General features: G+C 45.2%; 103 protein-coding genes, 2 tRNA genes and 1 riboswitch (1 of these 106 only partly in view). Of the genes, 54 read left to right on the top strand and 51 right to left on the bottom strand.

What is annotated here, in order from left to right:
- Positions 1-33: 33 nt before the first annotated feature.
- The 5 genes from asd (at position 34) to truA (ending at position 5898) form a co-directional block, all read left to right on the top strand.
- Entirely contained in the window at positions 34-1152 is a 1119-nt protein-coding gene (gene asd / locus JO943_RS14735; protein WP_032876148.1) for an aspartate-semialdehyde dehydrogenase, read from the top strand.
- Positions 1153-1293: 141 nt separating this feature from the next.
- Positions 1294-2769: a FimV domain-containing protein gene (locus tag JO943_RS14730; protein WP_032876145.1), complete on the top strand. Its 1476-nt coding sequence runs from the start codon at positions 1294-1296 to the stop codon at positions 2767-2769.
- A gap of 61 nt (positions 2770-2830) precedes the next feature.
- Entirely contained in the window at positions 2831-4072 is a 1242-nt protein-coding gene (locus JO943_RS14725) for a FimV domain-containing protein (RefSeq protein ID WP_202741190.1), read from the top strand.
- Positions 4073-4116: 44 nt separating this feature from the next.
- A complete protein-coding gene (locus JO943_RS14720; protein ID WP_202741189.1) occupies positions 4117-5085 on the top strand; it encodes an asparaginase domain-containing protein in 969 nt (322 codons plus the stop codon).
- Between the two features lie 15 nt (positions 5086-5100).
- Positions 5101-5898 carry a tRNA pseudouridine(38-40) synthase TruA gene (gene truA, locus JO943_RS14715; protein ID WP_005226612.1) on the top strand — a complete coding sequence of 266 codons (798 nt, stop codon included), beginning with the start codon at positions 5101-5103 and terminating at the stop codon, positions 5896-5898.
- Between the two features lie 66 nt (positions 5899-5964).
- On the opposite strand, the gene JO943_RS14710 is transcribed toward truA, so the two are convergent.
- The gene (locus tag JO943_RS14710) at positions 5965-6972 is read right to left on the bottom strand and encodes an AraC family transcriptional regulator (protein ID WP_005226611.1); all 1008 of its coding nucleotides are present in this window, start codon (positions 6970-6972) and stop codon (positions 5965-5967) included.
- Between the two features lie 230 nt (positions 6973-7202).
- On the opposite strand from JO943_RS14710, the gene infA reads away from it, so the two are divergent.
- Positions 7203-7424, top strand: coding sequence for a translation initiation factor IF-1 (gene infA / locus JO943_RS14705; protein ID WP_001284370.1), 222 nt, complete (start codon positions 7203-7205; stop codon positions 7422-7424).
- Between the two features lie 63 nt (positions 7425-7487).
- Here infA and JO943_RS14700 read toward each other — a convergent pair whose 3' ends face one another.
- The gene (locus JO943_RS14700) at positions 7488-7859 is read right to left on the bottom strand and encodes a lysozyme inhibitor LprI family protein (RefSeq protein WP_032880015.1); all 372 of its coding nucleotides are present in this window, start codon (positions 7857-7859) and stop codon (positions 7488-7490) included.
- A 151-nt stretch (positions 7860-8010) separates the two neighbouring features.
- On the opposite strand from JO943_RS14700, the gene JO943_RS14695 reads away from it, so the two are divergent.
- Complete coding sequence (locus JO943_RS14695; RefSeq protein WP_032876136.1) at positions 8011-8421, top strand: hypothetical protein; 411 nt, start codon at positions 8011-8013, stop codon at positions 8419-8421.
- A gap of 52 nt (positions 8422-8473) precedes the next feature.
- Here the strand turns inward: JO943_RS14695 and leuB are convergent, their stop codons facing one another.
- From leuB to leuC, 4 genes are all read right to left on the bottom strand, one after another.
- A complete protein-coding gene (gene leuB, locus JO943_RS14690; RefSeq protein ID WP_202741188.1) occupies positions 8474-9553 on the bottom strand; it encodes a 3-isopropylmalate dehydrogenase in 1080 nt (359 codons plus the stop codon).
- 46 nt (positions 9554-9599) lie between these two features.
- Positions 9600-10178 carry a hypothetical protein gene (locus JO943_RS14685; protein WP_005226601.1) on the bottom strand — a complete coding sequence of 193 codons (579 nt, stop codon included), beginning with the start codon at positions 10176-10178 and terminating at the stop codon, positions 9600-9602.
- 135 nt (positions 10179-10313) lie between these two features.
- Positions 10314-10964 (bottom strand): 3-isopropylmalate dehydratase small subunit, encoded by a 651-nt coding sequence (gene leuD, locus JO943_RS14680; protein ID WP_202741187.1) that lies wholly within the window; start codon positions 10962-10964, stop codon positions 10314-10316.
- A 12-nt stretch (positions 10965-10976) separates the two neighbouring features.
- Entirely contained in the window at positions 10977-12395 is a 1419-nt protein-coding gene (leuC, locus tag JO943_RS14675; protein WP_202741186.1) for a 3-isopropylmalate dehydratase large subunit, read from the bottom strand.
- Positions 12396-12739: 344 nt separating this feature from the next.
- On the opposite strand from leuC, the gene JO943_RS14670 reads away from it, so the two are divergent.
- Both JO943_RS14670 and JO943_RS14665 read left to right on the top strand, forming a co-directional pair.
- Positions 12740-12946, top strand: a complete 207-nt coding sequence (locus tag JO943_RS14670; RefSeq protein WP_005226599.1) for a DUF2061 domain-containing protein — start codon at positions 12740-12742, stop codon at positions 12944-12946.
- 54 nt (positions 12947-13000) lie between these two features.
- A complete protein-coding gene (locus JO943_RS14665) occupies positions 13001-13864 on the top strand; it encodes a LysR family transcriptional regulator (RefSeq protein ID WP_005226598.1) in 864 nt (287 codons plus the stop codon).
- A gap of 94 nt (positions 13865-13958) precedes the next feature.
- Here JO943_RS14665 and JO943_RS14660 read toward each other — a convergent pair whose 3' ends face one another.
- Positions 13959-14609, bottom strand: a complete 651-nt coding sequence (locus JO943_RS14660; protein ID WP_202741185.1) for an HAD family hydrolase — start codon at positions 14607-14609, stop codon at positions 13959-13961.
- 183 nt (positions 14610-14792) lie between these two features.
- Between JO943_RS14660 and JO943_RS14655 the strand changes: the two genes are divergently transcribed.
- Entirely contained in the window at positions 14793-15269 is a 477-nt protein-coding gene (locus tag JO943_RS14655) for an RNA pyrophosphohydrolase (protein WP_004656060.1), read from the top strand.
- 93 nt (positions 15270-15362) lie between these two features.
- Positions 15363-17657, top strand: a complete 2295-nt coding sequence (gene ptsP / locus JO943_RS14650) for a phosphoenolpyruvate--protein phosphotransferase (protein WP_005226596.1) — start codon at positions 15363-15365, stop codon at positions 17655-17657.
- 72 nt (positions 17658-17729) lie between these two features.
- Here ptsP and JO943_RS14645 read toward each other — a convergent pair whose 3' ends face one another.
- Positions 17730-18179 (bottom strand): hypothetical protein, encoded by a 450-nt coding sequence (locus JO943_RS14645; protein WP_202741184.1) that lies wholly within the window; start codon positions 18177-18179, stop codon positions 17730-17732.
- A gap of 590 nt (positions 18180-18769) precedes the next feature.
- Here JO943_RS14645 and JO943_RS14640 point away from each other — a divergent pair.
- The 3 genes from JO943_RS14640 to JO943_RS14630 all read left to right on the top strand — a co-directional run bounded on the left by JO943_RS14640 (position 18770) and on the right by JO943_RS14630 (position 21260).
- Complete coding sequence (locus JO943_RS14640; protein ID WP_005280689.1) at positions 18770-20290, top strand: catalase; 1521 nt, start codon at positions 18770-18772, stop codon at positions 20288-20290.
- Positions 20291-20382: 92 nt separating this feature from the next.
- A complete protein-coding gene (locus JO943_RS14635) occupies positions 20383-20823 on the top strand; it encodes a thiol-disulfide oxidoreductase DCC family protein (RefSeq protein ID WP_202741183.1) in 441 nt (146 codons plus the stop codon).
- Positions 20820-21260, top strand: a complete 441-nt coding sequence (locus tag JO943_RS14630) for a DoxX-like family protein (RefSeq protein WP_202741182.1) — start codon at positions 20820-20822, stop codon at positions 21258-21260. Before JO943_RS14635 ends, JO943_RS14630 begins: the two co-directional genes overlap by 4 nt.
- Here the strand turns inward: JO943_RS14630 and JO943_RS14625 are convergent.
- From JO943_RS14625 to JO943_RS14605, 5 genes are all read right to left on the bottom strand, one after another.
- Positions 21214-22266 (bottom strand): MBL fold metallo-hydrolase, encoded by a 1053-nt coding sequence (locus tag JO943_RS14625; protein WP_005280698.1) that lies wholly within the window; start codon positions 22264-22266, stop codon positions 21214-21216. The genes JO943_RS14630 and JO943_RS14625 overlap by 47 nt on opposite strands.
- Positions 22267-22618: 352 nt before the next feature.
- Positions 22619-23227 carry a glutathione S-transferase family protein gene (locus tag JO943_RS14620; RefSeq protein WP_202741181.1) on the bottom strand — a complete coding sequence of 203 codons (609 nt, stop codon included), beginning with the start codon at positions 23225-23227 and terminating at the stop codon, positions 22619-22621.
- 52 nt (positions 23228-23279) lie between these two features.
- Positions 23280-23975 (bottom strand): helix-turn-helix transcriptional regulator, encoded by a 696-nt coding sequence (locus JO943_RS14615; RefSeq protein WP_202741180.1) that lies wholly within the window; start codon positions 23973-23975, stop codon positions 23280-23282.
- A 73-nt stretch (positions 23976-24048) separates the two neighbouring features.
- Positions 24049-24723 carry an HAD-IA family hydrolase gene (locus tag JO943_RS14610; RefSeq protein ID WP_202741179.1) on the bottom strand — a complete coding sequence of 225 codons (675 nt, stop codon included), beginning with the start codon at positions 24721-24723 and terminating at the stop codon, positions 24049-24051.
- A complete protein-coding gene (locus JO943_RS14605; protein WP_005226581.1) occupies positions 24720-25652 on the bottom strand; it encodes an RluA family pseudouridine synthase in 933 nt (310 codons plus the stop codon). The genes JO943_RS14610 and JO943_RS14605 overlap by 4 nt, the downstream gene beginning before the upstream one ends.
- 790 nt (positions 25653-26442) lie before the next feature.
- On the opposite strand from JO943_RS14605, the gene JO943_RS14600 reads away from it, so the two are divergent.
- The 4 genes from JO943_RS14600 to JO943_RS14585 all read left to right on the top strand — a co-directional run bounded on the left by JO943_RS14600 (position 26443) and on the right by JO943_RS14585 (position 32282).
- Positions 26443-29805 carry an Rne/Rng family ribonuclease gene (locus tag JO943_RS14600; protein ID WP_202741178.1) on the top strand — a complete coding sequence of 1121 codons (3363 nt, stop codon included), beginning with the start codon at positions 26443-26445 and terminating at the stop codon, positions 29803-29805.
- Positions 29806-29995: 190 nt separating this feature from the next.
- Positions 29996-31837 carry a long-chain-acyl-CoA synthetase gene (locus tag JO943_RS14595; RefSeq protein WP_202741177.1) on the top strand — a complete coding sequence of 614 codons (1842 nt, stop codon included), beginning with the start codon at positions 29996-29998 and terminating at the stop codon, positions 31835-31837.
- A 173-nt stretch (positions 31838-32010) separates the two neighbouring features.
- Positions 32011-32086: transfer RNA gene (locus tag JO943_RS14590), tRNA-Lys, on the top strand.
- Between the two features lie 120 nt (positions 32087-32206).
- Positions 32207-32282 (top strand) — tRNA-Lys (locus JO943_RS14585).
- A gap of 125 nt (positions 32283-32407) precedes the next feature.
- On the opposite strand, the gene hemW is transcribed toward JO943_RS14585, so the two are convergent.
- Positions 32408-33562 carry a radical SAM family heme chaperone HemW gene (gene hemW / locus JO943_RS14580; RefSeq protein WP_202741176.1) on the bottom strand — a complete coding sequence of 385 codons (1155 nt, stop codon included), beginning with the start codon at positions 33560-33562 and terminating at the stop codon, positions 32408-32410.
- 114 nt (positions 33563-33676) lie between these two features.
- On the opposite strand from hemW, the gene JO943_RS14575 reads away from it, so the two are divergent.
- The 4 genes from JO943_RS14575 to JO943_RS14560 all read left to right on the top strand — a co-directional run bounded on the left by JO943_RS14575 (position 33677) and on the right by JO943_RS14560 (position 37527).
- On the top strand, positions 33677-34138 hold the full coding sequence (locus JO943_RS14575) for a DMT family transporter (RefSeq protein ID WP_005226577.1): 462 nt from the start codon (positions 33677-33679) through the stop codon (positions 34136-34138).
- Positions 34139-34168: 30 nt separating this feature from the next.
- Positions 34169-35530, top strand: a complete 1362-nt coding sequence (locus JO943_RS14570; RefSeq protein ID WP_202741175.1) for an MATE family efflux transporter — start codon at positions 34169-34171, stop codon at positions 35528-35530.
- A 301-nt stretch (positions 35531-35831) separates the two neighbouring features.
- On the top strand, positions 35832-37124 hold the full coding sequence (locus JO943_RS14565) for an ABC1 kinase family protein (RefSeq protein ID WP_199974142.1): 1293 nt from the start codon (positions 35832-35834) through the stop codon (positions 37122-37124).
- 148 nt (positions 37125-37272) lie between these two features.
- Positions 37273-37527, top strand: coding sequence for a type B 50S ribosomal protein L31 (locus JO943_RS14560; RefSeq protein WP_005226565.1), 255 nt, complete (start codon positions 37273-37275; stop codon positions 37525-37527).
- A 97-nt stretch (positions 37528-37624) separates the two neighbouring features.
- Here the strand turns inward: JO943_RS14560 and JO943_RS14555 are convergent, their stop codons facing one another.
- Both JO943_RS14555 and crcB read right to left on the bottom strand, forming a co-directional pair.
- Positions 37625-37954 (bottom strand): DUF190 domain-containing protein, encoded by a 330-nt coding sequence (locus JO943_RS14555; protein ID WP_202741174.1) that lies wholly within the window; start codon positions 37952-37954, stop codon positions 37625-37627.
- A gap of 16 nt (positions 37955-37970) precedes the next feature.
- Positions 37971-38351, bottom strand: a complete 381-nt coding sequence (gene crcB / locus JO943_RS14550; RefSeq protein ID WP_005226561.1) for a fluoride efflux transporter CrcB — start codon at positions 38349-38351, stop codon at positions 37971-37973.
- 133 nt (positions 38352-38484) lie between these two features.
- Positions 38485-38551: riboswitch (Fluoride riboswitch) on the bottom strand.
- Between the two features lie 304 nt (positions 38552-38855).
- Here crcB and JO943_RS14545 point away from each other — a divergent pair.
- Positions 38856-39188: a HopJ type III effector protein gene (locus JO943_RS14545; protein ID WP_202741173.1), complete on the top strand. Its 333-nt coding sequence runs from the start codon at positions 38856-38858 to the stop codon at positions 39186-39188.
- A gap of 67 nt (positions 39189-39255) precedes the next feature.
- Here JO943_RS14545 and JO943_RS14540 read toward each other — a convergent pair whose 3' ends face one another.
- Positions 39256-39996 (bottom strand): SDR family NAD(P)-dependent oxidoreductase, encoded by a 741-nt coding sequence (locus JO943_RS14540; RefSeq protein ID WP_199974150.1) that lies wholly within the window; start codon positions 39994-39996, stop codon positions 39256-39258.
- Between the two features lie 205 nt (positions 39997-40201).
- Here JO943_RS14540 and JO943_RS14535 point away from each other — a divergent pair, with 205 nt between their 5' ends.
- Positions 40202-40831, top strand: a complete 630-nt coding sequence (locus JO943_RS14535) for a TetR/AcrR family transcriptional regulator (protein WP_202741172.1) — start codon at positions 40202-40204, stop codon at positions 40829-40831.
- 52 nt (positions 40832-40883) lie between these two features.
- Here JO943_RS14535 and JO943_RS14530 read toward each other — a convergent pair whose 3' ends face one another.
- The 5 genes from JO943_RS14530 to JO943_RS14510 form a co-directional block, all read right to left on the bottom strand.
- Positions 40884-41522, bottom strand: a complete 639-nt coding sequence (locus JO943_RS14530) for a flavin reductase family protein (protein ID WP_202741210.1) — start codon at positions 41520-41522, stop codon at positions 40884-40886.
- Positions 41523-41540: 18 nt separating this feature from the next.
- Entirely contained in the window at positions 41541-41951 is a 411-nt protein-coding gene (locus JO943_RS14525) for a GFA family protein (RefSeq protein WP_202741171.1), read from the bottom strand.
- A gap of 118 nt (positions 41952-42069) precedes the next feature.
- Complete coding sequence (locus JO943_RS14520) at positions 42070-42729, bottom strand: hypothetical protein (RefSeq protein ID WP_202741170.1); 660 nt, start codon at positions 42727-42729, stop codon at positions 42070-42072.
- Between the two features lie 55 nt (positions 42730-42784).
- Entirely contained in the window at positions 42785-43975 is a 1191-nt protein-coding gene (locus JO943_RS14515; protein WP_202741169.1) for a TIGR03862 family flavoprotein, read from the bottom strand.
- Positions 43968-44612 (bottom strand): SAM-dependent methyltransferase, encoded by a 645-nt coding sequence (locus tag JO943_RS14510; protein ID WP_202741168.1) that lies wholly within the window; start codon positions 44610-44612, stop codon positions 43968-43970. The genes JO943_RS14515 and JO943_RS14510 overlap by 8 nt, the downstream gene beginning before the upstream one ends.
- A gap of 356 nt (positions 44613-44968) precedes the next feature.
- On the opposite strand from JO943_RS14510, the gene JO943_RS14505 reads away from it, so the two are divergent.
- Positions 44969-45160 carry a DNA gyrase inhibitor YacG gene (locus JO943_RS14505; protein ID WP_202741167.1) on the top strand — a complete coding sequence of 64 codons (192 nt, stop codon included), beginning with the start codon at positions 44969-44971 and terminating at the stop codon, positions 45158-45160.
- Positions 45161-45178: 18 nt separating this feature from the next.
- Here JO943_RS14505 and JO943_RS14500 read toward each other — a convergent pair whose 3' ends face one another.
- From JO943_RS14500 to pqqA, 6 genes are all read right to left on the bottom strand, one after another.
- Positions 45179-46240 carry a dipeptidase gene (locus JO943_RS14500; RefSeq protein ID WP_202741166.1) on the bottom strand — a complete coding sequence of 354 codons (1062 nt, stop codon included), beginning with the start codon at positions 46238-46240 and terminating at the stop codon, positions 45179-45181.
- On the bottom strand, positions 46237-47400 hold the full coding sequence (gene pqqE / locus JO943_RS14495) for a pyrroloquinoline quinone biosynthesis protein PqqE (protein WP_202741165.1): 1164 nt from the start codon (positions 47398-47400) through the stop codon (positions 46237-46239). Before pqqE ends, JO943_RS14500 begins: the two co-directional genes overlap by 4 nt.
- Positions 47397-47681, bottom strand: a complete 285-nt coding sequence (pqqD, locus tag JO943_RS14490) for a pyrroloquinoline quinone biosynthesis peptide chaperone PqqD (RefSeq protein WP_032870654.1) — start codon at positions 47679-47681, stop codon at positions 47397-47399. The genes pqqE and pqqD overlap by 4 nt, the downstream gene beginning before the upstream one ends.
- On the bottom strand, positions 47674-48432 hold the full coding sequence (gene pqqC / locus JO943_RS14485) for a pyrroloquinoline-quinone synthase PqqC (protein WP_005226534.1): 759 nt from the start codon (positions 48430-48432) through the stop codon (positions 47674-47676). The genes pqqD and pqqC overlap by 8 nt, the downstream gene beginning before the upstream one ends.
- Before the next feature lie 8 nt (positions 48433-48440).
- The gene (gene pqqB / locus JO943_RS14480; RefSeq protein WP_202741164.1) at positions 48441-49352 is read right to left on the bottom strand and encodes a pyrroloquinoline quinone biosynthesis protein PqqB; all 912 of its coding nucleotides are present in this window, start codon (positions 49350-49352) and stop codon (positions 48441-48443) included.
- 73 nt (positions 49353-49425) lie between these two features.
- Positions 49426-49500 (bottom strand): pyrroloquinoline quinone precursor peptide PqqA, encoded by a 75-nt coding sequence (gene pqqA, locus JO943_RS14475; RefSeq protein WP_009514286.1) that lies wholly within the window; start codon positions 49498-49500, stop codon positions 49426-49428.
- Positions 49501-49926: 426 nt separating this feature from the next.
- Here pqqA and JO943_RS14470 point away from each other — a divergent pair, with 426 nt between their 5' ends.
- On the top strand, positions 49927-51663 hold the full coding sequence (locus tag JO943_RS14470; protein WP_202741163.1) for a hypothetical protein: 1737 nt from the start codon (positions 49927-49929) through the stop codon (positions 51661-51663).
- A gap of 57 nt (positions 51664-51720) precedes the next feature.
- On the opposite strand, the gene JO943_RS14465 is transcribed toward JO943_RS14470, so the two are convergent.
- The 5 genes from JO943_RS14465 to JO943_RS14445 all read right to left on the bottom strand — a co-directional run bounded on the left by JO943_RS14465 (position 51721) and on the right by JO943_RS14445 (position 56160).
- Positions 51721-52365 (bottom strand): MBL fold metallo-hydrolase, encoded by a 645-nt coding sequence (locus tag JO943_RS14465; protein ID WP_202741162.1) that lies wholly within the window; start codon positions 52363-52365, stop codon positions 51721-51723.
- Positions 52366-52394: 29 nt separating this feature from the next.
- Positions 52395-53411 (bottom strand): ferrochelatase, encoded by a 1017-nt coding sequence (hemH, locus tag JO943_RS14460; protein WP_199949786.1) that lies wholly within the window; start codon positions 53409-53411, stop codon positions 52395-52397.
- A 70-nt stretch (positions 53412-53481) separates the two neighbouring features.
- Positions 53482-54510 (bottom strand): DUF4062 domain-containing protein, encoded by a 1029-nt coding sequence (locus JO943_RS14455; RefSeq protein WP_005226528.1) that lies wholly within the window; start codon positions 54508-54510, stop codon positions 53482-53484.
- A 94-nt stretch (positions 54511-54604) separates the two neighbouring features.
- Positions 54605-55492: a glutamate racemase gene (gene murI, locus JO943_RS14450; protein WP_032870642.1), complete on the bottom strand. Its 888-nt coding sequence runs from the start codon at positions 55490-55492 to the stop codon at positions 54605-54607.
- A 44-nt stretch (positions 55493-55536) separates the two neighbouring features.
- Entirely contained in the window at positions 55537-56160 is a 624-nt protein-coding gene (locus JO943_RS14445; protein ID WP_202741161.1) for a DUF1285 domain-containing protein, read from the bottom strand.
- Positions 56161-56347: 187 nt separating this feature from the next.
- Between JO943_RS14445 and JO943_RS14440 the strand changes: the two genes are divergently transcribed.
- Entirely contained in the window at positions 56348-58060 is a 1713-nt protein-coding gene (locus JO943_RS14440) for an electron transfer flavoprotein-ubiquinone oxidoreductase (RefSeq protein ID WP_202741160.1), read from the top strand.
- A gap of 156 nt (positions 58061-58216) precedes the next feature.
- Here the strand turns inward: JO943_RS14440 and tusA are convergent, their stop codons facing one another.
- On the bottom strand, positions 58217-58474 hold the full coding sequence (gene tusA, locus JO943_RS14435) for a sulfurtransferase TusA (protein ID WP_005226520.1): 258 nt from the start codon (positions 58472-58474) through the stop codon (positions 58217-58219).
- Between the two features lie 175 nt (positions 58475-58649).
- Between tusA and JO943_RS14430 the strand changes: the two genes are divergently transcribed.
- Both JO943_RS14430 and lnt read left to right on the top strand, forming a co-directional pair.
- Positions 58650-59489, top strand: coding sequence for an HlyC/CorC family transporter (locus JO943_RS14430; RefSeq protein WP_004774169.1), 840 nt, complete (start codon positions 58650-58652; stop codon positions 59487-59489).
- Positions 59486-61045, top strand: a complete 1560-nt coding sequence (lnt, locus tag JO943_RS14425; protein ID WP_005226518.1) for an apolipoprotein N-acyltransferase — start codon at positions 59486-59488, stop codon at positions 61043-61045. The genes JO943_RS14430 and lnt overlap by 4 nt, the downstream gene beginning before the upstream one ends.
- A gap of 1 nt (position 61046) precedes the next feature.
- On the opposite strand, the gene JO943_RS14420 is transcribed toward lnt, so the two are convergent.
- Positions 61047-61385: a tRNA-binding protein gene (locus JO943_RS14420; protein ID WP_199974177.1), complete on the bottom strand. Its 339-nt coding sequence runs from the start codon at positions 61383-61385 to the stop codon at positions 61047-61049.
- A 329-nt stretch (positions 61386-61714) separates the two neighbouring features.
- On the opposite strand from JO943_RS14420, the gene JO943_RS18660 reads away from it, so the two are divergent.
- Positions 61715-61861, top strand: a complete 147-nt coding sequence (locus JO943_RS18660; protein WP_413814530.1) for a DUF2798 domain-containing protein — start codon at positions 61715-61717, stop codon at positions 61859-61861.
- A 71-nt stretch (positions 61862-61932) separates the two neighbouring features.
- Here the strand turns inward: JO943_RS18660 and JO943_RS14415 are convergent, their stop codons facing one another.
- The 3 genes from JO943_RS14415 to gspF all read right to left on the bottom strand — a co-directional run bounded on the left by JO943_RS14415 (position 61933) and on the right by gspF (position 64285).
- Entirely contained in the window at positions 61933-62277 is a 345-nt protein-coding gene (locus JO943_RS14415; protein WP_199949784.1) for a hypothetical protein, read from the bottom strand.
- Positions 62278-62537: 260 nt separating this feature from the next.
- Positions 62538-63080, bottom strand: coding sequence for a type II secretion system major pseudopilin GspG (gspG, locus tag JO943_RS14410; protein WP_202741159.1), 543 nt, complete (start codon positions 63078-63080; stop codon positions 62538-62540).
- Positions 63080-64285, bottom strand: coding sequence for a type II secretion system inner membrane protein GspF (gspF, locus tag JO943_RS14405; protein WP_005280799.1), 1206 nt, complete (start codon positions 64283-64285; stop codon positions 63080-63082). The genes gspG and gspF overlap by 1 nt, the downstream gene beginning before the upstream one ends.
- Positions 64286-64498: 213 nt before the next feature.
- Between gspF and JO943_RS14400 the strand changes: the two genes are divergently transcribed.
- The 6 genes from JO943_RS14400 to JO943_RS14375 all read left to right on the top strand — a co-directional run bounded on the left by JO943_RS14400 (position 64499) and on the right by JO943_RS14375 (position 71793).
- The gene (locus tag JO943_RS14400; RefSeq protein ID WP_171067652.1) at positions 64499-66724 is read left to right on the top strand and encodes a primosomal protein N'; all 2226 of its coding nucleotides are present in this window, start codon (positions 64499-64501) and stop codon (positions 66722-66724) included.
- 103 nt (positions 66725-66827) lie between these two features.
- Positions 66828-68645 (top strand): cation:proton antiporter, encoded by a 1818-nt coding sequence (locus JO943_RS14395; RefSeq protein ID WP_005226508.1) that lies wholly within the window; start codon positions 66828-66830, stop codon positions 68643-68645.
- Between the two features lie 118 nt (positions 68646-68763).
- Positions 68764-69639 carry an Hsp33 family molecular chaperone HslO gene (hslO, locus tag JO943_RS14390; RefSeq protein WP_005226506.1) on the top strand — a complete coding sequence of 292 codons (876 nt, stop codon included), beginning with the start codon at positions 68764-68766 and terminating at the stop codon, positions 69637-69639.
- A 119-nt stretch (positions 69640-69758) separates the two neighbouring features.
- Complete coding sequence (locus JO943_RS14385) at positions 69759-70370, top strand: LysE family translocator (RefSeq protein WP_005226505.1); 612 nt, start codon at positions 69759-69761, stop codon at positions 70368-70370.
- 140 nt (positions 70371-70510) lie between these two features.
- Positions 70511-71455, top strand: coding sequence for a DnaJ C-terminal domain-containing protein (locus JO943_RS14380; protein WP_199974190.1), 945 nt, complete (start codon positions 70511-70513; stop codon positions 71453-71455).
- 11 nt (positions 71456-71466) lie between these two features.
- A complete protein-coding gene (locus JO943_RS14375) occupies positions 71467-71793 on the top strand; it encodes a chaperone modulator CbpM (protein ID WP_005226501.1) in 327 nt (108 codons plus the stop codon).
- A 25-nt stretch (positions 71794-71818) separates the two neighbouring features.
- Here the strand turns inward: JO943_RS14375 and JO943_RS14370 are convergent, their stop codons facing one another.
- From JO943_RS14370 to rpsO, 4 genes are all read right to left on the bottom strand, one after another.
- Positions 71819-73042 carry a magnesium transporter CorA family protein gene (locus tag JO943_RS14370; protein WP_199974193.1) on the bottom strand — a complete coding sequence of 408 codons (1224 nt, stop codon included), beginning with the start codon at positions 73040-73042 and terminating at the stop codon, positions 71819-71821.
- 132 nt (positions 73043-73174) lie between these two features.
- Positions 73175-74494: a dicarboxylate/amino acid:cation symporter gene (locus JO943_RS14365; RefSeq protein WP_202741158.1), complete on the bottom strand. Its 1320-nt coding sequence runs from the start codon at positions 74492-74494 to the stop codon at positions 73175-73177.
- 281 nt (positions 74495-74775) lie between these two features.
- Positions 74776-76863 (bottom strand): polyribonucleotide nucleotidyltransferase, encoded by a 2088-nt coding sequence (pnp, locus tag JO943_RS14360; protein WP_202741209.1) that lies wholly within the window; start codon positions 76861-76863, stop codon positions 74776-74778.
- Positions 76864-77119: 256 nt separating this feature from the next.
- Positions 77120-77389, bottom strand: coding sequence for a 30S ribosomal protein S15 (gene rpsO / locus JO943_RS14355; protein ID WP_004774141.1), 270 nt, complete (start codon positions 77387-77389; stop codon positions 77120-77122).
- Between the two features lie 236 nt (positions 77390-77625).
- Here rpsO and JO943_RS14350 point away from each other — a divergent pair, with 236 nt between their 5' ends.
- Entirely contained in the window at positions 77626-78924 is a 1299-nt protein-coding gene (locus tag JO943_RS14350) for a serine hydrolase domain-containing protein (protein WP_005226495.1), read from the top strand.
- A 699-nt stretch (positions 78925-79623) separates the two neighbouring features.
- Here the strand turns inward: JO943_RS14350 and recD are convergent.
- The 3 genes from recD to JO943_RS14335 all read right to left on the bottom strand — a co-directional run bounded on the left by recD (position 79624) and on the right by JO943_RS14335 (position 88893).
- The gene (gene recD / locus JO943_RS14345) at positions 79624-81327 is read right to left on the bottom strand and encodes an exodeoxyribonuclease V subunit alpha (RefSeq protein WP_413814531.1); all 1704 of its coding nucleotides are present in this window, start codon (positions 81325-81327) and stop codon (positions 79624-79626) included.
- A 147-nt stretch (positions 81328-81474) separates the two neighbouring features.
- Positions 81475-85188 (bottom strand): UvrD-helicase domain-containing protein, encoded by a 3714-nt coding sequence (locus JO943_RS14340; protein ID WP_202741157.1) that lies wholly within the window; start codon positions 85186-85188, stop codon positions 81475-81477.
- A 3-nt stretch (positions 85189-85191) separates the two neighbouring features.
- On the bottom strand, positions 85192-88893 hold the full coding sequence (locus JO943_RS14335; protein WP_202741156.1) for an exodeoxyribonuclease V subunit gamma: 3702 nt from the start codon (positions 88891-88893) through the stop codon (positions 85192-85194).
- A gap of 190 nt (positions 88894-89083) precedes the next feature.
- On the opposite strand from JO943_RS14335, the gene JO943_RS14330 reads away from it, so the two are divergent.
- The gene (locus JO943_RS14330) at positions 89084-89590 is read left to right on the top strand and encodes a hypothetical protein (RefSeq protein ID WP_005226490.1); all 507 of its coding nucleotides are present in this window, start codon (positions 89084-89086) and stop codon (positions 89588-89590) included.
- Positions 89591-89856: 266 nt separating this feature from the next.
- Positions 89857-91149: an MFS transporter gene (locus JO943_RS14325; protein ID WP_202741155.1), complete on the top strand. Its 1293-nt coding sequence runs from the start codon at positions 89857-89859 to the stop codon at positions 91147-91149.
- Positions 91150-91171: 22 nt separating this feature from the next.
- Here JO943_RS14325 and JO943_RS14320 read toward each other — a convergent pair whose 3' ends face one another.
- The gene (locus tag JO943_RS14320; RefSeq protein WP_202741154.1) at positions 91172-92590 is read right to left on the bottom strand and encodes a phosphate--AMP phosphotransferase; all 1419 of its coding nucleotides are present in this window, start codon (positions 92588-92590) and stop codon (positions 91172-91174) included.
- 207 nt (positions 92591-92797) lie between these two features.
- On the opposite strand from JO943_RS14320, the gene JO943_RS14315 reads away from it, so the two are divergent.
- The 15 genes from JO943_RS14315 (at position 92798) to JO943_RS14245 (ending at position 109052) form a co-directional block, all read left to right on the top strand.
- Entirely contained in the window at positions 92798-93505 is a 708-nt protein-coding gene (locus JO943_RS14315) for an FFLEELY motif protein (protein ID WP_188382619.1), read from the top strand.
- Positions 93506-93716: 211 nt separating this feature from the next.
- Positions 93717-94658, top strand: a complete 942-nt coding sequence (ubiE, locus tag JO943_RS14310) for a bifunctional demethylmenaquinone methyltransferase/2-methoxy-6-polyprenyl-1,4-benzoquinol methylase UbiE (RefSeq protein WP_005226482.1) — start codon at positions 93717-93719, stop codon at positions 94656-94658.
- Between the two features lie 10 nt (positions 94659-94668).
- Complete coding sequence (locus JO943_RS14305) at positions 94669-95343, top strand: SCP2 domain-containing protein (protein ID WP_202741153.1); 675 nt, start codon at positions 94669-94671, stop codon at positions 95341-95343.
- A gap of 18 nt (positions 95344-95361) precedes the next feature.
- Positions 95362-96981, top strand: a complete 1620-nt coding sequence (locus JO943_RS14300) for an ABC1 kinase family protein (RefSeq protein ID WP_005226478.1) — start codon at positions 95362-95364, stop codon at positions 96979-96981.
- Positions 96982-97101: 120 nt separating this feature from the next.
- Positions 97102-98418, top strand: a complete 1317-nt coding sequence (locus JO943_RS14295; RefSeq protein WP_202741152.1) for an FAD-dependent oxidoreductase — start codon at positions 97102-97104, stop codon at positions 98416-98418.
- 12 nt (positions 98419-98430) lie between these two features.
- Positions 98431-98811 (top strand): VOC family protein, encoded by a 381-nt coding sequence (locus JO943_RS14290; protein ID WP_202741151.1) that lies wholly within the window; start codon positions 98431-98433, stop codon positions 98809-98811.
- A gap of 91 nt (positions 98812-98902) precedes the next feature.
- The gene (gene hisIE / locus JO943_RS14285) at positions 98903-99670 is read left to right on the top strand and encodes a bifunctional phosphoribosyl-AMP cyclohydrolase/phosphoribosyl-ATP diphosphatase HisIE (RefSeq protein ID WP_032870588.1); all 768 of its coding nucleotides are present in this window, start codon (positions 98903-98905) and stop codon (positions 99668-99670) included.
- 9 nt (positions 99671-99679) lie between these two features.
- The gene (locus JO943_RS14280; RefSeq protein ID WP_005226465.1) at positions 99680-101182 is read left to right on the top strand and encodes a UvrD-helicase domain-containing protein; all 1503 of its coding nucleotides are present in this window, start codon (positions 99680-99682) and stop codon (positions 101180-101182) included.
- A 24-nt stretch (positions 101183-101206) separates the two neighbouring features.
- Positions 101207-102589, top strand: coding sequence for an ATP-binding protein (locus JO943_RS14275; protein WP_202741150.1), 1383 nt, complete (start codon positions 101207-101209; stop codon positions 102587-102589).
- 250 nt (positions 102590-102839) lie between these two features.
- Positions 102840-105692 (top strand): monovalent cation/H+ antiporter subunit A, encoded by a 2853-nt coding sequence (locus JO943_RS14270; protein ID WP_202741149.1) that lies wholly within the window; start codon positions 102840-102842, stop codon positions 105690-105692.
- On the top strand, positions 105685-106053 hold the full coding sequence (locus tag JO943_RS14265) for a Na+/H+ antiporter subunit C (protein ID WP_004774108.1): 369 nt from the start codon (positions 105685-105687) through the stop codon (positions 106051-106053). The genes JO943_RS14270 and JO943_RS14265 overlap by 8 nt, the downstream gene beginning before the upstream one ends.
- Positions 106053-107864, top strand: coding sequence for a monovalent cation/H+ antiporter subunit D (locus JO943_RS14260; RefSeq protein WP_202741148.1), 1812 nt, complete (start codon positions 106053-106055; stop codon positions 107862-107864). Before JO943_RS14265 ends, JO943_RS14260 begins: the two co-directional genes overlap by 1 nt.
- Entirely contained in the window at positions 107864-108394 is a 531-nt protein-coding gene (locus JO943_RS14255; protein WP_005226456.1) for a Na+/H+ antiporter subunit E, read from the top strand. The genes JO943_RS14260 and JO943_RS14255 overlap by 1 nt, the downstream gene beginning before the upstream one ends.
- A complete protein-coding gene (locus JO943_RS14250) occupies positions 108391-108666 on the top strand; it encodes a monovalent cation/H+ antiporter subunit F (RefSeq protein ID WP_005226455.1) in 276 nt (91 codons plus the stop codon). Before JO943_RS14255 ends, JO943_RS14250 begins: the two co-directional genes overlap by 4 nt.
- A gap of 11 nt (positions 108667-108677) precedes the next feature.
- Positions 108678-109052, top strand: coding sequence for a Na+/H+ antiporter subunit G (locus tag JO943_RS14245; protein WP_005226454.1), 375 nt, complete (start codon positions 108678-108680; stop codon positions 109050-109052).
- Between the two features lie 211 nt (positions 109053-109263).
- Here the strand turns inward: JO943_RS14245 and JO943_RS14240 are convergent, their stop codons facing one another.
- The 5 genes from JO943_RS14240 to rimP form a co-directional block, all read right to left on the bottom strand.
- Complete coding sequence (locus JO943_RS14240; RefSeq protein WP_202741147.1) at positions 109264-109824, bottom strand: hypothetical protein; 561 nt, start codon at positions 109822-109824, stop codon at positions 109264-109266.
- A gap of 360 nt (positions 109825-110184) precedes the next feature.
- Complete coding sequence (locus JO943_RS14235; RefSeq protein WP_004774100.1) at positions 110185-110586, bottom strand: ribosome-binding factor A; 402 nt, start codon at positions 110584-110586, stop codon at positions 110185-110187.
- On the bottom strand, positions 110586-113300 hold the full coding sequence (infB, locus tag JO943_RS14230) for a translation initiation factor IF-2 (protein ID WP_005226452.1): 2715 nt from the start codon (positions 113298-113300) through the stop codon (positions 110586-110588). Before infB ends, JO943_RS14235 begins: the two co-directional genes overlap by 1 nt.
- A gap of 10 nt (positions 113301-113310) precedes the next feature.
- Positions 113311-114795, bottom strand: a complete 1485-nt coding sequence (gene nusA / locus JO943_RS14225; protein ID WP_004774096.1) for a transcription termination factor NusA — start codon at positions 114793-114795, stop codon at positions 113311-113313.
- 37 nt (positions 114796-114832) lie between these two features.
- On the bottom strand, positions 114833-115343 hold the 3' portion of the coding sequence (gene rimP, locus JO943_RS14220; protein ID WP_005226450.1) for a ribosome maturation factor RimP. 14 nt of this gene lie beyond the right edge of the window; the window shows 511 of its 525 coding nt (coding positions 15-525); the start codon falls outside the window, past its right edge; it ends in the stop codon at positions 114833-114835.

Here is a 115343-nt window from a genome sequence, read left to right as displayed (position 1 = left end):
TTTAAATTTTTTTACATACCGAGGCACAATGACATGAAAGTAGGTCTGGTCGGTTGGCGTGGGATGGTTGGTTCTGTCCTGATGCAACGTATGGTTGAAGAGAATGATTTTGCTCATATTGAGCCATTCTATTTCTCTACCAGTAATGCAGGTGGTGAAGCCCCTGCATTTGGTGGTAAGACTGCCCCAGCACTTATGGATGCAACGGACATTAACAGTCTGAAGCAAATGGATGTCATTTTGACCTGTCAAGGTGGTGATTACACATCTGAAGTTTTCCCGAAACTCAAAGCTGAAGGTTGGGATGGCTACTGGATTGATGCAGCCTCTACTTTACGTATGGCGGATGATGCAATCATCGTTCTTGATCCAGTAAACTTGAACGTGATCAAAGATGGTTTAGTGAATGGCACTAAAACTTTCGTTGGCGGCAACTGTACGGTTTCACTGATGTTGATGGGCTTAGGTTCACTGTTCCAGAACAATCTGGTGGAGTGGGCAACCTCAATGACCTATCAGGCAGCATCGGGTGCAGGCGCGCAAAACATGCGTGAACTGATCACAGGTATGGGCTATCTGTATAACAACACCAAAGAATTACTGGATGATCCTAAATCTGCAATTCTTGATATTGATCGTCAAATTGCTGACTTGCAACGTGGCGAAGGCTTCCCGAAAGCAAACTTCGGCGTGCCATTGGCAGGATCTTTGATTCCATACATCGACAAACAGCTCGAAAGTGGTCAATCAAAAGAAGAATGGAAAGGTCAGGTTGAAACCAACAAGATCCTCGGTAACCAGCAGATCGTTCCGATCGATGGACACTGTGTCCGTATCGGTGCGATGCGTTGTCACTCTCAAGCGATTACCTTGAAACTGAAAAAAGATGTGGCGCTGGACGAGATCGAAGACATGATTCGCAACTCGAGCCAATGGGCAAAAGTGGTTCCGAATACTCGTGAAGCGTCCATGACTGATCTTACCCCAGTTGCAGTCACAGGAACTTTAACTGTGCCAGTCGGCCGTTTACGCAAGCTGAATATGGGTAAAGAATATCTCGGTGCATTCACGGTTGGTGACCAGTTACTCTGGGGCGCTGCAGAGCCGTTGCGTCGTATGCTTCGTATCCTGGTTGAATACAAGAACGCTTAAGCAAAAATCCCGAAAAATCAAAAGCCGATCACATTTGATCGGCTTTTTTATGTCGATGAATAATGAAGAATTTACAATTCATTTACATCACGGTAATGTATACTTTTTTCTGACCATCACATCACTTTTTCATGGATCGAGATGACTGTTTATAACAAATTAAAAATTGCCATTTTAACCATAATTTCTTCGCCACATCTTTATGCCATTACACTTGATCCACTGCAAATCCAGTCTGCGCCAGGTGAGTTACTTTATGCTGAAATGAGTTTCCATCAGGCCGATCTCAACTCTAAATTTGATGTCAGTCTGGCGACACCAGAAGACTTATTGATGATTGGCGCTGCACATCAGCCGCCTTCAAATCTGAATTTTTTTACACGTCGCAATAATCAGGGCGAAGGTGTCATTGTCATCACCTCTTCCCGCCCAATGACCGATGCTGAACTGAACATTATTATCAAAATACAGGAAGGCGGCGCTTCTCATTTAAAACATATACGCCAGTCCATGCGTCAGGCAGCCAAAGCACCACCGCTCAGCGCAAAAAGTAATAATGAAAAATCACTGACACCCAAATTTATCGTCAGTGAAAAAGATATAGCCTTAAACCTGCCTGAAAGTACCCGTTTCAATGTTGCAGACAGTACGGCACAACCCGGGGCTAAACAGGAAACCCTGTTAAATGCACCCTTTGCCTTACCGCCTGCATTAAAAAAACAATCTTCTTCTGAACTGGACAATGCAGCCGTCATATCAGTTGCCACGCCTGTCAATACAGATCCCTCTGTAGCAGCACCACTTCAGCAAACAGCATCAAATATAGAGCCCAAAGCAGAGAAATTAGAAAAAGTAGCCGAAGTGACTGCTCTTAAACAGGACAATGTTCAAACAGCCCAAAGCTCTCCAGTCGCAACATCAACTGTTCAACCGGAAAATGAGTTAAAAAATACGGCATTAAAGTCTGTTGAAGATGCAGAGAAAACCAAGGCCCAGTATCAGGCCAAAGAACGTTCCACACCGGTCAAGCAAAAAGCACCTGTGCAGAATACGCCAATGCCCTCTACGGAGACTGCACAACAACATGTGGTACAACGCAATGAATCGCTATGGAGTATTGCACAACGTATTGCAGGACAAACCCAGCAGCCTGTTGCTCAGGTGATGCATCAAATCAAGGCGCAGAATGAACATGCCTTTATTGGCGGTAATGCAAACCGGCTTAGACAAGGCTCACATTTGAATTTTAATGTCAGCGCCACTGCCACTCAGCAGCCTAAAAATATCAATCAGATTGCAGCCCAAACGCAGCGCCCTGCCGCGACTAAAGCCAAATATCGCTTACAGCAGGCAGAAATGTCTTTAGTTGCTGAAAGTCATCAAGATTCAAGTACGGGAAGTGCCAAAAAAGACACATTACAACAAAAAACCAGTGCAGACTTGTCATTAAAAGTTATGACAGCACGAGAAAAAACCGTTACATTACAAAGAAACGTTACCCAGTTAGAATTGGCACTGCATCAAAAGGAACAACGTATTCAGCTGTTAAATGCCCGGCTTGCCGAATTACAGGATCAGTTGAAAGCGCAGCAGGAAACTAAAAAGCCAACACGCTAGGTAACGAGAAGATTCTCATAAATTTGCATAAAAGCGGCGCTATCTTTAAGGGGTAAAGATCATGTCAAATATCATCATCGTGCTACTGGTCATTGTGCTGGTGGTCGCGATCTTTTTAAAAAAACGTGAAAGTAATCAGGCCAATGCTGCACCAAAAAAAGGTACAGCCAAAACGCCGAAAAAAGCTGCCACCAAAACCGCTTCACGTACAACGCTCGTTCGGGAAGAACAGGAACTTGCCCCTCAAGTTAGCACTGCAATTTCTGAAAGCCTGCGCCAACAGCTTGAAAGAAATATTCAAAGTGGTAATTTTCAAGCTGCTGAGGCACAAATCAATCAGTCTTTGAAACAAGATAACTCTCAACATGAGCTGTATTTGTTTTTGCTGGAGATTCATCTCAAACAGAAAGATGATTTTGCAATTGATCAACTGATCAAACATCTGCATGCACTGAAACTTGAAGATATTGTGCAAGCCGCTGAAATCAAACATCGCGAATATCTACAAAATAAACAGCCCGATTCAATCGAATTTAACGCGACCAGTTTTCATCAGACACCGACAGCAGTTGAACCCGTCGCTCAAAACAATAGCGCTGATTTTGATGCTTTGGTGCAAACACCGGCAGCACAGTCTTTTGATGATTTACAATCCGAATATAACGCGCCTGCAGAAGAAGCCAAAGCTGTAGAGCCAGCGCCTGAAGTACAGCCCCTAGATTTCAACTTTTCGTTTGAACAAAAGCAAACGGTTGAACCTGTCCCTGCACCTGTTGAAACACCTGAAGCAAAACAGCAGCAGCCGCTTGAGTTTTCTTTTGATCTGGATTCCACCCCAGCGCAGACTGAACAAGCCAAAGTTGAAGACACTAAACCTGAATTAGACTTTAACTTTGCGGATTTAGAAGTTGTTCCCAATCAGCCTGAAGCTAAACCGCAAAGTACAGAAACAGCACCAAGCCTTGATTTCAGTTTTGAACCGTCTCAGGAGCAAGTTGAAGAAAAAGCCCCGATTGAAAAGACTGAATTTTCATTTGACGCTGTAGCACCCGCACCTGTTGTCGAGCCTAAAGTTGAATTTACACCAGCACCGGCTCAAGCTTCAGCAAGTCATGATCCATTGATGCAATCCTTCCCGGATTTGCAACAACTGGATGAAGTACAGTTAAATCTGGAACTGGCTGAACAGTATATTGAACTGGGCGCTTACCAATCTGCCCGTGAACTGTTAAAAAACACGTCAACATTGAATGCAGAGCAACAACAACGTTCAGAAATTTTACTGAATAAAATAGCTTCCTGAATTTGATCAGTCTAATATAAGCAGTCTCTAAGACTGCTTTTTTTATGATGAAAAAAATCGCTTTAATCTATATGGGTGGGACTTTTGGCTGTATTGGCGAACCGTTAATGCCAATGCCGGAACAGGACTTTTTACCGCTACTCGGCAAGGTGATCCCACCGCATTTACAGGTCGAATGCTTCGCTGCACCCAGTATTAAAGATAGCAGCGCCTGCACAGCATCCGACTGGCTGCAACTGGTCCAACAAATCCAGCAACTCCAACTGAATGGCTTCCAGCATTTCGTGATTATTCACGGAACCGATACGCTCAGTTATGCGGCAGCCACACTGGCACGCTTCTTAGGCCATTCTTGCCATGCCATTATTACCGGCAGTCAATATCCATTACTGAATATTGAAGGTAACGATACCCGTGAATTTACCGATGCAATCGGCAATTTATACCTGGCCCTAGAGCAGGTACTGAGCCTACCCAGCGGTGTTTATCTGGCCTTTCATCAACAAATCTTCCATGCCCAAACCACGCTAAAAGCCCATACCACCGAGCTGGATGCTTTTGTCGGGATCAAGGCAAAGCAAAATTGTCAGACTACCGCCGATGCTTTTGTGATCCACAATCAACATATCGAAAAAGCAGCGCAACTCAACATACTCAATCTGATGTTACAGCCGATTGCCAAAGAACAACTGGTCACGCAGTTAAAAAATCTTGCGCTTGCGCCACCTAACTTTCTGGTTTTACAAGGTTTCGGAACAGGTAATATTGCCGTCAATGATGAAATCCTTGGGTTATTCGAAACACTTTATCAGCAGCAATGTCTGCCGATTATTAGTACACAGGTCACCTTCGGGCAGCTGGATCAGCGTTATGCCGTCAGTTCATGGATTCAATCTGCCAAAGTTTTGGTCAATGATTGCCATAGCCATGCCGATTTATATGCAAAAGCCCTGCAAATGTATTTAAAATACCCGACCCACGAACAATGGTTCGAACACTGGCAGCAACACTAATATCGAGGTGAGAACATGCAACGTTATGCAATAGGTATTGAATTTTGCGGTACTCAATACCGTGGTTGGCAAACCCAACAGGCTGGCGTTGTCACTGTGCAGGAAACCATTGAAAAAGTGCTGAGTCGTATTGCCAATCAACCGATCGTGTTGCATGGCGCGGGCCGTACCGATGCCGGTGTGCATGCAACCAATATGGTGGCACATTTTGATACCGAAGCGATCCGTCCGGAACAAGGCTGGATTCGTGGGGCCAATAGTCAACTGCCCAAAGATATTTCGATTCAGTGGATTAAATGCATGGATGAAAATTTCCATGCGCGTTTTAAGGCGGTGGCACGTCGTTATCGTTATGTGGTGTATAACGCCCCGACTCGTCCGGCGTTGCTTTACAAGCAAGTCACACATCTCTATCAAACGCTTGATGTCCAGAAAATGATTACGGCTGCATCTAAGTTTGAAGGCACGCACAATTTCGAAACTTTCCGTGCGGCAGCTTGTCAGTCGAATCAACCGGTACGTCACGTCAAGCATTGCCGCCTGTTTGAGCATGGCCGTTATCTGGTACTCGACATTCAGGCAGATGGTTTTTTACATCATATGGTACGCAACATCATGGGCTGCCTGCTTGAAATCGGTCAAGGCATGTATGACATTGACCATATCGATACCATGTTTGCCGCAGAAGATCGTACTGCTGCTGGTATTACCGCCCCTTCCGATGGTCTTTATTTTATTCAGGCCTATTATCCAGATGAGTTTGAATTACCGAAGATGCCTTTAGGCCCGCAGTGGCTCAATTTACCAGATTAATTCAAAATCCATGAACAAATAAAAAAGCCTGATCGATTTGACCAGGCTTTTTTCATTTTAAAGAAATTAACGCTGTTTACGCTTACGATATTCAACAGGGGTTTCATTGGTCCAGCGCTTAAACGCACGATAGAACGTACTTGGCTCAGAAAAACCGGTTAAATACACAATACGTTCCACACTTTCACTGGTATTCGCCAAAAGTTTTTTCGCCAGACGACAGCGATAGTCTGAAAGAATTTGCTGGAAGCTGGTATTGGCTTCACTCAATTGCGTTCTTAAGCGACGCGGCGTGATATTCAATTGTGCAGCAACCGTTTCCAGCGTGGTTTCACCACTTTCCAAGGTTGAGCCAATGGCACGGCGCACTTCACCGACCAGATCGTATCGCGCCAGTTCCTGTAATTTTTCAATTGCCAGTTGCTCATGCAATTGCAGTAATTCTGGCTCAGCTTGCCACAATGGATAGTCCAGCACGGCAGCATCAAAATAAAGACGTGTTTCTTTTTGTCCTAAGCTGACTGGGCAACCATAGACCCTGAAATATTCATCATCAGCAGCACCTTCACTGAAATTAAAATCAATGTAGATTGGCTCAAACTGCCCTTCGGTAATAAATTTAAAGAAACGTAAAATACCAGACATGGCACATTCAGAAAAATGGCGATTGACCAAATTATCTGGCCAGAACTGTTCGCCATTGGTCAAATAGCAGCGGCCATCTTCAATAATCAGCTTGGCATCAAAGGCATCACTAATCAGACGCTGGTAAGCCAAAGCACGCTTTAATCCTTCACCAAAAGTTTCACTACTGATAAAAAGGTGTTCAATCACCTGACCACGGTACAAAGGCAAATGCTCGCCAAGGTGCAATCCGATATCCGGATCTTTACTCACGTCCTGTGCCGCAATCCAGAAGGCATTTTGTGCACTCAGGGGCGTTCTCGCATTGGTATCAACCTGATTTAGCGCCACGCCGGCTTTTGTTAAAATCTCTTCGGTTGGTAATCCTGCTTTACGAATTGCCTGATAACCAAAGCGCAATACAACTGATGCATCTGTTAGCTGACCCACGCAGTGCCCTTCCCTGTAGATACGTTATTATGACAATGAACAACAATTTTAGATTAACGTTGATTGACCAAACTGACAACAATATTCTGCTTATTTTGTTAAAAAAAATCCTAAATTGTCCGACAGTTTCTTTCGGTTAATATGTGACAGCCTTACCGCGACTTGATCTTGTAAATTTTAAATAAATTGACTATAATTTGCGCCTTCCCAATTTGATCATCAGGTAGGCTATGGCCAATAAAGAGGAACTCATTGAGTTCGAAGGCGTTGTCACCGAAACGCTTCCTAATACGATGTTCCGTGTACGTTTAGAAAACGGTCACGAAGTTATTGCTCACATTTCTGGTAAAATGCGTAAACACTATATTCGTATTTTGACAGGTGACAGTGTAAAAGTTGAAATGACACCTTATGATTTAACCAAGGGTCGTATCACTTATCGTGCACGCTAAGTCAGATTAGTGAATGCAAAAAAGCCACATTTGATGTGGCTTTTTTTATATCCGGGGATTTGTTTACTCACTCAAACGCGTGGTTTTACATGCGCCCGCTTCACATTCACGCAGGCGCTCTTGTAGCCAGTTGTTGCGCTCTTGCGTCATGCTTAAACGACATTGAATATTCGCCGCGCTCTTCAGGTCCTCACTACACTCCACATCGCGATAACGGATCCATGCCAGTTGGGATTTCTTCAAAATTTTTTGTTGGGTTTCATTCAGGTATTTGCGTAATAGCTGATAGTTTTTATTTAAGTCCGTATCTGCACTCAGATAGACTTTATTGGTACAGAAAACATCATCATAACCATCACGTGTTTTATCACAATTATCCGCATAACTTAGTGTCGCCATCACACTACCTATCAATCCGAATATCAACCTGTGCATGAAACTTTCCACATCTTTTAACTTTCGGGCCCATCTAAGCATATTTTGACGCTGTTTAATATTACCCAAAAGTAGACAAGTTTGTACATTTTTGTCTTTATCCACGCTATGATGAGAACAGAAAGGATGCCGAATCATTCAGGAAAATAACATGGCAAATTATAAACTCTATCTGATTGCTTTCATGCTGGGCTTATCAGGATGTGCAACCTCAGGATGGCAATCCGTGCAGCTGCAAGACTATTTACAGCCCTATATTGGCCAATCCGCCGACCAGATCCAGCAGAACCTGAACTTACGAAGTTTAGGCTTCCAGACCTTAAAACACCCCCAGCGAAGCAAAGAAAGTTTGGTTTTTACTGTACTTCGTCCGATTAATATTCCCGTTCCGATTGCACAGGCTTATGGAGATCCGAGTTCACCGGCCAGTGGCTCAGTACGATTAGGATCGATCTCAACCAGTCAGCAATCTTATGACGTAAATTTCTATTGTCATATTATTTTCGAGCTGGATCAGCAGCAAATCGCCCGTGCTATCCGTTATGAAGGTAAGGCCTGCTAATTTCCACCATAAAAAAACGCAGCCATTGCTGCGTTTTTACTTGCAATACCACTTAGTTCAGCGCTGAAACAACCGCTGCACCCATCGCATCCGTACCCACTTTGGTCATGCCTTCAGACATAATGTCAGCGGTACGTAAACCTTGATCCAGCACCTGACCGACCGCATCTTCAATCGCTTTTGCAGCGGCTTCTTCACGGAAGGTATAACGCAACATCATCGCCACTGACAGTACCGTCGCCAATGGATTGGCAATGTTCCGTCCTGCGATATCAGGTGCAGAGCCATGGCACGGTTCATACATGCCTTTGCCATTTTCATCTAGAGAAGCCGAAGGCAACATGCCGATTGATCCCGTCAACATTGCTGCTTCGTCAGACAAAATATCACCGAACAGATTACCGGTGACGATGACATCAAATTGCTTTGGTGCACGCACCAGCTGCATCGCGGCATTATCCACATACATGTGCGATAACTGGATATTTGAATAGTGGGCTTGCTGTAAATCAGTCACCGTTTGCTTCCACAACTCAGTCACTTCAAGTACGTTGGCTTTATCGACCGAACATACTTTGCCGCCGCGTAATCCTGCCAGTTCGAAAGCAACCTTAGCAATACGCTTGATTTCGCTTTCTGAGTAAACGTCAGTGTTATAACCCTGTTTCTCACCATTTTCCAGTTCACGAATACCACGCGGCTGACCAAAATAAATCCCGCCCGTTAATTCACGAACGATGAGAATATCCAGACCTGCAACAATTTCTGGCTTCAAACTCGAAGCATCGGCCAATTGCGGATATAGAATGGCTGGACGCAGGTTGGCGAATAAATTTAATTCACTACGGATTTTCAATAAACCGCGTTCAGGACGGATTGCGCGCTCGATCGTATCCCATTTAGGTCCACCCACCGCCCCCAGTAGAATGGCATCGGCTTGTTTTGCCTGTTCACTGGTCACAGCCGGATACGGCTCGCCATGTGCATCAATGGCTGAGCCACCCAGTAAACCATGTTCCCATGTCAAACCTAGATTAAATTTATCATTGACCTTGGTTAAAACCTGTTCTGCTGCAGCTACGATTTCAGGACCAATGCCATCACCCGCTAAAATTAAAATATGTTTAGACATCTACTTTTCCAGTTTTCATATAAGCAGTGTTGCCACTGCGAGCCGATTAAACCTTTTTCTCAACAAACTCGCCCAGACCTGTACTGACATCAAAAGGACGACAGAAACGGCGAATGGTATGTTGCTCTTGCTGTAAATCTACACATAGCGGATCAGGTACAGAAACGTTGAGTAAACTGCCCGATGAGCGATGTGTTCTGTCTCGATACATTTTAAAGGTATAGCGCACATGCGGTTTGAATGCATGAATGACATGGAAAGTTTCTGCGCGATCTGGAGAAATAGGATAGAAACGAATAACCACTTCATATTGCTTGGCAGGTACACTTAAATACACCTGCTGTTTTCGGCTGAATACCGAACCATGCAATCGTACAATCCCCCGTCCCATCGCCTGCTGGCTGATCCGGTGAGTCTTTGCATCGATCACGGCAATATCTCCGATTCGTTCAAATTCACAATTCTCAACGCCCGAACAATATAAAGTTGTGTTGTCCGCCTTACTTTCCAGCATGTTCTGTGCAATACGAACCTGATCGACCACGTTCGGTGCATTTTGACACGCGGTTAAGGTCGTACCAACACATAGACACAGTAAAATACTGCGAGCGAGTCTTCTTCTCATTATTCAAGCCCAGTCCTCATGCCTTGTTAACATGGAAGCAAAAAATTAGTCGCTAGCATGTTAACAAGAGTTCAATGTCTGCGCTATGGCTATGTTAAAAATGTCCAAGACGAAGTGTAATTTCGTCCACTCAACTTAAGCCTGAATGTCCTGAAACACCCAAGGACGCGCCTGTTTGGCTTTCGCTTCATAGGCACGAATATCCTCTGCAACCTGTAAGGTTAAGCCGATATCATCCAGACCATTCAATAAACAATGTTTACGGAATGGATCAACTTCAAATTTAAATGCCTGACCTGATGGCGTACGAACTTCCTGTGCATCCAGATCAATGGTTAACTGATACCCTTCGGTTTCAGCACATTCCTTAAATAACTGATCCACAATCTGTTCAGACAAGATCACAGGCAACATGCCATTTTTAAAGCAGTTATTAAAGAAAATATCGGCAAAGCTTGGCGCAATCACGGTACGGAAGCCATATTCACTCAAAGCCCACGGCGCATGCTCACGACTTGAGCCACAACCGAAATTGGTCCGTGCCAATAAGATGCTCGAACCTTGATAACGTGGTTTATTTAAAACGAAATCAGGATTTTTTGGACGCTTGCTAATGTCCTGCCCCAAATAGCCTTCATCCAGATAGCGCAATTCATCAAATAAATTGTCACCAAAACCTGTCCGTTTGATTGATTTCAAAAACTGTTTTGGAATAATCAAGTCGGTATCGACATTGGCACGATCTAAAGGTGCAACAATACCTTGCTCTACAGTATATTTTTTCATGATTCTGCTCCCTTAGAATGAACGAACATCAACAAAATGGCCTGCGATTGCTGCCGCAGCCGCCATGGCCGGACTGACCAAATGCGTACGTCCACCATTGCCCTGACGGCCTTCAAAGTTACGGTTTGAAGTCGAGGCACAATGCTCACCCGGTTGCAATTTATCAGCATTCATCGCTAAGCACATTGAACAACCAGGTTCACGCCATTCAAAGCCTGCTTCCAAGAAAATCTGATCCAGACCTTCTTGTTCCGCCTGCTGTTTCACCAAGCCAGAACCCGGAACGATCATGGCCTGCTTGATACTCGCCGCCACTTTACGTCCTTTTACCACGTCGGCAGCCGCACGGATATCTTCAATCCGCGAATTGGTACACGAACCGATAAAGACGCGATCCAACTGGATATCAGCCAAGGCTTGTCCAGCGGTTAAACCCATATATTGATAAGCACGGGTCCAGTCATTGCGTTGCACCTCATCTTTAGCTTGCTCTAAAGTCGGCACGGCTTGTGTCACCGGGATCACCATCTCCGGTGAGGTGCCCCAAGACACTTGCGGTTCAATCTCGGCACCGTTCAATACCACTACCGCATCAAATACAGCATCTTCGTCTGAATGCAAAGTATTCCAGTACTCAACCGCCTGATCCCACTGTTCGCCTGTTGGTGCATAGTTACGGTCTTTGACATAGGCAATGGTCTTGTCATCAACAGCCACCATGCCTACACGTGCACCCGCTTCAATCGCCATATTACATACCGTCATACGACCTTCGATTGACATGTCACGGAATACCTGACCACCAAACTCGATGGCATAACCTATACCGCCTGCAGTACCAATCTTGCCGATAATCGCCAAGACCACATCTTTAGAGGTCACACCCTTGCCCAATACGCCATCGACACGTACCAACATGTTTTTTGATTTCTTCTGTACCAAGCATTGTGTTGCCAAGACATGTTCAACTTCTGAAGTCCCGATACCATGTGCCAAGCAACCAAAGGCACCATGCGTTGCGGTATGCGAGTCACCACACACGACGGTCATACCCGGTAAAGTCAAACCCTGCTCTGGGCCAACCACGTGGGCGATGCCTTGGCGAATGTCATTAATACCGAATTCAACGATATTAAATGTTTTACAGTTATCGTCTAACGTCTGAACCTGGATACGCGAGGTATCATCCTCAATGCCGGCAATCCCCTGTTCACGCTCTTTTTTAGAGGTCGGTACGTTATGGTCAGGCGTTGCGACGTTGGCACTTAAACGCCACGGTTGGCGTCCGGCAAGTTGTAAGCCTTCAAATGCCTGAGGACTGGTGACTTCATGCAATAAATGACGATCAATATAAATCAGGCTAGAACCATCATCACGTTGTTTTACTAAATGGTCATCCCACAATTTGTCGTACAAAGTTTTGCCTGCCATGTCGTCGCTCTCCATCGTGCTTGCCATCGGACTGGGTATTTTTTATCTTGAATTGATTATAGCAACTGCTTCACATAAATCTAATTTATCATTTTTATAAATTAATAAACTTTTTGGAATGATAAATTTCTGCCAAGTTCAAGATTGTGCTTGTTCAATGAAAAGTATGCCAAATCAATCTGATCCGGTCTTATCTTAACGTTAATACTGGTTTTTTTGATCAAATTTAAGTGAATGTTCATTCTATTTATAAAAACAATCGTCATAAATTGAAATTTCTTTTTTACATTTTAAATGATAATGATTATTATTTAATTAAATAGAGATTTATTCGGGTGACGACAATGGCCAATATCCAACAATTTGTACTCAACAATCGGCGGACTTTGAAAAAAACCTTGAGTTATTACATTATGCATATTAGTGTGGCGATGATGGTTGCCTATGTCATTACAGGGAATCTGATGATGGCGGCAACGTTGAGTTTAATCGAACCGACCGTACAAGCCTTCGCTTTTTTCTTTCATGAGAAAGTCTGGAATTATTTCTAATTCAAAAAAATTGCACATAAAACCAATTTAAAATCTCCCTCTGGATAGGCGTGTATGAACCTCGCAGCTTTTGAAGCATTTGTAAAAGTGATGGAAACCGGTTCCATTTCTATTGCAGCAGAACAATTATTTATTACCCAGCCTGCAGTGACCAAACGGATTCATAGTCTTGAAGACTACTTCGGCGTCAAACTCTTTGAATCCGCAGGCCGGGGCATTCAACCGACCCATGCGGCACACTCACTTTTGCCCAAAGTTCAAAGCTGGCTGAATAATCTGGGAGAGATTCACCACACCTTGAGCCATGAGCAGGCGCAGGTACAAGGTCGTCTCAAGATTGGCACCAGTCACCATATCGGTTTACATCATCTGGCCGAGCCACTTAAAAACTTTGTGCAGCATTTTCCCCAAGTTACTCTCGATGTGCATTTTGTCGATTCTGAACAGGCGCATGAACAGGTGCTGGCAGGTGAACTGGAACTGGCCTTTTTAACCTTACCTCCAGTTGGGGATGATCGGCTCAACTATGTCACCATCTGGAATGATCCGTTGGTATTTGTGGCCGCCCCCTTCCATCCCTTGGCACAGCAAACCCAGCTCAAACTCGAAGACCTGATTGCTTACCCGAGCTTATTGCCAGCCGCACAAACCTATACCAGCCAGATTACCTTGGCAGAATTTGAAAAGAACAACCTCAAACCTAAAATCACCATGAGCAACAATCCGTTAGAATCCATCCGCATGTTGGTTTCGATCGGTTTAGGCTGGTCTGTTTTGCCCAAGACACTGGTCAATCAGGATTTAAAACAACTGGATTTACAGCTGGATATGCAACGTCAGTTGGGTATGGTCTGGCATCCAGCCCGTATCCAGTCTAAGGCGGCTGAGGAGCTGATTCGGATGATGCAGGTAGGATAAAACCTGTTTACTGTTAAAAATATACACAATAAAAAAACCTCCACGGATGAGAGGTTTTTTTATTGTCTTCAAAATAGACACCGATAAGGAGGATTTAGATTGACCAGTCCTGAATGTCCCAAGCCTGTGCTTGCGCCAGTTTTTCTAAACGCTCATCTGGATTGACTGCAATCGCATGGGTCGCGTATTCCAGCAAGAAACGGTCATTGATCGAATCTGAATAAGCCCAAGACTCAGTCACCGTACGTCCAGCCAGCCATTGATCCAGACGGGCTAGCTTGCCTTGTTGATAACATGGGATTCCAGTGACCTTGCCTGTGTACTTACCATCAACGACTTCAGCACTGGTGGCAATAATTTCGGTAATACCAAACTCACGGAAAATCGGCGCGGTAATAAAATCACTGGTCGCGGTAATTCCCACAATGGCATGCCCTAGATCCTGATGCTTTTTGATCGCCTCAAATCCTTTTGGACGCATTTGTGGACGAATGACTTTTTGCATAAACAACTGATGTAACTCAGTTAAATAGGCATTGTCATGTTGGGTCAGGAATTCAAACACAAATTCATTATAAGCAATCGGATCGAGTTGCCCCGCTTTATAGTCTTCATAAAACTTGTCATTCATTTGACGATGATGAACCGGATCAACCAACGCTTCACTGACCAGAAATGCACCCCAGGAATGGTCAGAATCGGTATTTAACAGGGTATGATCTAAATCAAACAAAGCCAATTTCATATAAATGCTCATTTAAATGCAAATTAAAGAAAAAAAACGTAAATCTATTTCCGTAAGTCACTAAAAATTCGTTAAGATCATAGCAATTTAAACATTTTACTTTGACCTTTTTCGAGTTGGACATGGAAGATAGTCTGTCCCCGAGATCAAAGTCAACGATATAGATAAAATTTAGGTAGCCAAATGATCGACTCAGAAGGTTTCCGACCCAACGTCGGGATCATTTTGGCAAACGATGATGGACAGGTTTTATGGGCAAAACGCATTGGTCACAATGCTTGGCAATTTCCACAAGGAGGGATCCAATTTGGTGAAACCCCTGAACAGGCACTTTTTCGTGAACTGAGAGAAGAAGTCGGTTTATTGCCCGAACACGTCCAGATTATAGCGCAAACAAAAGGTTGGCTGCGTTATCGTTTGCCACATCGGTACATTCGGTCAGATTCAGATCCGGTATGTATTGGACAAAAGCAAAAATGGTTTTTACTGAAGTTAACGGCCTCGCCTCATCATATTCAGTTAAACCTGTCAGACCCACCCGAGTTCGATGAATGGCAATGGGTGAGTTACTGGTACCCATTGGGTCAAGTGGTCAACTTCAAACGTGATGTTTACCGTAAAGCCATGATGGAATTATGTTTACAACTACCTCAGCGTTAATTGTCATAAAATCATCATTTTAAGCAATGATTTTTGGCAAGAGAGCTGTTATAACTAGGCCTATAACGATTCAATAAACTGGAGTAAACATCCATGTCAAACATGCAGCTCGACACCCTTAGACGCATTGTGCAAGAAATCAATGCGTCCGTCAGTTTGCATGATTCTTTGGACATTATGGTCAATCATGTGGCCGAAGCCATGCATGTGGATGTCTGCTCGATTTATTTGCTGGATGAACGCAATCGTCGCTATGTGCTGATGGCCTCCAAAGGCCTCAAACCAGAAGCCGTCGGCAATGTTTCCCTGAATATTGGTGAAGGTCTGGTTGGTCTGGTCGGGCAACGCGAAGAGATCGTGAACCTCGATAATGCGCCAAAGCATGACCGTTTCGCCTATTTACCAGAAACTGGCGAAGAACTGTTTAACTCCTTCCTTGGCGTTCCGGTGATGTATCGCCGTAAGGTAATGGGCGTACTGGTGGTTCAGAATAAGGAATCCCAGGACTTTAGCGAAGCTGCCGAATCCTTTTTAGTGACGCTATGCGCACAACTTTCTGGTGTGATCGCCCATGCCCATGCGGTTGGTAATATTGATGTATTCCGCAAGCCAAGCACTGGTTCAACCTATAAGACCTTTCAGGGCGTTTCAGGGGCCGGTGGTATTGCACTGGGCCGTGCCATCGTGCTCTACCCGCCTGCCGATCTGGCTGCCATTCCAGATCGTGAAGCAGAAGATATCAGCGAAGAACTGGATTTACTGGATCAGGCCATTGCCTCGGTTCGTCAGGAAATCCAGTCTTTAGATGAAAAAATGCAAGACTCCCTCATGTCGGAAGAACGCGCGTTATTTAGCGTGTTCTTACGCATGCTGGATGAAAATGCCTTACCCAATGAAATTAAAGACCATATTCGTGCTGGAAGCTGGGCCCAGGGCGCGGTACGTAAAGTCATCGACAAGCATGTGGCGCTATTTGCGCAAATGGAAGATGACTACCTGCGTGAACGTGTTTCTGATCTGAAAGATCTGGGCCGTCGCATTCTAGCCTGCTTGCAGGAAGCGGATTCCAGCCATCGTGAACTCAGCCCTGACAGTATTTTGATTGGTGAAGAAATCAGTACCGCCGCGTTGGTAGAATTACCAGTGGATAATATTGCGGCGATTGTCACTTCTGAAGGCGCTGCCAATTCGCATATGGTGATTGTGGCACGTGCCTTGGGCATTCCAACTGTAGTCGGTGTAACCGAGTTACCAATCACTACACTGGATGACATTGAAATGATTGTCGATGCCTATCAAGGTCGTGTCTTTGTCAATCCACCGCGTCGCTTACGCCAACGTTATAAAGAAGTCCAGAAAGAAGAAGAACAGATCGCCAAAGATCTAAAGCAATATGAAACCAAAGATGCGATCACGCCTGATGGCATCTCTATCCCGTTATTCGTCAATACCGGTTTAATGATTGATGTGGTGCGTGGCGTTCAGCGCGGTGCCAAAGGCGTAGGCTTATATCGTAGCGAGATTCCCTTCATGCTACGTGAGCGCTTCCCTGGCGAAGAAGAACAACGTGCCATCTATCGTCAGCAGCTCAGCCACTTTGCAAATAAACCGGTGATTATGCGTACCCTGGATATTGGGGCGGATAAAGACTTACCTTATTTCAGTATTGAAGAAGAAAACTCGGCGCTGGGCTGGCGTGGACTGCGTTTTACACTGGATCATCCTGAGATTTTCTCTGCGCAAATCCGTGCCATGCTCAAAGCCAGTATTGGCCTGAATAACCTGCATATCCTGCTGCCGATGGTGACCAGTGTTAGTGAAGTGGAAGAAGTGCTATATCTGCTTGAGCGTGACTGGGTAGCGGTACAGGAAGAAGAACAGGTCAAGATCACCAAGCCAAAAATCGGGATCATGGTCGAAGTTCCGAGCGTGCTACTGCAAATTGATGAGTTTGCCGAACTGGTTGATTTCTTCTCGGTGGGCTCGAACGATTTAACTCAATATTTATTGGCGGTGGATCGTAATAATCCACATGTTGCCAACGTCTATTCGCACTTCCACCCATCGATACTACGGGCCTTGAAACGTCTGGCTGAAGACTGTCATACCCATCAAAAGCCGGTCAGTGTCTGTGGTGAAATGGCGGGTGATCCATTGTCTGCGATTTTATTGATGGCTATGGGCTTCAACACGCTCTCGATGAGTTCCAGCAATATTTTGCGTGTCCGCAAAGCCATTTGCCATGTGCCGATGAGCGACGCCAAAAAACTGCTGGAAGATGTGCTGAAAATGAACAATCCGCTGGTGATTAAAAGTTGGCTGGAACACTATTTCAGAACCCATGGTCTTGCCGATATGGTGAAATCGAATCGACTGGTCAGTGTGTAAACAGCACATACACTGCCTATAAAAAAAGAGCGACTCTCTGGCAAGCGCCGCTCTTTTTTTACAGATAATTTTTTATTTTAAATAAACCTGTTGCTTTCCTTGCCCCAGACTCACCTTGGGAAACTGGCGGTCGTAATCAATTACAATGGCGTTTTTACCCGTTAAATTCTTGCTGTCTGATTGCCAGGTCACATAATAGCTTACTTCGGCATCATCACGGACCTGTGGCTGAATACGCTGACGATGGTCTGCTGGAATGATAAATTCAACCCGAAAAGGAACTTGAGAGACTTGTACTGTCTTTTTCTCAATCAATGTTGCAGGCACATCGGCCATACGACTTTCCACAGCATATAAGCTGATTGTGCCCTGTTGCGGCTGCACCGCATGGTTGCCTGCTCCCACAAACTCAACGGTCAAGGGTATGGCTTGATTGGCTTTAAGTTCAGTATTCTGCGGCATAGCTGTACAACCTGTCAGTACAGTTAAAGATAAACCAAAGCTCATTACTATTTTTTTCATTATGTCATTCTCTTTAAAGATATCCTCAAAATAACATATTCAGTTTTAAACTGATCCCTCTTTCCATCTTCATTCATATATTTCGCTTTATCAATTTAATCCTTAATCTGATTCGAGCATGAACCTAATACATAAAAAACCATTAGAGATAACGCTCTAGGCCTCTTTACATAACTGCAACAGGCCATTGCTCCAATTCCTGCCTTAACTATCGCCATTTTTCATTTCTTGTTTCGAGGCCGTGCATTCATTGAAATACCAACAACAAATTATAATAAAACTTATATTTTTCATAAGCTTTCTTATTTTTTTAACAATTTTTATATCTACAAACACTCAGCTCAAGCTTAAGCTATAAACAGCTTCAATCGAATAAAGCATTTATGACATCAACTTTAATCCATTGGAAAAAAAGCTTTCATCAACCTAGAGTAAAAATACAAAAGCGGAACTGATTCATTGCAAATCTTACTTAGGCATCTGAAATTTTGATACCCAATTTGTATATGTCCCAGCGAAGCATTCATATCTTTGAACGGTCAAATGATTGAGATGACCTCACTTACAGGTCTTCTTGATGGAGATAGAACATGAGCCAAGACGAAAAAAAATGTCCTTATAGCCACCTCACCACTGATTTTGGTGCACCAGTTGTCGATAACCAGAACAGTATGACCGCGGGTGCGCGAGGACCATTATTAGCCCAGGACTTATGGCTAAACGAAAAACTTGCCAACTTTGTCCGTGAAGTGATTCCTGAGCGCCGCATGCATGCCAAAGGTTCTGGTGCATTTGGTACTTTCACCGTTACCCATGATATTACCCAATATACCCGCGCTAAAATCTTTAGTGAAATCGGCAAAAAAACTGAAATGTTTGCCCGTTTTACCACCGTTGCCGGTGAACGCGGTGCAGCCGATGCAGAACGTGACATTCGTGGTTTTGCCCTGAAATTCTATACCGAAGAAGGTAACTGGGATATGGTCGGGAATAACACCCCGGTCTTCTTCTTGCGTGATCCACGTAAATTCCCGGATTTAAACAAAGCGGTCAAACGTGACCCGAAAACCAACCTGCGTAGTGCCACCAATAACTGGGATTTCTGGACGTTATTGCCAGAAGCATTACACCAGGTCACCATCGTCATGTCAGACCGCGGTATCCCTTCAAGCTACCGTCATATGCATGGCTTCAGTAGCCATACCTATAGTTTCATTAATGCCGCCAATGAGCGTTTCTGGGTGAAATTCCACTTCAGAACCCAACAAGGTATTCAAAATCTGACGGATGCAGAAGCCGGCGAGCTGGTAGGTCAGGATCGTGAAAGCCATCAACGTGATTTATTTGATGCCATTGAACGTAAAGACTATCCAAAATGGACCCTTTTTGTTCAGGTTATGCCAGAACAAGATGCTGAAAAAGTCCCGTATCATCCGTTTGATTTAACCAAAGTATGGCCACACGGCGATTATCCGTTAATTGAGGTGGGTGAGTTTGAACTGAACCGTAATCCTGAAAACTTCTTCCTTGATGTAGAGCAATCTGCTTTTGCACCAAGCAATCTGGTGCCAGGCATTAGTGCTTCACCCGACCGTATGTTGCAGGCGCGTTTATTCAACTATGCCGATGCACAACGCTACCGTTTAGGTGTGAACTACCAGCAAATTCCAGTCAATGCGGCACGCTGCCCTGTACATAGTAATCACCGCGACGGTCAAGGCCGTATCGATGCCAACTATGGGGGTTTACCGCACTACGAGCCAAACAGCTTCGGTCAGTGGCAAGAGCAAGCTCAGTATAAAGAGCCACCATTGAAAATTAATGGTGATGCCGATTTCTGGGATTACCGTGAAGATGACAATGATTACTTCAGTCAGCCACGTGCCTTGTTCGAACTGATGACACCAGAGCAACAAGACGCATTATTTGGCAATACAGCACGTGCCATGGGCGATGCTTTGGACTTTATCAAGTATCGTCATATCCGTAATTGCTACGCTTGCCACCCGGCCTACGGTGAAGGGGTTGCAAAAGCATTGGGCATGACCGTTGCTGATGCACAAGCTGCGCGTGAAACTGATCCGGCGCGTCATTTACCAAGCTTTCTCTAAGCCAGCAAATACTTAATAAAAAGCCATCTTCGGATGGCTTTTTTAATGCCTTTGAGGGACAATTTATTCAACACCCGATAAGAAGAATAAATATGGCAAAACCTTTACGACACCTGATTCAAAACCATAACATCATCCTGTTCGATGCGGTATGTGTACTCTGTTCAGCCTGGGCAGATTTTATGATCAAACATGATCGACGCTGCCAATTCAAACTGGTGTCGGTACAATCCAGTCTAGGGCAGCAATTGTTAAAGCATTACCATTTCCCGACCGATCATTTTGAAACCATGCTATTGCTGAAAAAAGAGCAATGTTATACAGAATCGACGGCCTTTTTGCGTATTATTCAGCGGCTGGATTTTCCTTATAGCAGCTTAAAATATGCCCGTCTAGTTCCTAAAACCCTCCGTGATTTTGCTTATCGGCGCATTGCGTTAAATCGCTATGATCTGTTTGGTAAAACTGAACAATGTTATGTGGTGACTGCGGATATTCAGCAACATTTCCTTCAGGATGATGTCTTGAGATGAAGCAGCGTCACCCGACCATCCACAGGATTTTAAAATTTTGTCAGTCGATGATCGCCTTGCTTTGGATCTATCAAGGCCTAATTCCTAAACTGATTTTTCAGTCACCGACTGAACAAACCATTTGGCAACAATTACCGATAGCTCATTTCTATATAGGATGGTTGGTCATGCTATCCGGAATCAGTGAAGTCATTTTTGGTATTCTGTTTCTGTTCATCAAACATCCCTGTTTACACTGGCTCAGTATCGTGAGTTTGACCGGGTTATTTATTTTTATTCTATTCATTGACCCGAATCAGCTTTACCAAGCGTTTAATCCTGTGGTCATGAATATTGCGCTAGCCAGTCTTTCACTAATCGCAATCTGGTGTCTGAATGCCGAGGCTGATGCTAAGCCCTTAAAAAGTGCCCTTCGCGAATGCAATAGAAAGGATTGACCAGTTTCGAAGAAGATTTCATGGCATGCTGCAATTCATGTTCAGGCGAATCGCGCTCTTCATCTGTCAACTGGAAGGTACGGTAATGAATCGCCAGTGAGCGATGCGCATGCAAGTCTAAATGTGCATGAAAGGCATCTTGTGGATTCATATGCACATAACGCATCAACATCCGCGGTTCATAAGCCCCGATCGGCAATAAGGCAATTCTGGCATCGCCATAGCGCTCATGAATTTGCTTGAAATGCCCTGAATAACCGGTATCCCCCGCAAAAAAACAGTGTCCAGTCTTGGCAAGCACAGAAAAACCGCCCCACAAGGCACGATTCTGATCGCGCACACCTCGCCCGGAAGTATGTTGTGCAGGCGTATAGGCAATCTTTAACTCATCATGAAACGGAATTTCCTGCCACCAGTCCATTTCAATCACATGCAGATGTTTCGGCAGATAATAGCCATTGCCTAAACCGGTATAAATCGGCATTTCAAATTTCTGATGTAACCAATCCAGCGTCGCCAGATCCATATGGTCATAATGATTATGACTGAGCAAGACCCCGTGAATGGTCGGAAGATGTTCCAGCGCAATGCCTGCGGGACAGACACGGCGTGGTCCATTGCCCTGTTTCGGGCTGGCATATTCCGACCAGACCGGATCGGTGAGGAAATTATAAGGGCCGATTTGAATTAAAATTGTGGCGTGTCCCACAAACCAGATTTGCCAGTCATTTAAGTCGGCATGCGGTCGGTTTTGGGGCAGTTCCAGCATTTGGTTGCGTAAATTGGACTCATGAACACGATCAACATTCCAGGTATAGGACTGACGGGTCGCCAGCCACTTTAACAGCCCTTTACGATCAAACGGGGTTAACGGTTTCTGCAAATTATAGAACCGGTCTATGCCGCAATGATCAGAAGCCTCATGTGGAAACGGCGGTTTCACCCAAGTATGACTCAAGCAAGATTGTGTCGGCAATTGATAGGTTAATGTCGGCTTATCTTTCATGTACTTCTTCTGTGGTGGAATCTAATCGCATGAGGTCCATTATGTTATATCCCTGAGATTACGGCGTGTTTTCAATGTTATCGCGTTTTAAATCATCATGATTTTTTGACTAGAGCGAGCACATTTCATCACAGCATAATCGGACTTTGATCCTAACATAAGGTATTCAGTTATGCTGATTTTCTAGAGCTGAGTCAACACAATTTTACCGAACTAATAAGGCTCAGTGACAATTGTAGTGAAAGGTTAAACCAGACGTTTTTGCAACACGTTTTTCTGTTTTGAGTTGAAGATTCATCGGGATGACAAAATAAAAAAGCCGAACAAGTCGGCTTTTTATAGTGATGAAATCTTAAACATTGCTAAAAAAGGCAGCAAACTTTTGATAGCTCGGACGCTGCTTAATATTGTCCAGATAGCGTTCAATCGCAGGATGAGACTCAACTTCTCCCATCTTGAGCTGCCAGAACAGCATCGCGGCAACGGTCACATCCGCAGCAGTGAACTGTTTGCCACATAAATACGGATCGGCTTCACTCAGACCTTGCACAAAGGCATTGTAGGCATCCTGATAGTCTCCATATCCGACAGATCCTTTCTGGTCTGGCTTGACCTCCACACCTAGCATTTTATTGGTTGAAGCCGCTTCCCAAGGCCCTGAAATAAAGAACATCCAGCGATAATAAAGACCGCGTTTCGGATCATTGAGTGCAGGTGCCAGACCTTTGTCTGCGAACTTATCGGCCAGATAGGCACAGATCGCATCCAGCTCATATACCACAATATCATCGTCCACCAGCACAGGGACCTTACCGAAGGGATTGATTTTTAAATATTCAGGCGCTTTCATTTCAGTTTCAAAGGCCACTTCGATGCGCTCACATTGCACGCCCAGTTCAATCAGCAACCAGTCCACTACAACGCCACGTGAGAAATTATTGGTATAAAGTTTAAGTGCCATGTTGATATGTCCTTAGTGAGTTATTCTTATTTCAATATAATTGTCTGGATTGTCAGTTTCTGTCAGTAGTCGAACATACCTCTTGCCTCCACCATTGTTGAAACAGTTGCTGCTTGAATTGCGGATAAAGCTCCTGACACAGGCTGAGCTGCCGGATACGGTCAATCCGGAAGTGCCGAAAACTCTGTCGCAACTCGCACCATGCGGCCAGTACAATCCGATCATTAAAATAGCCTAAAGCAAAAGGCCACACGGTACGGGAACTGATACGCTGCTGCTCATCGGCATAATCCACCACAATTTTGACTTGCTGGCGGATGGCCAGACGTACCTGCTCCACCAGTTGTGCATCTACAGGAAGCCAGGCATTGATGGAGCGTAAGGTGGTGTGCTGAAGTAAATGTCGGCAATGTTCAGGCAATACTGCATTGAGCTTGGCCAGAACCGACGTGGAAGCCGATTTTAAAGCCAGATCAGGAATTTCACTCAACCAGTTTAAGGCCAGAAAGATGGCCTCGATCTCGGTTTCATTCAAGCTCATTGGCGGTAACAGGAAATCTTCTTTGAGCTGAAACCCCAGCCCTGCTGCTGCATCAATACTCACCCCTTGGGCGCGTAATGTCTCAATGTCTCGATAGACACTGCGCTGACTAATCTGCAGTCGCTCCGCCAATACCTGTGCAGTGACCGGATAGCGATATTCTCGGAGTAGTTGTAATAGATTGAGCAAACGGATCGAGCGGCTCATATAGTCCCTATTGTTATTATGGATGACGGGAAAGCGAACTCTCCCCTCATTTTATCATTTGATCTTCAGTGAATTAACTTTCGGTTAAATCAGCAACCTTGAGCAAGCTTTGTAAATAATGATGCAAATCCTGCACATGATGGGCAATGGTTAATGGCTGATATTGCTGTAACGTTTCAATACTGTGCACACCATAACTGACCCCGATACGCGGCATATTCAGATTTTGCGCCATTTCCAGATCGTAACTGGTATCCCCAACCATGATCGCACGTTCAGCTGCCACATCCATCTCGGCCAGAATTTCCTGCAACATCAGTGGATCTGGCTTGGACTTGGTTTCACTCGCGGCACGGGTAATATCGAATAGTGCATGACTATTGGTTTGCGCCAATACACGATCCAGGCCCTTACGGCTTTTACCGGTCGCGACCGCAAGCTTGAGACCTTGCTGCTTTAAATCCATCAATAGCTCAGCGACCCCATTAAACCAGACATCGCCTTTCGAGTTTGCCACATAATGATCGGCATAACATTGCAAAAGCTCCTGATGCAAATGCGGGACTTGCGGAAACAGGATCTGCATCACTTCAGGTAAACCTAAACCAATAATGCTTTTCGCGGCTTCATCCGTCAGTGGCTGTTCGAATTGCTGCGCTGCATATTGCAAACTCGCCACAATCTGGCCCACCGAGTCGAACAGGGTACCATCCCAATCGAAAATGACGAGTTCAATCTTCTGCTTCATTTCTGCTTTCTCAATTCGTCAATCACCTGCTGCATATCTTCAGGCATCGGAGCTTCAATCACTGGATAATTCGGAATTTCCAGACGCATGGCATGCAGGCACAAACGGCGCGCTGCCGGGCCGTTATACACCGTATTATGTCCATATTTATCGTCCCCCACCAATGGATGACCAATACTTAAACCATGTACTCGGATTTGATGAGTACGGCCTGATAAGGGTGAAGCATGAACCAAGGTGGCTGTTTTAAAACGCTCAACTACTTTCCAGTCGGTCTTACTTGGCTTACCTTCAGAAGTAACACGGACACGACGCTCGCCATTGGCCAGTTCATAACGCAATAAAGGCGCATCAATCATCTGGCGATCCAGACTGACCTGACCTTTAACAATAGCGGCATAGGTTTTCTGGATCTTATGTTCACGTAGCAGGTCCTGTAGCAATTTTAAGGTACTGCGCTTTTTACTGACCATCACCAGACCTGAGGTATCACGGTCAATCCGGTGAATCAGTTCCAGATATTTTTTGCCTGTGGCCGCACGTAATGCTTCAATCAAGCCATAGGCCACGCCGCTACCGCCATGCACGGCAATTCCCGAAGGCTTATTGATTACCAGCAAGCCTTCATCTTCATACACCACTCGGCTCAACAGGCTTTGCGCGACGCTATCGCTGACAGGTGCAGCCGTTTCATCCTTCTGTTCATAACGGATTGGTGCGACACGAATCTGGTCGCCAATGTTCAAACGTGTTTCTGCTTTTATTCTTTTTTTGTTTACGCGTACTTGTCCTTCACGAATCAAACGGTAGATGCGACTTTTTGGAACACCTTTTAATCGGGTAAATAAAAAATTATCTATTCGCTGCCCGTCTTGATGCTCATCCACGTCAAACCAAGTGACACTTTGCCATTGTTGTGTAGAATTCATACGCTCGATTAATCCAAGATTTGCTAAATATGATTAAAAAATGATCATTTAGCTAAGTTATTTCACAAGAAACCTAAACTTAGCCCATAGGCAGATGCTGCAAGGTTTGGTATATTCAGCGCACGGATACCACCGTAAGTGAGCATCAAATCAGAAATTTTATTTAGATAAAATTTTAAATCGATGAGATATTCACCAATAACTCGGATAGGTCCTAAAGAATTATGCCGACGCCGAAGGCTTATTATATCGGCAAAATGGCAAACTGTTGCGTTTAATTGTGCATCAGCACATACAGTTTGTTCAGAAAAAATATGTCGCCAGCAATTTGCTGGTTATTAAACGTAAACTGATCCACATCAGACAATTTGCTCCCTGATGTCGCATTCAGGCTAAAGCGTTGATGCATTGGAACTGCCAAGCAGAGATACGATGATCATTCCGTATCAAGACTTCCAGATGGATCGACTTCAATGCTTAATGACAGTGAAAGTCACCATCCAATGCACCGCTCACCCGCCAGTGAAGCGTACAGGAAACTTTGATTATGTCGGATCTAGTGATATTTCACAGATGTCAGACATGCCATGAAATATCAACGGATTCAAGATTGAAGCAGTATTGCTAACATCGAAATAACCGGATCAAAGCCTCCAGCTGGATACTTACAGCCAGTGGTTTCAGAGCTTCCTACACAACGTTGCTTCTGAGTCTTGATCGTGCCAATGAGATGTTTGCTCAAAAATATTGGGCTTATTGTTTGTGTGCATCACTATTAGGTGTCACACCCATGAAACGTATGTTGATTAATGCAACCCACGCCGAAGAAGTTCGCGTTGCACTTATCACTGGTAATCGTCTTTACGATTTCGACTTAGAGAATCGTACTCGCGAACAAAAAAAATCAAATATTTATAAAGGTCATGTCACTCGCGTTGAGCCCTCTTTAGAGGCGGTTTTCGTTGAGTACGGCGCACAGCGTCAAGGCTTTTTATCTATGCGGGAAATTGCAAACTCGTATTTCAAAGCTGACCCTCGTCAAACTTCAAATATTCGTGAACTGATCACTGAAGGCACTGAATTACTGGTTCAGGTTGAAAAAGAAGAGCGTGGCAACAAAGGTGCTGCCCTGTCTACTTTCATTTCGCTTGCAGGCCGTTATTTAGTGCTTATGCCGAACAATCCGAAAGGTGGCGGTATCAGCCGTCAGATTTCAGGTTCTGTCCGTGAAGAACTGAAAGAAATTTTAGCCTCGTTAAATGTACCGCGTGGCATGAGTGTCATCGTTCGTACCGCCGGGATTGGCCGTACTCAGGAAGAGCTGCAACTTGACTTGCAACACTTACTTGACCTGTGGGCACAAATCCAGGGCTCGGCAAGTTCAGGCCCGTCACCAATGCTGGTTCATCAGGAAGCAGGCGTGGTGACACGTGCCATTCGTGATTATTTACGTGATGATGTTGCTGAAATCCTGATTGATAGTGAGCAAGCCTACAACGAAGCCTATAACTTCGTAAAAGCAGTGATGCCACGTCAGCTCGACAAATTAAAAACCTACACCATGAATGAGCCTTTATTTGCTCATTTCGGCATTGAAAGCCAGATCCAGACTGCCTATGAGCGTGAAGTCAAACTTCCTTCTGGTGGTTCAATCGTCATCGACCAGACCGAAGCCTTGGTATCGATTGATATTAACTCGGCGAAATCAACTCGCGGTCATGATGTTGAAGAAACAGCACTCAACACCAACCTTGAAGCAGCCGAAGAAATCGCACGTCAACTGCGTTTACGTGATATCGGCGGTTTGGTGGTCATCGATTTTATCGACATGACCAAAGACCGTAACCAGCGTATGGTCGAAGCCAAATTACGTGAAGCAACGCAAAGCGACCGTGCACGTATCCAGTTCGGTCAACTGTCTCGTTTTGGCCTGATGGAAATGAGCCGTCAACGTTTACGCCCTTCTTTAGAAGAAGCGACAGGTTATGTATGCCCACGCTGTCATGGTACCGGTATGGTGCGTGACTTACGTTCACTGTCTCTTTCGATCATGCGTAAGGTTGAAGAAATTGCATTACGCGAACGCCAAGGTGAAGTTCAAGTTGAAGTGCCTGTTGAAATCGCTGCATTCTTATTGAATGAAAAGCGTCACAGCCTGGTGTACTTGGAACAAACCTCAAATGTTCGTGTAACGGTATTACCGCATCCGCACTTGGAAACGCCACATTATCAAATCCAGTTCAATCCGGATGGTTTTGCACCGTCTAGTTATGAACGTACTGAAGCGACCCGTTCAAGTGAAAAAGAACTCGGTTACGAGTCTTCTGACTGGCATCTGGAAGATGCAGAGCATCACCATGCACCTGCACAAAATCAAGCAGCTGCGCCACAGAAGAAAGCTGCTCAGCAGCAGGCTGCGCAAGCAAAACAAACTCAACAGGCTGTTGCGCAAAAGTCAGCAAGTCCTTGTGCATGGTTAGAAAACCTGTTTGTTCAAAAACAGGCACAAACCACAGATCAATCGCGTTCGGCACAAAATGCGGCAGCTGCGATTGAGCAAATGGTCAACAATGGCGCAGTAAGTCGTGGCCAGTTTGGTCAGGTCAATGCACCTGTTGCATCTGTTGCCACTGAAACTGCTGCCCCAGCAGCAAACAATGCCTATATTTCACAGAATCCTGTGAAACAGGAACCGCGTGAAACGTTTGAGAAAGACGAAAAACCACATCGTCCAAATCAAAACCAGAAGAAACGCAAGCACAAAGAGCAACGTGAACAGCACGCGCATGCACATGAACAACAAAATCAAGTGCACGAAGAAGTCGTTCAACTGTCACGTCAGGAACAGCGCCAAGAGCAACGCGAACTGAAACGTCAACAAAAACGTCAGCAGTCGCAAGAGCCTCAAAACCAGCAGCAACATCATGAGGTTGCGCAAGCGAATGACAATGCGCCATTACCACGTCGTGACCGTAACCAGCAACGTCCGAACCGACCAAACCGTCATCGTGACCAAAGCGTGTTGAATGACGCACCAGCTGCAACTGCAGCGCCTGCGAACCCGCAACAGGTTAAAGTTGATGTGGTGGATGCACCACGTTCAGAGCCAATGAACACGGCATTGATCGTGAACATTGATCAAGGTCAAAGTGAGATCGTGGCACTGAATCCACAACAAGCGACTGTACCTGCCGCAAAAGCAGAAGTTGCGCCCGCTGTTGTAGAAAAAACCGAGAGCAAACCTGCCGCTCCAGTAGAACCAGTGGTTGCGAAAGAAGCACCTGCTGCAACTGCAGAAGAAGCAGCCCAAGCGCCAGTAAAACGTGCCAGCAATGACCCACGTTCTCGTCGTCGTCAACGTGGTGCTCAAGCACCGCAGAAAGCAGCGGCACCAAAAATTGCACCATCGCAGATTCCAGCGCTGGGTCAATACACGATCGGTAGCCTGATTCGCCATGTTTATGGTGAAGACTGCACTATCCTGATTGAGCAATTTGGTTTAATCACCACGTTTAACCGTGCCCTGCAAAAGTTTGCCGAGCAATATGCCAGCACGCTAGTGGTAGACACCGTGGTTGAAGAAGAAAAGCGTCCGGTAACACGTGATGCCGAACTTCCAAGCAAAAAAGTAACGGAAGAAGCTGAACCAGCGCCAGTGTTAGCATTAACACCACCTGAAGCTGCTACTGTTCGAGTTGCAAATGACCCGCGTGAACGTCGTCGTTTAGCCAAACTTGCTGCAGAGCAAGCCAAAGAAGCGCATATTGCTTCAAACGCGACGCCTGCTCCTGTTGAAAATACTGAATCGAAAGAAGAAGTGAAAACAGAAGAAGTCGCTAAGCCAGCAGAAGAAACTGTGGTTGCAGCGCCAGAGCAACAACCTTTAGAACTTGCTCAAGAAGCAGTGGCTGCTCCGGCAGAAGTAGCACCGGTTGAAGCGGTGAAAGCACCAGCGGCTAAAGCTGAGGCCAAGCCTGAAGCTGCGAGCAAAGCTACTGAGAAAGCTCAAGCTGCTGAAAAAGCAGAACAGGCAACAGCTGCAACTGAAGCAGAATCAGAAGATGAAGCTGCAAAAGCAGAGAAAGAAAAATCAAGCCGCCCTCGCCGTCCACGTGGACGTCCACCGAAAAAGGCTGCAGCTAGCAATGAATAATTTGCTAAATTGCACTCAATAAGGCTAAGCCTAGTCATTTCGGTGACTAGGCTTTTTTGTTATTTTGTCAAATTAGGTTGATTGCTCTAGGAACTTACCATTACAAAACAGCATCAACGACAATGGTGTGAATGGTTGTGTTCTTACGGATAGCCATTTTTGGATTGATCGAAAAATAAACAGGATTGATATGAGCCAAACTACGCAGACCGATATTATTACCCTTGGTGATGTCGCTACTCGACTTCCAAACTTCATCACTAAAGTACCTCATATCCTTAATGGTCTTAAACAGGCATATTTACGAACGCCATCTTCTCCTGCTGGTTTAGGTATTGCCTTTGAAAAAGCAGTCAAGCGTAACCCTCAAGGCATCGCTCTGTTATTTGAAGATCAAAGCTACAGCTATCAGGCTTTAAATGAGTGGGCCAACCAGATTGCCCATTACTATTTATCTCTGGGTGCAAAAAAAGGTGATGTGATTGCAGTGATGGTTGAGAACCGTCCTGAATTGATTGCCTGCATTGTGGCTTTAGCCAAAATTGGGGTCACCATTGCGCTAGTCAATACCTCTCAGGTGGGTAAAGTACTCGCGCATAGCATTAATCTGGTCAACCCGATTGCAGTGATTGCCGGTGAAGAAGTCCGTGCTGCAATCGATGAAGCACGTCAGGATTTAAAAGTTGCAGAAGACCGTTTCCACTGGTTTGCTGATCAGGAAACCCGTAAAAATGCGGGCACAGCACCAGAAGGCTACGTCAATCTTGCCCTGCAAATTGACCAGTTTCCGAAATTTAATCCGTCCACCACACGTACCGTGACGGGTAAAGATGGCCTGTTCTATATCTACACCTCAGGCACGACTGGCCTGCCAAAAGCGGTAATTTTCACGCACAGTCGCTGGACACTGGCATACGGCACCTATGGTCACATTCTCAATCTTGGCAAAGATGATGTGATGTATGTCACCCTACCGCTTTACCATGCCACAGGTGTGGTGGTGTGCTGGTGTGGTGTGATTGCAGGCAGTGCGACACTGGCAGTACGTCGTAAATATTCAACCAGCGCCTTCTGGAAAGATGTACAGAAATTCAATGCTTCTGCGATCGGTTACGTCGGTGAGCTGTGCCGTTACCTGATTGATGCACCAGCAACTGAACTGGACCGTGCACATCGCGTGACCAAAATGATTGGCAATGGCATGCGCCCAAATATCTGGGGCAAGTTTAAAGAGCGTTTCGGGGTTGAAGAAGTGCTTGAACTGTATGCGTCAAGCGAAGGTAATGTCGGTTTCAGCAATATCTTTAACTTTGACAATACCGTCGGCTTCTCTCCTACGCCTTATGCCATCGTTGAGTTCGATAAAGAGAAGAACGAACTGGTCCGCGACAAAAAAGGCTATTGCAAGAAAGTCAAAACCGGTGAAGTTGGCCTGTTAATTGGCAAGATCACCAGCCGCTCACCTTTTGATGGTTATACCGACCCTGAAAAGAACAAGTCTGTGATCATGAAAGATGTGTTCACTCAAGGCGACTCATACTTCAATACCGGTGACCTGGTCCGTGATATCGGCTTCCGTCATGCCCAGTTTGTGGACCGCCTCGGCGACACCTTCCGCTGGAAAGGTGAAAACGTATCGACCACTGAAGTTGAAAACATGGTCTGTGAATATGAAAAAATCGCAGAAGCCGTGGTTTATGGCGTAGAAATTCCAAATACCAACGGACGTGCTGGTATGGCAGCCATTACCTTGGTGGATGGTGCAGCGCTGAATGATGCAGATTTAAGCGAAATGGTGAATGTATTTAAAAAATGTTTACCTTCCTATGCCATTCCGGTGTTCTTGCGCGTTCAGGAAAAGGTTGAAACCACCGGTACATTCAAATACCAGAAAAATAAACTGAAAGAAGATTCGTTCGATCCGAGCAAAACCTCTGAACGTTTACTGGTGTTATTGCCTGGTGCAAGCAGCTATTGTGATGTAAATACTGAGATCTTTGACAATATTCAAAGCTATCAATACCGTTTCTAGTTTATTTTTTAGCTAAATAAGAGGAAATCGTGCTTTTTATAAACAATCATGCACATGTTTTTAAATTTCCTCTTGTGTTAGCTGAATAACTTGCTAGAATACGCAACATCAAAACGAAGACGCATTTAGAACTGATTAGTTTTTCTTGCGAAGCCAGTTGAAATACTTGCTTAGGGTCGTTAGCTCAGTTGGTAGAGCAGCGGACTTTTAATCCGTTGGTCCCGCGTTCGAGTCGCGGACGACCCACCATCTAATGTTTTGAGAGTTTGTAAAATGTATTTTACAAACGCCTGTAAGAGGTTAAGCTACAGAAAATCATAGATTTTCTCTTGCGCTCAGGTAAAACGTTGTTTTACTTCTCCTCGCTCAGGGTCGTTAGCTCAGTTGGTAGAGCAGCGGACTTTTAATCCGTTGGTCCCGCGTTCGAGTCGCGGACGACCCACCAGATTCGAAAAAGCCTCATCATTTGATGAGGCTTTTTTATTTTGTCATCGATATCTTTCCAAACGATGACAAAAACCAAAACTAGTGCTTTAAGCCTCCCGGCCCAAAGCACATATAATTTTTAAACTATAAAAATCTTTCCAGCACCGAATTTAAAAAGATATGTCCCTGCTCGGTACAGGCAATTCTGTTCTGATCAGCGATGAGAAGTTTTTTCTCACGCAAGTCATGCAATGTCTCATTCAAATCTTGCAACGCAAGTCCTGTGCGCTGGGTATAAAACTCGGTCGCCACACCTTTATTTAAACGCAATGCGTTCATCATAAATTCAAAAGGCAATTCATCTGCTTCAATGCGTTTCATTTGCACATGTTCAGCAGGGACTTTAGCTAAATAATCTTTAGGTAAACGGGTTTTCTGGAAACGGTAAATCCCGTCAGGACGCGTGACCTTGCCATGCGCACCGGCTCCAATCGCCAGATAATCACCAAATTGCCAATAATTCAGATTATGTGCCGATGGCTTTTCCTTACGCCAGGCCGAAACTTCATAATTGACATAACCATTGGCTTTTAAATACGCCTCACCTTTCTCCTGAATCTGCTCTAGCACCTCGTCTTGCGGCAATACCGGCTGGGTACGGAAGAACACCGTGTTGGGCTCAATGGTCAGCTGATACCAGCTAATATGCGTTGCACCATGCTCTACCGCCAATCGAAGATCGGTTAAGGCCTGTTGTTCTGTTTGCTGAGGTAAACCGTGCATCAAGTCCACATTTACACGCTCAAAGCCTGCCTGGCGTGCCTGCTGAATTGCATCCAGTGCATTATTGGCGGTATGAATCCGTCCTAAACGCTGTAAATGCTCGGGATCAAAACTTTGTACACCTAAGGATAAACGATTAATCCCCACCGCCAGATAATCCGCAAATGGATCATGCTCCACGGTCCCCGGATTGGCTTCCAAGGTAATTTCACAATCTTCTTCAAACGCCAAACGCGCTTTCAGTTGTTCAAAGAGCCATTGATAGCCCGATGCAGAAATCAGCGAAGGTGTTCCACCACCAATAAAGACACTGTGAATCGATCGGCCTTGCGCCATTTCAATCTGAGTTTCAAAATCTGCCACCAAGGCAGCCAGATATTGCTGTTCCAGTTCCAAGGACAACTGACCATCAGGCACCGCATGGGAGTTAAAGTCACAATAAGGACATTTACGTACACACCACGGCATATGGATATACAGGGAAAGTGGAATATTTGCAGGGTTTAAATGACTCAAAATTGCAGCTCAATGACAGAACCCCGCCATTTTAACATGACTCGCCCGTTCGGCTTATCATCATCTACGTATTCAGTTAGACTGGGGACAACCAACAACAATTAGACCGATAATATGATGAAAATTTCTAGCCAGTTACTGTTTATTCTTCCCCTGACTCTAGGCATTGGTATTGCCATGGCCTTTCAAACCGCAATCAATACACAACTTCGAGAGTATCTGAATTCTCCCCTGCAAGCGGCGCTACTGTCTTTTTTTATTGGCACCATTGTACTGGCGCTATTGGTGTGTTTTCAAAGTGCCAGTAAACCCAGTTTAAGTGAAATTTCACAAATTCCCTGGTTTCTATGGCTCGGTGGCTTTCTTGGGGTTTATGCGATTAGTTTGAGCATTTATACTGCTCCCAAGCTCGGATTATTAACGTTTTCAGGTTTAGTGATTTTCGGGCAACTGGTGATCTCGATGTTTATTGATCACTTTGGCTGGTTAGGTACAGAAAAAACACCGATTAACTGGCAACGCCTGCTCGGCAGTATTGTGATTTTTATTGGGGTGTTATTGACCCTGCAACGCTGATTCTTCCTCATTTTAATAAGAGTATTTTTTGTGTCCCACGTCACAACCAAGCGGTTTGAACTCAAACAGCTATTTCATTTGATGTTTCCAATCCTGATCACCCAGTTTGCCCAGGCAGGATTAGGTTTGATTGATACCATTATGGCCGGGCATCTTTCTGCAACAGATCTGGCGGCGATTGCCGTAGGCGTTGGCCTATGGATTCCCATTATGCTGTTATTTGCAGGCATCATGCTGGCAACCACGCCCTTGGTCGCTGAAGCACGGGGTGCAAAAACACCGGAGAAAATACCGACCATTGCCCGTCAGTCGTTATGGGTTGCCGTGATTCTGGGCGTTGTGGCGATGTTGATCCTGCAGTGCATGCCCCAGTTTTTGCCGTTATTTGGTGTACCTGAGAGCTTATTACCCAAAGCCAGCCTGTTTTTACATGCCATCGGCTTTGGTATGCCAGCAGTGATGATGTATGCCGCATTACGCAGTTACTCTGAAGCCTTGGGCCATCCACGCCCTGTCACTGCTATCAGCCTGATCGCCCTGCTGGTTCTGATTCCGCTCAACTTTATTTTTATGTATGGCTTCGGGCCAATTCCGGCACTCGGCAGTGCAGGTTGCGGTTTTGCAACAGCTATCTTGCAATGGCTGATGTTTATTACACTGGCCATCTATGTCTCCAAAGCCAAAGCCTATAAGCAGGCGCCTATTTTTACAAAATGGGAAAAACTTGATCCGGTCTGGATCAAACGTATTTTAAAACTGGGCTTGCCCATTGGTCTGGCGGTGTTCTTTGAAGTCAGTATCTTTAGTACAGGCGCAATTGTACTCAGCCCATTGGGTGAAAATGCCATTGCAGCGCATCAGATTGCGATTTCAGTGACTTCACAATTATTTATGATTCCGCTGTCTTTGGCGATTGCCTTAACCATTCGTGTCGGCATGTATTACGGCGAACAGAACTGGCACGCCATGCGTCAGGTTCAAACCGTAGGGCTGATTAGCGCCACCATTTTTGCAGCTTTGACAATGACGCTGATCGCTCTGGCACGTCCTTATATCGTGGCAATCTACACCACGGATGTGGATGTGATTCCTGTGGCCATGTATCTGCTCTGGTTTGCCATGGCTTATCAGTTGATGGATGCGTGGCAAGTCAGTGCGGCAGGTTGCCTACGCGGCATGCAGGACACGCAAGCGCCAATGTGGATTACCTTAATGGCATATTGGGTGATTGCTTTCCCGATTGGTTTATATCTTGCCCGCTACACCTCTTGGGGCGTGGCAGGTGTCTGGTTAGGTTTGATTATCGGGTTAAGCATTGCCTGTGTCTTACTGATCAGCCGTTTGTACCTCAATAATAAACGTTTGGCCAAGATGTCCCTTCCCGTTTCCTAGCGAATCGTCTTCATCCAATCAAGCAATGCTTTGGGGGCATGGATGCCCCCCGAATTTGACTTGGCCTGTCCTGATTTTAAATATTTTTTTTATTCATAGGCAGTATAGGGCGAGTAAATACGCAGGTGACAACCTGATAAAACGCTTTGCTTAGCCCGTATCACCTTCACCCAGTAAAGTATGAATAACAGCTCGCTTATACATGCTTACATCACTTAACATTTTGTTATAGGCAATTTAAGTTTTGTCACCTATGATCAAGGCATCACTTTAAAACTAGATCGTATGAGGTCAAGTCCTGATGGCAAAACATGCAAGCTCTCCCAGTAAGCGTTTTCTCAAACTGGCTGGTATGACCGCAAGTATTGCCAGCAAAAGCGTAGCGAATTCGATCCGCAATTTTACCGCCGATGAAGAACAGAAAAATGCAGCGCGTAGCCAGCTGTTTCAGGACATTGGTCTACAGATTGCCGATACCCTCGGAGAAATGAAAGGCGCGGTGATGAAAGTCGGACAAATCGCCTCGCAATATAAGGATATTTTCCCGCCAGAAGTCGCTAAGGCCATTGCCAAGCTGCAACGTCAGGCCCCTGCAATGCCTTTTTCAGCGATCCAGCAACAGGTTGAAAAAGAACTCGGCAAACCGTTAAAGCAGATTTTCAGCTCTTTTGAAACAGAACCTTTTGCTGCCGCCTCAATCGGACAAGTGCATCGTGCAGTACTACCAAACGGCCAAGCCGTTGTAGTCAAGGTGCAGTATCCGGGTGTCGATCAGGCCTGTGAAAGCGACTTAAAACAAGTGCGTCTGGCTTTGCGGTTGATGGGTGTATTAAAAATTGACAAGAAGCTGCAAGATCAACTGTTTCAGGAAATTCAGGACAGTCTTTCAGCCGAACTGAATTATGAAATCGAGGCACAAAATCTGGAAGTCTTTAAAACCTTCCATGAAAAGCTCGATTCTCAAGTGATTATTCCAGCTGTTTATAAAGACTATTCCTCTCGTCGCGTACTGACCCTAAGTCTGGAACAGGGTGAATCTATCGAAACCGCAAGTACATGGTCAGTCGAGACTCGCAATCAGATTGGACGCCGCCTGATCCGTGCCTTAGGACAGGAAATGTTTTTCTTAAAGCGCTTCCACTGCGACCCGCACCCAGGTAACTTCGCTTTTCGTGAAGATGGTAGTGTGATTATTTACGACTACGGCAGCGTCAAAACCTTATCGCCTGAAATCGTTCAGCACTTTAAGGCGCTGGTGAATGCGGCGCGTCAGGAAAATATTGCGCAAGTTGAAGACTTGCTGGCAGAACTGCATTCCATTGCCGAAAAACACAAGTTCCCGAGTGAGCTATATACCCAATGGATTGAAATTTTATTGCGTCCGCTAACCACCAATTATGATTTTGCCGAAAACTCATCACATCATGATGGTATGTTACTGGTGAAAAAATCGCTGAAATACTGGGATGTGTTTAAACCTTCACCAGATACGCTTATGGTCAACCGAACCATTTCCGGACATTACTGGAACCTGATTCATCTCAAAGTACATGACAATCTCAATGATTTATTTGAAGAATTAGTTCCAAATTAATCTGTCTGATGCCCTCTGGTTTGTTGCAACACGTCAGAGGACTATCTACTTTAATCACTTTATATATACAACTGACTTGAAAAGACGTGAATTGACTTCATATATTGTTATGTTATAACATTTCTATTAACAATAGGAGTCATTCAACATGCGTAAAGATATCCATCCTGCTTATCAACAAGTCTTATTCCACGATACCAATGCAGATGCCTACTTTTTAATTGGCAGTACCCTGCAAACCAAACAGACCAAGGAATATCAAGGCAAAGTTTATCCCTATGTGACGCTTGATATTTCAAGTGCATCTCATCCGTTTTATACCGGTGAGCAACGTCAGGCCAGCAATGAAGGTCGTGTTGCAAGCTTTAATAAACGCTTTGCACGTTTTAACCGCAAAGCTTAATTTTAATTTAAGTTTCACCCATTAAGCTGAAAGCATTAGAAGTCTAAGGTTAACTCTCCTCCACTTAGACTTCTTTTTTTATGTCTTGATTCCAGCTTTAGGAGTCTGTCTTTTGCTGTCCCACCACCCCGAACTCAATCGGTGTTTTCACATAGAACAGTGAAATCTCTTTAGCATTGAGATAGCTCAATAACTCGGTCGCCTGCTCTTCTGTAACCGCAAATTGAATCTGTACCGGTCGATCCGCCAATTCAAAGAAACTGGCCGAATGAAATAGACCTTGATGATCAACACCTTCCAATCCCGCCAAGACCGTCGCGCCACCTAAATTCATCTGTTTTGCCACAGTCAGCAACCACTCGCTGATCGGCTGTCCCTGATAGGAACGATTTTGCGCGGTATAAAAGCTCATTAAAAATCCATGCATTACAATGACTCCCCAACTATGCAGCACTGAGCCATTGATGCAGGCTCATACCTAAAATCGTAAACAATAGCGATCCAAGCACATGAATCATGATCGCGGCACAGGCATAGCCCAATTTACCACTTTGCAATAAGGCAATGATCTCGGCAGAAAAAGTCGAAAATGTCGTAAGCGCGCCACAAAAACCTGTAATCACAAACAGCTTGTAATTGGGACTCAATGAGCTTTGAGAAAAATATGAAATGGCAAAACCAATAATAAAGCCACCGACAAAATTAACAGTCACTGTTCCCAAAGGAATAGTCGGGAATATAGGATTGAGTTTTAAGCCCAAAAACCAGCGTAACCAAGCACCTAATACCGAGCCTAAAGCGATTGAAAGTAATGGATAGTACATGATTTACCCCAAGAACAAGGTTGGAGCGAAAGAATGATAAGACATGGATTTGTAAAGATTATTCTGAAGATGTTTCATGGGCGAACTCCAAAAATGGGAACAGAGCACGCACGAACCTACGTCCCCTGTTCAGGGTAACGTAGGCATCATTAGCCATTCTGGCGGTTTGTAACAGGAGGAATGCCATCTCCTTTGCTCTAAAATAACATATTTTTTAGGCAACTCAACCGCTGTTTTTAAGCAGAATCGCACTGTGTATAAACATAGAGTTATCCACAGTTTAGCCAAGGCCAGTTAAAACTTTTTCCCCAACCACATAGAAATCTAAGGCGAAGGTGACGAAATCAAAGGCTTGTGCCTATACATGATTCGTCAATATATAAATGACGACTTTGAGCATAAACGTCAAATACACTAAGGCCTAGTTCAGAGTTCGATCACCTTCTCTTCTGCATTTTCAATGTTATGATGCTGCTATTGATTCAATCAACATGGAATTTTGAAATGGCTCAAAGCTTATTGGCACAACTGAAAGATGGCTCGGCAAAGTTTGCGGATGTATTGGCATTTATCGAAGCTCGTTATCAGCATACCCCGACTGCATTCCAAAATGGCGCGCAATCCAATGCTGCGACTGAAAACCAAGGCAGTGCCAAAGTGCTCAGTTTTGCTCAAATTGAAGGCTTAAATCAGGCCGACACGCTCAGTTTATTCGCAGAACATTATGCCTCTGTGTTAGCAACGCCTGAAGCCACTGACCACCAGAATATCCGTCAGTTTATGCAATATGGCTGGGATGGGGTCAAGTTTGAAGGTAAGGCTTTAACTGCCAAATAATAAAAAGGAGGTGTTTAACCTCCTTTTTTTGCCTGTACTCAATCATGATTTTTTTCTGATTATATTTTTAAGCGTTATATCCGCCATCTACTGCGATCTCTGCGCCTGTAATATATCGCCCCCCTTCACCAGCTAAATGCAGCACAGTGGCAGCAATATCCTCAGGACGACCATAATCTGCTATTGCCAAGCTCGCCCGCGTCGCATCGGCACGTGGACCATCTGCAGGATTCATATCCGTATCTGTCGGGCCGGGATGAATCAGGTTGACCGTAATATTGCGCTTGCCAAGATCGCGTGCAACTCCCTTGGTTAACCCAACTAAGGCAGCTTTACTGGCGGCATATAAACTGATGCCACTTCGTCCTGCTCTTGGAGCCAGGCAACTCCCAATCGAAATAATACGCCCACCCTCAGGCAGATATTTGCTCGCCTGCATGGTCGCTGCAAACACTGCTCGCAAGTTAACCGACATGGTGCGGTCATAATCCTCAAGTGTGAGCTGATCAATTTCTCCGACCAGGAAGTTACCTGCATTGTTGACTAAAATATCTAGGCGACCAAACTGTTCCACCGTAAGATCCACCGCAGCAATGACCTGTGCTGCATCAGCGGCATCGGCCACAATCATTTCGGCACGCTGGCCTAAGGCCTGAATCTGCTCGACAACTGTCTGTGCCTGATCTTTTGCACGATGATAAGTGATTGCCACATCTGCACCTTGTGCGGCTAAGCTTCGGGCAATCGCAGCGCCAATACCACGACTCCCTCCCGTAACCAAAGCAACTTTACCTGTAAGTGTCTTCATGATGAAATTCCTGTTTTAGGCTTAACACAGAGATTCAGCGGTCGATAGGCGCATGAATAGCTATTCACAATGATCTAAACCTATTAAGTGTCGACTTTAAATCTCAATATATGTATCGATCGATACAAATGTAAGTCGACCTTTCAACCTTGTCAATGACTTTTGTATCGACTAGTATAGATCTCATGAATAAGAGGAGTTCTTAATGGCGCAAATGGGCCGGCCACGTACCTTTGATCGTAATCAGGCGATTGAACAAGCGATGCTTTTATTTTGGGAATATGGCTATGATTCGACTTCACTCTCTTTATTGAAATCCAACATTGCCGGTGGAATTAAGGCACCAAGTTTCTATGCAGCCTTTGGCTCAAAAGAAGCGTTGTTTCGAGAAGTAATTGAGCATTACATCGCAACGCATGGTCAGGTGACTCAAAGCCTCTGCGATGAAAATCTTGCACCTAGAGAAGCGATTGAACGCACTCTACGCCAGTCGGCAAAAATGCAAACTGAGTCCAGTCACCCCAAAGGCTGCTTATTGGTCCTTTCAACCGCGACCTGTTCCCCCGAAAATATCCATATTCAACAATATTTAACCCAGCATCGCCTGAAAACTCGCGAAAGATTTACACAATGTGTTCAACGTGCTGTAGATGCAGGTGAATTAGCAGTCGATACGGATGTCTGTGCTTACGCAACAAGTTTGTATTGTTTTTTACTCGGCCTATCCGTACAAGCACGGGATGGGGTATCAGGCACTGTACTGAACCATGCCGTAACCGAGATTATGCGTGGCTGGGATGCCCGTACCAATATGAAAAATAAGGATTCAAAATAACAAAAAGATCTAAACTTGGAAAATCAGGTTTTAACTGCAAAAAAGGCGGTCATTAACCGCCTTTTTTTCGCTCATCTGCTGGTGTGACAACAGGTCGGGCAAGTTTTCGTAAATCGGTGCTTAAACTATAAAAGTCTCCTCCCATTTTCCCGACACTATCCAGTTGTTGCTGGTCAATCATCTCTCCATCCCAGAGTCGGTCATCGACATAGATTGCTTTCACATCCAGCAAAGCCACCGTACCACCCGATGGTAGCGTACTCAATTGCAACACTTCCCTTAACTGACATTCATACCGAATCGGTGCATGTTTGACAGATAATGCGGCAACTGAATGGCTTGGTTCAGACTCAATCCCGGCAAACTCAAATTCACTTTGTGCTGCTGGCAATAAAGCACAGGATAAATTCATCTGCTCCAGCAATTGTGAATTCACGATATGCACCACGCACTCTCGGGTCTCCATCAGATTACGAATCGTGTCTTTATCCTGCCCATTTCTGGGATTGACCTGTGAATACCATAAAATAGGTGGATTACAGCTGGCCACATTAAAAAATGAATAAGGTGCAATATTGGCTACGCCATCCGCAGAGACGGTGCTAATCCAGGCGATCGGCCGAGGTGAAATTCCACCGACTAAGAGTCGGTAGATGTCATTGGGCTCTAAATCTGAGGTTTCAAAAATCATCGCAATCATACATCCTGTTTAAGGACGTTCAGCATATTGCGGTAAATCATCCGCGATACAATCCCACTCTGCTTTCGATGCAGCAAAAATATGCATGCTGGGTTTTTGCTGTAATGGCGTATCCAGCGTTCCGATTCTTAAGCGATACAGCTCAGGCTGTGCATCCCGTGAACTGATCAGTGGAGAGCCACATTCGCCACAGAACCAGCGGTACACGCCAGAGGCAGCAAACTTTTTAACCAGCGCTTCACCTTGTACAATTTTAAACGCTGCACTGCTAATTGGTGCATTGGTGGCATAGGCCGTACCATTGGCCTTACGGCAACGCTGGCAATGGCACTGTATGATCTCGCCAATGTCGCCATGAATCTCATAATGAATTCCGTCACATAAACAACTGCCGCGATACACCGGTAAAGCTTGAGACATTTCCCTATTCCTGATGAACTTTCACTCAAAACTAGCATTTTTAAATGCCGGGTCACAAGGCAAATCTGCTCAGGAAATACGACGGGATTTTAGTGGAAATCAGACAACCCTTTTAAAATCAACTGATGAGGGCCGTAAATGCACCAATGATTAAAATATAGAACAGAATCGGCAGGCCTAAGAACCACAGTTTTGCCCAGCCATTGGTTTTAAATACCTCGGTTGCCCCGCGATAACTGACCCAACAAGACCAGAATAAAAATGGCACCGGAATAAGACCTAACACGGTAGAGTAATGATAAGCCTCTAAATAATTTGGATATAAAAACGTTTGAATGACGGTAGTAAGCACAATCGGCAGTACAAAGACTAAAGATTGTAATACAAACACATGTCGGGCAAGTTGTGGATCCGCTTCCTTGACGCCTGAAAACTGCAGTCTTTTCTTATACCACCAACCTTGAATCAGCCATGCAAATGCAGCAGAAATAATCCCCATGCCTAATACCCATAACCAGTAACCTGACCAAGTGTCGGCAGCTGAACTCAAAAAACCAGTTCTATTGGAGGTCTCGGCCCGTAAAAGATGCTGATCGATTCGATCCATCACACTGACCATACCAATCAGATAGGCAATCACGATAATGCTTTGATGATGATAGCTTTTAGACTGAGAAAAAAACCTTTTCGGTTGAAAAAACAAGCTGAATATTTGCTTGGGCTGAAATGGTTTGATGATCTCGTTATTTTGTGTTTCCACTGTTGGTTGAATATTCATATACCCTCTTAACAATTTGATTGAGTTTGTTTTTATTTAAGTCATATCGCTTATTTTACTCGCGGATCAATGCATTGACCCCTGCTGCTGCTGCTCTTCCGGTCGCAAAACAAGCCGTTAGCAAATAGCCCCCTGTTGGTGCATCCCAATCCAGCATTTCGCCACAGCAAAATACATAAGGGTTAGATTGCAATTGTAGTTGTGGAGATAACACCTCTTGCTTTACCCCACCTGCACAGCTAATCGCCTCTTCAATCGGGCGAAAGCCTGCCAAAGGAATACTGAGCTGTTTGATCTGCTGTGCCATTTGCCTGGCATCTGACCACAAGCTTTTTTCAACGATTTCCCGCAACAGATTAATTTTAACATTGTCCAATCCTGCTTTACGCCAAAGATTGGTCAAGGACTGCTTTTTATTACCGTGTAGCTTCTTTTCTAATTGATCAATACTGACATCGGGCAATAAGTCCAGATGCAATTGTAAATGCTGCTGTTGGGCAAGCTGTGCTCTGAGCTCACGTCCCAGTTTATAAATCACACCACTCTCAAAACCATAGTGGGTAATGATGATATCGCCATGGGTTTGCTGTTCAGGGCTTACCCAGGCATTGACGCGTTTTAATGGCTGACCAAAGCAATCCTGCATAAACGGCGACCATGTTTTCAAAACCCCGGCATTACTGGCCTGAAAAGGCTCGATCTCATTTTTTGCGAGCCATTGCTGCCATGCCCCATCACTGCCCAATTGCGACCATGACACCGCACCACAAGCCAATACAATCGCATCATAAGTGGCATGAAAACGTTGCGTCTGGTTTTCCAGAGTGAGTTGATTACTGGATAAATCCACACAACGATGGCGATAGTGAAACTTCACGCCATCAGCCATTAAACGTTTCAGCCAGGCACGCAATAACGGTGCAGCTTTCATTTCTACGGGAAAGACACGTCCTGAGCTGCCGACATAGGACTCGATGCCCAGACCTTGCATCCAGCTCTGAATCCATTGAGCATCGCATTGCCTGACCCATGGGCCTAACCATTCAGGTTGATCATAACGCTGGATAAACTGCTCGACTGGCTCAGCATGAGAGATATTTAATCCGGTTTTACCTGCCATTAGAAACTTGCGTGCTGCCGAAGGTTTCTGCTCAAACACGTCAATTTCATAATCATACTGACTCAGCACCTCGGCAGCCATCAAACCTGCTGGGCCTGCACCAATAATGGCAACCCGCTTAGACATCGCGGTTCTCTTGGGCATTTTGACCTTGCAACGGTGCAAAATCATCAAAACGGGTTGCGTAACCTGCTGGCTTGCCAATGATCAATTGCTGGCACAGTTCGCCACGTTCCAGATATTTAATTTCAAAATGGGTACGGGCCGAGTCCGCTGCAATTTTTTGTTTTTCATAAGGTAATTTCCATACCTCAAGCAGCTGTTGCTCTGCTTCATCAATATATTCGGGAATATTACTGGCTAAGGTAATGGTTCCATTCGGTTGCAGGCGTGAAAGCAGGAATTCGAAAAATGGCATATTGAGCCAGCGCTGCGCCGGGTTATGCGGTTCTGGATTCGGATAGAGAATAAAAAATTGTTGTACCTGGGCCGGAAACAAGGCGTGCACCACCCAAGGCAAAGCATCGGCATGAACCGGGTTTAAATATTCCCGCGGTTCCAGTTGATGCTGCTTTTGCATCGCCAAAAATTTTTCTTTGGTTCGCTCAATTGCATACAACGTGGTCTGCGGGTTTTGTCCCGTAAATAACAAGGCATGTTTACCTTTGCCTGCGCCGATTTCCACGCAAACTGGTGTGTGAGGAATGGCCTTAAAATCACGAGGGGCTTGCATACGTTGTGCTTGAAATTGACGAATCGACATAATCTCATCAAACTATCTAGAAATCGGCATAAGTCTAACAAGTCACCTTACTTTTGCCTAATCTATTTAGGGTTTGTTAACATTTCACAAATGCTTGCGACAGAGAGCATTTTTTAGCTGATACAAGGCATGACTTATGAAGTTTAGCTATTCTAAATGAATAAGGCATAACACAGTAGCAGCAAAAAATGCTCCTGTCCCATAGGGTTATGGCTAAAACCTCCCTAAACTTCGTTATGAAACTTGACAAGGGAATCGCCATTGTCTACGTTTCATGCCTTGTTTATGTCGTTTTAGCTAATAACGCAATGCATGGTTGAAATGTCAACAAACCCTCTTTGTTTTAGGAATTTTCTATGCCACATACATTTCCCTGCCCGCGTTGTGGAGAAACCAGCACTTGGGAAGGTAATGCATTTCGTCCATTCTGCTCAGAACGTTGCAAGGTGATTGATCTCGGTGCTTGGGCCAGTGATGAATATAAATTACCGACGCAAGATGCACCGCAAGCAGACCTCAAACGCCATGAAGATGATTATGAAGATTAATCATCTTCTGCTTTGCCGCTAAGCCCAGATTCGGTGCATGACCTTGAGCCAGTTGTTCCAGCAAATTTTCTCAATGAGTTCAGCAGAATAATGACGCTGTTGCATGGCGGCAATGAGCTGGGGCAAACCCGTCACATCCTGCAGTTCGCTACTGATCAAGGCACCATCAAAATCTGAACCCAGACCGATATGGTCTTCCCCAAGACGATCCATCATATATTCCAGATGATCGAGAATGAGTGTAAGTGGTGTGTCCGCATTGCGCTGTCCGTCAGCGCGTAAAAAGGCCACATCAAAATTGACCCCGACCATGCCCCCAGTCTCAGCAATTGCCTTGAGTTGTGGATCAGTGAGATTACGCGCTTGGGGACATAAAGCGTGTGCATTGGAATGGGTGGCGATAATCGGTTGCTGCAAAATTTCCGCCGTGTTCCAAAATGCTCGTTCGTTCATATGCGATACATCCACCAGCATTTTCTTGTCAGCACAGCGTTTAACCAATGCTTTGCCTTGAGGAGTCAGGCCTGCACCTGTGTCAGGCGAATGCGGGAAACGCGCATTTAAGCCATGGCCAAATCGGCTGACCCTGTTCCAGAGAGGACCCACACTCCGTAGGCCAGCCTGATAAAAAATATCGAGTAAGTCTGGATTATCCTGTAGGGCTTCTGCCCCTTCCATATGCAGCACTACCGCCAGCTGACCTTGAGCCCGACAATCCTGTATCTGTTGCACTGAGGTACATAGTCGAATCTGCTCGGAAGCTTGCACCATCTGCTGTGCCAGCTCGAGTTGCGCCAGACAAATCTGCTCAATTTGCGGTTGGGTAAAATCATCCGCATGGTGATCAAATAATTTATCAGGATGATGCTGTTTCACATATGCAAATGGCGGAAGAAAAATCGCAAACATGCCACCTGCAAAGCCAGCTTGCTGGCAGCGCTTTAAATCCAGTTGTCCAGACAACTGTTCATGGATAAAAGCCTGTACAGAGTCCGCCTGATTGCTGAGCCACAAACGTGTCAGCAGATCATTATGTCCATCGAAAACTGCAACATTGTGATGATTCAGGCCAAGCATCATGAGGAAGATTCACCCGTAATGCTTTGCACAGGAATTTTTTGCTGAAGCGCCAAACGTTTCGAATTTTTGCTATTGCGAAATACCAGTTGTTCAAGAGATGCAGCCTGCTCACTCTCGCTACGCGCCTGTTCAATCAGATAGTGATACTCAGATTTACCACACACCGGATCGGCATTGGCCGCATCACCGGTCAGCATATAAGCCTGACAACGGCAGCCGCCAAAGTCGCGCTGTTTGTCTGGGCAACTTCGGCAACTTTCCGGCATCCATGCATCGCCACGAAAATGGTTAAAACCCGTGGATGTGTACCAGATCTCCGCTAAAGATTGGTCACGCACATTCGGAAATACAATCGGGAGCTGACGTGCTGCATGACAAGGCAATGCCGTGCCATCAGGCGTTACGGTAAAGAAGATTTTGCCCCAGCCATTCATGCAGGCTTTTGGTCGCTCCTCATAATAATCAGGCACTACAAAGATCAACTTACACGGATGATTCTGTTGACGCAGCTTTTCTCGATAGGCATTGGTTACCTGTTCGGCACGGGTCAACTGTTCCTGCGTCGGTAATAAGCCCTGACGGTTTAAAAAAGCCCAGCCATAAAACTGACAGATCGCCAGTTCAACCGTATCGGCATTCAGCTCCAGACACAGCTCAATAATCTGTTCAATCTGGTCGATATTATGCCGATGAATCACGAAATTCAGCACCATCGGATAGTCATATTGCTTGACCAGACGGCACATCTCATATTTCTGTTCAAAGGCATGTTTTGAGCCAGCCAAAGCATCATTCACCACAGGATCACTGGCTTGGAAACTGATCTGGATATGATCCAGACCAGCCTGTTTGAGTTGGGCAATACGTTGCTCGTTCAGACCCATACCCGAGGTAATTAAATTGGTATAAAAACCTTGCTGATGCGCATGCGCAACCAGTTGTTCCAGATCTTGCCGAACCAGTGGCTCACCGCCAGAAAAACCCAGTTGCACCGCGCCCATCTGCCGTGCCTGATCAAACACATCACACCATTGTTGCGTGCTCAGTTCATTTTTATGCTGGGCATAATCCAGCGGATTCGAACAATACGGGCATTGCAAGGGACAACGGTAGGTCAACTCTGCCAAAAGCCAGAGCGGTAAACCAACGCCTGCGGTCATCGCAAATCAATCCAGTATTGTTGCTGTGCAACCTGCATATAATCGACCACATCCTGCTCGATTTCTGCAATGTCACCAAACTGCTGTTTCAGCAGCCCCACAATGGCAGCCACACTTTGTTGTCCGTCGATGTGCTGTCCAATTGCTCCTGCACTGTCATTCAGCTTGATCATGCCTTCTGGATATAAGATCACGAAGGCATTTTGTGCAGGCTCAAACTGAAAGCGGTAACCTTGTCGCCAAGTCGGAATCAGGTTTAAATCAAATGCTGTATTACTCACGGAATAACCCCTTATGCCAGACTGGTTGTGTGGTCACGGTATGATACGGCGCCTGCTGATGCACATAGGCCAGAGTCAGTGCATCCAGAATACTCCATAGAATATCCAGCTTGAACTGCAGGATTTCCAGCATGCGCTGCTGCTGTTCATAGGTGGTAAACGAGTCAAGGGTAATACTCAAACCATGCTCCACATCACGACGTGCCTGACTTAAGCGCGAACGGAAATAGTCATAGCCCTGATCATCGATCCACGGATAATGCTGTGGCCATGAGTCAAGACGGGACTGGTGAATCTGTGGCGCAAACAGTTCGGTCAGGGAACTACTGGCAGCTTCACGCCATGTGGCACGGCGGGCAAAATTGACATAGGCATCTACGGCAAAACGTACGCCTGGCAGCACCAGCTCTTCTGAAATCACCTGTTCACGGGTCAGGCCAACCGCTTCGGCCAAACGTAACCATGCTTCGCGTCCACCGCCATCAGGATATTCGCCATCCTGATCCAGCATGCGCTGAATCCATTCCTGACGCACGCGCTGGTCTGGACAGTTGGCCATGATCGCGGCATCTTTCAGTGGAATATTGATTTGGTAATAATAACGGTTGGCCACCCAGGCCTGAATTTGTTGCTGGGTCGCTTTACCCTCATACATCATCACATGAAAAGGATGATAAATATGATAGTACTGTCCTTTATCCAGAATGGCCTGCTTAAACTGTTCAACACTTAATACATCAGTGGGCATCATTATTTACCTCAAAGTTCAATCTGCATGCCGTCAAAAGCCACTTCCACACCGTGGGCCTTGAGTTCAGCACATTGAGCCGAGTTTTCATCTAAAATCGGGTTGGTATTGTTGATATGAATCAGCACTTTTTTAGGACGGCTGAGCTGATTCAGATAAGACAATGAACCACCCTCGCCACTAATATATAAATGTCCCATCTCACGACCGGTTTTGCTGCCGACACCCGTCTGCTGCATCTCATCATCTGTCCACAGCGTACCATCAATCATGACACAATCTGAATCGCGCATGATCTGCATGACCTGCTCATCAATCTTGCCAAGTCCAGGGGCATAGAACAATTGTTTTTGCGTTTGATGGTCGCGAATGATCAGCGCAATATTGTCACCGTCATGCGGATCATGACGATGCGGAGAATACGGTGGTGCCGCACTTTGAATAATCAGTGGCATAAATTCCAGATGTTGAAAACCCGTAATCTTAAAGGCCTGTTTCGGATTGATTTGCTGATATTGCAGACCGCCATTCCAGTGCTTCAACATATTAAATACCGGGAAACCTGTGGTCAGGTCCTGATAGACCATCTCGGTACACCAAACCTTGATTGGACAGCCTTCACGTAACGTCAGCAGTCCGGTGGTGTGATCCAGCTGACTGTCCATCAGGATCACATCACGAATACCGGTATCACGCAACTTACGCGCTGGCTGAGCCGCCTTGAAATCAAATAATTGCTGGCGGATATCGGGCGAGGCATTCAGCAATACCCAATCGATGCCATTCTCGGAAACCGCGATTGAGGATTGAGTCCGCGCCTTGGCCTGTATGGTACCGTTACGTACGCCATGACAGTTTGGACAATTACAATTCCACTGCGGAAATCCCCCACCCGCAGCTGAACCTAGAACATGAATATACATAAGTTAATTTCTTGTTAGAAAAAGATAAGCCCTAGACATAACTAGGGCTTAGCTTGAATTTGAATCGGAATGATTAACGTACTTCAAAGTACATGGTCACTTCAAAACCAATACGTACATCGGTAAAAGCAGGTTTAGTCCATTGCATGACATCGTCTCCAATTGGTTTTCATCAGGTGAAATTAAGCAGTTAATTCAACATCAATAAAGCGTTTCACACTTGATTCTAAATAAAAATAATCACTTTGTAGACCTATCCCAACCAAGATATTGTTCGATAATTGTGAGTTTTGTCTAAATTTCAGTAATACACATTTGAAAGAAGCGACGCTGTTTTAACCTCATCTGCACCAAAGCCGATGCTTAATAAAAATTTACACATTTTAGATATATGACTTACATCACAGTAATTTACTTTTTCATGACCTTATGCAAATCTAGCTAGAACTGTAGGATTGAATAACAACACCAAACTACACATTAAAACCTATACATTGTTCTGATCCATTTTCGCACTTATTTGTTTGGAATCAGCTTGTTGAATAAAAAGATCTAAATTTACCAGGACGTAAAAATGAATAATGATATTCCTTATCAGCTCAAGCTCTTGGCGACACAGATTGATCCGAATCTGGATGCTCACTGGCAAAAGGCACTGATCACACTTTTTTCAGAACACGCGCCTGAACATTGTGAAAAAATTGCCCAGCAAGTGCTGCAACTCAAAAAAATTCACTGGAATCGTAAAGACAACAGCTTCTCCTATCTGGCCAAACATGACTTCGATGTGCTGAGCGAGAAAATTTATATTGCACCTATCAAAATTTTGGTGAAAAAAATTGCAGTTTCGCTAGAGAAACTAAAAAGCTATCAGCATGCTTATGAAATGGCAGATTATCTGGAAAATATTCTGGCCCAGATTCATGCCATTGAAACCGAAGACGACTTTGATCTGCAAGAGCAAAAGAAACTGATTCTAAAAGAGTTTATCTATGCAGCCGCCCAGATTATTCTGGCAAAAGAAAAGATCGACCTGCCGGATAATCAAAGGCATATTGATAGCGACATCATCAAAACCTTTATGACCGAAGTCTTTCTAAAACAACAGTTATTAAAATATTCTTTTAACCTGTTGCGTTCGCATCAACTCAGGGCAGAAAAACCGCATATCCTGAAATATTTTCTTTATAAACAACAAAAATCCAGACAACTGGATATCGTTAAAACCTCGAAATATATTTTTGCTTTGGCGCCCAGCAAGGATGGCATGCACAATACCTTTTCCATTCGCCGTTTCTTACAAGAAGAAAAATTTGAAGGCTGCGACAATATTTACGTCAATTCAGCCATTCTGCATTTGGATAAAATCGAAGACATCAGCCATCACCAACAATTTGAGTGGCAAATCAGCCGAATCATCACCATTGACAAGCCCGTTAACCAGTATGTTTCAGATATTGTCCGTAATATCGAACTCTATACCAGCAAAACACTGATCCCGTTCCTGCGCGAACCCTTGCAACCCAACGGCATATTTATGGAAAAGCTGGTGGAACAACGGCTGATTGATTTTGAGCAGAAGCTCAATAGCAATATCCTTGAACCCGTTGCCGAAGCACTGAAGCATTCCGTCCATCATCTGGATGAATGTAATTATCTCTATTTGGGTGTCAAACAAACGCTGGATGATCTGATCAGCCATTTTATCGAGTTCCAGTCACAACCTTCACTGATCTTTAATCAGCAGGTCAATCTGTTTATTGCCCGACTCAAATCATATGCCACCTTACTACAGAAACGGCATTCGGATGTTTTCACCGTCTTTTCTTATGAGGAATGGAAAAAACATCATGCCGAAGCGCTAGAGCCAACCAATATTCTCAAGGAGATTAGCCTGAGCTCCTTACAGGAATATAAAGATACTTTTTCGGAATTAAAAGAAAATCAATGCCAGCTCAAACAAAGTGCTTCGTTCCTGAGCAAGCTAATGAATAAACCCCAGAAAATAAAAGACAATATTCTCAAGCTAAAACAGAAAACGATACAAATTAAAAAAGATGCCCATCAGGAAATTATACGGATTCAGCGACGTTTTCCCGCCCTGATTGTTTACTTAGAGTCTGAGTCACTGATTTCAATTAACCACAAAGAACGCCATTACGCTTTTCCGACAGGAGAAAATGGCATTACCCGTTTGCCCATTCTGATCCAGATTCCAGAAGATAAAGCTTCTTTTGATTTGCAGAGTATCTGTAATAGCTTGAATTTTGATTTGAATCTGGCCAATCAGAAATGGCTAGAAACCATTTAGCCCGAAGAAAATTAGCTTGTGTATTACGATTTGCAATACACCAGCGAAAACATTCGATTAGCCTGCTTTACTGGCCACAAAAGGATTAAACTGCTTTTCATAACCAATGGTACTGATGGGGCCATGGCCTGAAATAAACTGGGTCTCATCCGGCAAGCTAAAGCATTCGCGCTGAATTGAATCCAGCAACTGCTGGTGATTGCCTTTTGGAAAATCGGTCCGGCCAATCGAGCCTTTAAACAACACGTCACCTGTCCACAACAAGCCATGTTTGGCGTTATAGAACATCACATGGCCTGGAGTATGGCCCGGGGCAAAACGCACTTCAAACTCATCATCGCCCAGCTTTAAGACTTCACCGCCTTCCAACCATTGATCCACCTTGACCGGCTGTGGAATTGGAAAGCCATAACGCGCTGAGACTTCCTGAATCATGTCCAGCCAGAACTGGTCTTCCTTATGCGGGCCAATCACCGGAATCTGCCATGTTTCAGCCAGTTCGCCGACTGCACCGGCATGATCAAGATGTCCGTGTGTCAACCACAGCGCTTTCACATTTAAATCCAAAGCTTCCACTTCTTTTTTCAGTACCGCCGCATCACCACCCGCATCAATCAAAATCGCTTCTTTACTTTCACTGTCCCACAAGATTGAGCAGTTTTGGGCAAATGCAGTAACGGGGACAATTTTGACTTGGAGCATAGCAACCTCTGGCGAAATAAAGCGTCGATTTAACGATGGGCTAAGGTATGGGTAAGTGCATCAAGATTAGCCTGAACCAGACCGGCAAGCAAATCTATATGGGCCTGATCCGCATTCAAGGCTGGAATATAGGCATAGTCGCCACCACCCGCATGCTGGAAAATTTCCTTGTTCTGCATGGCCAGCTCTTCTAAGGTTTCCAGACAATCTGCTGAAAAGGCTGGACTAATCACCTGTACCGATTGGACTTTTTGCTCACCCCATTGCTGTAACAATTGATCGGTATAAGGCTTGACCCATTCCTGCTTGCCGAAACGTGACTGGAAGCTGATCGCCCATTCATCCTCTTTCAGATGTAAGGCTTCTGCCACCAGACGTGCTGTGATTCGGCAGCGGTCAGCATAGGGATCACCTTTATCGGCATACGGTTGGGGAATCCCGTGAAAGGACATCAACAGTTTTTCAGCTTTGCCATGCTGTCCCTGATAGTGCAGCACGCTATCTGCCAATGCCTGAATAAATAAAGGATGTTGATAATAATCCTTGATTATAGTCAGGCCGGGTAAATGACGTTGCTGTGGAATCCATCTGGCAAAGGCATCATAGAGTGGTGCTGTCGAAGTTGCTGAATATTGCGGGAATAACGGCAATAAAATCACATGTTCTTGTGGGTCCTTTGCCAGTTGCGCCAGCACATCATGGATACTTGGTTGACCATAAGTCATGGCTGGTACAACCTTCAGATCAAACTGATGATTTTCTTCTTGCAGGCGCTGTTTAACCAGCAGGGTTTGTTCCAGCACAATTTCACGCATCGGTGAATCATTGGACCAGACCGAAGCATAGGCTTCAGCCACACGTTTTGGACGGAAGGTCAAAACAAAGAGATGTAGAATGATCCACCATAATAATTTGGGGATCTCAATCACACGGCTATCAGATAAAAACTGTTTCAGGAAACGTCGTACTGCTGGCACAGTGGCTGCATCGGGCGTGCCTAAATTGGCCAGAATCACAGTCACTTTTGGTTTTTGTGTCGCTAACATAGACCGCATCCGCTTTTTATTGAGTTCATACAATTACTTTAGCAGTTTTAGTCACGTTTTATAAATTGGATTAGTGCATGGTTTTAAATTGGAAAACCCGATTGCTATCCAGCATATTACTTTCCAGTAGTTTTTGTCCTTTTGCTGTGAGCTGCCACAACATGCGCTGTCGATCATCTCGCCCGGTTGGCATAATCCATTCGTTTTGACGCATTTGTAATTTGATTTCATGCAAGGCACGAATATTGACTTGGGCACGAGATACCGCATGCGCCCTTGGCATTTCCTGACGGGCGTCGTCCAGGCCTGTCTCATTCAGGTATTCATTGATGCGCTTGGAAAAATATTCTTCCGGGGTCGGAATCACAAAGGCTGAGCCGAGCACATTCAGCAATTGCGCCCAGGTCATCTTGCGATGGGGTTTGACTTCCTTGAAGTTACCATCCTGATAAGCATGCATACGGTATTCAAATGAATAGAGTTCATGCATGGAAACTTTAGGTACATTGGTCAGCGGGTCTGCTTCACGATTGCCCAGTTCAGTTTCCAGCTGTTTCACCTTGGCACGTAATGCGTCAATTTCATCACGCAATACCTGTGTGTTTTGTGGACGTACCCAACCCACCACCGGGTAACGCTCGAGCATCTGCGGCATACTGGAACGTACCGCCAGCTCCAGATCTCTTAAGGTACGATAACAAAACACCTGATCCACTTCATGTTGAAGCTGTTTTCTAAATTCTTTGAATTTTTCTTTCAGTTCTGGCTTGTGATCATGCAATTTAACATCACGCGACTCGGGGTCTTCATGCATAAATACAATCACAGGCTTTTGTTTGGTCATGGCATAAATATATTCCAGATGCATATAGCCCACACCTGAAACCGATTGCTCGCCATATTGGCTCCCCAGCAAAATCACCACATAATCACAATCGTCAATTTGCCGACGGGCAATCGAGGTACTGAGCGGGGTGCGCTGTTCCAGCCCCCATGACAGAAATCCCATTCCAACTAATGTTTGTGCCAGAACCGCTCGCTCTGGCTGCATTTCATTGCCAGAGGTAGAAATAAAGACTTGATAACGAGTATCTTGCATAGGCCAGGCCCCAATTCATTGATCAATAATATCAAGTATTTGTCTTGATTTTTATTAACAACTAACCCCAATAAATATATCAATATGGCTCGATTTAGTGATTTCCTATCTCAATCTCGGCCAGATTTTGAATCTTCCATGTTAATTGTTCTGGTATAAGGTGCTGAAGAACCGGTTGCAGTTCTCGCGCATTGTTACCACTGACATAACATTGAATACGGGTAATGTTATGACGCAATTTGTCACATAATAACCCATTTTTAATTAAAAGATAGGCAGTTTGTCGCGCAACTGCCTGTCCAGAATCAATTAATTTTAATTTTTCAGCAAAAACCTGACGAATCGCATCTTTCAGGAAAGGATAATGAGTACAGCCCAAGACCAGAAAGTCAGCCCCCTGTTCCACTACAGGTTGCAAAATCTGTTTTAGTACGTCGAGACAAGCCGGACTCATCTGCTGTCCAGCCTCAACAAATGGCACCAGTTCCAGACTGGTCACGGTCAACACTTTGACGCCCGCAGGCTGGGCAAAGTTTGCCATCACATCTTTAATTAGCTGTCCACGGAAGGTTGCAGGTGTCGCCAGCACAGCCACCACTTTGGATTGTGTTTGGATGACGGCGGGCTTCAATGCAGGCACCAGTCCCACGATCGGAAAGCGCTCTCCATAGTGATCACGTAAATAATCCAGACTAAAAGCAGAGGCAGTATTGCATGCCACCACGGCAATTTTACAGCCCTGACGGTAGAGCCATTCGATTGCCTGAGCCGTCAGTTGACGGATTTCCTGATCTGAACGTGCGCCATAGGGCACGTGCGCTGTATCGGCATAGTAAAGAATGCGTTCATTGGGTAAATGTCGGGCAATCTCTTGTGCCACCGATAATCCGCCAATACCTGAGTCAAAAACCCCTATGGGTGCATCAGCAGATGCATGTGGCATGGGATCAAGTAAAAGAGGCATGGATTGAACGGCTGTCATATTGCACATGGACACTGGTTTATTTACTCGTTTAAGCTTAAACCTCAGGTGCTCAAATGCAAGACCAAATCACCACTTTTTAGCGTCAAAACCGTTTCGCCCTGTACATTTTCAGACAAAGTCCCATAGTTGACGAGATGATAAAAACTCTGCCGCTGGATCAAGGCATTCATGCCAAAACGCACATGCACATACGGCCGTAACTCACCTGCAAATTCACGCATAAAAATCGGATGCTGCTCATCCACGATCACCACGTCCTGATTAGGTGTTATCAATTGCAGGTAGGTCTTGCCTTCAATTTCGACCTGATCCACCTGATTGATCAGTAATGGTTCATCTTCAACTTCGATTTCAATCTGTTCCACCGGGGTTTTGAGGTAGAATTTGCCGTCTTCTTTCCACAATACCCTACTGAACAGATCCAGCAGAGCCTGACGTTTGATCAATTGACCTTCGTGCCACCATTCGCCATTGGCTTTTATGCGTAAATCCATTTTGCCACAATGCTTTGGATGCCACTGCTCTAAAGGCGGAATTGACCTTTTGTGACTTTGCTGTACATCATTTAAGTATTGTGCAATGTTCATTAAGTTTTTATCATCAGAAAACATGACTTTTCCCTGATTTTCTAAAGAGTTTTGTGGAGAATCATTTTCATTTATCATAGTTTATGCCTTGCTGACGAGAAAATATGACCGCTCAGCCAATTGGCGAGATCAAGGTTTAAAACTATACTATCCCAAACGTTTGCAAGCACAATAGTATCATTTGTGTTTGGCAATTAAGAACACTCATGGCAGCGCCGAATCGCAATATTACGGTTGCCACCCTTAAAAATATGAGGAGTCCTACATGGAACACATCGAACGTGAAGCGATGGAGTTTGACGTAGTGATCGTAGGCGCAGGACCTGCTGGTTTATCTGCTGCGATTAAAATTCGTCAATTAGCGATTGAAAACAACCTACCTGACCTTTCTGTATGTGTTGTTGAAAAAGGCTCTGAAGTTGGTGCGCATATCCTTTCAGGTGCTGTACTTGAACCACGTGCCATCAATGAACTATTTCCAAACTGGAAAGAAGAAGGTGCGCCACTCAATGTTCCTGTAACGGGTGATGAAACCTACTTCTTATTGTCTGATACCAAAGCACAAAAAATGCCGTATTGGATGGTTCCAAAATCAATGCACAACGAAGGAAACTATGTGATTTCCCTCGGTAATGTCGTGCGCTGGTTAGGCCAGAAAGCAGAAGAGCTGGAAGTTTCAATTTTCCCTGGCTTTGCTGCATCCGAGATTCTGTACCATGAAGACGGTACCGTAAAAGGCATTCAAACAGGTGATATGGGCATTGGCAAAAATGGTGAGCCAACGCATAATTTCACGCCTGGTTATGAACTTCATGCCAAATACACCTTATTCGCTGAAGGCTGCCGCGGACATCTCGGTAAACGCCTGATCGCAAAATATAACCTTGATAAAGATGCTGATCCGCAACACTACGGTATCGGGATTAAAGAACTCTGGGATATCGACCCTGCTAAACATAAGCCAGGCTTGGTCATGCACGGTGCGGGCTGGCCATTGTCTGAAACCGGTTCATCGGGTGGCTGGTGGTTATACCACGCTGAAAACAACCAAGTCACTCTGGGCATGATCGTGGATTTATCCTATGAAAATCCGCACATGTATCCATTCATGGAAATGCAACGCTGGAAAACCCACCCAACCATCAAGCAATTCCTTGAAGGCGGCAAACGTATCTCTTACGGTGCACGTGCTGTTGTAAAAGGTGGCTTTAATGCTTTACCTAAACTCACTTTCCCAGGCGGTTGCTTGATTGGTGATGATGCCGGTTTCTTGAACTTCTCAAAAATCAAAGGCTCACACACTGCAATGAAGTCAGGTATGTTGTGTGGTGAAGCAGTATTCGAAGCCATTGCTGCGGGTGTTGCCAAAGGTGGCGATCTTGCGATTGCACGTGTGCTTGAAGGCGACGATCATTTCGACAAAGAGCTCACCTCTTATACCGATAAATATAACAATTCTTGGTTAAAAGAAGAGTTATATAACTCACGCAACTTTGGTCCTGCCATGCACAAGTTTGGTCAGTGGATTGGTGGCGCGTTTAACTTTATCGATCAAAACATCCTTAAAGTGCCATTCACCTTGCATGATCTTAAACAAGACTTTGCTGCACTGAAAACGGTAGATGCATCAACATTTAAGCCAAACTATCCAAAACCGGATGGCAAGCTTACCTTTGACCGTTTATCTTCAGTTTTCGTATCTAATACGGTACATGAGGAAAATCAGCCAGCCCATTTGAAATTGACTGATCCTTCAATTCCAGTGAACGTTAACTTACCAAAATGGGATGAGCCAGCGCAACGCTACTGCCCTGCGGGTGTTTACGAAATCATGGAAAATGATGACGGCTCTAAACGCTTCCAGATCAACGCAGCCAACTGTGTTCACTGTAAGACCTGTGATATTAAAGATCCATCACAGAACATTACTTGGGTAACGCCGGAAGGCGGCGGTGGTCCGAACTATCCGAATATGTAATTCCTTGCGACCCACTAAGACGCTGTCTTGGTGGGTCTCACCTTGCGAAGCTTTAGTCGCTTCTCATATCCAAATATGTAATTCAAAAACAAAAAATCCGAGTTTAGACTCGGATTTTTTTTATATGCCATGCAATTTAAAAGTCAAAAATTAAACTTAGCCTTTCTGCACCAGATAGCGGTATTCAGTATTGCTGTTTTCATCCAGGTTTTCTTCTTTGAGCAATAACTCATGTCCAAGATGCATACAGAATTTTGGAATATCCCATGAGGTTGACGGGTCTGTGGCAAGCACTTCAACCACATCACCTGACTTGGCTTTGCGAATGGCTTGATGCAACATCATCACAGGTTCAGGGCAACGTAAACCTCGCGTATTGATTTGAACAGCGGGAAGTTTTGGTTGTTCAGACATCATAAAACTCAAATATTCGAATTTTCGCATTTTAGCATAAACTGTTCATATAAAAATCATCCGGCCTGTTTTGGAAAACTGTACGTTTTTTACATAGTATTGTTGATGCATATCCGCTTTATCTTCGGTATGATGAAAATCATCTAATTGATATAGAGAGTCTTTAGGAAAGATCATGGTCGAGGAATCCAGTCCGTCGTGGGGTATGCGTGGCTTAAGAAAATGGTTAGGTACCGCACCTGAAACCCGCGATGAATTACTCAAGTTAGTTCAAGACTCACGTCGCTTTTTAGAGCCAGATACTGTTGCCATGCTTGAGGGTGTTCTTGACCTGCCAGCAACAAAGATTCGAGAAGTCATGACACCGCGTACAGCGATCATCAGCTTGCAGGAAGACGATCAATTACTTGATATCCTGCATGTACTGATTGATTCTGCACATTCGCGCTTCCCGGTATTCTCAGCAGACCAAAGCGATAATGTGGTGGGCATCCTGTTAGCGAAAGACCTATTACCTTTTTTAACTGAGCGTAATGTCAAAGTTGATATTCGTTCACTGATGCGCCAACCTGTGTTTGTGCCTGAAAGTGCACGTTCAGATCAGGTGCTGCGTATGTTGAAAAATACGCAAACCCATATTGCCATCGTAATTGATGAATATGGCTCAACCTCTGGTCTCGTCACCCTTGAAGATATTCTTGAAGAGATTGTCGGCGAAATCGAAGATGAACATGATATTGCCGATGAAGAAGCGTTATATATCGTTCCAGATAATGACCCGACCACAGCAAATACGTGGATTGTGCAGGCACTTACACCAATCGAACATTTCAACACTATTTTAAATGCAGATTTTTCTGACGATGAAGTTGAAACTATGGGCGGTTTACTGCTACAAGAAATTGGTTTAGTGAGCGATTTACAAGGTCAAACCATTGAACTTGGCGATTGGCAATTTACCATTATTGAAGCAGATGCACGCACTATTCATCTGATTCGAGCTGTCCGTCAATGAGAACCTATTTTGAGAAGCTGTTAAATTCGTCTCAACCACAAAAACAGCTCCCTTTTATTTTTCCACTGTTGATTGCACTCATTTCGGGTGCAATCTTTAGTTTGGCGCTCGCCCCTTACTATTTCTGGTGGCTGGCAATTTTATCGCCTGCATTACTGTATGCCGTATTGCGCCAGCGGAGTCCCCGTCAGGCCTTTGCGCTCGGTTGGGCCTATGGCTTTGGTTTATGGTTTGTCGGTGCGTTCTGGCTCTATACCTCCATCCATACCTATGGCGATACCAATGCCTTTTTAAGCGTGTTGATGATTGCCTTTATGGCGGCGGCAATGGGCTTGTTTACGGCCTTTCAAACCTGGCTGTATCGTCGCTTTTTCCCTGAGACACCGCTTACGTTTGCACCACTATGGGTGCTGTTTGAGTGGGCCAAGACCTGGGTATTCACCGGTTTCCCGTGGTTATTCGCTGGTTATGCCTTTACTGAACGTCTATTAGATGGTTATGCACCACTGTTTGGTGTGTATGCAGTTTCTTTCGTGGTGATTGTACTGGCCTGTGCCCTGGTGGAGATTTTAAACCGTCGCTGGTTTTGGGCGGTGCCTTCCGCAGTTCTAGTTTTAGGTGCATGGGGTGCTGGATTGATTCAGTTCGTTCAACCCAAAGCCGCCAAGCCCCTGAGTGTGTCTTTAATTCAGGGCAATATTCCCCAAGACCTGAAATGGTTGACTGAATACCAGATCAAGACCTTAGAAATTTACGCCAACCTGACCCGTGCTGAATGGGGCCGTGACCTGATTGTCTGGCCAGAATCGTCCATTCCAATGTTCCAGACCGATATTCCGGAATTTCTGGATGCGATGGCTGCTCAAGCCAAGAAAACAGACAGTGCTTGGGTAACAGGCATTCCCTATTGGGATATGGCCAAGTCACAGCAGGTCGGTGAGCCACTGTATTACAACAGTATTATGGCCTCAGGTAGCGATTCGCATGGTCTGTATAAAAAGCAGCGTCTGGTACCGTTTGGCGAATATATTCCACTATCTGGCATGCTGAAATGGGTTCTGCCTGCAATGCAGAACGATGTCAGCATGAGCGGTTTTACTCGTGGTGAAGCCAATCAGAAACCCTTAGCCGTCAAAGGCCATGCATTGGCAGCCGCCATCTGCTATGAGGTGGCTTATCCCAACCTGACCCGCCGTAATGCATCGGATAGTGACTTTCTCATCACAGTATCCAATGATGCCTGGTTTACAGGCACTGCTGGACCTTGGCAACATTTACAAATGGTACAAATGCGCGCCAAAGAAAATGGCCGCTGGTTTATTCGTGCCACCAATACCGGTGTGACAGCATTTATCGACCAGAATGGTCATATTGTGAAACAGGCACCCATGGATGAGGAAGCTGTGCTTCGAGGTGAACTGCCTGCCATGCAGGGACAAACCTTGTATAACCGTTTAAGTGATTATCCAATCCTGATTTTCTCAGTGCTGTTATTAATCGTTGGCTGGATTTACCGTCCACGTAAAGTCGATATTTCCTTTAAATCACGTCGATAAATCACAACAACTTTGTGCCCAGAGGAACCTCAAACTCTGGGACGCAAAGCGCCACCTCTCCTTCTGCATTATGAAAACCTGTGACCAGACATTCTGATTGAATCGGACCAATCTGTTTCTTCGGAAAGTTCACCACAGCCACTACCAGTTTTCCAATCAACTCTTCAGGCTGATAAAGTTTGGTAATTTGTGCACTGGATTTCCGGATGCCTAATTCCTCACCAAAATCGACCTGTAAGATATAGGCGGGTTTTCGTGCCTGTTTAAATACCTCAGCCTGTATAATCCGGCCGACCCGTAATTCAACTTTAGTAAAATCATTCCATTCAATTTGTTGCATCTAGTTATTCTCTGCGGTTTTCCAAGTCATATGGAATATAGAGGATCTCTATTTTTAAATAAAGATGCTTATTTTTACTCTCCATTCTAACCCTGCCTGTTTAATGAATTTTACTCTTTATAAAGCCGTATAGGTTTAGGTCAATTAATGTGCCAACATCTCTTCAACAATGCTTAGAACTATTTAATCAGGCATTCGCGTTGGTCGCTTTAGGAAGTAAAAAATAGGAAATTTCAAAAAGTTTTCTTTTGGTTTTGAACAGATTCCAAATTATTATGCCGTAGTTGTTTTAGCTTTGTTTCTATCGGTCAGCATAACCTTGAGGGCTTGTGTATGAATACGATACGTCGCCTGGGATTAGAATAATTTTCGCTGATATCTGGTTTTATTTCTGGGGAATTTTCTGGCTGATTGCTTTTCCTGTTCTGCTGCTGGTCTTACCCATCCTACGCAAAATTAGCTTTTTGTTTGTTTAGGCTGGCTAAGTTCAGACAATAAAAAAAGTAGATTTTAAATCTACTTTTTTAACGCTTCAGTTTTAAATGATTTAAAAGCTGATCGAGAATTGCAGGCTTAAATAGGCCACCAGACTGGATAAAAATAGCATCGGAATATAACGATAAGCCTTAAATAAAAATTGCTCATATTTAGAAATCAGGTCAGCCCGATGCCAGAGCGTGGTTTTCAAGGCACTTAAAAAGCACAGCACTAACCATGCACTGAACACGCTTAATGCAAAGAAACCAATCATAATCTGGCTACTGCCCTCAGTGGCTTGCCATAAGGTCAACGCACCTTCACTCATCGGCAATAACGCTAAAATGAGCAATACAGATTTAAGCATTGCCCAATGAAACTGATTCAGTTCATCCAACATAAAAAATGCTTTCATCTGATTTCTCACACTTGTGTTCAAAGGTCTGATTTATTATGCAAAGCTTTGATCTAAAGAAACAGTCTATTTTGCTGCATAATTTCTTTTTCTTGTAACTATTAAATATGGGAATAATTCTTATTATAACTCTCACATATTAAATATTTTATTCTATACTTATTTATCAACAACTTATAAATTAATTATTAATTAAGAAACATTATCACTTCACTCTCGATTTAATAACTCAAAAGTGAAGTGATATTTTTATCTAACGATTAAGGCTGATAATAAATATCGGCATCGTTGCCTTCGCCACCTTCTTTACCATCCGCACCAAACGAATATAAATCAAATGGACGACCTTCACGACCTGGAATCACATACTGTAAATCATTTTCCCAGCTATCTTTTGGATAACCACCTTTTACATAACCACCGGGTAACCAGTTTTTCGCTGTGGCTGGCTGGTTCACCAACGCATCTAAACCGCCATCTTGCATGGATGGGTAACGGCCATTATCTAACTTATATTGATCCAGCGCACCCGCAACACCTTTTAAGGTAATGCTGGTGGTATCGACTTTGGCTTTTTCACCACGACCCATCACGTTCGGAACGATCAGTGCAGCCAGAACACCTAAAATTACAATAACAACCATCACCTCAATGAGGGTAAATCCTGAGGCACGATTCATTCGAGCAATGCTCGAACATGCCGCAAGACGAGAAGCTATGCTTTGAGTGCAAGGATTCAAGCTTTGTTCAACATTGTGCTTATTCATTGAATTATTCATATTCATCTCTTTCATGTCACTCATCAGATCATATTGTTCATATTAATAATTGGCAACATTACCGCAATCACAATCACCAATACAATTGCTGCCATAAAAATCAGCATCAAGGGTTCAAGCAAGGCTAGTAACGTAGAAATAAAGGTGGTCACCTCACGGTCCTGCATGGTCGATGCACGATCCAACATACGATCCAGTTCACCAGAAGCTTCTCCACTTCGGATCATTTGTACCATCATCGGCGGGAAATAACCGCAACGTTCCAGTTGTGTTGCCAAATTCCCTCCTTCTGTTACACGTTCCATCGCCACTTCAATGGCATCACGAATTACCCAGTTATTACTGACTTCGGCGCCAATACGTAAGGCTTCCACTAAAGGCACACCTGAGCGGGTTAAAATGGATAAGGTACTGGCAAAACGTGCCGCATTTATACCACGCGAAAGTTTACCAAATAGTGGCAATCTGAGCGTTAATCGGTCAAATGCATAATGTCCTGCCGTCGTTCTTAAAAACCGGGTAAATAAAATAATGAATACGACGGCAAGAATGAGCATGCCAATCCAGGTATGCCGGATAAAGGCACTGGCCTTCATCAAGGCAACCGTAATCCAGGGCAAAGCTTCTTTACTTTGTTCAAAGGTCTTGACGATTTCAGGCACCACATAGGTCATCAAGCCCATCACAATGCCGAAAGACATCAACATCAGTACGATCGGATAAATCATCGCACCCTGAACTTTCTTCTGCATGGCAAAACGGTTTTCAGTGTAATCCGATAACTGATCCAGAATCAGATCCAGGTGGCCTGAACGTTCGCCTGCCGCCACTGTTGCAATGTATAGTTCAGGAAAGCGTCCTGACTGCTGCATCGCTTTTGCCAGTGAATGTCCTTCCAGAACTTTGGAACGTACCGCAATCAGTAGATTGCGGACATGCGCTTTTTCACTTTGTTTACTGACGGCACGCAGGGCTTCTTCCAGCGGAATCCCAGCCGCGACCAACACTGAGAGTTGACGCGTCATCAAGGCTAAATCATAAGCGCTAAAGCTTTTTTTAAACCATGAACGCTGTTGCTGTTTGTCTTTTTGCTCGACCGCATCGACCGCGATCGGGGTCCAGGCTTTATCGCGTAACTGTTGGCGAATCTGGCGTGCGGAATCCCCTTCCAGCACACCTTTTTGTTGCTTTCCAGAGGCATCAAGAGCAGTAAATTGATAAGCAGGCATGGTTCTGTTCTAATTGTCCCAAAATAGTCGTTGTTAAGTGCATCCGTGTATGGCCTGAGGAACGTGGTTCCACATGAAATTCATCGACATAACGCATAGCACTTTAGCATAATTCTATGAGATGCCGTCATGCCTTATTTAAGTTGTTTTAAGCGATCATACAACTTAAAAAGCTAAAAATATCAATATACACTTTATATGAATGAAGCCGATATGCCGACCCAAAATTCTAGCCCTGTTGTTTACCGTATTCGCGTTGCCATACCAGTGTATCTGTATGATACCTTTGATTATACGGTTAGCGCAGCGCAATACGCTCAGGCACAGGTTGGCGCGCGTGTTGCGATTTCATTTGGGCGGCAAAACCTGGTCGGGATCATCACTGAAAAAGTCAATCCAGACGAAGTCTTTACCGGTCAGTTCAAACTTAAAGCCATTACGGAATTACTCGATCAGGAAGCGATTTTAGACCAACAAGTTTTAACTTTGTTGACATGGTCAGCCCAATATTATCAATTTCCGATTGGCGAGGTCATGCAAAGTGCCTTACCCACTTTACTCAGACAAGGTCGTGCCTTAGATATCCTGTTTCATCTATGGAAAATCACACCCCATGATGACCCAGCCTCATTATTAAAACGTTCGCAAAAACAATATGACGCCTATCAGGTGTTAAAACTGCATCCGCATGGCACCACTGAAAATGTCTTAAACCTGAGCGGGGTGGAAACCTCGACCCTGAAAGCACTGGAAAAGAAAGGCTTGGTTGAGTGCGGTCTGGAGCCGCATGATTTTACCCCGACACCGGTGCAACTGGCGCAAGTTCCCTTAACACCGAATGAAGACCAGAAAAAAGCCATTCAACATATTCTCAAGGCACAACATCATTATCAGGCTTTTTTACTCGATGGTTTGACGGGCAGCGGCAAAACTGAAGTTTATCTGCAAGTGATGCATGAGGTATTAAAACAAGGCAAGCAGGTACTGGTGCTGGTGCCAGAAATTGGCCTCACCCCGCAAACCGTTTCACGTTTTAAGTCACGCTTTCATTGTGATATTGCCTTACTGCATTCAGGGCTGAATGACTCAAAACGGTTACAGGCATGGCAACATGCACAAACTGGCAAAGCCTCGATCATAATTGGGACACGCTCTGCAATTTATACTCCATTGCCCAATCTGGGGCTGATCATCCTGGATGAAGAACATGACCTCTCGTATAAGCAGCAAGAAGGCTTCCGTTATCATACCCGTGATGTTGCTTTATATCGCGGACATTTGCAGAACTGTCCGGTGATACTTGGCTCTGCGACGCCAAGTATCGATAGTTATCATCTGGTTGAGTCTGGAAAGCTGGAACTGCTTGAACTGAATCAACGTGCAGGCGTGGCGGTTTTACCGAAAATGCATGTGGTGGATTTAAAGATTGCAAAAAAGCAGCATGGTCTCAGCCAGACCTTGATTCAGCAAATCAAGCAGACCTTAGAGCGCAAAGAACAAGTCCTGATCTTTTTAAACCGACGCGGTTATGCGCCGATCCTGATGTGTGAAAGCTGTGGCTGGCAAGCCAACTGTCCACATTGTGATGCCCACTTTACCCTGCATTCACAACCTTACCATTATTTGCATTGTCATCATTGCGGAACCATCAACCGTTTGCCAGATCATTGTCCTGCATGCCAGAAACAGAGTTTGAAAACCATTGGAGCAGGAACGGCAAAGCTTGAGGAACATTTACAGGAACTGTTCCCGCACAATGAGGTAATTCGGGTTGACCGCGACAGTACCAGCCGGGTCGGTAGCTGGCAGAAAATTTATGACCGGATCCAGCAAAACAAGCCGAGTATCTTGCTGGGCACGCAAATGCTGGCGAAAGGCCATCATTTCCCGCATGTGACGCTGGTTGCGATTCTGGATATTGATGCAGGCCTGCTCAGTGTCGATCCACGTGCGCCTGAACGGACTGCACAATTGATTGTGCAAGTGGCCGGGCGTGCTGGACGTGGTGAGCATAAAGGCAGTGTCTATTTACAAAGCTTACGCCCTGATCATCCAATGCTAACCACGCTGATTGAGCATGATTATCGTACCGTTGCCAAACAAATGCTGGCTGATCGCAAAATTGCCCTGCTACCACCTTATCGTTATACGGTACTGGTTCGGGTGGAATCGAAAGATCGCGACTATAGCCAACACTTTCTGGCCGAGATTGCCCAGCAACTTAGAACAATGGCTGGCGAGCTGGTCGATATCTGGGGCCCAATCCCTGCACCGATGGAGCGTAAAGCAGGCCGTTATCGTGCGCACATGGTGATTTTATCTACCGATCGGGCAAAACTGCACTTTTATTTGCGTCAATGGTGGCAACAAGTGGTACATTTACCACGACAGCATCAACTCAGGCTTTCCATTGATGTTGATCCACAAGAGTTTAGTTAAGATACTTTAGACATACGTTATAAAAGACACGTCACAGGATTGGTCTTTTTAAGCTTTACTCATTTGGGTTCGTCTAAACAGAATAGAAAAATTGAGGCATTCGATGTCCTTACTGCTCCCCATTATTTTTTTACTGGCTGCGACTTTAATTTTTGTGCCCTTGGCCAAGCGCTACATGGGCACGACAGTTTTAGGTTATCTCATCGCAGGGCTTGTACTCGGTACACATGTTTCTGGGCTGATTGCAGATCCTCAACTGATCCAGTCACTGCTCAATCTTGGCATGATGGCGGTCATGCTGTTTCTAGGTCTAAGCTTTCGACCTGTACAACTGTGGCTGGAACGTAAAACTATCCTTAAAAGTACGGGACTACAACTTGCAGTCACCATCCCGCTTTTAGTCGGTGCAGCTTTCCTGCTGTTTCACCAGTTGCAGAGCAGTCTCATTCTTGGCTTTGCACTGGCACTCTCCGCAGTGACTTTAGCGCAGCAACTGCTACAGAACAAACAGCAACTGCATAGCCCGTTGGGGCAAGCCTGTTTGGCAACACTGCAATTTCAGATTTTTATTACCGTGATTCTGATTGCGCTGTTTCCTTTACTGGAAGATACTGCATCGACAAGACATGGGATTGCTTATTTTGCAGCGATCATTGCCACGATTTCAGGCCTGTTTCTCGCCAGTCGCTATCTGGTACGTCCAGCCTTCCGCTTTTTAGCACAAAAAAACAGTATCCAACTTATCCCTGTGCTGAGTGCCTTGATCATTGTCTCGGTCATTCTGATTATGGATATTTTGAATATTCATGTCTTGATTGCTGCATTTTTAGCAGGCTTATTACTGGCAGAAACCGAATTTAAAGCTGAAGTTGAACGTATTCTTGCACCTTTTAAAGATGCGGCCATCGGGTTGTTTTTTCTGGCGATGGGTTTAGGCCTTTCATTAGAACCTTTAATTCAAACTCCTTTACTGATCCTGGGTTCAATCTTTGGACTGATCCTGATCAAGGCGGGTGTGATTGCAGCCATCCGTTATTATCAACAACGTCATGCCCGACTCAGTACCCTGTTTGCCATCACCTTGGCGCAAAGTGGTGAACTGAGCTTTATCTTGCTCAAACTGGCAGAAAGTGAAGATCTGCTCAGCAAGGCCTTATTACAGCCTGCCTTGCTCATCGTCTTCGGCTCGATGTTATTGACGCCGCTGCTGTACTGGCTATTTGATACAGAAATTTTGCCACGGTTGCAGAAAAAAGTACTTGTTGCACCTGAAGATGTACCACAACATCCGATTCTGATTGTCGGTTTTGGACGCTTTGGACAAGTGGTTGCTCGCGCTTTACATGCACAGGGCAAACACTTTAGCGTGATTGACAGCAACCAGCCGGATGCTGATTTTATTGAACAATATGGACACCGGTTTTTTGATGCTGATGTGACCCAGGTTGAGAACTTACGTGCTGCCGGAATCGAATATTGCAAACTCCTGATCCTCGCCATTGATGATGTTGAAGACAGTATGAATCTGGCACGTTATCTGCGCTTAAATCATCCGGACCTGACCCTGTTTGTGCGGGCACGCGACCGTCATCATGCGCATTTGCTCAATGCTTTAGGCATTCAATATATCTGGCGTGAAACCTATGCCGCTTCACTGGAGATGGCCCAACAGGCGTTGCTTGAAACTGGGCTGTCAAATCTTGATGCACAAACCCAGATAGAGCGTTTTAAGCAACAGGATGAACTGCTGCTGATCCAGCAACATTGGGTACAGGAACAGCAAGAGGTTATTGAATATTATCCGAGTGCAATTGCAGAACTTGAGTATTTATTTGAAAACACAAAAACTTTGCAGACTGATCGCATGCGCAGTGATCAAAACACACAAAGTGATGCAAATTCACTCAATGAAACATCTTGAGTTTTAGCAAACTGACACCATTATTGACTGCATACATGCACCTTTTTATAAAGCCCTCAGTGCTTTTCAAAGCAGCGCATTGCTTTGTTTTTCCCTGTGCGGGATACTGGAGAAAAATATGTCTGATTTACGCCAACGCTTTTTTATTGAGGACTGCCCTGTTCGCGGTGAAGTGGTGCATCTGGAAGAAGCATTACAAACCATTTTGGCGCAACGCGAATATATGCCTGCAGTACAAAGCCTGTTGGGCGAAATGTTAAGCGCAACTGCATTACTTGCCAGCACACTGAAAATCCGTGGTCGTATTAGCTTACAGATTCAGGCAAGCGGTACCTTTAAATGGGCCATGGCTGAATGTAACCATTTGGGTGAAGTCCGTGCCTTGGCTGATTATGAAGAAGACCCGAGATTTGTCGAAGGCCATGATAGCCGTACGGTACTGGCAGCATTAACCAATCCTGTTCTGTTCATTAATATTGAACCTGAACACGGCGAACGCTATCAAGGGATCGTACCGCTTGATCAACCGACCCTGGCCGGCTGTTTGACGCAATATTACGATTTATCGGCGCAGATTCCGACACATATTGTCTTGGCGACCAACAGCAAACGTTCAGGTGGTTTACTGATTCAATTACTTCCTCGTAATGATGAAGAAGAACAAAAAATGGTGGACGAAGACCTGTGGCCTCGTCTGACCATGCTCACTGAAACCTTGAAGCCAGAAGAGCTGACCGATCTTTCAGCCAATGAAATCCTCTATCGTTTGTATAACGAAGAAGAAGTGCGTTTGCCTGAAGTTGAACAGTTAAAGTTTGGTTGCACCTGCTCTAAAGAGCGTTGTGCCAATGCATTGATCCAGATTGGTGTAGATGCAGTACACGAAACTTTAGAAGCGCAAAACCCGATCCAGATGGATTGCCAGTTCTGTAATACACGCTATGAATTTACAGCAGAAGAAGCTTTGGCTTTATTCGGTGAACATTTAAGTTAATTTACCCAATGTTCAAAAATAAAAAGAGACGGGCTTCCGTCTTTTTTTATTTTGTATTAAGGTCTACCCGATAAAACAATTTTCAAATCTCCCAATAATATCGACCTTATGATTAAGCTATGAATTACTTCGAATATTTGCTGTTTATTGTGAGTGTGGTGGTCCTCATTGCCACGCCTGGCCCTGTGATGATTCTGGTGGCCAGTGCCGGACTCAAAGGCGGTTATAAAAAAGCTTTACAGACCATCTTTGGAACCAACTTTGCCTCTTTAATCCTGATTTTTATTTCAGTGCTGATTCTCAAAGGCTTTCTCAGCATTGATGAAAATTACCTGAAAGCCATTCGGGTGTTAGGTTGCCTTTACATTGCCTATCTCGGTTATAGCATTATTAAAGAAGTCATTCAGGCGCCGCATCCTACTGCGATTCAAACCGTATCGGCACAAAATGGCGGTTTTAACAAAGGCTTTCTGGTCGGCATCTCCAATCCCAAAGATATTATTTTCTTTTCGGCATTTTTCCCGCAGTTTATTTCAATTTCACCCAATATCAATTTTAGTCTCAGTCTGTTGACGGTGACCTGGATTATTCTGGATTTCCTGACCTTATCTTTGGTGTATCTGTTCTTCCGTCGCTTATCACAAAGCAGTGTTTATCCAAAAATCCTCGGCTTATGCGGTGCCTTGCTGGTCTTGATTGCACTGTATGGTCTGATCGAAACCTTTATCTAGACGTTCAACCAAACCAAATAAAATTATTTACACGCTCTTTTCTGATTCAAACAGAACAAGTCTTATACAATCGAATCCATTGAAATCTCTTGGATTCGTTTCATAATGAAAGAAACACAACATTATTATATTTAAAGATCATGGCAAAAAATTATTATGAAGAGCTAGGTGTTTCCAGAGATGCCTCAGCAGATGAAATCAAAAAAGCCTATCGAAAACTGGCGCGTAAATATCATCCTGACATTAGTAAAGAAGCGGATGCGGAAGCCAAAATGCAGGCGATTAATGTCGCCTATGACACCTTGAGCGATAGCAGCAAAAAAGCTGAATATGATCAAATGCTGGATCATCCACAAGGTTTTTCCAACTTTGGTCAAAGTAACCAAAGCGGTTTCGATGGTGCGCAGTTCTATCGCCAGAGTTCAGGAGAAGGAGCAGATTTTAGTGGTTTTGAAGACCTGTTTGGTCGTTTCGGTTCAGGCTTTGGCGGCGGGCAACAACGTTCTCAACGCCAACAGCGTAGCTATCGTGGTGAAGATCAACATGCCAGTATTCAGGTCGATCTAGAGATTGCCTATCACGGATCAACCCAGCAAATCACGCTACAAATTCCGACTTATAACGTCTATGGTGAGCCTGAGGTTCAACGTAAAACCTTGGAAGTTAAAATTCCAAAAGGCATGAAGGAAGGTCAGCAAATCCGTCTCAATGGTCAAGGCCAGAGTGGCATCAATGGCGGTGCAAATGGCGATCTTTATATCGAAATTCAGTATAAGGATACTGACCGGATTCGGGTCGAAGGCGCTGACGTCTATCAAACCATTGATGTCAGTCCTTGGGAAGCGGGTTTGGGACAAGGCATCGAGGTCAATACCCCTGCTGGACAGCTCAAGGTCAACTTGCCGAAAAACGCCAAGAACGGACAGCAATTACGTTTAAAAGAGAAAGGCATTCCCAACAAGACTGCGGGACATCTGTACCTGATTATCAATATTGTTTTACCGCCAGCGCACAGTGAGCAAGAGCAACAGGCTTATCAACAATTTGCCGATGCCTTTGCTGAATTTAAACCTCGTGCCTCATAAGGAGTAAGATCATGACAACGATTCAATACAAAGAAATTCAATATGACGGTCACTGCCAAGTTGAAATCATTGATGAACAATTGGCACTTGATCTTGAACACTTTGCCGAAGCATGTGGTCAAAGTACCGACTGGGTCCTCAAGCTGATCGATTATGATATTTTGCAAATCTCTGTTGACCCACAAAGCTATCAGTTTATTGGTGAAGATGTCAGCCGTGCCAGACGTGCCTATCGCCTGCAACGCGACTTTGATGCAAGCCTGTCAGCTGTAGCCGTGATGCTGGATTTAATCGATGAAGTGCAACAGCTACGTAAACAGCTCAAACATTTTCATTAAAGGATTTAGTATGACCAAGTTCAAACTATTTTAACTTGGTCATTTTCTCCACTTCTTTCAGCGTTTGCTTAATCGGTTCGTAGTCCAGAAACCATAACAAATTCAGATTACGCTGCTTATGCTGCTGTGCCAGCAAATCAATTACACTCCGCTCACCGCGCCCAACCAGATGCTGACGATAGAAATAATAGAGCAGCAACACGGTACTCATGAGCATCACGCCCAGCATGATCCAGAACCCGACAGGTGATTTCAGCCCGGGAATAAACTCGAAGTTCATCCCATAGATACCTGTTAATAAGGTCAATGGCGCAAAAATGGCGGTGATAATGGCTAATATGCGCATGTTTTCATTGGTCTGGTTGGCAATCGCAGAAAAGTGCAAATCGATAGCCGACTGAATCGCATTACGCAAGCGTAAGGTATGTTTCTGTACCCGCTCGACATGGCTCATCAGATCATTCAAACGTACCAGCAAGATATCTTGTGCCTTATGCTTATGCTCACCTACGACATGATGATAATTATCCACCAGCTCATCTCTAAACTCCTGCAAGGTTTCAATCTGTTCCTCACATAAATTTTCGATTTGCTGGAATGCCATGTCTTCATGAAATAACTGATGCCATTGCTTAAAACGACGATTGCCCTGTAACAATTGCTGTTGCCAATATTCCACCCGACGGGTGAGCGGAGTCCGTAGATTCAGATAACCATCAATCATGCTATTCAGTAAACGCAAGCAGAGATCTGCGGGTGTGGCAGGTAATTTACGTGGTTTATTCTGCTCGGCGATCGGACGTCCCATTATCGTCTGAATACGCTGAATATAACTCTCTACTGCCTGATTCCCCTGCTCTCTGACACTGACCAAAATCGTAGGGGTCAAGATAAAACTCATCGGTGTGGTGGCAAGTCCAAATACGCTCTCATGGGATTCCAGCACATTCTCGCTTTCAAGAATCTGGTCATCTGGACTAATGAGTTTACGGAACACCAGCAGGTCATATTCTTCTACCGTATCAAAAGCACAAGGATGCTCGATATTGAGTAAGTCGCGCATATGAAATTCGTTCAAGACCAATCCCGTATGCCGACAAATATCACTTTGCCAGGTCTCGGTATGATTGACCAGATCCTGTCTTAAACTATCGACCCACAAAAATTCCAGCGCATGTTCTGCTTGTTGTTCTGTACTAATAAAAATTGTATTTTCGCTGTTATGACGATAAAAATAATAAAGCTGCATAGGACAAGATGAATTTGGATAGCTATTGAAATGCTGCCATGAAGCGTCATAAAAAGCTATCGCTATTCAAACAACCGCTTTGCTATGCCATAAAAAAAGCCTCATAAGGAGGCTTTTTTAACAAATCAAAGATTATGCATCTTCTTTAACGATACCGTGTTTTAACGCCAAATCAAGTTGTTCTTTATCTAATGCTTTATCCCATTTCGCAACCACGATCGTTGCACATGCATTTCCGACCAGGTTGGTTAATGCACGACATTCAGACATGAAACGGTCAATCCCTAAAATCAGTGCCATCCCTGCGACTGGAATTGCAGGTACGACTGAAAGTGTCGCTGCCAAGGTAATGAAGCCTGCACCAGTGATCCCTGCTGCACCTTTAGAGCTCAACATCGCCACCAATAGAATCGTAATCTGCTGAGTCAGCGTCAATTCGATATTACAGGCCTGCGCGATAAACAAGGCTGCCAAGGTCATGTAAATATTGGTACCATCCAGATTAAATGAATAACCTGTCGGAATCACCAGACCGACCACTGATTTCTCACAGCCTGCCTTTTCCATTTTCGCCATCAATGAAGGTAATGCGGCTTCAGATGAACTGGTTCCGAGTACCAACCAGAGTTCATCTTTAATATAACGGATCAGATCAATAATCGAGAAACCGTTATAGCGTGCAACAGCGCCCAGAATGACGATCACAAACAGTAATGCGGTAATATAGAAGGTCGCGATCAGCAACATCAGGTTACCAATCGAGCTAATGCCGTACGCACCAATGGTAAATGCCATGGCACCAAATGCACCAATCGGCGCGAACTTCATCAACATTCCCACTAAAGTAAAAACAGGATTAGTCAGTTGTTGAAGAAAGTCTGTAACTGGACGACCTAAATCGCCTGATTTTGCCAATGCCAAACCAAATAATACGGCAACAAATAGCACTTGAAGAATCTGTCCCGATACGAACGGGCTGACCAAGGTATCCGGAATAATATTCATTAAGAAGCCGGTGATTGAAGACTCATGTGCTTTGGCTGCATATTCGTCAACTTTGGTGCTGTGTAAGGTACTTGGATCAATATTTAAACCATGACCTGGTTCAATCACATTTCCGACAATCAGACCAACAATCAAAGCTAAGGTTGAAAAGGTCAGGAAGTAAATCATTGCCTTCCCGGTCACCCGTCCAACACTTCCAATGTTTTTCATGCCCGCGATCCCTGTGACAACGGTCAGGAAAATCACCGGGGCAATAATCATTTTCACCATTTTAATGAAGGCTTCGCCCAGCGGCTTCAAGCTTTCACCAAACTCAGGAAAGAAATGACCGAGTAGTATCCCCACTACAATTGCGAAGATCACTTGTACATAGAGAATTTGATAGAACTTTGGTTTCTTGGGAGGTTGTTGGTCATCTTGACCTGCGGCTACATGATCGACAAGCATGTGCAATATTCCTTCATATTGAGATGAACAAATAGACTTCCGACTGTCTATCTAAAACCACATAAATACGGCAGGCACGGAAATTTGGGGAATTCTACGTTAGTTGTAGGGCTCACATTTAAAATATTAGACTAATGTCTAATATAAAAGCCACTTATGTTCATAATTTCTACAGCTTATGCCCAAAATGTTTAAAAATTATGTCCTGAATAATCATCCAGTTAATAAAAAAAGCGCATTGTGTAAACAATGCGCTTTTTAAGTCGAAAGACCGGGCTAGCTTATGCTTGCTCGATATCTTTCATTGTCAACTTGATACGACCACGGTTGTCGACATCAGCAACCTGTACTTTTACTTCCTGACCTTCTTTCAATACGTCAGTCACATTCGCAATACGCTCATTCGAGATTTGCGAAATGTGAAGCAAGCCATCAGTACCTGGCATGATATTAACGAACGCACCAAACTCAACGATACGGATGACTTTACCATCGTAGATTTTACCTGGTTCAACTTCTGCAGTAATCGCCTGGATTTTTGCAATTGCAGCTTTCGCAGCCGCTTTGGTTTCACCAAATACGCGTACGGTACCATTGTCTTCGATATCAATCGCAGCTTTGGTTTCTTCAGTGATTTGACGGATGGTTGCACCACCTTTACCAATCACATCACGGATCTTGTCTGGATTGATGTTAATGACTTCAAATGTTGGTGCATTGGCACTGATTTCTGCACGTGCACGTGAAATCACTTTATTCATTTCATTAAGGATGTGCATACGACCTGCAAATGCCTGGTTTAATGCAACTTCCATGATTTCTTCAGTGATACCTTCGATCTTGATATCCATTTGAAGTGCAGTAATACCGTTTGCAGAACCGGCAACTTTAAAGTCCATATCACCTAAGTGATCTTCATCACCCAAGATGTCAGAAAGAACTGCAAAACGCTCGCCTTCTTTCACCAAGCCCATTGCAATACCTGCAACTGGTGCTTTAAGCGGAACACCTGCGTCCATAAGTGATAATGAAGCACCACATACAGAAGCCATTGAAGATGAACCGTTAGATTCAGTGATGTCAGAAACGATACGAATCACGTACGGGAAGCGGTCAGCTGCCGGAAGAACGGCTTGAACACCACGACGCGCTAAACGGCCATGACCGATTTCACGGCGCTTAGGACCAGATTCACGACCGGTTTCACCGACAGAATATGCTGGGAAGTTATAGTGCAACATGAAGTTGTCAGTTTTGGTACCCGCAAGGGTATCTACCATCAACGCATCACGCGTGTTACCCAAAGTGGTTGTAACCAACGCCTGAGTTTCACCACGTGTAAATAATGCAGAACCGTGTGCACGGTCTAATACGCCTACTTGTACGTCGATACCACGAACAGTTTTGGTATCACGACCATCAATACGTGGCTTACCTGACAAGATGTTGTCACGTACGGTACGGTATTTAAGGTCTTCAAACAATTCATTAACTTCGTCAGCAATACCCGTTTCATCATTTTCAGGAACGAACTGAGCAACTGCTTCTGCATAAAGTGCATCAAGTGCCGCATAACGGTCTTGTTTGACTGCAATGGTATATGCTTCAGAAATCTTCGCTTCGAAAGCTGCTTTTAATTGCTCAAGAAGCACTTCGTTTTTGCTTGGAGCAACCCAAGTTGATTCAACTGCGCCCGCAGCAGCAGCAAATTCTTTGATCGCTTGAATTGCGATTTGCATTTCGTCATGACCGAACAGAACAGCACCGAGCATCTGGTCTTCTGAAAGCTCTTTCGCTTCAGACTCAACCATCAATACTGCAGATTCAGTACCCGCAACCACAAGGTCAAGGTCAGATTGTGCAAGTTGTTCAAAGTTCGGGTTAAGAACGTATTCACCGTTGATTAAACCAACACGCGCACCGCCGATTGGACCACGGAATGGGGTACCGGCAATTGACAATGCAGCAGAAGTACCGAGCATTGCAGCAATATCGGCATCCATGGTTTTGTCAGAAGAAACAACAGTTGCTGTAACTTGAATTTCGTTGAAGTAACCTTCCGGGAACAACGGACGGATTGGACGGTCGATCAGACGTGAAATCAACGTTTCAGCTTCTGAGGCACGGCCTTCACGCTTACCGTAACCACCCGGGATACGACCAGCAGCATATTGTTTTTCTTGGTAGTTAACAGTTAGCGGGAAAAAGTCTTGACCCGCTTTTGCTTTAGGTTGGGCAACCACTGCAACCAGAACAGTTACACCACCCATGGTCACTAACACTGTATTGGCTTGACGTGCAACACGACCCGTTTCTAAAACAACCTGATGTTGACCGAATTGGAATTCTTTACGAATGATATTAAACATTGACATGTATTATATTTTCCTAGTTTTATTCTAGTGAGACCCCTAAGGTTTGGCATTCAGACCACCACTAGCGTGTGGATAAATGACAAAGCTTAGAAGCCATCGCACTAGATCAAAATTTTTAAATAAATTTAAACACAAAGAAGGAGCGAACAAGCGCCCCTTCTAAACTCACCTAACGGAAATTAGGTGAAACTCTCTTTTCAGCGATAAGGCATTGCAACATGCGAAATAGCGAAAACAAAGTAAAATCGAATTAACGACGTAAACCTAATGCGCCGATCAAAGCAACATAACGACCGTGATCTTTACCGTTTAAGTAGTCAAGTAATTTACGACGTTGGTTTACCATACGGATCAAACCACGACGGCTGTGATGGTCGTGTTTGTGTTCTTTAAAGTGACCTTGCAAATCGTTGATTTGCGCAGACAATAAAGCAACTTGTACTTCAGGTGAACCAGTGTCGTTTTCAGCACGAGCAAATTTAGCGATGATCTCTGCGCGATCTGCGTTAGTTAAAGCCATTCGATTTCTCCGAGATGCTTAAAAAATAAAATGATATTGATCAGTTGGAACCAACTGACTGCCGTGCATCACTACAGCAAGGCGCTATTTTAAGTGATCTATCGCTATATTGCAAAATTGTTTTATGTTCGCCGGCATTTCGGCAGCTGACAGCATTGTACAAAATAGGCACACTAGCCTTGCTCTGTTTAGATTGATGGCAGACAAAAAAGAAAATGAAAAATTGCGAGGGATGCGTGAAAATTTTATCGACCAATACCTGCTACGTGCCAGATGACCTTAATCAGGTAATTCGCAGCAAAGATGAAGTGTCAGCGGACTTGGGTGGCATGACCGAAAGACAGCTTCAAAAAATCTGGAACAGTGTTGAATCTTTATATAAAACGGGGAATTATCCACTCATCACCTTATGTTTACGCCGTCAGGGACAGATTCTACTTAATCGTAGCATTGGTTATGCGCAAGGCAACTCCGCTGAGGGCTTGGCAGCAGATGCCAAGATTGCCACACCCGATACGCCTGTCTGTCTGTTTTCTGCCTCGAAAATGGTGACGGCAATGTTAATTCATATGCTGGATGAGCGTGGCGAGCTGAATTTGCTTGACCCGATTAGCTATTACATTCCTGAATATGGCGTCAATGGCAAACGCCGCGCCACCATTTTCCATTTACTTTCCCATCGTGGCGGCATTCCACGTATTGATCAGGAAGTTACGCCAGAACTGCTATTTAACCAGCAAGACATCTTAAAGCTGCTGTATGCTGCAAAACCGGTTTCCCCTTCGGGTACCCACCTTGCCTATCATGCTGTCACTGCCGGTTATATTCTGGGTGAAATTGTTCAGCGGGTCACAGGGCAAAGTGTTCGTGAGTTCCTCGCCGAGCATATCGAAAAACCGATGGGGCTGGACTATTTCAACTACGGCCTAAAACCTGAATATCGTGACGATGTTGCCCTCAACTATGCCACCGGGATTCATCCGAGTCTGGGCACCGACTACTATCTTAATCACGTATTAGGCGGTGGTCTGCAACTGGCGGTGGATGTCACCAATGATCGTCGCTTTATGGACACCATTTGTCCTGCGGGCAACATCTATACCAGTGCTGAACAGGCGGGCCGTTTCTTTGAAATGCTGCTGAGTGGTGGTGAGTACCAAGGTAAACAGATCATGAGTGCCAAAACCGTATTCCGTTCCACCTTGCCGACTTCGGGAGTCAGTCTGGATCGAACCCTGCTAGCACCGATGCGCTATGCACTGGGGCCAATGCTGGGTAGTAATCCAATCGGCTTATTTGGGCCAATGACAGGACAGGCCTTCGGTCATATCGGTTTCTCCAATATTTTATGTTGGGCGGACCCTGAACGTGACATTAGCGTATCGTTGCTTACCACCGGTAAATCAGTCGTAGGGACACATCTGCCTGCACTGGCAAAAACGCTATACCAGATCTCTAGCAATTGCCCGAAAATTCCGAAAAACCAGCGCCGGTCGCTATTTGCGACAGATCGTACTGAGGCGGATCTGGTTTAACTTTTAAATTAAACAGATCAAAACAAAAAAGCCCAAGTTTCAACTTGGGCTTTTGCGCTGAGATTTTATTATTATCATTTTGCTTTGTTTTTATTATTAACTCTTCTTCTCCTTTCACATTCATACCCTCTGAATGTTTTATCCACATCATGTTCTTACTTATTCTCTGTTATCGCATGTGTGTTGTTTCTATACTGACTATTCTGTCAGAATCAATTGTGGAGAAAAATAGCATTTTTCTTATCTCTGTGTAAGAAAAAACGTACAAGTCTGTATAACATTTAACTTAATAATAACAAAAAATTGTTCTACAACAGAATTCTCATTTCTTGTTTTTATCAGACTAAATTAAACCTGCATAAAGTGACAAAAACATGAATGTTCACGTTTTGAATCATAGGACGGCCAGATCTGAAGGTTGATAAATATGTCGTGCCTGAATAGCGAAAATAAAAAAGCCCTGTAGTCTCTCCCAAAACTACAAGGCTTAGCGGCTGTAAGTTTCCTCTCTTATCACTTACTTCACTGTAAGTTCGCTGTCATCACGACGTTATTATTATATTTTTGCGATTTACCTCGCTTTCCATGCCAGGCTCTTTGTGGGTACATAATCTCAAAAAGCACTCATTTGCTCTAGCGACAATATCTCGAATTCTTGTAAGCTTTTACTTACAAACGCTTATATTTTGAAGTAAAAGTTCACAATATGAGCAAATTGATCTTTTGCACTAAACCACTACGGCGTACTGTGCGGGTGGTAAGCGCTTGTAACAGAGCCTTCGGGTCAGCCAGAATACTGACTACTTTTTTGGCCCGGGTCACTGCGGTATAGATCAACTCCTGACTCAGTAATTTCTCCGCACCGGCATCCAGTACAATCGCGGTATGGGTAAATTCGGAGCCTTGCGATTTATGAATGGTCAAGGCAAAAGCAGTCTGCATATTACGCGGTAAGCGATGAGCCGCGATCCACTTATTCAGGCTAGGAAAAAAGACTTCAAATTGTTGTGGCTGGGATCTGTGTTTAAAGCAAATCCCGATATCGCCATTGGAAATACCAAGCTGGTAATCATTATAGCTCATCATTACTGGACGCCCGATATACCAGTCCCCTACAGCAATCTGTCTGAGTTGCTGGTTTAGCCATTGTTCGGCATGACGATTTAACTGTTCAAGCCCCAATTGCCCGTGCCGGATCGCGGTTAAAATCCGATAATCATCAAAGCGCTGTATTACCTGTTGAATATATTGCTCGGGTTCGTCTGCCTTTATATACAGCTTTAGCGCATCTATATAGCCTTGAAAGCCATACATCAGTTTCTGCTGGGCACTGCTAATATCAGTCTCATGCTGTTCGGGTAGATATTCCAGTTGAATCAGGTCAGACATGTCTTTAGACAATGCAACGGGTTGCAAGGCGGTTGCAGCGACGATCTGGCGTTCCAGATTTTCCAATACAGCATCCACATCGGTCTGATGTTGCTGGGCCTGAATAAATCTTGCCAGTTGTCCAATCTTGGCCTCCCCGGAGAAACGGCGACTGGTTTGCAGTTGCACCCGATTCTCGGCCAATGCAGCGACTTGCTGTAAATCTGCCAAGACAGAACCCACATCCACCGAAGCCAGCTGATTGGCATCTCCCAATAAAATGAGACGGCAATGATCAGGCACGGCTTCAAACAAAGCAGTCGCCAGATTTAAATCCAGCATGGAGGCTTCATCGACCACAATCACATCATAGGGTAAAGGCTGTTTCTGGTTAAAACGTGGAATCTGCCGATTGCCCATGCCCACTAATCGATGCAAGGTCTGGGTATTTTGATGACGTAATTCATCGCTAATCAGCCCCGATGCTAACAGTTTCGGATCATTAAACGAGTTCTGTAAGGCTTCCTGCATGCGTTGGGCAGCCTTCCCCGTTGGTGCCGCCATGGCAATACGAATATCAGGAATCATCTGGTTCAGGGCGGCAATAATACGTGCCAGAGTATAGGTTTTACCTGTCCCCGGACCGCCGGTAATAATACTCAAACCTTGTTGCAACACCATTTTCAAGGCATTCTGCTGATGTTCATCACTGAGCAGGTCATGATAATCCGCCGCCTGAAGGGTTTGAATCGTTTGTCGCTTTAATCGACAAATCTGTTCCGCGAGGCGTTGCTCTAGTTGCCAATATCGGTATAATGCCAAGCCCTGCTGATCATAGACGCACGGCGCCACCTGACTGGTAGCAGCCTCACTCGAAACAGCAAGGTCACCAAGCACTTCAAGCTGTAGTGGATCGACTTCAATACAACTGTCGCCTTGCAAACTGGCTTCAACCAGTTGTTGTAATATTTGCGCGGCCCCAACTGATTGGGCAGATTGAGAAAAAGTTGCCTGTGTCAGGTACTGACTCCACATATTCAACCAGGTGATTTGCTCAGACTGATCATCCACATGCTTTTCCACAGAGTTATCCTCAAACTTACCCACACGCTTGTCCACAAGGTTATAAACAGTCTTATCCACAAGTTAAGCTTTTGTTTAGTTTAAATTCACACATTTTATCTACACCATTTTTCCAGCTTTATCCTCAGAGAAATATCCAAGAATGGCGTCTAAACGCAAGATAAATTCGTCTTCAGGTTTCCAGTACAGACAACCCTGTTGTGCTTGCCCATTCATGCCCCGTAAATACAAGTAAGATGCACCACCCAAATGCTGCTCAATGCTGTAATTCTGCAACTTCACTCCGAGATAGCGATGCAACGCCACCAGATATAAAGCCGCTTGTAGCCAGTAGCTGGAAAGCGACATACTTTCTGCGATCTGCTCATGTTGATAATCGGCTTGGGCCGTGCCTAAATAATTACTTTTATAATCGGCGATATGGTAGCGCTGACCGTCAAAGTAAACCAGATCGATGGAACCATTCAGATAGCGGGCAGACCGGGCCTCAAGCAGTTCGGGCATGTGGATGCCGTACTCTTCAAACAGTTGCTGTACACGCTGCATGGCCAGTACCCGATCCGACAATGCCAGATAGAAAGGACATTCCGACAGATATTGTCCCGCAAGCAGTTGCTTTAATTGAAAGCCCTGATAGAGGGGCGTCACCACCACATCCTGCAACCAGTCAGCGATCCATTCATACAGTTGCTGTTCTGGCTGCGTCTGCTCCGGAAACTGCTGCTGATACTGTTCAAGCAATTCGACCCATAAACTTTGATAAGTATTTTTAAAACGGCGGCGAATTTCCTCAATCCACGTTTCCGGACGTTGAAAATCAATCTGCTCGAAGATTTCATGCAGAAAGTTGCCGGCCAGCGTGCCTTTCGGAAAATACTGTTTAATCCATGCAATCGGTTGAGAGCTCGCTAAGGCTTGGCTAGTGGCAAGATGCAGTTCATCTTCTGCCTGTTCAAAGTCGGCATCGGTATTCGCCAAGCGATCAACACGATTGGCCTTATGTTTGAGATGCTGTGCCAGATAACTAAAACTGGTCTTGCCACGTGCGTAAAAGCGTTGCTCCGGTAAGGGCTGGGCAGCAAGCGGGAACTTCTGTTTGCCTTGCTGCTGGTAGGTGGCATAAGGCCGTTCCAGTACCAAAGCCTCATCTGCGCAGCAAGGATGCTGGAAAGCATCGCCTTGGTTCTTCCAGAATGCCAGTCCGGAAAATCTGTTTTTATCGCCTTTCTCAGGTTCAAATACCGCATAGACCCGATGGCTGGCACGGGTCAGCGCCACATACCATAAGCGGTTTTGCTCAGCCAGCGCGCGTTGCTGATGCTGATCTAGTTCAGCCTGCTGCAGAAAGTTTTTATCGGCGACTGCAACCACCCGTTGTGTGCGGACCTGTCCAGTTTCCGGATGCTGAATCTCGGCAGTGGAAAAGTTTAAACTTTTCTGCATTTCCGAAAAGGCTTTATTGGCACCGAGCAGAAACACGATTTTATATTCCAGCCCCTTGGACTGGTGAATCGTCATCAACTGCACACCGGCTTCACTGGACAGTTTATGTTCGAGCTCCCATTCACGGTCACTGGGTGAATGTAGTTGCTTGAGATACCAGTGATACAGGTTCTGTATGCCTTGCACATGTTCGCTGTGCTGACTCAGAATATCGGTGAGATGGCGTAAATTGACCACCGCACGCTCATTGTCCTTACTTTGCGTTGCCACCAGTTGCTGCCAGATACCAAACTGGTTGAGACAACGTTGCCATGCCGCCAGAAAACCCTGATTGAGCCACATTTCCCGTATTTCATCCAGCTGCTGGATATAGTTACTCAAGCCTGCTGCGCTCTGTTCCAGCGCCAATAATCTGCTTAAGTCAAAACCGAATAAACGACTGAGTAAGGCACGTTTCAATTTAGCTTCATCATAAGGATGAAGAATGGCAGTCAACAATGCCCCGACATCTTGTGCAATGGCTGAATCAAACACACTGCGTTTGGAAGGACGATTGACACGAATGCCCAAACGCTCCAGTACGTATTGCACTTCATCCAGCTGGCGATGGCTACGGGAAAGGACCGCAATATCATCTTCGCAAATGGCTTTAGGATGTTCATCCTCCAAATATAATTCTGCGGCATGGGCCTGATTGAGCAGGGTCTGTATTTTCCAGGCCACTTGGGTCGCCTGCTCATTGCCATCCTGTAGCTGTAACCAGCGTAATGGTGCAGGATTGATCTGGTTATTTTCAATCAGGGCAGGATGTGGACGTGACCCTGCCTGAATCGGGTCATAAAGCACCTGCTCACCAAAATCAGTCTGCCGCTGGAACAGCACATCCACCACTTCTACCAGTTCTTTTACTGAACGATGGTTATGAATTAGTTTATAGACGCAGCCCTGCTTCGCCATAATATCCTGATGGGCATTCAGGAAAGTCAGCATATCCCCACCACGGAAACCATAAATCGCCTGTTTACGATCTCCCACCATGATCATACAGCCCTTCTGATAGCGCTGCGGATGTCGCCAGATACTGGCCAGCATATCATCCTGATCCTGATTGGTATCCTGAAACTCATCCACCAGAATTAACGGATAACGGGCCTGTACAAATACCGCGAAATGTTGTCCCTGCTCGCCTTTTAAAGCTTCAGACAAGGTTTTAATTTGCTGGGAAAATGTGGTTTCACCCTTTTGCTGTAAAACCTGAGGCAACCTTTTTCTGACTTCAATACACAGATAGGCCTTTAGATACACCTGCAACTGCTCAAATTGCTGCTGTGTCTGTTGTAGGGCCTGACAGAGTGTCTGTAGCTGTACGATCGCAGGATGCTGGTAAAAACCATCACTAATGTCTGCAGGACATTTCTTAAAAATTTTCTGGCTGTCGAGCTTGTCTAAAAACTTGAATATAGCATCGCGATCAGCCTCAAAATAAGTATCAAACACCTGTAGCGGTGATGCTTGTTTCAAGGCATTTAATAGGGCTGGACAATGCACGGTAAACAGCTTGTTGAAAGCATGATTACGGAAAGAGCTGCCATTGATATGCGCATAATGCACACCGTCTAGATCGAAATAATCCGCAAGCGCCTCCAGTTGAATATGTTCAGCTTGCTGTTGCCACTGCTGCAGTTGGGCCAGCTCAATCTCGGGCATGGCCGGCAACTTGAACTGAGCCGAACTAAAATTCAGGGAGCTTTCGACCATGGATACAAAATGATCCACACTCTTCAGACCGCCTACACTATAAAGTGCATCAATCACCTGTTGCGGTTGAGCTTGAATCCACTCACGCAACACATCATGAATCAATTGACGGGTATAGCTTTTTGCATCATCGGTAATCTGCGCCGCTTCGATCTTGCCACTTTCAAAAGCAAACTCTCTGAGCAGCTTCTGGCTAAAGCTGTCCAGCGTCCCGACAAACAGTTCATCCAGCTGGTCAATCACCAGTTTCAAGCGTTCACAGGCATAGGCAATACGCGGTGCAAAAGTCTGCAATACCTGCTGTTTAAGCGGGTCTGACTCTTGTGCAGCCAAAACTTGGATATCCTGCTCCAGCACCGTCCGCAGTGGTTCCAGATACTGTTGCATCTCGACCAGACGTAAACGGATACGGCTTTTTAGCTCGGCAGCCGCTGCACGGGTAAAGGTGGTGGCAATCACCTGATTCGGCAAATATTTTTCTAAGAAAATTCGTACCATTAAACTGGACAAGGTATAGGTTTTGCCTGTTCCCGCCGAAGCTTCAATCAGGTGCAGGCCTTCGAACTGAATATCACGAATCGGTTGAAAAGACACAGGATAGCGCGCGTTCATGCCTTACTCCACTCGTAAAAATTCAAACACTGGCTGATACAGCCTATAGGAATAGTGATCACAAGCATATTGTAATAATGCTGCAGCATCCTGTTCCTGCAAAATAAACTGCCAGTCCCGATGTAACTTGCAGGCTTCATTCTGGCTCATATCAAAGCCGGAAAAGTCGCCAGTATCATTCCAGTCTTTCAGTAGCTGCTTTTGACTGTCCTCGACTAAAATCTGTTTCGCATCCAGCTCAAACCATTCATGCTGTTTGCCTTTTTCCAGTGGCTTTAACATCAAGGCTGCAGGTAGCACCACAGGCTGTTGCTGGGCATGCTGCCATAGTTCCAGCCAGTCTTGCAGATAAGTACGTGCTTGCTGAGAACTTAAGCCTTCACAAATCACGGTCTGATCACTAAACACCACAATACGGCGTTTTTCAGCGGCAGTCTCGTGATCCAGTACCGTTAGCCACAACAGGTATTCCAGCCAGACTTTGGCAAGACGCTTGGCTCGGGCACTGGAGGCATCCAGACTAATCCAGTCCTGACCGATCTGTTTCGGGGTGGTACACCCGATCTGTAAATGTTTGGATACACGCCAAACGCGCTGGGTCGTTACAGTGGGCGCTGCGGCATGTTGCTGCAAGCGCTCCAGTAAACGCTGTTGTTCCAGACAGCTTTGCTGCCAGGCACTTTGCTGGACTTTGCCGACAGGTAACTGATCCTGTAATAGCTGAGGTGAAGAATTGTGCTCCTGCTGTTGCAGGAAATGGCGAATGGCATATTTCCCTAAACCATCCAGCAATAATGGCTCGCTTTGATCAACGAGTTCTGTTGCACTCAGGTTTTCTACACCCAAAGTTTTTAAGTACAAACGCGCAGGAAAGGTCACATCCTGAATCCATTGCTGGCCATCCAGAATCAGCATCTCATGATTCTCAACCGGATAAGCCGTATTGACCCAAGCTGCCCGGTCACCTTTGTCCTGTTGAATCTGTGCAGCAACCTTAAACCACTGATCCTGAAAACGCCTATGCCGCTGTTCTGCCATAAAACCTAATGGATCAAAGGGTTGTAAGCGATGAATATGGTACAAGGGATAAAGCTGTGTCGGGAGCTGCAAGGCTGCAAATTCCTTAGACAAATCCGCCACCATCGCAGAATCGCCCTTGTTTAAAGTTGGGCTGAGAGAAATTTCACCCAATAAAGACTCTCCCTCGGAGAGAGATTTAGAAAGGGGTGGCTTTATAATCAGTGCCAAATGCTCACGGAAATGCTGTAACACACTGGATGGCTCCCGCACTTCCCCATCACTCACATCAAAGCCATTATAGAACAGCCATAATTGTTCCTGTGCCAGCAACACCGCATCTAAAAAGGCACCCTGATCATCTTCCAGACGGGAACGGTCCCCCAATTGCTGACGTAATGCATCCATCAGGTCAAAGGGAATATGACTATCACGGTTTGGAAACTTTCCGGTATCCAGATTCAGCATCACAATCAGCCGATAAGGAATCGGACGAATCTGACCGATCTGGCTAAAGGTAATTTGTCCGGTAGGTTCAACCTGCGCTGACTGGCTCTCCAGCGTGCGTTGAATTTCTTCAATAATATAAGGCAAAGGCAAAGAAATCTGACGTAACTGGCTTTCCATTTCTTCATAATAACTGGCCAGCGTCAGCATACGCTCCTGCTTCTGGATAATCTCACGTACCGCCTTTAAAGCAACAATATCGGCCTGCTCAAATTCCTGAACATCTGCTTTCAGGCGTTTGAGCCAGGTGACTACCGGCAAGCGCTGCCCCTGCTCATGCGCCACCAGCCAGTGACGTCGCAGCGACAAATCCTGATAAATCTGAATCAGGATGCCAATCAGCTCAAAATCACCCGGCTGGACCAGTGCATAGCTTAAAGTTTGTTGCACCATTACATGAGCAGGTACGGCAATACCTAAAGCCAGACGGTCTAAAGCAAATTTAAAGCTATAACGGTAGTCCTGATCATCGGCACTTAAACTATGCTTGAGATGTTCTTCATCCAGACCGCGTTTAAAACCGGCTTCATTTAATAAGCTCAGGATACGTTGGGCCTGATGATAATCTAGTCCATAACGCTGTTGGGTTGCCGACAGGTTCAGCCAGTCCGCAAAATCATCTTGGGTCATTCGGGTTTGCGTCAGTTGCAAACGTCCCAAGACTGCCCGCCAGGCATTGAGTGCATCCAGCTGCGCCACACCCGCAATCTTAACCGGTAAAAACACATCATGATCATTGGGCACGGAAGGAAACACACTACGAATCAAAGGCTCAAGCTCGGTCAGATTCGGGGTCAGAACCAGAATATCACTTGGACGGCGCGGCGTCGTATCTGCTTGTGACAACCAATGTAGCAGTTGCTCCTTTAACACTTCGAGTTGTCTTAAGCTGGAATGACAGACATGAAACTGGATAGAATGATCTTCCGCCGCCAGCTCATATTGCTCAGGGGCAGGTTCAGCCAGATAGAAAATATCCGACTGGATTTTGCCCAGTAGCGTCTCTGGGAAATAATCCTCAAAGGCATCAATCCATTTGCCTTCCTCACCGGTTGCCAGTTGTGATAACAGGGAGAAGTGATCGCGTGCCTGCTTGCCTAAACGGGTCAGTAAGGGATGGCGAGATTCACGATTCAAGGCATTAAACCCTAAACTAAAGCGCTCAAAGAAAGCAGCAATTTCCGCATCGGTTGCCTTGGGATGCTTGGCAATAAACCGCTCTTTTACCCCGAGATCATAACGTTGTTTCCATAGCGGATCGACGCTATCCGCCCAATATTCCTGTGACGGGTTATAGTGCAAAATCACCACATCCAGATATTGACCTAAACGTCGTAAAAACTGCAGCTGGCTGGGTGGCAAATCCAGTACGGTAAAAACGATCACCTGATTCGGTAACTGTGCCAGCGCTTTTTCCCGGGTCTGCGCATGCGCTAAGGTCTGCCAGAAATCAGCATCAATCCCCTGCATTTCGATAAAGTCATCATGGAAATAGTTTTGCCATAACCAGCGCTGCCATGCTTCCAGTTGCTCGGTCTGGTTTAAGCTAAAGGCTGAGGTCTGTTGATCCGTCTTGGCAATCAGCTGTTCAATATCCAGTGCTTTATTCTGCCCCCAGGTGGAGAGCCAGTTACTTGAGCAACTGCATTCACTACGACAGCCTTTCTGACAATGACCACGATAAATCATGTAGTTATTAAACAGATGCGACACCTGTTCCGCTACCCAATACAGCATGCTCTGCTTTTTTAACTGTTTTTCTGTGCCATGCGGTAATTGGGCTGCGCTGTCATAAATGCGCTGCACAATCGAATAGAGAGGATGATCTGTGGCGAGATCGAGTTGATCAGCACGGATAAAGGGCTGTAAGGCTTGATGAATACGCCATTTTAAAATTAATCGTGGAATATTGGCCTTGCGCACCTGCTCTTTATTTTCAAGCACCTGCTGATAGGCATACCATTGGAAACCACGGATACGTTGATGAAACTGGTAATTGGCAGTCATGCCTTGCTGTTCCGCAATTTTCTGCGTCAGCCATTGTTGTTGTGCAGGACTCGGAACAATAAAATGCTGGGTTTTAAACACCTGAAAGGGGGAATCGCCGGGTTGGGTAATTGATGCCATCACACCTTGCAATAACACTTCAAGGCGTTGACTTTGAATAACATGAATACCCATGTATTAATATAACCTCATCAAAAAATGATCATTTTGTTGCACGAAACCGTCCATAATGCTCACTATACAACATTCAACTTCATATCATGAAGTCACGTTAAATACACAATCCAACAAAAAAATTGTTTTGAAATTCACCATTCAATCGTATTGAATGTACTATCAAGGGATAGACTTTAGGTATAACTTTATGAAAATTGAAAAAATTCCTGATTCGATTGACCCAAGCTTAAACTTGGAACAGATCCGTGACGAATGTTTAGAAATGGCTAAAAAGCGTGCATATTGGTCAGCAGGTGCAGCGATTGTACCGATTCCATTCTTTGATGTGGTAGTCGACCTGGGCATGCTGACCCAGATCATTCCGGATATTAATGCCCGCTTTGGTTTGGCACCCGAACATATCAGTGTGTATGACCCTCAAACCAAAAAAGTTCACTGGGATGAATTACGTAAACGCGGATTCGAGTTTTCAGGTTTTGTGGTGGCACGTACCGCGATGAAAAAGTCGTTTAATGGCTTTTTCACTAAAATTGCCACCAAACAGGTAACTAAATTTATTCCTTTGGGCGGCCAACTGGTTGCGGCCAGTCTGGGCTATTTCATGATGCGCAAAATCACTGAAGCACATGTGCAGGATTGCTATAACCTTGCCAAGCGGATTCAGCAGAAAAGCCGGACCACCATCGTAGCGTAAGTTCTATCGCAGCAGGTATCGGTTCGCATACCTGCTGTTTGATGAATGAAATTAAGTGCTTCAAAATAGAATTAAAAAATATTCCGAATCCGGCTTATTAGCTTTCATGTCTATTGCTCACCTAGATGTGCTTAGTTACATCAGGCCAACAGATCCATAAAAAAACACCACAATTACGTTAATATTCACTTAATTTTTTAAGCTTTCATAAAGATTGTATTTTTAATCTCCACATCTCGAAGATAATTAGATGATGGAGCGTCGTTGTGCAAACCAGCCAATCCCCCTCTCGTGTCCGTGCCATTTTTAATGTGACCAGCGGGAACTTCCTTGAACAATACGACTTCTTCCTGTTCGGTCTTTATGCCCAGGCCATCGGCGAGACATTCTTCCATTCCGACAGCAGTTATGCCGCACTGATGAAAACCTTTCTAGTGTTTGCGGTCAGCTTTCTGATGCGTCCGATTGGTGCACTGGTACTGGGTCCTTATGTAGACCGGATCGGCCGCCGTAAAGGCCTGATGGTGACCTTGAGCATTATGGCATTTGGCTCGTTAATCATTGCCTTTACCCCCAGCTATGCCAGTATCGGCTTTGCAGCCACTGTCCTGATTTTTGCCGGACGTCTTGCGCAAGGTTTTTCGGCTGGGGTAGAACTCGGTGGGGTCTCGGTGTATCTGTCCGAAATTGCCGAGCCGCATAACCGTGGTTTTATCACCAGCTGGCAATCTGCCAGTCAGCAAGTCGCGGTAATTTTTGCCGCCGTATTGGGTTATATCGTCAGTCTGGTCTTTACCAAGGCCCAGGTCGATGCTTGGGCATGGCGAATCCCCTTCTTTGTCGGCTGTGCCATCATTCCATTTATTTTCTGGCTACGGAAGTCACTGGCTGAAACAGAAGCCTTTGCCTCGCGTAAAGAGCATCCAAGTACCCGACAAATTCTAACTACCTTGGCAGCCAACTGGAAAATCGTGCTGGCTGGTGTGTGTATGGTTGCAACCACGACAACGATGTTCTACTTCATTACCGTCTATACCCCGACCTACGGTAAAGAGGTACTGCATTTGACCCGTACCGAAAGCTTGATCGCCACCATTATGGTTGGACTGAGCAACTTTATTTTATTACCGATTGGCGGACATCTTTCCGATAAATTTGGTCGAAAACCGCTTTTAATCACAACCACCTTGTTGATCTTTATCAGTGCTTATCCTTTACTCAGCTGGCTCACCCAGACCATTAGCCTGTCGCACATGCTGATGGTGTTATTGTGGTTCTCATTGCTGTACAGCTTCTACAATGGCGCACTGGTGGTTTCACTGGCTGAAATGATGCCAAGTTCAGTCCGCATTGCTGGTTTCTCGGTGGCTTATAGCTTTGCCACCTCGATTTTTGGCGGGCTTACGCCCATGATCGCCACCTATCTGGTACAGAGCTCAGGCAATAAGAGCATGCCTGCTTTCTGGCTGATGTTTGCCGCGATCACCAGTTTAATCGCGACACTGATCGTATTCCGCCAACATCGCAGCTATAGCGCCCAACTGGTAAATAACAATTAATTGAAGTTAGCTGAAAGGCGGATTAATCCGCCTTCAGTTGTTGCAAAATCGCCTTTAAAACCTGAATCCGCGCTGAATATTTATCATCCGTTGCAATCACATACCACGGTGCATAATCGGTATCGGTCCGTTCCAACATATCCGCCGCTGCCTTGAGATAATCATCCCATTTCTCACGGTTACGCCAGTCTTCTTCGGTGATCTTAAAACGTTTATGCGGTGTCTGTTCACGTGCCTTGAAGCGGAGCGCCTGCTCCTCTTTACTAATCGCTAGCCAGATTTTGACGATCACGGTCTGGCTATCCACCAGATTTTCTTCAAAACGGTTAATTTCGTTATAGGCACGCTGCCATTCTACTGTAGAGGCAAAACCTTCAATGCGTTCAACCAGTACCCGCCCATACCAGGTCCGGTCAAAAATGGTGATCTTGCCGCTATCATTCAATCTATTCCAGAAACGCCACAAATAAGGTCGGCGCAATTCATAACGTTCCGGCGCTGCAATGGTATGGATTTCATATTCTCTCGGATCGAGTTTTTTGACGATGCGTTTAATTGCTCCACCCTTACCTGCCGCATCCATACCTTCAAAGCAGATCACGACTTTACGTTCATCAAAACGTAGCTTTTCGGCCACTTTCTTGCTCAGTTTACGCAGTTCTGCTTTATAGTCCTGTTTTTCCAAGCTGGCTTGCGCTGGTTCCAGCAAGTGCTGGGGAATCTCGGCCTGTTGCCACTTCTGACTCACTTTGGTCTGGTGTTCAGGCAACTCCCGCAAGGTTTGCAGAAGATACTGGGCAAAACTTTGATCACGCAACTTTTCGTCTTCACCATCAATCACAAACCAGTCATCGGTAAAGCGCTGGCTCAAGCCCTGCAAGGTATCGTATTGTTTTTTATTACGCCAATCCAGTCCGTGTAATTTATGCCAGCGCTGTTCCGAAGCATCGATCTGGTCTAAGCGTTTTTGTAGCGATTTCCAGGATAAATCAAACCAGACTTTGACAATATGGACATGATTATTCTGCAAATCATGCTCAAAGGCTCGCATTTGTTCAATATAGCCATCAAACAGTTGTTCATTCAGGGGCTTGGATACATGCATCGCAGTGGTGAGCAAATCGCTATACCAGTTACCAAACATCACCACGATCTGCCCTTCAGCCGGGATAAAGCGGCTATAGGACTGCCAAAATGGCTGGTTATTGGATAAAAACTGCGGTGCATCTGCCTTGACCCGTAAATAGCGTGGATCCAGCCATTCACGTAACTGTTTAACCGCCTCTCCTTTACCTGCTAGCTCAATGCCACTGACCAGAACCAGTACACTTTTGGCATTCTTTTTGTCGCGGCTTTCTTTTAAGGCATATTGCGCCTCGATCAGGTCCAAAGAGAGTTCATCTTCATCACGCAATTCAAATGTCGGTTGTTGTTTACTCATGTGCTGCTCTAACTGGCTCATTATTAAAATTAAAATAGGTATCGTTCAAACTATAAATGTTCATGCAAAAACCCGTGTACAGTTTATGTTGACTGTCACGACACGCCCATACTGACCAATTATTAAGCATTTAAAGTTTATGCTGTCATGGTTCTCCGCTATGATGATACCTATGATTTTATCGTTTTATTTTCTTTGAGTTCGAACATGTCAAAACTCGCTGCATTTGATCAACTTTTATTAGAATATCAATCTTTGAATTACCACCAGAATCCAGCGGTTGCGCAGCGATTGCATGAAGTACAGGCATGGATGAAAGCACGGATTGCCGAGACACATGCCGAATTCTTTGCCGAACCGAAAAACCAGCTTATGGCAGCGTACTTTTTAAACCGCTTATATGGCGGGCCAGACTTTGATGCCATGGCGCAACAAATCGAACGCCTGCTCAAATATGCCCATAAAGCCGAAAGCCTGCTGCCTGAAAATGCGATTAAAACAGGTACTAAATCAGTGAGCTTAGCGGTACTTGCAACACGACTCGATGAACAGGTGGCCCAGCAACTGTTAGAAGATTATCCGCTCGAAACCCCTTTAACGGATGAGATCATGCGCCAGACCCTGATTAAACTGGATCAGGGCGAGGCACGGTATGAACAACTGCAGCTTCTGGATGAGTTAGGCGTGACACTGGATAAATATATGCGTTCAACCATGATGTATGCGGCCTTTAAAATGTGTAAAGGTATTGCGCATAAATACCAGTTTGATGGCATGTATGAGTTTATTCAGGAAGGTTTTGCTGCGATGAAACCGATGAAATCTGCGGCAAGCTTTATCAAAACCTTCAGTGAAAAAGAGCGGGAAATCATTGATAAAGTTCATGCAGGACATCCGAATCCCTTCCGTGACTAGGATAAGTCTGCTTCTATTTCAGCCATCCTGGCTATGGCTGAAATAGAAAAATGAGTCTTTTCAAATCTTAAGAAAAATTAAAACCCTTTTGAGAAAGTGACTTTCTGTATATTATTCATATCAATTACATGCGAAACCCTGTAAAAAGATACAAAATCTGTCATCATGCTTGCTGATTCGTGCCGCTAGAGCGAAAGTTTAGGAGAAAACAATGTCTAACGAAAACCAACAGCCTACCCCAGAAGTTGAGCAAAACCCAAGTTCAGACAAAGTCAGCCCTTTCTTAAACACGCCACTGCCACAAGGCACCCCTCAAGGTCAGCAACAGTCTTTACAACCAGATGCTGCACCGACCTCAACAGCTTCAATCCCAAAATATAATTTGCCGCGTGGTGCCAATACTGGCAACGTTGGTGCAACTACACACTTTGGTTATCAAACCGTGAGTAGTGATGACAAGGCACAAAAAGTTGCCGAAGTGTTCCATTCCGTTGCCAGCAAATACGACATCATGAATGACTTGATGTCATTTGGTATTCATCGTCTCTGGAAACGCTTTGCGATTAACATGTCAGGCGTTCGTCGTGGTCAGCACGTACTGGATATTGCCGGTGGTACAGGCGACTTAGCCAAAGTATTTAGCCGTGAAGTTGGCCCGCAAGGTCATGTGGTTTTATCAGACATCAACGAATCGATGCTCAATGTCGGCCGTGACCGTCTGATTGATGCTGGCTGTACCAATGTTGATTTCGTACTGGCCAATGCTGAAACTTTAGAGCCATTTGCAGACAACAGTTTTGACTTGGTCACCATCAGCTTTGGTCTGCGTAATGTGACTGATAAAGATGCTGCGTTACAAGCCATGTATCGCGTGCTTAAGCCAGGCGGCCGTTTGTTGATTCTTGAGTTTTCCAAGCCCGTGTTTGAGCCATTCTCAAAACTATATGACCTGTATTCATTCACCGCCTTGCCGATCATGGGCAAACTGGTGGCCAATGACTCAGAAAGCTACAAATATCTGGCTGAATCGATCCGTATGCACCCGGACCAGCGCACCCTGAAAGGGATGATGGAAAATGCCGGATTCCAAAGCTGTGACTACCACAACTTAACTGGTGGTATTGTTGCGGTTCATCGTGGATTCAAACTTTAAGGTTTAAGATATGTGGTCGATTTTAGCACTCGGTGCAGTCGAACGTATCATTCATCATGTGATTGATCTGGATGCGATTACCCGCATGCAGCTCAATCAGCTACAAGGTCAATTATTACGTGTTGTGATCGATAGCCCACAACTCTCGGTTGATGTGTTTTTTGATGAGAATAGAGTTCGTCTCGAACCGACCGTGACGGGACGAAGTCAAAGCCCTTCTATTTTTGAACAGCGCCCTTTTGATCCTCAACATAAACTTACGGATGCAACTGCAACCTTACATGTTGAAAATACGGTTGAGCTGGTTAAATTATTGCTCAGCGACATGGATCAGATTGGCAATATTCCATTGCAAGGTGATTATCACTTATTGCAGGATATTCAGAGAATCATGCAGCAGGCCGAGCCAGATCTCGCAGCGCATTTATCCCCGTGGATCGGCCCACAACTGGCACATGAGTTGGGTAAAGTGCAACTTGCACCGAAACAGTTAAAACGCTCCCTGCAAAGCCATTTATTTTTTGTTGAAGATGCCTTAAAAGAAGACAGTGGCTTATTTGCCCCACGTTGGCAAATGGATGATCTCAACCGGGAGACCCGCCAGCTCAATCAGGAAATTGATCGTCTGGAAGCCAAGCTTCAACAGCTCAATACTCAAGTTAATCCACCAAAGCAACCCACATAAGACTAGGTAAGACTTTATATGATTCCGCATGTTAAACGGTTACATGAACTCTGGCGTATCGCAGCACACTATCGCCTTGATACCCTGTTCCCTGCGGAAGAATTACCGGTTAAAGCACGTCATGCCTTAAATATCATTAAAATGCATCCCGCGGCCTGGTCAAGTCGTGAAAAGAAAAATCCGCTTAAACTGAAAGAAGCACTTGAAGACATGGGGCCGCTGGCGATTAAGCTGGGACAACTGCTGTCTACACGCCGCGACCTGATTCCACCAGAAGTCTTATCGCAGTTGGTGTTATTACAAGATCAGGTTAAGCCCTATGACACGCAACTGGCAAAACAACGGATTCAGGAATCACTAAAAGCGGATGTCACCACCCTGTTCTCACGCTTTGATGAACAGCCGCTTGCTGCCGCTTCGATTGCACAGGTGCATACAGCGGCGTTGCATGATGGTCGCGAAGTGGTAGTGAAAGTTACGCGCCCGGATATTCGCAGTCAGATTCTACAAGATTTTGAAATTCTGGCCTGGTTAGGCGACTGGCTGGAAAACCGTCTGGAAGCAGCCCGTGCCTTACATTTGTCTGAAATCATTCAAGATTATCGCCAGATCATTTTAAATGAACTGGACCTGAGCCTGGAAGCCGACAATACCCGTCGTATGCGTCACTACTTTACCGGTTCAAGCATGATGTACGTGCCTGAAGTCTATATGGACAGTAAAGATGTGATGGTGGCGGAACGGATTACCGGCGTGCCGATCTCGGACATCGCGACCTTTGACCGGTTGGGCATGGATCGCGCCGATCTGGCAGAAAAAGGCCTGACCATTTTCTTCACCCAGGTGTTCCGCGATAACTTCTTCCATGCAGATATGCATCCGGGCAATGTCTTTGTCGAGACCATTAACCCAAGCAATCCACGCTTTATTGCGCTGGACTGTGCCATCATGGGTGAGCTGTCCAAGCATGACCAAATGACCGTTGCACGTATGTTGCTGGCCGTGATGAACAGCAACTTTATGCAACTGATCCAGATCGTGCATCAGGCCGGCTGGATTCCGCCAGGCACAGATCAGGATGCCTTATCGCGTGAAATGCGCCGTACGGTCGGGCCAATGGTTTCAAAGCCGATGGACCAGCTGGATTTCGCCGGTATCCTGATTCAGGTCATGGATATTGCACGTCGTTTCCATCTGGAAATTCCACCGCAACTCATGCTCTTGCTCAAGACACTGGTGCATGTTGAAGGTCTGGGAACAGATCTTTACCCGCAACTGGATATCTGGAAACTGGCCAAACCGATTCTAACCGAATGGGTCAAGGCCAATATGAACCCGGTCAAGAACATGAAAGAACTGGGCCAACAAATTCCAGATCTGCTATTGGGGGCTCAAGATATTCCAAGCCTGCTGATCGACAGTCTGAATGGTTTAAAAAATCAGTCGGCGTGGCATGACAAACAACTGCGTGAAATCCAGCAAATGCGTTTGCAAATGCAGCATCAGCAAAGACGTAGCTGGATGTTTGGCAGCAGCATGCTGATTTTACTGACGATTGCGATTATTACACCGTGGTTTATTTCCATTGTTCTGATTGTACTGAGTAGTCTGATTGCCCTGTGGCGCATCATGAAATAAGGTTCAGATCCCTTGCTTAGACAAGGGATTTTTTATGCCTCAGGATTCATTTTTCAAACTGACCGGGATCAGTTAAGATCATGATGAAATGATCTGATAACAGTCTGAAAAGAATAAATAATGAAATTACCTCATTTTGCGATTATCGGTGCGGGTACAGCTGGCTTGGCAAGCGCCATTCTACTGGCACGCGAAGGCCATCACGTCACCCTATTCGAGCAAGTTGAGACGCTTTCGCCAGTTGGTGCAGGCTTACTTTTACAACCCGCAGGCTTAGCCGTATTTGAGCATTTAGGTGTACTGGAGCATGCACTTCAATTCGGTGCCAGAGTGACTGGCTTAGAAGGCCAGCTTGCAGATAAACGACTGTTGGTAAATAGCCATTATCATCAAGCGGGCAGCAATCTGTATGGACTCGGCATTCATCGCGCAACTTTATGTCACGTCCTCACCCAAAAGCTGGCCGAATATTCTAGTCATGTCACCTGGCGGATGAATCACTCAATCGACTCGATTCAGGAAAGTACCCATGCAGTTCGGCTATTCGGTACGCATCAGCAACAGAAATTTGATGAAGATTTTGATGCCGTCCTGATTGCCAATGGTGCCCGTAGCCAGTTACGCCCCAAAGCATGGGTTCAAGTGGATCAGGCTTATCCATGGGGTGCGGCGTGGAGCATCGTGCCAGAATGCCCAAACTTAAATCCTGAAATTTTGCATCAATTCTATGACCGTTCCCAAATCATGATGGGTGTGCTGCCCACAGGTGCCATCCCGTCTGCTCCACAACAACGATTGTCCAGTGTGTTCTGGAGTCTGCCGACCGCGCAACTGGACGCTTTTCTCAAAGACAAGTCGGCGAAACAGCAATGGTTACAGCAAGTCGGTAATCGTTGGCCTGAGGTTGGAGACTGGCTTAAACAGCTTTTGACGAATGAGCAGAATCAACCGCAATGGCTTTCCGCTCAATACCGTGATGTGGTGATGTCACAATTTGGACAAGGGCGAATCGGCGTGATTGGTGATGCTGCCCATGCCATGAGTCCACAACTGGGACAAGGGGCCAATATGGCTTTACTGGATGCCTGGGCTTTTTCTCAATCCTTACAGGCTGCAACCCCTCATCAGCAAACTGACTGGCCCATGCTCTGGCAACACTACCATCAACATCGTCGTTCTTCGACCCGGTTCTACCAGTTTCTCAGCCGATTATTAACCCCATTGTATCAATCCGATCATTGGTGGGCAGGTGGCATACGCGATCTGACCTTCCCTTGGCTGTATCAAATCCCCTATTTTCGTAAAGAAATGGCCATCACCATTTCAGGCTTAAAGATAGGACTGTTTCAACAACTGGATTATCAGCAAGTTGCACATTATGCTGGATCAAAGCAGGCTTTCGAGCATCCCCATGCACCAGTTCCTGAATATGAATAAGTGTAGTGAAATATGAAAGTTAGTCATTTAGACCATCTGGTTCTGACCGTTGCCGATATTGAGACGACGTGTAAGTTCTATCAATCAGCCCTGAATTTTGAAGTCATTGTTTTCGGTGAAAATCGCAAGGCACTACAATTTGGTCATCAAAAAATTAACCTGCATCAAGCAGGCAAAGAATTTGAACCTAAAGCACTTCGACCAACGCCAGGTTCAGCCGATTTATGTTTTATTGCGGAAACGCCACTCAATGAGGTGATTGCACATCTTCAGGCCCAGCAGATTGAAATCATTGAAGGCCCTGTACAAAGAACAGGGGCAATGGGAAAAATCCTTTCGATTTATTTCCGTGATCCGGATCAGAATCTGATTGAAATATCGAACGCTCTTTAATGCCCTATCCGCGATTTTTTAGCCTGCAAGCATAGCCAACCCCAGCCACAAACGCTACACTAGCTGCTTTCCACCCAATGGATTTTCACTCATGTCAAACTGGTTAGATGAAGTTAAATTTGATTCCAATGGTCTTGTTCCTGCCATTGCACAACATCATCAAACAGGTCGAGTGTTAATGGTTGCGTGGATGAATCGTGAGGCTTTACAACTGACTGCTGAAAAAAATCAGGCGGTGTATTACTCGCGTTCACGTCAAAAACTCTGGCACAAAGGCGAAGAATCAGGGCACTTTCAAACCGTGCATGAAATTCGTCTCGATTGCGATGCCGATGTCATCATTCTACAAATTGAACAGCACGGTGGCATTGCCTGTCACACTGGCCGTGAATCGTGCTTCTATCGCAAACTCACCCCACAAGGCTGGGAAATCGTAGATGCCCAACTCAAAGATCCGACGGCGATTTATGGCGCATCGGCAAAAGTTGAAGCGCATGATCAGGTGCAAAATGAACAGGTGGATGTGCTTGCTTATCTCGGCCGCCTCATGCAGGAGCGTAAGCATGCCAAAGCCGACAACTCTTATGTGGCTAGCCTGTACAAAAAAGGCATCAATAAAATTTTAGAAAAAGTCGGTGAGGAAAGTGTCGAAAGCATTATCGCTGCCAAAGATTATGCCGTACTTGCCTCACTGGAAAATAAACACGATCTGGTTTATGAAGTCGCCGATCTCTGGTTCCACAGTATTGTGATGCTGGGTTATTTCGACCTTGATCCGCAAGTGGTACTGGATGAGCTGGCACGTCGCCAAGGTTTGTCTGGTTTAGTTGAAAAAGCGAACCGTAGTCAAGAAGCGTAAATAGAGCCTGTGTCAAATATAGAAAAACCAAAAGCCACCTATGAGCAAGCGATTGCCATAGACAATGCCCGTTTAGGCCAGTCTTTTAAAGTGATTGCGTATGCTGGCACAGGTAAAACCACCACTTTGCAAATGATCAGTGATGCCATGCCTGAACGGCGTGGTATGTATCTGGCCTTTAACAAGGCGATTGCCTCAGAAGCACAAAATAAATTTCATGGCAACGTAAACTGTCGCACCTTCCACTCACTGGCATTTCGCAGTGTTCCACGTGGAGTCACCGACAAGTTACGTCTACCCCGTCTCAGCCCAAGTTTTATTGCCAAAGAATATCGCCTGGAGCCCATTACGCTGCGCCGCTTGATGGGTGGACGTTATGAAAAATATGTCCTGATGCCCAGCCGTCTGGCCAGTCTGGTGGCCAATGCGGTCAGCTATTTTTGTTCGACCAGTTCCCAATACCCGGCCCCACGTCATATTCAGGCACCGAGCTGGTTACATCTGGATGACATTGAAGCCTTACAGCAGCATCTTTACCCTGCGGTAGAACGTCGCTGGCTGGAATCGATTGATCCCAATCATCAGGCGGGCATTGGGCATGATATTTACCTGAAACTATGGGCCTTATCGGAACCGAATATTCCAGCAGACTATGTGCTGTTTGATGAAGCGCAGGATGCCGATCCATTGATGCTGGGCATTTTGCTACGTCAAAAAAGTACCCAGGTGATTTATGTCGGCGATGCCCATCAGCAAATCTATGCATGGCGTGGAGCAATCAATGCCATGCAGCAAATGCCCTTACCGGAAAGTCGTCTCACCACTTCTTTCCGTTTTGGTGACGCGATTGCCGATGTGGCCAATAGTTTACTCGGTGCATTGAATGAGACCGTACCCTTACTCGGCAATCCCAATGTTAAATCGAGTGTCGTCAACAAGCCACACACCAAAATGCGGGATGCGATCCTGTGCCGGACCAATGCCCGTGCCATGGAGTTACTGCTTTCGGGTCTGGTGCATGGGGATAAAGTCAGCCTGCAAGCCGATCATCAAAAACTCAGCCGCTTTGTCGATGCTGCTAGTTTGCTGAAACAAGGCAAACGCATCACCGATGTGCCTGAACTGGCCTGGTTTAACTCATGGCATGATGTGCATGAGTATTGTGAAACCAATGATGGCAGTGATATCAAGCCCTTAGTCAAGCTGGTCGATGATCATGGTACCGATCCACTAAAACGGGCACTGGCAAAAATCACGCCGATTGAGCAGGCGGATTATGTCATCTCGACGGCCCATAAAGCCAAAGGACTGGAGTGGAACCGTGTGCATATCGAAGATGACTACCAGTTTAAAATAAATGGAATGGAACATAAAATTACAGATGAAGAGTTAAGACTACTTTACGTGGCCTGCACGCGTGCTAAAGTAAGTTTAAATATTCATCATTTATACGACTTAATACAACAATTAAAACAGCGAGCGCCCGCAAGTCTTCGTCAGTCCGCAGGTTAAAGCGCTCATGATTGAGGTCAGCTTATGCAACTTGAATCGGTTCTTTTTAAACATATCGGCATGTTTCGGGATCTGAAACTCGATTTCTATCCTGAACAGCAGCCCATCACCTTGATTTTGGGTGATCAGGCCACCGGTAAAAGCACCATTTTAAAAAATATCTACCAAAGCCTGACCTGGTTTTCTGCACGTTATAAAGATATACGTACTGCAGGGGTGGTAATTGCCGATCAGGATATCCTGTTAAATAGACTTCAAGCCAAAATCCAGATGCATGTGCGCATGAGCAGTGAGCTGAATGCAGCCTTACCGGAAAGTAGCACCGCCCAGACCGCCGATACCCAGACCTGCATGTGGAAGTTGTATAAAACCTTTAATGCCCAAGGTGTTGGCATCAGTCAGGTGGAAACCCAGCAACTCGACCAGATGGTTACGCTGTATCAGAAAACCAATCAGCAGGATCCGCTCCTCGGCTTGCCGCTGATTGCCTACTATCCGGCTGAACGCTTTGTACAAGATATTAATTTACAAAGTAAAAATACACCGGGGACTTTGCAGGAAATTGCTGCCTATGATCTGACTGCAATTCCTTACACCACTTTTGCACGTTTTTTTGAATGGTTGCGTGAAATCAGTGATGTAGAGAATGCGCACTCGGCTCACATAGTCCGGCGTTTAATGGGCAATGATTTTAATCAGCAAAACCAGTCAGAAGTTTTGCAAGAATTGCAGCAGGAACTGGTCAATCATCCCAAACAGCTGTCTGCTCCGAATTTGTATGCCTTGAAAAGCAGTCTGCAAACCGTTTTTCCTGAACTGAATGATATTTACATTCAATACGTACCCAAACTGCAGTTGATGGTGCGCTATCAGGAACAGACCCTGCCCTTTCAACTGCTGTCTGCTTCGATGAAAGCCTGGATTGCACTGGTGGGCGATATTAGCCGACGATTGTGTTTATTAAATCAGCACTGTTTTAATCCCTGTCTGGAAGGTGAAGGCATTTTGCTGATTGACCAGATTGATCACCAGCTCGACCAGCATATGTGTGCTGAAATTCTGGCCCGCTTGCATGAGGCATTTCCTCGCCTGCAAATTATTAGCACAGGCAACCGTGATGCCTTACTTGAGCATGCTGCACAATACCAATGCCTGAAACTGGATCAGAAAGGCATTTATGAAATTGATCTGGAAGCCTCCCAACAGCAGCTTTCCGACCTGTATCAAGAGTTGGCACAAACACAAGAAATGAGCACAATCGAGCAGCAAAATGTCCTGCAGGCTGATCCTTTATCGAACAAAGTAGATGAGTTATTTCATCAGATTCAGGCTCTGAATGAACAGGAAAAGAGCGATTTAATTCACTTGCTCAAGATCGATGACACCCCGCAGGAGAGCCCGCTTTAATCGATTGCCCACACTGGAAAAGGCTGTGCTTTAAAACAAAAAGTGTTGTTATTTTCATGTAATAACATCAGATTTTTATTAATGTTTTATAGTAAAATAAATCTCATTTTTTATTTTCAAGTTGTGCAATACAACTTGCTGCCTCCGTTAACTTGATTGGGCTTCAAGATTTAAAGTTTTTGGTATTCTCTTTGAGTGCCTGTAAGTCTTGAAAAAAATTCACCCTTAGGTCTCGACCTAAATCATCGACATGGATACCAGTGTGCTACCGATTATTATCCTATTACCGCTCATACTCGGCACCACCCTTGTCTCACAATTGCAACGTATTTCACGGGGCGTGACGGCACTTGGGGCGATTGGCATCAGCCTTAGCTGTTTTATTTTACTTCTTACTCAGGCAGAAACGGTTCTTCAGGGCAATACCCTGCAACAAAGCTGGGACTGGCTTCCGCAGCTTGGGATCAATCTTAGTTTTCGCCTGGATGCATTAGGTTTATTGTTTGGTCTGCTGATTAGCGGTATCGGCACACTCATTTATATTTATGCCTATTATTATCTCAGCCCGAAAAACTCGCTCAGTAAACTCTATCAATTATTAATGCTGTTTATGGCAGCCATGCTCGGGATTTCGCTCTCCAACAACCTGATCCTGTTATTGGTGTTTTGGGAGTTAACCAGTATTTCCTCTTTCCTGCTGGTCGGTTACTGGAGTCAGTATGATGCGGCCCAGCGTGGTGCCCGTATGGCACTTACCATTACAGGAATGGGTGGTTTGGCAATGCTGGGGGGCTTTGTCTTACTGGGTCAGATCACCGGAACTTATCAGATCGATCAGCTGGTGCTGATGAAAGATACCATTCAGCAACATGAGCTATTTGTTCCGACCTTATTGCTGATCTTACTTGGGGCTTTTACCAAAAGTGCGCAGTTCCCGTTTCACTTCTGGTTACCCAATGCCATGGCGGCACCTACGCCTGTTTCAGCTTATCTGCATTCGGCAACAATGGTCAAGGCAGGGATTTTCCTGCTGGCCCGTTTAGCGCCTATTTTTATTGGTGCTGCGCTGTACCACAACATCGTGACTTTTGTTGGTCTATTCACCTTGTGTATGGCCGCAGGTTTTGCAATTTTCAAAGAAGACCTGAAAGGACTTCTGGCCTATTCGACTATCAGCCATTTAGGTTTGATTGTCTGCCTGCTCGGTATCGGTTCACCGCTTGCCGTTGCTGCGGCGGTATTCCATATCATCAACCATGCCACCTTTAAAGCGGCATTGTTCATGATTGCAGGGATTATCGACCATGAAACCGGCACCCGTGACTTGCGTAAGCTCAGTGGTGTCTGGCAACTACTTCCATTCACTGCAACCTTGACCATGATCACGGCGGCATCTATGGCAGGCGTGCCCCTCACCAATGGTTTCATCTCCAAAGAGATGTTCTTTACCGAGTTACTGGCGAATCTATCTGGTCCGGTCATGGTGATCTCGGCGATCATTGCGACCTTGGCCGGTATTTTTGCAGTGAGTTATTCGATTCGACTGGTTCACGGTGTGTTCTTTGATGGTCCACTGGGTAAACAGGTTCCAAATAAAGATGCGCATGAACCACCATTAGGCATGCGCTTACCTGCAATCATCCTTGCGACTTTGTGTATTTTGGTCGGCATCCTCCCTGCCCTGCTCGCAGGCACCCTAGTGAATAGCGTGACGCGTGCCAGTCTGGCTCAACCTGAATTTGAAGGTGTGCATCTGGCGATCTGGCATGGGGTGAATGCACCGTTGCTAATGAGTGTGATTGCCTTGATTGGCGGGACAATGTTCTATTTCGCACTGGCAAAAGACGGTCGTATTCGCAAGATCGACCTTGATCCGCATCTGGGTAAATTTCAGGGCCGAGTCCTGTTCGATCTGTTCCTGAAACATTTACTGCTCAGCAGTCGCCGCATGAAGCAGACCACAGAAAATGGTTCTCTGCAAAGCTATCTGCTCTGGATCGTCCTGTTTAGTATTGTCATGGTGGCACTGCCGCTGTTGAATCAGGGACTGACCACAGGGACACGAGAACTGACCCATGCGCCGTGGGTGGCGATCGTGTTATGGCTCACGTTGTTCTCTGGTTGCTGGATGATGCTGTGGTTCCATCATGAACGAATCAAGGCAGTGCTGATCAGTGGTGCGGTTGGTTTAGTGGTGACCATGGTGTTCGTGACCCTGTCTGCACCTGATCTGGCATTAACGCAAATTACGGTAGACGTCGTGACCACGGTTTTACTGCTCATGAGCTTGTCATTACTGCCACAACTGACACCATACGAATCGAGTCGTTCACGCCGCTGGAGAGATGCAACTCTGGCCATTGTAGGTGGATTGGGTATTGGCTGGATTACATGGCTGCTACTGACCCGCGACCACAATTCAATTTCATGGTTCTTCATGCAACAGGCGATTCCACTTGGCGGTGGATCCAATGTGGTGAACGTGATTCTGGTGGATTTCCGTGGCTTCGATACCTTCGGTGAAATCACGGTATTGGGTATCGCAGCCATCGGTGCGCTGTGCTTGATGGATGGCATGCGTGCGCATGGTACCACCATGACCCAAGGCCTGACTTATCGCTTCAACCCTTCTCCACTAATGCTACGTATTACCGCATCATGGATCTTGCCACTCTCGCTTGTGGTCAGTGTGTATATTTTCATGCGCGGTCACAACCTACCGGGTGGTGGCTTCATCGCGGGCTTGATTACCTCAATGGCCTTGGTGATCCAGTACATCGTGCTGGGACAAGACCAGACCGAACAGATGATCAAAGCCAAATCAGGCCGTCTGTATGAGTTATGGATTGGTTCAGGCTTAACCATTGCCGGTTTAACCGGTATTGCAGCCTGGTTCTGGGCACGCCCGTTCCTGACCAGTGCACATATTTATGTAGAAGCACCGTTACTCGGAAATATGCATCTTGCATCGGCAGTTGCCTTTGATACAGGGGTTTATATCACTGTTGTAGGGGCCACCATGTTATTGATCTCGGTCCTGGGGGACTCACGTCACTCCAGTATGTCAGGCCCGATCCCAAGTGGAGATAAAGAAAATGGTTAGTATTGAATTTTTACTCGCTTCAGGGATTGGTTTACTGACCGCAACAGGTATTTATTTGATTCTCCGTGCCAGAACCTTTCCTGTTGTGCTTGGCCTTGCCATGATCGGTTATGCGGTCAACCTGTTCCTATTCGCAATGGGGCGCTTGCAAATCAATGCCCCTGCTGTCTTGACCCAAGCCACTAAAGTCACTGATCCATTGCCGCAGGCACTGGTCTTGACTGCCATTGTCATTGGCTTTGCAACCACAGCATTTATTGTGCAACTTGCCTTGCGTAGCCGCTATGAATCAGGTACTGATCATGTCGACTCCAAAGAAGAACCCACCTTGACTTATGACCCGCGTGAGGATGAGCCATAATGTTTGATTTTTATAATTTCTGGCACGCTCATGCTCCGATTATCAGTATCTTAATTCCGGCTTTTACCAGTTTTATATTGATCTTACTCGGCAACCCGGGTTCAGGCTCGTTAAAACAAGATTGGCGCCAGCCTTGGCGTCGCGGCATCAGTCTGGGCTCAGCAATTCTGGGGCTCATCACCGCGTTGAGCTATCTGGGGATTGCCAGCACAGGACAGATCACGGTATATCAACTCAGTGAATGGTCTGCACCTTTTGGCATTGTACTGGTACTGGACCAACTTTCTGCCTTTATGCTGGTGCTGACTTATGTGCTTGCGGTACCGGTAATCTGGTTTGCAAGTGATAACTGGGACACGCGTGGACGCTATTTCCATACCATGGTGCATTTCCTGCTGATGGGAATCGCGGGCGCTTTCCTCACTGGCGACTTGTTTAACTTATTCGTATTCTTTGAAATCCTGTTGATGGCGTCTTATGTGCTGCTGTTACATGGTCAGGGTCGTCCTCGGTTTCAACTGGGAATTCACTACGTCACCATTAACCTGCTCGCCTCTGCCCTGTTCCTGATCGGCTTAGGCATGATCTATGGCAGTGTGGGTAGCCTGAATATGGCCGATGTCGGGCGTCTGGTTCCGACTCTGGATGGTGATCAGCATAAACTTGCAATTGCAGGCGGTTTTTTACTGTTTGTGGTATTTGGTATTAAAGCTGCCATGCTGCCTGTTGGCTTCTGGTTGCCAAAAACCTATGCCGTTGCCAGCACCCCTGTTGCCGCATTGTTTACCATCATGACCAAAGTCGGCATCTACGCGATTTTACGGGTCAACGGGACCGTGTTTGATGATGTCATGGCCCAGAGTATTCTCAAGAACTGCCTGCTGATTATTGGCTTGATTACTTCATTGTATGGGGTGGTCGGTGCAATTGGTGCAGAACGCTTACGTCGTTTTGTCGGCTTTATGGTGTTATCGTCAATCGGTACCCTGCTGATCGCGATTGCCATGTTCAATACCGAAGCTTGGGCCGCGGCACTGTATTATCTGGTACATAGTACCTTGATCGGGGCAGCATTCTATCTGTTCTGTGGCTGGATCACCTCACAACGGGGTGCTTTCAAAGACCATCTAAAAGTTGCCCCCAAAATCAAGCAGGAAAAGGCCGCTGCCTTTAGCTTTTTCATCATTGCATTAATGCTGGCAGGTTTACCACCGTTCAGTGGTTTCTTGGGCAAAGTGTTTATTTTACAAGCCACTGCGGAAACGCCTTATCAGGGCTGGATCATTGCAGTGATCCTGATCGTCAGCTTGCTCAGCATTATCGCGCTGACACGAGTGGGTTTTATTCTGTTCTGGCGTGCAACACCACCGGAACAAGACCAGAAAGAAGCTGCTTATGCTGAATATCAGGCTTTGCCTGAAGTTGCACCCAAACGCAATGACAAGGCCATCTATATTCTACTGGCCAGCTTGATGGCCTATGTAGTCTTTGCCGCGCCTATCCAAAGTTATACCACGGCCACGGCACAGCAAATCCAGAACCATGCCCTGTATAACCAGACCATCCTGAAAAATGATGCGCAGGGTCGTCCGATCAGTGTCCAGCCTTATGACCCGAGTTATTTACCTGAAACCAAATATGGTGGTGAAGTCGAAGATCATAATGCCCTGTTGATTCCGGATATTATTTCCAAGCCAACCCTGCAAGGTGAGCATATTTCTGAATACAAGCAGCGTCAAATCGCTGGGCAGGTTTTGGAAGCACCGACCATTCCGAATAGCACACAGTTAAAACCAATGGAGGAACACTGATGCAAAAATTATCTTTGCTTGACCGTTGGTTTCCGCATCCCTTTGTATCTGTGCTAATTTTTGTGAGCTGGCTGATGCTGGCTCACAGTCTGGATGTAACCGATCTTTTAATTGCGGTGATTCTGGCCATCGGGATTGCGCGTCTGGTCAGTCCCTTTATTGACAGAACTCCGCATATTCAGTGGCTGCCTGCCATTAAACTGTTTTTTGTGGTGCTTTGGGATATCGTGATCTCTAATTTCCGCGTTGCTAAAATGGTACTTGGCCCTATGGATCAACTGCATCCGAAATGGTATCGCGTTCCTCTGGAAACTGAACACGAGCAGGTTAACACCTTGCTGGCCATGATCATTACTACTACGCCCGGTACGGTTTCCGCGGGGATTGATCAGGAACGTGGCGATATTCTGGTGCATGCGCTCAGTACCGATAATGCCGAGCTTGATATTCAGGACATTAAAAAGCGTTATGAAATGCCTTTAATCGAAATCTTTGACGTAAAGATTGCAGCTGAAGGAGCAACCAAATGACTATTCTCCCTTATGCATTGGGTATTGGCTTAATTGCAATTACCATCTCGATGTTTATGTGCCTGATCCGTCTGATTGCAGGTCCTTCGGTCATTGATCGACTGCTGGCCCTGGATACCCTGTTCCTGAATGCCACCTGTTTAATCGTCGTGTTGGGTATTTATTGGGTCAGCACCAATCTATTTGAAGGTGCGCTTCTAGTGGCAATGCTTGGCTTTGTTTCGACCGCTGCCCTCGCCCGCTATTTCACTACTGGTCACGTGATTGATTAAGGAGCGTCATCATGCAACTGATTATTGAGATTATTATTTCATTCTTCGTGGTGTTTGGCGCCTTCTTTATGCTGGTCGGTTCGATCGGCATGATCCGCCTGCCAGACTTGTTTATGCGTCTCCATGCACCGACTAAATCCAGTACTTTAGGGCTTGGTAGCTTCCTGATTGCAGCAATGATTTTTTGGGCGACACAAGGCCGTTTTGGTTTTGCCGAGCTTTTGATTACCCTGTTTGCCTTTATCACTGCACCCGTATCCGCCAATTTGATGGCTCAGGCAGCCATCCACTTACGCTTACGCTCAACCAGTGGTGAGGTACCAGAAGCCTTAAATCGTCCGCTTCCTTGGCAACGCTACCGTCGCCATCCACTGAAGAAAGATTAACTCTTTATTCCGAGCATAAAAAAAGCCACCCGAAGGTGGCTTTTTTTATGCATTCATAATTTTAAAACCATAACAAATGATTTTTATTATTTTAAATTTCTATGAGCCACTTATCATAAACCCCACCAGTAAACTCATGGCTTCAACCAGATTAGTATTTCTTTATAAAGCTAAATTACGCAGATATATAAAAAACCTACTTATAACTTAGCTAATATGGCATGACGATAAAAGTCATGTTTGCAACACCAGCATTATCGCTGTAGTAATTAAAGTTATCGTTCATATACCAATAATAATATCTCGTTGTTCCACTGTCGTTTATGTAATACCAAGTTCCACCTTTAGACTGGTCAAATTTCTCCTCATAACCAACCGCTGAATACTCTCCATTCCCCAAACTACACAGCCCCATAAGTTGCGCACGTCGAAGCCAAGTGACAACTTGTTCATATGGCTCAAAATCCCAACCATAAAGAGGACGATTAGAGGAGGTATCCTTGTTATCAGTCCAAAGCGGGGAGGTGGCCGAGGTCCAATAGAAGATATGACCAGGTGGAACCACCAGAGGTGGATGAGTCGGATTAGTGAAGAATGGCTTATCTGTAGCTACGGCCTGCAAAAAGATGCTTTGCGCATTTTTTGGAGTGATTACTGCTTTTGCATCGACCTGTGTCGTCTCATTTGGAATGACCTTATCTTTATGCTTATCTATGTCTTTATCTTTATCAAGACTAGGGTTTGGTTCTTTCCACTTTCTTGTATCATTCATTTCATAATCTCCGTTAATTCAAATAATTAGAATTTATTATTAATAGTAGCGAGTCAGAAAACCAAAGATTCTACAAGACAATCAATTCATCTTATTTGTCACCACCAACACAAGATTCTAAATATTGATATAGAAGTCAGATTTAAATTTATCTAAAAATAATGCAATATTTTGTTTATTTTTCAATCACAACTTAACACTAATACTCCATTCAAATAGATTCAAGAATCTAATATATCAATCCGACAAGCAGTATTTCTTGAGCAAATAAGAGCATTTATTTTTATAAAAAATTAAATATTTTCATGTAGATAATCAAAAATAAAAAAAGCCACCCGAAGGTGGCTTTTTTATATCTATTTACTTCTGTTCATCTTGCTCTTGTTCAGGCAGATCTTTCACCGCTTCAGCAATCAGACCAAACATATAGTTACCATAGGCATTGGTCTTGTCGTAATGGAAACGCAATCTTGGCGTAATCCGTGTCTTGATACGACGACTCAACTCATGACGCAGGAAACCCGATGCTTTATTCAAGACATCCAAGGTTTCTTTATTTGCAGCTTCACTTTGGTCATCACCCAGTTCACGGCCCATTACAGTGACATATACTTCAGCATATCCCATATCTGCACTGACTTTCACGGCTGAGATGGTCACCAGACCACCCAGACGTGGATCTTTAAGCTCCTGACGGATCAGCTCGGACAACTCACGCTGTACCGAATCCGCCATGCGCTTTAAGCGTTGGCTACCCGCCATTAAAGACTCCGTTTAATCAATTGAACATCATACACTTCGATCTTGTCTTGTGCCTTGATGTCTTTATAGCCTTTGACTGCAAGACCACATTCCATACCAGCACGAACTTCTTCAACCACTTCTTTATAGCGACGAAGAGATTCAAGCTCGCCCTGGAACACAACCACGTCATCACGCAATACGCGAATTGGCTTGTTACGGTGTAACACACCCTCAAGAACCATACAGCCTGCTGCTGCACCAAACTTGCTTGAGTGGAACACTTCACGCACTTCAGCAACACCCAGGATTGTCTCACGGTGTTCTGGTGCAAGCTTACCGCTCATTGCAGCTTTTACATCATCAATCAATTGATAGATGATGCTGTAGTAACGAATATCGATACCGTCTTGGTCAGCTTTTTGACGTGCTGTATTGTCGGCACGTACGTTGAAGCCTAACAATACTGCTTCTGAAGATTCAGCCAAAGTAACGTCTGATTCGGTGATTGCACCGACACCAGAACCGATTACACGGACTTTCACTTCATCAGTTGCAAGCTCATCAAGTGCAACATGCAATGCTTCCAAAGTACCGCGTACGTCAGTTTTGAGTACCACGTTAACGGTTGGAACATCTTTCTTGCCCATTGACGCCATGATGTTTTCAAGACGCATCGAGCTTGCGCGCTCAAGACGTTTTTGACGTTCACGGTCTGCACGAGCATCAGCAACTTCACGTGCTTTCTTCTCGTCATTGACCACAAGAACTTCATCACCCGCCATTGGCGCTTCTGGTAAACCTAAGATTTCTACAGGAATTGATGGACCTGCAGACGTGATACGCTGACCATTTTCATCTGACATGGCACGTACACGACCATACGATGAACCTGCCAATACCAGGTCACCAATGTTCAATGTACCGTTTTGTACCAGGATCGAGGTGACTGCACCACGGCCTTTATCAACACGTGCTTCAATTACAACACCTTGTGCCGCACCTTCAGCAGACGCTTTAAGCTCCATCAATTCAGACTGGATCAGGATCAGGTCAAGTAAGCCATCGATACCTTCACCAGAATGTGCAGATACTTTAGCGATTGGAACATCACCGCCCCACTCTTCAGGTACGATACCTTTGGTGGTCAATTCGTTTAATACGCGATCTGGATCAGCTGATTCTTTATCCATTTTGTTGATTGCAACAATGATTGGCGTACCCGCAGCACGCGCATGGTCAATCGCTTCAGCTGTTTGTGGCATGACACCATCATCAGCAGCAACAACAAGGACCACGATATCAGTTGCTTTCGCACCACGTGCACGCATAGAAGTAAACGCTGCGTGTCCCGGTGTATCTAGGAAAGTAATAATGCCTTTCTCAGTTTCAACATGGTAAGCACCAATGTGCTGAGTAATACCACCCGCTTCGCCCGCTGCCACTTTAGAGCGACGGATACGATCCAGTAATGAGGTTTTACCATGGTCAACGTGACCCATGATCGTCACCACTGGCGGACGAGTTGTTTGCTCACCACGTGCTTCTTCAGCTGCAACCAGTAAGTTATCTTCTGCTTGTGTATCAGAAACCAATACCGGGTTGTGACCCAATTCTTCAACCACAAGTACCGCAGTATCTTGATCAATCGCCTGGTTCTGAGTCACAAGCTCACCCATTTTCATAAGGGTCTTGATGACTTCACGAACTTTAACAGCCATTTTCTGTGCAAGATCGGCAACAATGATTTTCTCACCGATCTCGACATCATAAACCTGTTTCTTCACAGGCTTTTCAAAACCATGCTTGTTGGCTTGGCTGGTTTTCAAGCCGCGCTTGTGATGGCTCTTGCTAAAGCTTTGCTCAGACTGAGCATCGCCACCACGACCGCCTTTCTTACCACCACGTGTATTTGCAGTCGCGCCACCGCGTTTGATTTCACGGTCTTCCTTGTTGAAGGAATCTTCATAGGCCTGACCAACAAGACCGGCAGCTAAAGGTGAATCATCAATTACACGAATGGTTGCAGTTGCATCATCATTTGAATATTTTGATGCCATCTGACGCATTTGCTCAAGCGTACGTTGCTGCGCTTCTTCAGCAGCTTTACGACGTACTGCTTCTTCAGTCGCTTTCAACTGAGCAGTTTGCTCTTCACGTGCTTTTTTCTGTTCTGGTGTTTCAGTCGGGCGAACTACTGGCGCTTTAATCACCTTGTCGCTATTACGCTTTTTCACCACAACCGCTGCTTTCGCAGTGTTTTGACCTGAGCTATCAGAAGTATGCGCTGCACGCATGGCTTCTAATGTTGCATTGGCTTTTTGTTCAGCGCTATGACGAGCTTTTTGATCTGCTTCATCACGTACTTTTTGTTCAGCACGGACTTTCGCATCTGCTTCTACACGCGCTTTTGCTTCAGCTGCAAGTAATTCTGGATTTGGCTTGGCAAAAACCTGTTTCTTGCGAACTTCAACATTAATGCTTTTTGCTTTACCAGAAGTACTGGTAACTTTAGCAGTACTCGTTGTTTTACGTTTCAACGCAATCTTTCCTGTGTTACCACTTTCCTGACCATGTACTTTTTTCAAGTGATTGACCAAAGTATCTTGCTGTTCAGTGGTAATAATGTCATCTGCTTTACGCTGTGGTAAGCCTGCTTCGCGAACCTGTTCCAGGAGTTTCTCTACAGGACGTTCTACGCTGAGTGCTAACTCTTGAATCGACTTGTCCGTCATCTATTATCTCCTAGTTAAACCATGATTCACGTGCTTTCATGATTAATTGACCCGCTTTGTCATGACCTAAACCTTCGATATCAGAAATATCGTCAGTTGCCTGGTCTGCCAAATCATCAACAGTAACCACACCACGCGCCGCCAATGCATATGCAATCTCGGTTGTCATACCTTCCATACCGAGAAGTTCTGCACTTGGCTCTTGAATATTTTCTTGCTGTTTCAATGCATCCGTCAAAGCAGCTTCTTTCGCACGACTCTGTAGCAATTCAACCAAATCAGCTTCAAGCTCGATTTCGTCAAATGTTTCAGCCGGCACGTAAGCAATCTCTTCTAATGAAGTGAAGCCCATTTCAACCAATGCCATTGCCAGGTCTTCTTCAATATCAAGACGTGTAATAAACATGTCTAAATATTGCTGTGCTTCATTTTGCTGACGAGCACGATACTCTTCTTCTAACATCATGTCGAGTTTATAACCCGTCAATTCCGATGCTAAACGAACATTTTGCCCTTGCGAACCAATGGCACGCGCTAACTGATCATTGGTTGCGAAGATGATGTCCGCACTACGTGCATCTTCATCAAGGACAATACCTGATACATCAGCTGGCTCTAACGCACTGGCGATATATTGTGCCGGATCATCAGACCACACCACCACATCAATACGCTCACCGTTCAACTCTTGCTGTACCGCCTGGATACGTGTACCACGCATACCAATACATGCACCTACTGGGTCAATACGATGGTCATTGGTTTTCACTGCAATTTTAGCACGAACACCAGGCTGACGCGCTGCTGCTTTAATTTCGATGATTTCTTCAGAAATTTCTGGAATTTCTTTCTTCATCAAGGCAATCAGCATTTCAGGGCGTGCGCGAGACAATAATAATTGTGCACCACGGCCTTCACGGTTGACGTTGTACAAAATCGCATTGATACGCTGTTTAGGGCGTAAAATTTCTTTGTGAATGGTTTCTTCACGCGCCAAGTAAGCTTCAGCGTTGTCACCCAGATCAATGATAAAGCCATCTTTGGTTTGCTTTTTCACTTCACCGTAAATCAACTCACCGACTTTAGATTCATATGCATCCGCAACCAATGCGCGCTCTGCTTCACGAATCTTCTGTACGATTACTTGCTTAGCGATTTGCGCAGCAATACGACCAAACTCGATTGATTCAACTTCAAGTTCACGCACATCACCGATTGACCATTTCGCAGGGTCTACATCAGAAATTGCGTCCTGGCATGCTGGCATTTCATGATCTTCATCCGCAACCACCGTCCATTGACGGAAAGTACGGTAATCACCAGTTTTACGATCAATCTCAACACGGAGTTGAGCTTCTTCAGAATGTGTGCCTTCGTAAAACTTTTTCTTCGTTGCCGCAACAAGTGCTTGCTCTAACGCTTGGAAGATCGCTTCACGACTAACACCTTTTTCATTACTAACCGTTTCTGCAACGGTAAGAATTTCGCGGCCCATAAGTCACCTACCGATTTCTTATAAAATTAAGTTAATATTAGTCTTGATAGATTAAATTTGCTTTATCAATATTATTACTATCAATTTCAAGCACATGATTACCTTCAACTTCGACCTGAATGATTTCATTTTCCAAGTCTACAGAAAGTAATTTCGCCTGAAATTTGCGACGGTTCTCGACAGCAGCAATTAATCGTAAAGCCACTTGTTGCCCGATATAGGCAGGTAATTGATTAAGTTGGAAAAATGGACGATCCCAACCTGGTGATGACACTTCTAAAGCATACTCACCGGAAATTGGATCATGGACATCAAGCATTGCACCCACTTGTTGTGTTACCAGAACACAATCCTGAACGCCAATACCACGCCCGAGTTCAACTTCACCATCTTCATTGAGGACAGGTTCAGCACTCTCATCTACCGCTTTATCGATATAAATACGTAGTAAAGAACGCTTACCTTGTGGCAGGAATTCAATCCCCCACAGATCTACACCACACGCAGCTACAGCTGGCGCAATAAGATCATGCAATGCTTGTGATTTA

The sequence above is a fragment of the Acinetobacter sp. 'aerobic (ED)' genome (genome assembly GCF_904886855.1).
Taxonomy (GTDB): domain Bacteria; phylum Pseudomonadota; class Gammaproteobacteria; order Pseudomonadales; family Moraxellaceae; genus Acinetobacter; species Acinetobacter courvalinii.
This window is presented reverse-complemented; position numbering and strand designations above follow the sequence as displayed.

Coding starts and splice junctions, on each gene's coding strand:
- lnt (WP_005226518.1), top strand. CDS start 59,486: ATGAGAACCTATTTTGAGAAGCTGTTAAATTCGTCTCAACCACAAAAA.
- ubiE (WP_005226482.1), top strand. CDS start 93,717: ATGTCTAACGAAAACCAACAGCCTACCCCAGAAGTTGAGCAAAACCCA.
- nusA (WP_004774096.1), bottom strand. CDS start 114,795: ATGGGCCGCGAAATTCTTACCGTTGCAGAAACGGTTAGTAATGAAAAA.
- JO943_RS14510 (WP_202741168.1), bottom strand. CDS start 44,612: ATGTCGATTCGTCAATTTCAAGCACAACGTATGCAAGCCCCTCGTGAT.
- ptsP (WP_005226596.1), top strand. CDS start 15,363: ATGTCAAACATGCAGCTCGACACCCTTAGACGCATTGTGCAAGAAATC.
- JO943_RS14695 (WP_032876136.1), top strand. CDS start 8,011: ATGGCAAATTATAAACTCTATCTGATTGCTTTCATGCTGGGCTTATCA.
- JO943_RS14545 (WP_202741173.1), top strand. CDS start 38,856: ATGGCTCAAAGCTTATTGGCACAACTGAAAGATGGCTCGGCAAAGTTT.
- JO943_RS14445 (WP_202741161.1), bottom strand. CDS start 56,160: ATGATAAATGAAAATGATTCTCCACAAAACTCTTTAGAAAATCAGGGA.
- gspG (WP_202741159.1), bottom strand. CDS start 63,080: ATGAGTGACATGAAAGAGATGAATATGAATAATTCAATGAATAAGCAC.
- JO943_RS14665 (WP_005226598.1), top strand. CDS start 13,001: ATGAACCTCGCAGCTTTTGAAGCATTTGTAAAAGTGATGGAAACCGGT.
- leuB (WP_202741188.1), bottom strand. CDS start 9,553: ATGTCTAAACATATTTTAATTTTAGCGGGTGATGGCATTGGTCCTGAA.
- JO943_RS14720 (WP_202741189.1), top strand. CDS start 4,117: ATGATGAAAAAAATCGCTTTAATCTATATGGGTGGGACTTTTGGCTGT.
- JO943_RS14270 (WP_202741149.1), top strand. CDS start 102,840: ATGGATACCAGTGTGCTACCGATTATTATCCTATTACCGCTCATACTC.
- JO943_RS14365 (WP_202741158.1), bottom strand. CDS start 74,494: ATGCTTGTCGATCATGTAGCCGCAGGTCAAGATGACCAACAACCTCCC.
- JO943_RS14340 (WP_202741157.1), bottom strand. CDS start 85,188: ATGAACGCGCGCTATCCTGTGTCTTTTCAACCGATTCGTGATATTCAG.
- JO943_RS14700 (WP_032880015.1), bottom strand. CDS start 7,859: ATGCACAGGTTGATATTCGGATTGATAGGTAGTGTGATGGCGACACTA.
- JO943_RS14635 (WP_202741183.1), top strand. CDS start 20,383: ATGGCAAAACCTTTACGACACCTGATTCAAAACCATAACATCATCCTG.
- JO943_RS14275 (WP_202741150.1), top strand. CDS start 101,207: ATGCAACTTGAATCGGTTCTTTTTAAACATATCGGCATGTTTCGGGAT.
- JO943_RS14330 (WP_005226490.1), top strand. CDS start 89,084: ATGAAAATTGAAAAAATTCCTGATTCGATTGACCCAAGCTTAAACTTG.
- JO943_RS14240 (WP_202741147.1), bottom strand. CDS start 109,824: ATGAATGATACAAGAAAGTGGAAAGAACCAAACCCTAGTCTTGATAAA.
- JO943_RS14315 (WP_188382619.1), top strand. CDS start 92,798: ATGTCAAAACTCGCTGCATTTGATCAACTTTTATTAGAATATCAATCT.
- JO943_RS14575 (WP_005226577.1), top strand. CDS start 33,677: ATGATGAAAATTTCTAGCCAGTTACTGTTTATTCTTCCCCTGACTCTA.
- leuC (WP_202741186.1), bottom strand. CDS start 12,395: ATGGCAGGCAAAACTTTGTACGACAAATTGTGGGATGACCATTTAGTA.
- JO943_RS14615 (WP_202741180.1), bottom strand. CDS start 23,975: ATGAGCCGCTCGATCCGTTTGCTCAATCTATTACAACTACTCCGAGAA.
- JO943_RS14555 (WP_202741174.1), bottom strand. CDS start 37,954: ATGCATGGATTTTTAATGAGCTTTTATACCGCGCAAAATCGTTCCTAT.
- crcB (WP_005226561.1), bottom strand. CDS start 38,351: ATGTACTATCCATTACTTTCAATCGCTTTAGGCTCGGTATTAGGTGCT.
- JO943_RS14645 (WP_202741184.1), bottom strand. CDS start 18,179: ATGAAAAAAATAGTAATGAGCTTTGGTTTATCTTTAACTGTACTGACA.
- JO943_RS14320 (WP_202741154.1), bottom strand. CDS start 92,590: ATGAGTAAACAACAACCGACATTTGAATTGCGTGATGAAGATGAACTC.
- JO943_RS14565 (WP_199974142.1), top strand. CDS start 35,832: ATGGCAAAACATGCAAGCTCTCCCAGTAAGCGTTTTCTCAAACTGGCT.
- pnp (WP_202741209.1), bottom strand. CDS start 76,863: ATGTTTAATATCATTCGTAAAGAATTCCAATTCGGTCAACATCAGGTT.
- JO943_RS14630 (WP_202741182.1), top strand. CDS start 20,820: ATGAAGCAGCGTCACCCGACCATCCACAGGATTTTAAAATTTTGTCAG.
- JO943_RS14610 (WP_202741179.1), bottom strand. CDS start 24,723: ATGAAGCAGAAGATTGAACTCGTCATTTTCGATTGGGATGGTACCCTG.
- JO943_RS14400 (WP_171067652.1), top strand. CDS start 64,499: ATGCCGACCCAAAATTCTAGCCCTGTTGTTTACCGTATTCGCGTTGCC.
- JO943_RS14535 (WP_202741172.1), top strand. CDS start 40,202: ATGGCGCAAATGGGCCGGCCACGTACCTTTGATCGTAATCAGGCGATT.
- JO943_RS14530 (WP_202741210.1), bottom strand. CDS start 41,522: ATGATTTTTGAAACCTCAGATTTAGAGCCCAATGACATCTACCGACTC.
- tusA (WP_005226520.1), bottom strand. CDS start 58,474: ATGTCTGAACAACCAAAACTTCCCGCTGTTCAAATCAATACGCGAGGT.
- JO943_RS14655 (WP_004656060.1), top strand. CDS start 14,793: ATGATCGACTCAGAAGGTTTCCGACCCAACGTCGGGATCATTTTGGCA.
- pqqC (WP_005226534.1), bottom strand. CDS start 48,432: ATGATGCCCACTGATGTATTAAGTGTTGAACAGTTTAAGCAGGCCATT.
- JO943_RS14520 (WP_202741170.1), bottom strand. CDS start 42,729: ATGAATATTCAACCAACAGTGGAAACACAAAATAACGAGATCATCAAA.
- JO943_RS14660 (WP_202741185.1), bottom strand. CDS start 14,609: ATGAAATTGGCTTTGTTTGATTTAGATCATACCCTGTTAAATACCGAT.
- JO943_RS14265 (WP_004774108.1), top strand. CDS start 105,685: ATGGTTAGTATTGAATTTTTACTCGCTTCAGGGATTGGTTTACTGACC.
- JO943_RS14385 (WP_005226505.1), top strand. CDS start 69,759: ATGAATTACTTCGAATATTTGCTGTTTATTGTGAGTGTGGTGGTCCTC.
- JO943_RS14260 (WP_202741148.1), top strand. CDS start 106,053: ATGTTTGATTTTTATAATTTCTGGCACGCTCATGCTCCGATTATCAGT.
- JO943_RS14540 (WP_199974150.1), bottom strand. CDS start 39,996: ATGAAGACACTTACAGGTAAAGTTGCTTTGGTTACGGGAGGGAGTCGT.
- infA (WP_001284370.1), top strand. CDS start 7,203: ATGGCCAATAAAGAGGAACTCATTGAGTTCGAAGGCGTTGTCACCGAA.
- JO943_RS14505 (WP_202741167.1), top strand. CDS start 44,969: ATGCCACATACATTTCCCTGCCCGCGTTGTGGAGAAACCAGCACTTGG.
- pqqB (WP_202741164.1), bottom strand. CDS start 49,352: ATGTATATTCATGTTCTAGGTTCAGCTGCGGGTGGGGGATTTCCGCAG.
- recD (WP_413814531.1), bottom strand. CDS start 81,327: ATGTGGAGTCAGTACCTGACACAGGCAACTTTTTCTCAATCTGCCCAA.
- JO943_RS14685 (WP_005226601.1), bottom strand. CDS start 10,178: ATGAGAAGAAGACTCGCTCGCAGTATTTTACTGTGTCTATGTGTTGGT.
- JO943_RS14525 (WP_202741171.1), bottom strand. CDS start 41,951: ATGTCTCAAGCTTTACCGGTGTATCGCGGCAGTTGTTTATGTGACGGA.
- JO943_RS14560 (WP_005226565.1), top strand. CDS start 37,273: ATGCGTAAAGATATCCATCCTGCTTATCAACAAGTCTTATTCCACGAT.
- JO943_RS14640 (WP_005280689.1), top strand. CDS start 18,770: ATGAGCCAAGACGAAAAAAAATGTCCTTATAGCCACCTCACCACTGAT.
- truA (WP_005226612.1), top strand. CDS start 5,101: ATGCAACGTTATGCAATAGGTATTGAATTTTGCGGTACTCAATACCGT.
- JO943_RS14620 (WP_202741181.1), bottom strand. CDS start 23,227: ATGGCACTTAAACTTTATACCAATAATTTCTCACGTGGCGTTGTAGTG.
- JO943_RS14395 (WP_005226508.1), top strand. CDS start 66,828: ATGTCCTTACTGCTCCCCATTATTTTTTTACTGGCTGCGACTTTAATT.
- JO943_RS14455 (WP_005226528.1), bottom strand. CDS start 54,510: ATGCAAGATACTCGTTATCAAGTCTTTATTTCTACCTCTGGCAATGAA.
- hemH (WP_199949786.1), bottom strand. CDS start 53,411: ATGTTAGCGACACAAAAACCAAAAGTGACTGTGATTCTGGCCAATTTA.
- murI (WP_032870642.1), bottom strand. CDS start 55,492: ATGACAGCCGTTCAATCCATGCCTCTTTTACTTGATCCCATGCCACAT.
- JO943_RS14730 (WP_032876145.1), top strand. CDS start 1,294: ATGACTGTTTATAACAAATTAAAAATTGCCATTTTAACCATAATTTCT.
- JO943_RS14370 (WP_199974193.1), bottom strand. CDS start 73,042: ATGCAGCTTTATTATTTTTATCGTCATAACAGCGAAAATACAATTTTT.
- JO943_RS14465 (WP_202741162.1), bottom strand. CDS start 52,365: ATGCTCCAAGTCAAAATTGTCCCCGTTACTGCATTTGCCCAAAACTGC.
- leuD (WP_202741187.1), bottom strand. CDS start 10,964: ATGAAAAAATATACTGTAGAGCAAGGTATTGTTGCACCTTTAGATCGT.
- JO943_RS14500 (WP_202741166.1), bottom strand. CDS start 46,240: ATGATGCTTGGCCTGAATCATCACAATGTTGCAGTTTTCGATGGACAT.
- JO943_RS14625 (WP_005280698.1), bottom strand. CDS start 22,266: ATGAAAGATAAGCCGACATTAACCTATCAATTGCCGACACAATCTTGC.
- JO943_RS14670 (WP_005226599.1), top strand. CDS start 12,740: ATGGCCAATATCCAACAATTTGTACTCAACAATCGGCGGACTTTGAAA.
- hisIE (WP_032870588.1), top strand. CDS start 98,903: ATGTCAAACTGGTTAGATGAAGTTAAATTTGATTCCAATGGTCTTGTT.
- JO943_RS14440 (WP_202741160.1), top strand. CDS start 56,348: ATGGAACACATCGAACGTGAAGCGATGGAGTTTGACGTAGTGATCGTA.
- JO943_RS14235 (WP_004774100.1), bottom strand. CDS start 110,586: ATGGCGGGTAGCCAACGCTTAAAGCGCATGGCGGATTCGGTACAGCGT.
- JO943_RS14420 (WP_199974177.1), bottom strand. CDS start 61,385: ATGCAACAAATTGAATGGAATGATTTTACTAAAGTTGAATTACGGGTC.
- infB (WP_005226452.1), bottom strand. CDS start 113,300: ATGACGGACAAGTCGATTCAAGAGTTAGCACTCAGCGTAGAACGTCCT.
- JO943_RS14245 (WP_005226454.1), top strand. CDS start 108,678: ATGCAACTGATTATTGAGATTATTATTTCATTCTTCGTGGTGTTTGGC.
- JO943_RS14375 (WP_005226501.1), top strand. CDS start 71,467: ATGACAACGATTCAATACAAAGAAATTCAATATGACGGTCACTGCCAA.
- JO943_RS14605 (WP_005226581.1), bottom strand. CDS start 25,652: ATGAATTCTACACAACAATGGCAAAGTGTCACTTGGTTTGACGTGGAT.
- JO943_RS14300 (WP_005226478.1), top strand. CDS start 95,362: ATGATTCCGCATGTTAAACGGTTACATGAACTCTGGCGTATCGCAGCA.
- JO943_RS14295 (WP_202741152.1), top strand. CDS start 97,102: ATGAAATTACCTCATTTTGCGATTATCGGTGCGGGTACAGCTGGCTTG.
- JO943_RS14290 (WP_202741151.1), top strand. CDS start 98,431: ATGAAAGTTAGTCATTTAGACCATCTGGTTCTGACCGTTGCCGATATT.
- JO943_RS14255 (WP_005226456.1), top strand. CDS start 107,864: ATGCAAAAATTATCTTTGCTTGACCGTTGGTTTCCGCATCCCTTTGTA.
- asd (WP_032876148.1), top strand. CDS start 34: ATGAAAGTAGGTCTGGTCGGTTGGCGTGGGATGGTTGGTTCTGTCCTG.
- JO943_RS14415 (WP_199949784.1), bottom strand. CDS start 62,277: ATGAAAGCATTTTTTATGTTGGATGAACTGAATCAGTTTCATTGGGCA.
- JO943_RS14600 (WP_202741178.1), top strand. CDS start 26,443: ATGAAACGTATGTTGATTAATGCAACCCACGCCGAAGAAGTTCGCGTT.
- pqqE (WP_202741165.1), bottom strand. CDS start 47,400: ATGACCGCAGGCGTTGGTTTACCGCTCTGGCTTTTGGCAGAGTTGACC.
- JO943_RS14725 (WP_202741190.1), top strand. CDS start 2,831: ATGTCAAATATCATCATCGTGCTACTGGTCATTGTGCTGGTGGTCGCG.
- JO943_RS14335 (WP_202741156.1), bottom strand. CDS start 88,893: ATGGGTATTCATGTTATTCAAAGTCAACGCCTTGAAGTGTTATTGCAA.
- JO943_RS14430 (WP_004774169.1), top strand. CDS start 58,650: ATGGTCGAGGAATCCAGTCCGTCGTGGGGTATGCGTGGCTTAAGAAAA.
- JO943_RS14250 (WP_005226455.1), top strand. CDS start 108,391: ATGACTATTCTCCCTTATGCATTGGGTATTGGCTTAATTGCAATTACC.
- hslO (WP_005226506.1), top strand. CDS start 68,764: ATGTCTGATTTACGCCAACGCTTTTTTATTGAGGACTGCCCTGTTCGC.
- JO943_RS14515 (WP_202741169.1), bottom strand. CDS start 43,975: ATGTCTAAGCGGGTTGCCATTATTGGTGCAGGCCCAGCAGGTTTGATG.
- JO943_RS14470 (WP_202741163.1), top strand. CDS start 49,927: ATGAATAATGATATTCCTTATCAGCTCAAGCTCTTGGCGACACAGATT.
- JO943_RS14380 (WP_199974190.1), top strand. CDS start 70,511: ATGGCAAAAAATTATTATGAAGAGCTAGGTGTTTCCAGAGATGCCTCA.
- JO943_RS14305 (WP_202741153.1), top strand. CDS start 94,669: ATGTGGTCGATTTTAGCACTCGGTGCAGTCGAACGTATCATTCATCAT.
- JO943_RS14595 (WP_202741177.1), top strand. CDS start 29,996: ATGAGCCAAACTACGCAGACCGATATTATTACCCTTGGTGATGTCGCT.
- gspF (WP_005280799.1), bottom strand. CDS start 64,285: ATGCCTGCTTATCAATTTACTGCTCTTGATGCCTCTGGAAAGCAACAA.
- rpsO (WP_004774141.1), bottom strand. CDS start 77,389: ATGGCTTTAACTAACGCAGATCGCGCAGAGATCATCGCTAAATTTGCT.